Origin of the sequence: Pseudoalteromonas sp. SR43-7, assembly GCF_014163785.1 — a bacterium.
GTDB classification, from domain to species: Bacteria; Pseudomonadota; Gammaproteobacteria; order Enterobacterales; family Alteromonadaceae; genus Pseudoalteromonas; species Pseudoalteromonas distincta.
On the sequence record NZ_JACJDY010000019.1, the window covers coordinates 1 to 98,961 of the forward strand.

Here is a 98,961-nt window from a genome sequence, read left to right on the forward strand (position 1 = left end):
CAGTGGCCATCGCTGCCAACTAGGGTCTCAATGGTTTGCACAGCGCCTGCGCTGTCGGTGATGGTGAGTGTAACAGTGCCACCAATTTCATTACTGGTGCCCTGAAGCTCTGGTGTTAAGTCGCTGACATCGCCTACGTTTTGAATGGTGAGTATTGGCGCTTGTGTGTCTAACGTAATTGTATCTGTAACTGTTGTCGTATTTCCTGCTTCGTCAGATACACTCACTTCGATGGTGTTATCACCTTCATTTAAATCTGTTTGTGGAGTTACTTCCCAGTTACCATTTGCATCTACTGTGGTGCTAAGTGTTTGTTCAACTCCATTTTCATCTGTAATAACAACTGTGATACTGGTACCAACGTCTGCATTACTAGTGCCTGAAATAGTAGGTGTTGAGTCGTTAGTTACAGTATCAAAGTTAACGGTTAAGCTAGGTCCTGATGTATCTATAATGCCTGTAGCAGTATCTGAAGCGCTATTTCCTGCAGCATCAGATACTTCAGCTTCTACAGAGTAATCGCCCGAGGCCAACTCTTGGGAAAGTTCAACACTCCAATTACCATCGGCATCTGTTGTTGTGCTAAATGTGCGAACAACCCCTTGAGAATCAGTAACCGTTAAATTTATAACTGTGCCTGCAACTACGTCAGTTGTGTTACCAGAAATAACCGGTGTTGTATCATTACTTGTTTCTAGTTCATTTACTTGTATGGTTGGAGGCGTAATATCAATTACAGCATCAAGCTCTCCATTTGCGCTTCCCCCACCTATGTCTGTTACTGTCGCACTAATTAAAATGGTGCCTTCAGCCAAATCGGCTGGCGGAGTAACACTCCAAAGTCCGTTTTCATCAACAACCGTAGTTAAAGTAATTATTCCACCCGCTGAGTCAGTGATCTGAACTTCAACTTGAGAGCCAACTTGTGCATTAAAAGTATCACCATTTATTTGAGGTGTTTGATCGTTAGTTTCGCCAATAACATCAATGGTAATAGTCAATGCGCTTGTATCAATTGTGCCTGAAGCACTTGCTGTGCCTTCATTACCAGCGCTATCACTAATACTTGCATCTACAGAGTAGGTCCCTTCAGCTAAAGCCGCAGGTACTTCTACTGTCCAACTTCCGTCTGCAATTACTTGTGCTGAAATTGTTTGTACTGCACCATTAGCATCGGTCACTGTTAAAGTTATGGTTGAACCAGCAGGCTCCCCGCTAACCGTGCCTGAAATGGTCGGTGTTGTATCACTCGTATCGCCTAGTGCATTAATAGTAACTATTGGCGCTGTGGTATCAACCTCTCCCGTTGTTGTGGCTGTGGTTTCATTACCTGCGTTATCGGTAACCGATACTTCAACAGCAAATTCGCCTTCACTTAATTCGTTCGGTACATCAACACTAAAGGTGCCATCGGCTTGTACTTCTGTGGTAATGGTTTGTGGATTACCTGCTTCATCAGTTACGGTAATAGTAACAACCGTGCCCTCTGGCTCCCCCGTTGCGGTGCCTGAAATAGTTGGGGTGGTGTCGTTATTATCAGCCAGTGCATCTATCGTGATCACCGGTGCTAAAGTATCAACCTCGCCAGTCGTAGTTGCTGTGGTTTCATTGCCCGCAGTATCTGTAACCGATACCTCAACAGTAAATTCACCTTCACTTAATTCATTTGGTACATCCACACTAAAGGTGCCATCGGCTTGTACTTCGGTGGTAATAGTTTGTGGATTACCAGCTTCATCCGTAACTATAATAGTAACAACCGTGCCTTCTGGTTCGCCCGTTGCGGTGCCTGAAATAGTTGGTGTTGTATCGTTGCTATCCGCCAGTGCATCAATCGTAATATTTGGTGCGGTATTATCAATAGTTCCCTGTGCAGAAGCTTCACTTTGGTTACCTGCTTCATCACTCACGATGGCATTAACACTAAAGTCACCTTCAACTAACTCATTAGTAGTATCGGCTGTCCAGCTACCATCAGCTAGCGTTTGTGTTGTAATTGTTTGTGTATTACCACCAGCATCTGTAACGATTAACGTAACAGTTGTTCCGGCTGGTACATTTTGTACAGAACCTGAAATTGTTGGAGTAGTATCGGCGCTATCTGGGATTGTATTAATTGCTATAATTGGAGCTGATAAATCAATTGTTCCACTAACAGTATCGCTTGCTTCATTACCCGCAGCGTCTGTTACTGTTGCTGTAATTGTAAAATCGCCTTCAGCAACAGCTTGAGTTGCACCTACTTGCCAAGTTCCATCTTCTGACACAACCGCCGTCAATGTTTGAGACTCACCATTTGCATCAGTAACTAAAACACTAACAAGGCTACCCGGTGCTACATCACTCGTTGTTCCGCTAAATGTAGGCGTTGTATCGTTTGAATCAGCAAAGTCATTTATTGCAACTAAAGGAGGGGTGGTATCAACTGAGCCTAATTGTGAATCTTGAGCTGCGTTACCCGCATTATCAGATACATTAGCTGTTACTGTAAAATCCCCCTCACTTAAAGCAGTTGGAATCTCAATACTCCAAGTACCATCAGCACTTATAGTAGTCACTAACTGTTGCTCTGCTCCTAGACTATCGGTAACAATTAAAGTTACTTCACTACCCGATGCTAATCCTTGGGTAGAGCCTGTAAGAGTAGGTGTTGTATCGTTTGTATCTGCGATATTGTTAATAGTTACACTTGGTGCAGTTAAATCAACCGTACCTGTAACAGTTGCAGTACTGCTATTACCAGCAGTATCACTAACACTCGCTGTTACTGTGAAATCTCCTTCACTGAGATCTGCAATAATATCCGCTGTATATGTACCATCGGCATTTGTAATTGTTGTGAGTGTTTGTTCATTGCCTTCGCTGTCAGTTATTACTAAGGTAACTTCTGTTCCTGCTGGTACATCAATTACGTTGCCACTTACTGATGGGGTTACATCATTCGTATCCTCAATAGGATTAATCGTGATTGCAGGATCTGTTAAATCAATTTCTCCTGTTTCACTTGCAGAAGCTGTATTACCCGCAGCATCAGTTACAGTTGCAACCACACTAAACTGGCCTTCAACTAATTCATTACTTGCCTCAACTGACCAGCTTCCGTCAGCACCAGTAACTACTTGCACGGTTTCTGCTACGCCATCGCTTCCTGTAAATGTAACGGTTACTACCGCACCAGGCTCTACGTCTTGGGTAGAGCCGCTAATTGTTGGTGTTGTATCGTTAGTATCAATAATAAAATTAATGCTTACAGTTAAATCAACATTACCTACTGCACTTGCTTGCGCCTCATTGCCCGAGTCATCTATAACCGCTGCAACTACAGTAAAGTCGCCCTCAGGCAGAGGGTTTGTTACTTGTGCAGACCACGAACCATCTTCTTGCGTCACTGCTAGTAATGTAAATGTGCTGCCATCGCTTGCAGTAATAGTTAAAGTGATGGTTGTACCTGCAGGCACATTACCGGTGTTACCACTTAAAAATGGAGTGGTATCGTTAGTATTAGCAATTGCATCGATTTGAATTGAGATAGGAGCAAACGTTATTTCGCCGTTTGTTTGCGCAGATGCCTCATTACCCGCAGCATCTGATACTGACGCAGTTGCGGTAAATTCACCACCTGGCAAGATTTCATTAGCATCAACACTCCATGTGCCATCTTCATTTAATAAAGTAGTTAAAGTTTGTACGTTACCGTTAATATCGGTTACTAATACTGTAATAACAGAGCCCGCAGGAGCGTCTTCCACCCTACCTACAAATGTTGGTGTAGTATCGTTAGTATCAGCAATTGCAGTAACGGTAATATCAGGGTTTGTTAAATCAACAACACCTTGGTTATTTGCTTGGGCTTGATTACCTGCAGCATCACTTACACTTGCATCAACCTCAAACTGCCCTTCAGCCAATGGCGTAGTTACGTCGATAGACCAATCCCCATCAGCGTTAGTTTGGGTTAATAATGTTTGAGTTTGACCATCAAAATCGGTAATAATCACACTAATAATAGAGCCTGCAGGTACATCTTGCGCGTTACCTGTAATCGTTGGCGTGGTGTCTTGAGTGTCGTTAATATTATTAATTTGTACCGAAGGCGCCGTTAAATCAATTACTCCTGAATCACTTGCTAATGCTAAGTTTCCTACACTGTCGCTTACTTGTGCATCAACAGTAAAATCACCTTCAGGTAAAGGAGTCCCTACTTCTACACTCCAGCTTCCATCGGCTTGGGTAACTGCAGTTAATGTTTGTATTTGTCCTGCACTATCTGTAACAGTAATTGTTACTTGAGTGCCTTCAGGAACACCATTTGTTGTTCCAACAAGTGGTGGTGTTGAGTTATTTGTTTCATCAGTTACATTTACGGTGATTACCGGAGCAGTTAAATCTACATTCGCTAAAGCTTGGTCTATAGCTTGATTTCCAGCTGCATCAATCGCAACAGCGCTTACGTTAAACTCCCCTTCAGATAAAGGTGAGGTGGTAGTAATTACCCAATTTCCTTGAGCATCAACCTGAGTAACTATTGTTTGTACCGTACCTGCACTATCCGTTAACGTGACTGATACATTATCCCCAGTATTCAAACCAGATACTGTCCCTGTCACTGTCACTGTTTGCGAAGCAGAATCGGCAACAGGATCAATAGCAATAAGTGGAGGTGTTGTATCAATCTCAATTGAAATAGTGTCGTTTATAGGATTACCAACAGGATCCGTCGCTTCAACAACAACCGTTATAGGGCCATCAGCAATTGGTGTTGGTAAGGTTATTTCAAAGGTACCATCAGGGCCAATTACAACACTAACTACTTGAGAGTTTCCATCAACATCAGTTACCGTTACATTAACCGTTTCGCCGATTAAGTTTTCGCTCGTACCGGTGATTGTGGGTTGTGATGAGTTAGTAATACCTAGCTCATTAAGTGAAATAGAAGCAGTAGTTGAATCAGGCACAATACCGTCAGAGGTATCTCTTAAATTAAAAGCTTCAGTAGCGCCTTGCTCAAAAGATGAATCAAAAGTAACACTACTAGGATCAACACTTTCAGAAATTCGGGTTAGCTGTACAAACGAACTGCCTCCATCTGCACCCGCAGCGTTACCGCCACCAGCGGCTGTTGCCTCTAAATTATCTAAAATGTCCCCATCACCTTCTAACGCATCTAAAAAATCTGTTACATCAGAATTAGCCGCTGTTGATGGGTCTTGCTCTGCCCCTAAATCTAAGCTTGCAATTGCTTCATCTAAACTTTCATCAAAAACAGTTGTTTCGCTAGAGTCTCTGGCTTCTTTCGCTAATAAGTCTGGTGTTATTTTTACCTTTTGATTTGCGGGTATAGATAAGGTTTCACCTTGCACATCAATTTGTAGAGACGATTTAATAGCAGTAACAACTAAATCACCCACGGTGATAGTGTCACCAACATTTAATGCTCTTATTGACCCATCATCCAGCACAACACCTGCCGAACCTTGAATATCAATAACTACCAGTTGATTTGCTTCCATTTTGGTACCCTCAAACTTTTTAAAATAACAATCTAATAAGTTAAAGGTAGGACAAAAAAGCCACATAGATACTGTACTCAAGTACAGGTTTAAAAGAAAAATTCAAAAATAAAAAATCAACAAAAAAGTGGTAGAAATTTTTTTTTATGCTAACCAAAACGATTACTTGCAAAAATGGTATTCCTTTACTAAATACTTAAGGGAGCATTTTCGGTCTTAACAGGATCTAAGAGGAAGAAATGATTACAAAAAACACTTTTAAGAAACATCAAGAGACTATGTTAATCGGACTAACGATTACTGCCGCAACTCTACTAAACTATGTGCATGCAAATGAACAATCAGCAATGCCACTTACCTATGTCTCAAGTAAAGCGATTGAAAACAATCCTGAAGTACAAGAAGCATGGCATGCTTTTAAATCTTCGATTTATGGAGTAGATGCTGCCCGCTCAGGTTATTTACCAAGTGTTGATGTATCAGCAAGCGCGGGCTATGAAAGAAGAAATTACGGTGTTGAAGAAGAATATAACCGTAATACAGCCGAGTTAAGTGTTACTCAAATGCTTTACGACGGTTTTAGAACCTCGAATACTGTTGATCGCTTTAAACGCATTCAACTCATTAGGTACTTTGAGCTTATTTCTCAAACAGAACAAACAGCACTTGAAGCCTCAATAGCCTTGCTTGACGTACAAAAATTTAAAGAGTTAGTACAACTTGCAGAAGCAAATTTACAAGAGCACGAGTCTGTATATCAACAAATAGAACAAAGTGTAGGAGCTGGTGTAGCGCGCGCTGCCGATCTAGAACAAATTAGTGGGCGCTTATCTTTAGCACAATCTAACGTATTAACGGAGTACTCAAATTTACATGATGTAAGCGCTCGCTACTTAAGGGTTGTAGGAGAGCTTCCTATGAACGATATAAAGCAAGCTGACCTTGATGAAAAAAATATACCAATTTCAGTTAATCAAGCGCTAGACGTCGCTTACAAAAATAGCCCTTCATTTTACGCCTCTTTGTATAATATTGAAGCACAAAAAGCGAACGCAAAAGCACAAAAAGCAGCGTTTCATCCTAACGTAGATTTATCTGCCCGCTACGGTAGCCAAGATAGAGATGAACTTGGTCAAAATGAAACCAGAACAGAAGCGCGAGTCGGCATCGATATTAGCTATAATTTATATAATGGTGGTCTTGATAATGCCAATTTAGAACAAGCCTATCAGGATATAAACATTGCAAAATATCAACGCGATCAGTCTTGTATTGATATTCGTCAGAGTCTGCAAATTGCTTATTACAACGTCACTATATTAGAGCAAAAGTTACCGGCGCTTGATCAACACCGCGAATCATCAACTAAAGTTAAAATTGCATATAAGGATCAATTCGATATAGGCCAACGAACTCTACTAGACGTACTTGATGCCGAAAACGAATCATTTCAATCAACACGTTCATACATAGTGGCGCTTTACGATCGTCAATCAGCTATTTTAACTATGCTAAAAGAAATGGGGAAATTACTGCCAGCACTTAACGTGATGTCAGATAAATACCCTACATTAAAAGAGCTAACTGACGACCCTATTGTTCATAACGCACAAAATATCTGTCCGAGTTACGATGTAGCAACCACTTTTAGCCGCAAGGCATTTCTTCAAAAAAAAGCTAAGCAAGATAATGCATACATGAGTGTAACGGCTATGCCAAGGTACTTAGATATACCGCTGGAAACCGACACGACAGCAAGCAGCTTTACCGATGATGATGGTGACGGCGTACCAAATGAGCAAGACACTTGCCCAAGCACACCTTTGAGTACAAATGTAGATTTATCTGGTTGCACAATTTATAGCGCATCAACCTCGAATATAGAAATTGGTATTCCTTTTTCTGCTGACTCAAGCGATGTAAGGTCTCAATATATTCAAGAAATTAGTCGGCTTGCAGATTTTTTAAAAGAGAACCCAACTAAACAGGTTGAAATACAAGGTCATGCCTCTTTAGATGGAGACCGTAAATATAACCGTAAACTATCAGAAAAACGTGCGTTTGCCGTAGCTGAAATTTTGATTAAGCAATTCGATGTAGAACCTAAACGTGTTAAATCGTTCGGGTATGGCATCGATCAACCACGTGTAAACGAAATATCAGTAAGAGCAAATGCTGCGAATCGACGTATCGAAGCTGTAATTACCGATATCTAAGTCAATTAACGTTATGTAAATAACCTAAACTCGGCATGAAATATTTAAGTCGAGTTTAGGTTTACTAGTAACAATCCTATGCAGTTCTACATAACATTGGATGGTGTATGGAATTAAACGATGTACTTGATCATGGTGGCATCCTCGTTGACTGCCTAGCAGTTTTATGTCGTCATCATGGTAAAGAGTTTTCAAGAGAAGCACTATTAAATGGACTTCCTCTAACTGATGGAAATCTTACTCCATCAGGTTTTTCGCGCGCAGCAAAGCGCATTGGCTTTAAATCAAAAGTAGTTAATAAGCCACTACAAAAAATTAATACAGCACTGCTACCTGCCATCTTAATTTTAAAAGATAACCAAGCCTGTGTTATTAATTCTATTGATTACGATAAACAGTTGGTGAGTGTAATTTACCCAGAACTTACAGAATCAGTTATCGAACAAAGCATTGATGAGTTAGCTGCTAACAGTGTCGGTTTAGTTGTTTATGCTCAACCAGAGTTTGCATTTGATGAGCGAACACCTGTACTTGAAAAACTATCAAAAGACGGGTGGTTTTGGGGAGTAATTAAAGAATGCCGTTCACTTTATAAAGACGTAATTATTTCGGCTGTTGCTTTGGGCTTTTTGTCGGTTGCTATGCCGTTATTTGTAATGAACGTATATGACCGCGTAGTGCCCAACCACGCAACAGAAACCTTATGGGTACTTGCCATTGGCATTTTAATAGCACTCACTGCTGACTTTGTTTTGCGCTTAGTAAGAGGCTACTTTGTAGAGCTTGCTGCCAGCAGAATAGATGTCAAAGTATCGGCTGTAATAATGGAGCGGGTATTAGGTATGAAACTAAAAAACCGCCCATCGTCCGCAGGCTCCTTTGCTAGCAACATTCAATCATTTGAAGCTGTACGTAACTTTTTTAGCTCCATAACACTTGTCGCATTAGTCGACTTGCCATTCGTAGTTTTGTATTTAATTGTTATTGCCATTATTGGCGTACCTCTAAGTTTACCTATTATCGCGGGCGCACTTATATTATTAGCTTACGCTATAGCCGCACACCGCAAACTTGAGGCTCTTTCAGAACAAACAATGAAAGCAAGCTCAATGCGAAATGCAGTATTAGTCGAGAGCTTAACCAATATTGAAGATGTAAAGAGCTTTCACTCAGAGTGTAAAACACAGTCTGTATGGGAAAAGTCGACCATTTACATTGCACAAGTAAACGCACATAGCCGACTCGTTTCTAGCTCTATATCAAATACAGCATCATGGATACAGCAATGCGTAGGCGTAATAATAATGATAATAGGCGTACACCTCGTTATTGAAGGTGAGCTAACTCAAGGCGGGTTAATTGCAGCCTACCTATTATCGTCTCGTGCTATGGGCCCAATCGGGCAGTCGGCCGCTGTTTTAGCACAATATCATCATGCCGCAATAGCAATGCAATCACTGAACGAGATTATGGAAAAAGAGGTCGAGCGTCCACCTGGTAAGCATTGGTTAAGCCACCCTATTTTGAAAGGCGATATAGAATTTAAAGATGTATGTTTTAAATACTCTGACGAATCTCATAATGCGCTCAACGGCGTTAGTTTTAAAATTAAAACCGGTGAAAAAGTCGCCATTTTAGGACGTAATGGCTCAGGTAAAAGTACATTAGAAAAGCTTATTTTAGGACTATACGACCCCTGTTCAGGATCAATTTTGATGGACAATAATGATATACATCAAATTGACCCAGCTGAGCTTCGTCATAATATTGGCTACCTACCACAAACCGTTGCTCTGTCTTATGGAACCTTGAAAGACAACCTCACCATGAGTGCTTGGCATGCCAAAGACGAGCAAATTATTGAAGCCTGTGAGCGAAGCCAATTATTTGATTTAATTAATTCGCACCCAGACGGATTTGATTTACAAGTAGGCGAGCAAGGTCGTCAATTATCAGGTGGGCAGCGCCAAGCTGTAGGTATGGCAAGAGCCATAATTAACGACCCTCCTATACTATTACTAGATGAGCCAACCTCATCACTAGATCATAATAGTGAAAGTAAAATTATTAATAATTTAAAGGGTTATTCTAAAGATAAAACCTTAATCGTGGTGACTCACCGCTCATCATTACTTGAACTTGTTGACCGAATTATAGTTTTAGATAATGGAAAAGTAGTTGCTGATGGACCAAAACAAAAAGTAATTGCAGCGTTAAATAATAAGACAGTGGAGCAAGCCTCATGAGTGACAATAAAAAACCACTTGAACAGCGCTCCTTTGAATCTGTTAGCAGAGCAATAGAAGCAAGAAAACAAGGCAAGCCATCAATATTTAATAAACTATTTAAAGGATGGATTTCTCCGCCTAACAGCCAAGACTGGGTAGTCGATGCGCAGTGGGAAAAAATGCAACAGGAGCCAGCAAGCGCTAGGTTATTGCTCTATTTAATTTGTTTAACGTTTATATGCCTTATTGTGTGGTCTGGCTTTGCTAATTTAGATGAAGTTGCTCGTGGTGAGGGGCGTGTTATTCCCTCCAATAAATTACAACTTATTCAATCTTATGATGGTGGTATGGTCGAAAAAATAAATGTAAAAGAGGGGCAAATAGTAAATGAGGGTGATGTGCTCATTAAAATAGACCCTACCCGCTTTATTTCTAGCTTTAGAGAAAACCAATCCAAAGTTGAATCGTTAAGCGCAAAAGTAGCGAGACTCAGAGCACTCACTCAAAAAAAGGAGCTCGTATTTAGTGAATCTGTTATTAAAAATGCGCCTAGAGTAGTGCAACATGAACGTTCTCTTTATTTGAGTAACAGCCAAGAATTAGAGCAACAAGTAAGTATTCACAAACGCCAACTAGAGCAGCGACACCAAGATTATATTGAAGCAAAAGCGGCACTTGAGCAGCATACCAGTGCGCTACGCTTAACAAACAGGGAGCTTAAAGTGACCCGTCCATTGTTACGCACGGGTGCTATTTCAGATATAGATATTATTCGTTTAGAGCGTCAAATAGTTGATTTAAACGGCGAGATAAACAGAACCAAGGCAGTTATAAATAGGAGTCTTTCGGCCATTAACGAAGCTAAAAATAAGGTAACCGAAGTTGAGCTCGTTATGATTAACCGCTGGAACAATGAACTCTCCGAAGCGCTACTGCGACTAGATTCAATTAAAGAAACTGAATCAGGCTTAGCCGATAAAGTAACTCAAACTGAAATACGTTCTCCTGTTAAAGGCACTGTACAACGATTATTAGTTAATACTGTTGGCGGTATTTTACAGCCAGGTAGTGATGTTATGGAAATTGTCCCGCTTGACGATCAACTTGTAGTAGAGGCAAAAATCCCGCCTAAAGACATTGCATTTTTACGCCCTGGGCAATCTGCAATGATAAAATTTAGTGCCTACGACTTTGCCGTATATGGTGGCCTTGAAGCCGAAGTATTACATATTAGCGCCGATACAATTACAGATGACCGCGAGAATACCTTTTATTTGGTGCAGCTAAAAACCACCAAAAATAATTTTTCAAAAGAGCTGACTATTATTCCGGGAATGACCACTCAAGTGGATATTATTACCGGTAAAAAAACCGTACTTGAGTATATTTTAAAACCGGTTCTTAGAGCTACATCGCAAGCAATGACAGAGCGTTAAAACATTTTATAAATGGAGAAGTAATGCGCCAAAGTATTTTTATTACACAGCCTGAATTTGAGTCGAAACACTGGCATACAGCGTTTCCTGGTTGTTTGATATGCACAAAAGAACCACACAGAGTCACGGCATCAAGTATTATTTGGGTTTTGGCCGGCACACCTAATTGGCTTGAGCTTGTTAAAAAGTATTCTCAGCAACGTTTACTGGTTATAGTTATGACCAACGAACTAGAAATAAATCAACTAAGAAGTGCGCTTGAAGCAGGAGCTAGGGGGTACGTAGAAGCACTCGCTACTAAAGTAATTATTGAACAAGTACTGGAGACAATTTGTGCTGGCGGAATATGGTTACCAGGGCAATTACTATCTAACTTAGTAGGAGCTTTATCAAATACACCGTTTAAATATGCGAGCACATGCGAGCTTGATGTACTCACAAAGCGAGAACGTCAAGTAGTTGATATTGTTGTAACAGGTGCAACTAATAAGCAAGCTGCAGAATCTTTAAATATTACAGAGCGTACAATTAAAGAGCATATGGGTTCTATATTTAATAAGCTAAAAGTTCGCGACCGTATTCAATTAATGTTAGTTGTAAAAGGGCATTAACCGCACAGTTAATGCCTATTACTTACTCTTTAATAACCCCATCAAAACCTAAGTTAATAAGCGTATCTATATCATCTTGGCTTGTTACACCTTGAGCCACCACTTTAATGCCAATAGAATGCGCTAACGTACACACTCCTCGCAGAAATGTTTGGTTATCTTGGCTGTAACTAATATTGTGTCCGTAAACGCTATCAACCTTAATCATTTCAAGACCAAATTCCTGAATTTTATAAATTTTAGTAAATTCAGGGCCCACACGTTTTAATGCTACCTTAGCGCCCATATATCGAGCCTGCTCACAAAAATCTTTAAATATCTCAATTTCGCTGACGGCAATACTTTCACGAATATCAAAACAAATTTTAGAGGCTAAATCAGGAAACGCCGAAAGGTACGTAAGAATCGAAGCAAGCGCAGCATCATCAAGTAACGTTTGGGCAGATAATTCAACCGAAATCAGTTCACTTGGTGGCTCAATACTATAATGAGCCACCAACGCCTTAATTAAACCCCAATCTAAACGCGCTAATAACTTTAATCGGTTAGCCCACTGGTAGTAGTAACTAGCACGGTATACTTGCCCACCAAGCTTTAGGCTCAACCCTAATTGATTTTGCATTACCGGCCCTGTAAAGCTCGTTACTGGGTAAGTATTTATTTCTAAATTATTATTGTTGAGTGCCTCTTCTATGGCATTTTTCCAGCTAGTTGCATTATCAAACAGCTCACTTTCTTGCTTGATTTGAGCTACTTTTGCTTGTACATCAGATTGTTTACCCGATGATTTTAAAAGTTCATCCGCACGCTTTAATACATCAAATCGCGTGTCGTCTTTTTGAATATAAGTACAGCTGTGAGGTATCGCTAGGTTAACGTTTTTATACTCTTCAACAAACGATTGATGCATCAATAAAATACGTTCACTGATTGCTTGAATATCATCAATATCACTAAATAAAACTGTAAAATCGCTGTGAGAAATACGTGCAATGTAATTTTCAGAAAAGTGTTCTTGGTTGCTCTCTAAGAAGCTAACCAACATCTGTGAAAATCGACGTAGAAAGTTAACCATTTCTACTCGTCCCACTTCCTCACTTATGCGATCGAGGTTTACAACCCTAAATAAAAACAAAGCACCATGGGCATGATCTTTCGATTTTTGTAAGTGAGCCTCAAGCGTTGCACCAAAGTATTCTCTATTTGCTAAACCAGTTAGCTCATCGTGTTGCGATTTAAATCTAAGCTCTTCTAAACGTTTATTATCTTCTTTAATAATACGGCTAAAACGGGTAGATAATTGGTTCATTGATTGCACTAATCGTGCAAACTCAAAAGTGCGAGGAACGCTCGATTTAATAAAACGTTTTTCACCAAATGCATTAGCCTGATACACAACATCATCTAGTGGTTTTAAAATCCTACTTAAAAAGTAAGCACTAACTATACAAGCAAAAAAAGCGACAATTAAAAAACTAAAAAATAGTTTAAGCGCACTTTCCCATAAGGCTTGCTCAGCATATTGACTATGGCTTTCTATAAACAAAGTACCAAACTGCTGCCAACCATTATTTACTTGCCCAACCCCTGGCTGTACATTTAATCCATACACTGCTCTAAACCACTGCGGAGCCGTCGCTTTGAGTTCATCGGTAAACGTGCGTTTAACAATCACCTCACCATTAGGGTTTTGTAGTTCTATTCGCTTATAGTGACCGGTATCAAATGTGGCTGAAACTAATAACTCAAGCTCAACGGGGTCTTTGTCTAATTGGCTGATCATTAACGCGAGTGAACTGGCATTATCTACATTTTTTAAGTACAGCTGGGTCGAAAAATAACTTTTAGCCGAATTAGTGCTAATTAAAACACTACTTATAAAGCCCACAAAAATAACAATTAATAATGCAATCCATAGCTCTTGCCTGAGTGTTATTTTTCGTTTTTTAAGATACTTAGATAAGGAAAATGATGCCATTACCACATAACTCCTTCTTTGGTTGTCTGCTCCAAAATTTTACGCCAGCGTGAAAGTCTTGCTGTTGGGCTGGCTACACTTTTGGTTGAATTATTAGCCCATAAACCTTGGCTGTTAAAGCTAAAAACAGGGCTTAAATCTACACGTTTTGCAGCAGGTAAAACCTTTGTTATTAAACTGTCTAAAATAAGTGGCTGAGCGTTTGGTGTAGCAAAATAACCTAACACCATATGCGCTTGCGTTTTGTTAGTGCCCGCAATTCTTGCTTTTACATAAATAAGGCGTAACTTGTCGTCGCTCACACCTAACGCTCTTAAGCTGATATATTTTGCTATTGCGTAATCTTCACAATCACCGAGGCCCCTGCCTAATGTTTCTAAAGGGGTTGCCCAATAATCATTTTGTTTCCAAAGCAAAATATCAGTTTGGTAGCGTAAATTACGCGCAAAAAAATCATTAACAATAAGAATTTGTTGTTGCTCTGGCTTGTTTTGAGTTTGCACCAACATGCTTTGCCAGTTGCGAGCAACTGCCGCTCGCGCAGGCCCGTATTTTTGACCCATGAGCTCTATAAAGGTATTAAATTGAATAGTTAGTCGGCTTGCAAGCACACCACTGGAGAGTACAAAAAACAGCAATAGGTAGCGCAAATTGGCTTTGCACCATATAAATAATTGAGGATTTAAATGACTTGGCTTAATCGCCATTTACAGAGCCACTGTTAATATAAGTGGCAATAAAATACATCTGTTGAGCACTACGCAATCTGCTTAAAATTAATCCTAACAACAGCATAGCACTCAATATAGGAGGATGAGATATTTTGAATAACTTTTTTAGTAGTACGTTACTTTTTTAACTTCGCGTGGTTTTACTTCACCTATGTATAAATCGTGCACACGCTTCATATTAAGCTCAAGCTCGGTCACGTAAGTGTCATCTACTGCGTAAGTTTTAATTATTTGTGCACCTTTAATAAGCCCCTGCACTTTACTTTCTAAATAATCGTCTTGAGCAATTGAGCCTTCAACCGTTGTTCCTGCGGTAATTTTTTGCCCATATACTTGCTCAGTAAGCTCGCGGTAAGCTTCAAGCTTAGAAGCCTTAATGGCCATAAGTTGCTTTTGCGAAAGGTTAGCGCCTTTTTGCAAGCTAATAGGTGCATACCCTATCGCTTTTAAAACGGGGTAATTATTTGGCTCTACATATTTATATTCAACATGCTTATCAAAAACGCTGCTACAACCACCTAAGGTTAAACACCCAAGTGTAATAAGTAATGAAATTGCTCGCATAGCATCTAGCCCTTGTATAGTAATTAGCAGTACATATGCACGTTTAATGCCATTTATAGCATTACTAATAATTACCAAATAACATTGGTACAGTCCTTGCTCTACCTAGTTAATAGCTAACGTTTAATTGGAGTAAAAGTATGAAGTCGTTTTTATCATTGGCATTTGCAGGGTTAAGTGCAACGGCATTATTAACGTTCTCCCCTTTTACTAAAGCGCAGTGGTATGAATCAACGGGTCACGCGAACGTTCAAAATGGTGATACGAGCGCGGCTAAATCTGCCGCTATAAAAGATGCGATTACACAGGCGTTAGTATTCTCTGGCGCACGGGTTAGCTCTGTGCAAACCCTTGTAGATGGCGTGTTGATGCAAGATCAGCTAAAAATTAGCAGCCACGGCGAAATTCAAAAAATTGAACTGGTCAGCGAAAATAAATACGACAATAAATTTGCCGTTACATTACGGCTCGATATTTTTTCTCAAACAGAGCAATGCCCACAAAATAGTTTTAATAAGTTTGTGGCCGTTACACAAAGCCAACTTGTTCATCGTGAACACGCCAAAATGGGTCAAATATTTGACGTAAGCAAAGCGATTAGCAAAAATATTTTTACTTCCCTGCAAAAATCAAAAATGAGCGCAGTACCTATTGCTTACTATAATAATGCAATAAGCGTTGATAAGTACTTTTCGCAGCAGCACGACTATTCAAATGCCCAATTAGAAGAAATATCTTCGCGCAGTAACGCTCAATATGTTCTGCTTAGCCAAATAACCAGCCTTTCAACTAGCGACAAACTCAATAACGATTATGCATTTTGGCAAGACGAGGCGTATGAGCGCAGTTACAACATTGAATTTGTATTATTTGATGGCACTACCTATGAGCAACTTTGGCAAAATAGTTACCATACTCAAGCAATTTGGCCATTTGAAAAAACAACCATAGTTGACGTCAATAGTGATAGGTTTTGGCAATCGCCTTATGGGAAAAGCATAACCGATATCAACCAAGCAGTAAGTTATGACATTCAAGCAGCCATGGCGTGTTTGCCAACTCAAGGCAAAATAATGCACATGGAAAATAGCAAAATCGTTATTAATTTAGGTAAAGCTCATGGGTTAAAAAAAGGCCAGATGCTAAGCATTGCGCACCATAACTATTTAACCGACGCGGCAGGTAATGTTATGCCACACACCATCACCACGCTTAATAAAATTCGCGTTGAGCAGCTTTATCAGCAAACTGCAGTAGCTGTCAGTATTGATGACAAACCACTACCTGGCGTGCAAATTAACGATGTAGTAGAAATAATCAGCCAAGATCTTTAGTTAATTTAGCTTTTAAATTAGGGTGAGCCGATAACCACTTGCCCAATTGTTCTACACCCGATAAATGCGGATAATGCTTTCTGCATGCAAACACCACATTACGCTGCTGATTAGGGAATATAGGCAAGTAATCAATCCCTACACGGTCGGTACATGCCAGTTTTGGTACAAATGTAATACCGTCATCCATGGCCACTAACGCTAATAATGTTTCTAAACTATTACCTTTATACTGATTAGATATATCGACTCCCGCAGAAAAACAAAACTTTTGAGCTTGATCTTTAAAGCAATGACCATCACTTAACATTAGTAGGCTGCATCCTTGAAGGTCGCTCAACGCCACTTTTTTATGCTTAGACAGCGCGTTATCGTGTGATACCGCCACTAAAAAATCTTCTTTGTATAAAGCAACCGTATGGTAATTAATAAGCTCTGGCACATCGGCTAAAATAGCAAAGTCGAGTTCACCCTTGTTTAAAGCTTCTAAAATTGTTGCTGTTTGCATCTCAATAAACGAAAACTGGCTATCAATAAATGCCGCTTTCATCGATGTTAATAACGCAGGCAACAAGTAAGGCGCAATGGTAGGAATAATACCAATAGTTAATTTACCTTGTAGAGGCTCGTTAGAAGTAGCAGCAAGTTCTTTGAGTATTTGCGTTTGTTCTAAAATAATCTCTATTTGCGTCAACAAACGTTCACCTTTTGCTGTTAACGTAACTTGTTTAGTTGAGCGGTCAAATAAAGTAACGCCAAGCTCATGTTCGAGTTTTTTTACTTGGCCACTTAATGTAGGCTGACTTACAAAACATGCATCGGCAGCTTTGCGAAAGTGCTTGTATTGCGCTATTGCTTTTACATATTCAAAATCTTTTAAGTTCATATTCAGCTCTACGTGATAGTTTATAACTATCAGTTTAATACAAACAAACGATTGGAACTATATTTAATTGTTCGCCATAATGGCTATCAACAAATCAAGAGGAATAAAAAACTATGTTAAACAATATCGAAGGTCAAACAGTCCCAAGTGTTACATTTGCAACTCGTCAAAATAACGAATGGAAATCAGTCACAACAGATGAAATTTTTAAAGGTAAAACGGTTGTAGTGTTTTCACTACCTGGTGCATTCACACCAACATGTTCATCAACTCACTTACCACGTTACAACGAATTAGCGGGCGTACTTAAGCAAAATGGCGTTGACGAAATTGTATGTTTATCAGTAAACGATACCTTTGTAATGAACGCATGGGCTGAACATCAAGAAGCGCAAAACATTACTTTATTACCAGACGGCAACGGCGAATTTACTGACGGCATGGGCATGCTAGTAGACAAAAACGACCTAGGCTTTGGTAAGCGCAGCTGGAGATACTCTATGCTGGTTAAAGACGGCGTGATTGACAAAATGTTCATCGAACCAGATTTACCAGGTGACCCGTTTGAAGTATCTGATGCAGACACAATGCTTGATTACATCAACCCTAAGCAAGCTAAACCAGAACCTGTAAGCATCTTTACTAAACCTGGCTGTCCTTTTTGTAAAAAAGCAAAAGAGCTTCTTGCTGAAAAAGGCTTCGCATATGAAGAGATTGTTATGGGTGCTGGCGCATCACTAACAAGTCTAAAAGCTGTATCTGGTCGTGACACTGTTCCACAAATATTCATTGGTGGTAAACACATCGGTGGTTCAGACGACTTAGAAAAATACTTTGCTTAATTAAGTAAAAAATAGCAGGGGCGTACGCGCCCCTCTATATCAATCTCATCGCTTAGATTGAAAATAATAAAGGATACCACTATGAAAGAATTGCAAACCGATGTTGTTGTTATAGGCGCTGGCACTGCTGGTTTAAGTGCTTATCGTAATGCTAAACAGTTCACACAAAATGTATTAATGATCGAATCAGGCCCATACGGTACCACATGTGCACGTGTTGGTTGTATGCCAAGCAAGTTATTGATTGCAGCCGCCGAAGCCGCACACGCAATTGAAATGGCACCTGCATTTGGTGTTCATAGCTCAAAGCCTGTCATTGATGGCAAAGCAGTTATGGCACGCGTTAAAAGTGAACGAGATCGCTTTGCAGGATTCGTAGTAGAAGCCGTAGATGAATTACCAGATGGTGATAAAATTCGTGGTTACGCTAAATTTTTAGACGCAAACCGCGTACAAATAGACGACCATACAATTATTACAGCAAAACGCTTTGTAATTGCCACCGGTTCACGCCCTTCATACCCTGGCGTATTTAATAACTTTGGTGACAAACTTATTATAAACGACGACGTATTTGATTGGGATGACCTACCAGAATCAGTCGCTGTATTTGGCCCTGGTGTAATAGGTCTTGAAATTGGCCAAGCACTTAGCCGACTAGGCGTAAATGTAAAACTATTTGGTGTAGGCGGCGCAATTGGCCCACTTACAGATCCAGTAGTAAAAGACTACGCAAATACTGTTTTTGCTGAAGAATTTTTTGTAGATACCGACTCAAACGTATCTGACATGATGCAAGTTGGCGACAAAGCACAGCTAACTTACACCGACAAACAAGGTGAAAAACACACCGAACAGTTTGACTACGTACTTGCAGCCACAGGCCGAGTACCTAACGTAGATAAACTAGGCCTTGAAAACACAGGCATTGAACTTGATGAACGCGGCGTACCGCACGCAGACACACATACAATGCAGTGTGGTGAGTCGAACATATTTATAGCAGGCGATGCAAGTAACATGCTCCCATTGTTACACGAAGCATCTGACCAAGGTGCTATTGCAGGTCAAAATGCAGGGCGCTTCCCAGATGTACGTATAGGTCTGCGCAGAGCAAAAATTGCAGCTGTATTTAGCGACCCACAAATAGCAATGGTAGGCGAAAGCTACAAGCAAATTACTGACCGATTAGGCCCATGCGGTTGTTTTGAAGTAGGCGAAGTAAGCTTTGAAAACCAAGGCCGTAGCCGAGTAATGCTTAAAAACAAAGGTCATATGCGTGTATATGCCGAGCAAGGTACAGGCTTATTTTTAGGTGCAGAATTTATTGGCCCACAAGCCGAACACATCGCTCACTTACTAGCATGGGCTGTACAAAACAAAATGACCGTACCAGAAATGCTTGATATGCCATTTTACCACCCAGTCATTGAAGAAGGGCTACGTACCGCCCTTCGCGACTTAAACGCCAAACTTAAATTTGGCCCAGATATTGTAAATTCATGTATGGAATGTGGTCCAGGCGCATAACCTATTTGCCACACATACAAACTTGCTAAGTAAAAGCCAAAACTAACGTTTTGGCTTTTTTTATAATTTTTTTAAGCTGACCTCTCAAAAAAAATTTTAGCTGTTACACTTAATTGATAATTCAATTAAAAAAGATGGAATAGCTATGCCCAATAATAAATTTAGACTAGTCACTCGCAGCGATTTTGATGGCTTAGTTTGTGCCGTATTGCTCAAAGACTTAGACCTAATTGACGATATTTTATTTGTTCATCCAAAAGACATGCAAGATGGCAAAATAGACATTACCGAAAACGATATTACGACCAACCTCCCCTACGTTGCAGGCTGTCATATAGCATTCGATCATCACCTTAGCGAAACCGTTCGCAACTCAAGCGACATAAAAAACCATATTATTGACCCAAAAGCCCCATCAGCAGCTCGCGTAGTTTATGACTATTATGGCGGCGCTGAAAAACTTCCGAATATTTCTGTTGAAATGATGGACGCGGTAGACAAAGGCGATGCTGCTCAGTTTTCAAAAGACGAAATATTAAACCCAACCGATTGGGTCTTAATGAACTTTATTATGGATGCGCGAACTGGCCTTGGTCGTTTTCGCGAGTTTAAAATTTCAAATTACCAATTAATGATGAAACTGATTGATGCGTGTAAAGATCAAAGCATCGAAGAAATCCTACAAATGGAAGACGTAGCCGAGCGTGTTGCTTTATATAACGAGCATAACGAAAAAGCTAAAGAGCAAATTTCTCAATGCGCTACCGTTCATAAGAACTTAGTGGTTCTTGATTTAACCCAAGAAGAAACAATTTACGCCACAAACCGATTTGTTATTTATGCCATGTACCCCGACTGCAATATCTCGATTCATAAAATGTGGGGCCTTAAAAAACAAAACGTAGTGTATGCCGTTGGCAAATCAATCACTAACCGCAGCTCAAACACGAATGTTGGCGAACTGTGCCTTAAATACGGCGGTGGTGGTCATTTAAATGCAGGTACTTGCCAAGTAGAAACAAGTAAAGCTGAAGCCGTGCTTAGTGAGTTAATCGATACGATTACTAGTGATGGCTAGGCTTTAATATTTCATTATGTAAAAGCGAGTAAATTAACGCTTACTCGCTTTTTTTGTAATATTTAATATCAATTACTTCTCCTTCATTTTGTTTTTGTATACTAACTACTTTACTCACTTTTGTACCATATAACCTAAACACCTTGCCTACCTGCTATAAATAAACACGTATTCACAAAAAATATTTAGTACCAAATATAAGAACAACTTGTTGTTGCCAATTTGTAAATGAGAAGATAACATATTGGACAGCAAGGTTTTCACTTAAAGCCTTACCAAAAACAAGATTAATTATTACCAATTAATGGAAAATACAATGCAACACAAATACACAACAACTATATCTGCAATATCGGTACTCGCCGTGCTTTTGTTAGGTGCTTCATCTGGCAAAGCAATGGCATCATGTAACTACAGTGGTAACGCCCCTAGCGGCTCTTACGCACCAGGGTATGTTTCTGGCAATCAACGTACAGAAGTACGAAAAGCTAAGTTACAGGTTGGCCCAAGCTCAACAACTTGCTACTCACAAAGCCAAATTAAAAACAGCAGTTCGAAAAATGACCATTTTTATACAACTTCAGATGGCTCCGTTCTTTACTTTTATGAATCGGGTGATAGTAATAGATCAGAGCTTCGTGAAGAACGCGAGTTTAAAATTAGCGAAAATACATCATCAAGCCGCTACATCCGAATTAATTCAAAATTTGTATCTAAATCATCAAACCTAGGAAAAGCAATTTTTGCGCAAGTGCACGTAGATGAAAGTGGACAAAAAGGGCCATTAGCCGCACTTAAATGGGCTGCAGCAGGCGAACAAAAAGACGCATACAACAACTCGCCTGAAGGGATCTACCTTTCACTTCGCAGAACCATGAACTGCTCAGGAACAGATTGTTTCACACATATTTACGTAGGTAATTACGACGAAACGTTTAAAACTTATAGACTTGGTTTATTCAACGGAAAGCTGAGATTAAAGGTTAACAACTCATATATTAACTTGCCACGTAAAGATATTTACGATGAAGACGGTGATGGCAATAAATCAGAAGTAAAAACTGGAAGCTCTATCGATTTAAGAAATAACGCTGACTGGAAAAATAAAAAACTCTATCTCAAAACAGGTGTTTACATAAACACAGATGGTAGCGCAAAAGTAGCAACTAAAAACTTAAAGTTTTATTAATCGTAGTAATGCATAGCTCGTCAAATATACGACGAGCTTTACTTAGCACTAATATAAATTATGAATAAGCACAATCATGACAAAAAGCAAAAACAAAGCAACAAAACGGCAAAGTAAATCGACTACATTAACGTTGATGGCCCTCGCGTTTCTATGTGGTTATTCAACTGCTTTATTAGATGTATTTGACTCATTTACGGGAGAAGTTGAATCGTATGAAGTAAAAAACATTCAACAACTCACACTTACTAACCACGAAAAATTAGATACTCGCCTAGCTAATAAAAACCTAAATGAGCCGCAAGAAAGCGAAATAAAAGTTCTTCCAAACCATACCAGTGAAAGTTTTATTAACCCTGTTGAGGCTCACTTTCAAAGCAGTGACTCCTACGATGCTATATCAATGCTAAACAAAGTGATTATATTATCTGAAATGGGAAATTATGCTGACCAAGGTGAAATAGCAGAAGCGCTCGATTCATTTAAAAACTTACTCGCCACCTCTCCCGATGAACAAGCTAACTTAATTGATCATATGAGAACACTCAGTTTTGAGTCAAAAGAGTTTCATCATATTGTATCTATTTTACAAGAACTACCTGAACACCAAGGTAGCCTTGCCTTAACGAATGTTGCACTTGAGCTTAGTCAATATGATGATATTAAATCACAAGAACAGTTCTTATTACTTGCCGCAAATCTAAATAATAATATTGAAAATCCACGTATTCAAACTGCCCTTGCTGATATCGCAATTTACGCTGAAGACTCTGAGCACATTGTTTTAGATGCATTAACTTTATTAAAACCTTTTCATATGGATGACTACGAAAAAGAGCAAGTATTAACGCGAATAAATAACCTATTAGCGACTAGTAATACTACTAACCACAGCCAACTTATTAATAACGCATTAAAATTTAGCAACAACGAAGAACGAGAGCATATGGCAAGCCAATTTATAGATTCTAACTATGATATTGAAACACGCCATGAGATTTTAAGTGGGCTTCACACTGGCATTGTACCGCGCTCAAATCAGATCAAAGAACTGTTATTAAACATAGCGAGTAATCAATCAGACCCGCTAAACCAGGCAGCACAAAGCACGCTAAAAGAGTTGTTTTATATTACCAACCAAGAATATAAACAAATTAAAAGTTAAGCAGGCAAATACTAATGCCATTGCAATGGTGGACTCATACTCAAATAGTACAGGTGAGAGTTTACTGCTAAAGCACTTGCACCAGGCATTATTCCGAAAGGGTAAACGGATGTGACCAAAAGCTAGAGCATACTTTTCTCTAGATTAAGGAGCGCATTCAAAGAACTTGACCCAATAGAGATGAGATATTTTATTGTATTTCCATAAAGCTTCGTAATAGCGCAACAAATTACTTATTTTTATTAAGTAGTATTATTAAATAATTAGGCAGAGGTCGAATAAAATTAAAAACAATGTAGCCAATAACTGCAAAAACTCCCCCTCCAATAATTGGAATGATTGGGCCAAAGCCTATACTTGCCGCAACAGCATACCCCAGAAAATAAGCGGGTTTATAAATCCTAAAAAAAACAGCTGCTACCAGAATTGAGGGTAGCGCTAGCATCGAAACAAATTCTACATAACCAGCATAAAACAGTGCGCCGTTAACGAGTGCATAAAGACCGGCTCCAGCAAGTTGAAACCAAACGTGTTTTGGGTAGATCTTACCGTACTGTTTATTTATAAACGTCCCTAGTATCCAGCTCAATACGGGTAAAATTATTACTCCCCACCAGTTGGATATTGCAGGTAAGCTAGAGTCATTCAGTAAATGATGCGAAGGAACGCCGCTGTTGAAGTGCTGGTATGCTAAGTAGGCTACTACGTAGGCAATAACCATAATGACTAGCAATGAACGAGAGTCTTTGGTTTTATACATTTTAAAGCATCCTTGTGAATTATCTGCGATAGTTACTAGTGCGCAAAAAGTCAGTCTTGCGATTCTTACACCCTATCACGTCGAAGGTTTTCCACTAATATGGTTTTGTAAGCAAATATGTAATGATGATTATATTTACTCAGAAAATTTGTACTGCGGGCTACGGAGACATTTTTTTGATAAATTACACTATGGTTCTTCACTAAATATAATTTAGTAACTTAAATTATTTAAATTGATTTAAGTCATGTGAAAACAAGTTACGTATGTCGCATTATGGCACTTATCCGTATTTCGGTTTCGATCTATAATCGGTAATTCAGGCTCAATTAATTAAAGTCTAGAGGTAATAATTTCGACCAAGAGCCAACAGCTGAGAGTTATTTATTGCAAGAAGCTGTTTTACATTATTCGTCTGATAATAAAATTAAACTTTATTGGGCAGGTGAAAACCGGGCTAATCCACCTTGGCGTGTGGAAATATGTATCTAACAAACGATTAATGTTGTAACTATCTTTTATGTCAAAGATAGTCTTGAATATAGTTGAGCCACTTTAATAAAAAGACATCTATGAACTTTTTTAAATTTCAATTTACGCTGCTATAAATGCGCTATACAGAAATTAAAAAAAGGAGTAAGAAGTCTAACTTATTGATTAATTGGTAGCCCCTACAGGAATCGAACCTGTAACTGCCCCTTAGGAGGGGGCCGTTATATCCATTTAACTAAGAGGCCACAAACAAGCTGTGTGCTTAGGGGTGTGAATTATAACGGCATCTGGTTTTTTATATCAAGCGACAACTGAACTTAATTGCTTGATAAGTATATATCTTCTTTATTTAGTACGTAAATTGGGATTAGTTTTCGACTACTCGCGACAATTTTTTTTGTATGCGCGTTAATTACACGTGTATTTACAACAACAGCATCACTGCGATAAATTAAAGTACCCGCTAATACATGGCTCGCCATTTGATCTTCGCTAAGCTTTTCAATATCGCGCGAGAAAGCAAAATCACCACGGCTATTTACATCTATTGTTTGGGTTGTTTTAAAATCAACCACGCCATAACCAAACTTTTGTAACTGATGAATTAACGTTTCAGAAATTTGATTACCCAATTGATTACTTTTAGTAAGCGACGAATCAAGATCGACCAAAGTAGTAACGGCAATATTAATATTGGTGTTGGTATCACTTTCAAATTCAAGCGTATCAACCAAATCAAGTGCCATTTGTTCCACATAGTTAGCAAGTGTTTTATGGTGCTGAAGTGGTGTAAATTGATTGCCGTTAGCATCGTTTTGAGTTGATTTTTGCTCGGCTATTTTACGCATACTTGCTAGGTCATAATTTACTTGTGTGGTTGAAGATGTATTAATTTCGGCACTTTCATTATTTTGAGTGAAGGCACAACCGGCTAAGTTAGCTAAAGCAAAAAAAACGATAAAGCGGTTAAATAATTTACTATACATAATTATCTCACTTGCTTGCTTGTTTTAACATTATGCCATCAGTGCGATAACTACTATTAAGCGCATCAACAACCGACTGTGGAATAAACCCTTGTGCAGAACCTACTACGGCCTTACTTTCTAGCCCAACAATACGTGCATTAACAAGTACACCACCTTGATGGTTTACAAGCGTACCGGCTAGTACATATTTAAAGTTTTGATCTTGGTTTAGCTCTAAATAGTCGCGACTAAATACAAAGTCGCCTGTTGAGGTGACACGCATATAATCAGTTGTTTTAAAATCAATAACGGGTACACCAAAGCTGTGTAGTTCATGCATGAAGCTTTCTGCAATTTGGTTTCCTAGTAAGCTACCATCGTTGTAGTCTTCATCTAAAAAAATAAAACTCGAAACAGCTAACGGTGTTTGTTCACTTACGTACTGTAAGTTTTCAACCATGTCTTGCATTATGCCGCGCACATAGTGGTTAATATTTTTGCGCATTGGCGGTGTTGCTTTTGTGTAGTTATCTTGTGGAGCCATTCCTGACTGAAATAAGTTATCGTCAGAAACAGGCGATGCAACGTCGCGTTGGTTACTCACTAGTTGGTTACTTTGCTCACTTTGTGTTGGTGTGGTGTCTGTATTCATTGTGCCTAGTATTTGAGAACAACCAAAGCCCAGTGGTAAGCATAATGTAATTAATAGGTTTTTCATTTTGTGCTCCAAATTAGTATTCGCTTCGGTATAAAAGTCCGTCACGCTGCTGAATTTTCTCATTGCCCCACATTACATTAATTGGGATCTCGGTACTTCCCGCAGAGAGCACCTGTTTATTTTCTATATTCACAAGCCGTGCGTTAACTATGTATGCATGCTGCTGGCGAGTCACTGTGCCGGTGATAACTAAGTCAATATTTTGGCGATTACGTAATTTGCTTAAATCGCGACTTAAAATACTGTCTGAATTTTCTGATAAAGAGAGGTTATCCCCAAGTCTGTACTCAACGGTGTGATAACCCAGTTGAGTAAATTGTGTAAGCAGACTTTCTTGGATCTGCTGACTTAAGCCTGAGGCCTGCCCTGTCACTAATTTTGTATCTAGTGCATCTGCATAAAAGAAGCTACTAACGCCAACACGTGCATTAGCATTTAACGCTCCATTTAGATGGTTAAGTTGCGACGTTAAATTAACTACATAGTCATTAACCGTAAAAGGAGCCATGGCTGCTTTAGGTGCGTCTGTAGGCACACTTGGTTCTGGTGGTGGCACCAAGTTACAAGCAGCTAAATTTAAAAATAATAAAGGCAGTAAAAGGCGCATAATTGCCATCCTCTTCAAAACATACTGAAGATAAAGCAATTTGTATGCCGACTTAGCTATTGTGCGATAAAGGGCTGATCTACGTAATAACTAACTAAACAATTTATATTTTGGCTCTTTAATTTTTGACAGTCAGCCATGGCGTTTTTTTTGTCTATATATGCGCCTAGCTTTAAGCGGTTATACATAACTCCTTTTACATTTATTGTTTCAACATTCATCACAAAATTATCGCCTAGTAAGCTAGGAAGCTTTTTCTGTAATTGCCTAAAAGCTAAAGAGAGTTGTTCTTTTTGCGTTATTGAAAGCACTTGTAAAGCAAATTTGGGATTAACTGGTTTTGTTACTTGTAAATTGGAGCGATTAATTGTGTTGGTATTAACACTTTCTGCTTTTATTACTGGTGCGTTTTTCTGCTCATTTTCTTTTGCAATTGTATTGAGTTGTAATATTAGTAAGCTTAAGTCTTCTTCAATAAGTAATAAACGCGCAAGTTCTGGCTTCATATTTTGCCACTGCTGGGAGCTCATTTTTAGAGTTTCAAGTTCCTGCTTTGTTATTTTTACGTAGCTTTTTTCGTCAGTTACGTTGGTCTGAGTAGCACTATTATCAATTGCTTTATTGTTCGCACAACCATAACTTAGCAACATTGCACTGATTAAAAATATACATTGAACTCTTTTCATCCTAATTCCTTTAATGAAGTATTTTATGCGTTTCAACAACACACTTTAATCCTTGCGCTTTTACTGAGTCGCATACAGAGATAAGCGCTGGCGAACTGTTTGTTGCGTACGCTAAGGCTAAAATAAATTTATTTTTAGCTTTATCATGTATATAAAAAGCTTCTTGCTGCTCTATACGTGGTGCTATTAAACGGTAATAAATTTTTAAAATATTTAACGAATTAAAACTTCCTGCATTGGCAATGCTTCCTGTTGTTGCACTGAGCGCCTTTAACGTTAAATCAACACCCATTACTACATCTCCTTGAGCCGATAAATTAACTGTTATATTTTGAGTATTTTTTAGCTGCTTGCGTTGTTTATATTCATCATCAATTACTGCTTTATACTGCCCCGGTTTAAGGTCTGTAAATAAATAATAGCCATCATATGCTGCTTGAGTTTGTGCAACTTGATCCCCTTTCTCATTCAACAGCGCTATAGTTGCAAAGGGTTGGATCTGTGTTGTTTCCCCTTTTTGTTGATAAACAACTCCCTCCACTTCACTGGCATTATTTAATGCGAAGTCCATATACTCAACTAAACCAGCCCTTGGTGTAATAGAAAAGCCCTCGTTAGCTGGTATTAAAAACGGATCTTCAAAACTATTTCTATCAAGTATTATATCTGTTGTACGATTTGCTGGCATTGAAGTTAATAGTGCAACGCCGTGTTCGTCTGTAATTGCTTGACGATAATTGTGAACGCCTTTTACTTTTACGCCACCAACACCGTGCTCATCATCATCCATAATACCGTTATTATTTTGATCTAAAAATACGCGTAACATTAAGCTACCCGTGTTAGTTAAGGTGCGCTTAGAGGCAAAATATGTATTGTGTTCAACATCAAAACCTAAGCTAAAGCGACTATAAATACCGAGCCGCCAATCATCGTTACTGTTGTAGTTTAAGTTACTCGTTAAACTAAACTTATCGCTTTGCCAATTGAGCCCTAATTCTGCCGATTGAATATTATTACGAAGTGAATCAGTTAAAGTAAGTTCCGCTTGTAAATCTCGGCCCAAGTTGCGGCTAAACTCAGCCTCGTAACTAACAAGCTCACTTACTGGCGATATACTATAATCTATACCAAACCTTGTGTAGGTTCTCCCAAAGCGCTTTTGAAAACGTGTTGCTCCAAAAGTACCCTCAGAGCTATCGTCTTGTTGCCACAGCAATTGGTTACTTAGTGCAAATCCTGAGTATGAGTAGTTGAACTGGTTGCGTACTTGTTTAAAACGCCCTCTAGTATCACTATCGTCATATAGGACGTTATTTTGATAAGAAAGGCGTCCATAAGTATTATTCATTAGCCCACCAGCTAAATTTATTTGGTAGCTGTTAAAATCTTGCTGCTGTTCGTCGGTACGATTTGTAGCGCTAAAAAGTAGTGATTGTTCGGCAATTTGAGTTCGGGCTGTAAATTCAAATTCTTGTTCATTGTTATTATTTTTTTCAACATTCGCATTTAATAATAATCGGTCAAATAAGCTTATGTTGGTACCAAATGCATACTTAAGTAGATCGTCGTCTGTGTTTTTTTGACCTGATGTAGCAGTGTATACAGATACATTATCTGTAAGCCCTTGCTCATATCTACCCGCAACTTGCCAACCCTGCCCCTGCGAACTTGAAACATTGTTATTTAATAATTGCTTGCCTTGTTCAGTAACCGACAATTCATAGTTACCTTGTCCCTGCTTAAGTTGATTTCCGTCCACAAAGTAATAATCACTTTTGCGCTCAACTTGACCTTGAGGCCCATAAAAAATAAGCTCAAAATTATTAGCTCCAAATAATAGGTCTATATTATCAAAAATATAACGTCCATCTGCGAGGCTAAGCTGCTGGTCTATTAATATTTCATTACGATACAGTTCTACATCCCAACCTGGCTGTATAGCACCGCTTAAGTTAACTTGATTATTGACTATTTTTCTATTGGTAACATTATTAGAAACTTTAACACCTCGGGCATACTGACTACTGTAACTATTACCAACTTGCGTGGCGATGACATCACCAAAAGATATTTCAGTAGGCATTAAGCTGTTTTTTATTTCTTTGTCTAAGTTTTGCTTTGTAAACGTTAACCTAGAGTTGGTAAGTAAGTCAGTACTTCGTCCAGACAAAAAATACTCTGCAGATAAATACGCAAAGTCTTGAGTGCCTAAAAGTGAATAGTTCGTAGAATGTCTATCATCGTTCGCGGTAAAATTTAGTTGTAAGTCGGCAACCGGAGAAGATAGCGCTTTATATGGGCTAGCTTTCCATGGCAGCGTTGGTGGCGAACTTTTATTAGGCGATTTAAGATTGCGCGACTGCCTATATCTTTGTTGTTCAACTGGTAAGGGGCTCTTTGAGCTTATAAGTAATTCTAAATCTGGGTAATCAATATTAAACTCTAGATTTAAAGCATTATGTAAACTTTGAATATCTACATAAATATCATCTTCAATGGTAATTTGATTTTTTGCTAATAAGTAGCTCTGTGTAGGACTAGTAAATACTGCGGGTGTCACCGCTGCATTTAGAGAAAGAGGTTGTTGATTTGCTCCAACACCTTGAGCAATTCGATTGCTAGCATCAACATTCATTGCAAACTGTAAAATATCAAATAAGTCGCTTAAACTAACTTGTACACTTTGCTCGCTTTTAATTGCTGCAACTTCACCTAAGTAGTATGAGTTTAAATAAAGCGAAAGTATTAATAACTCGCCTGTAGCGATACGCTGTTGCTGATTTTCTTTGCTTTTATAATTAATTGCTTCCACGGGCTTAGTTAGCTTTAATTCAATTGCGCGCAGTGTTGTTAAAGCATCGCCTACGGAAGAATTGGGATTAGCAATTACACTATTACTAAGCAAACTACTTATGCTTAGTAATAGTGTATACAATAAATTATTTAGCCTCATTCACTGTTAAAGCATTAATTGATTGTGAGGTTAAAGGCAGAGTGTATTGTGCAAATGTAAGGTCTTTATATTCTTGACTGCCTTCATATTTAAAAATAACTTTTCCTGCTTTATCTAAATTTTTGTCACTAAATAAACTAAGAGTAACAAATGCATTATCCACTTCTGGATAAATACTTAAATTACCAATTTCTGCAACTTTAACTTGCTCGTTATTACTATTAACAAAGTAGGCACTCAATTTACCGTAGGTACTAAACATACCTTCTCGTTTTATATTCAATAAAAACTGAGGACGTTGATTGCTTTCATTTAGTACTACCTTAGCTTGCTCTATAGTAACTTCTGGCTGTTTCATGTCTTTACGTAACAAAATAGGAATGCTGTAGCTCATAATCATATTAACTTTTATTGAGCTTGTTTTATTAGTATTTTCACCCGGCAATGCTTGAAATAAAAGATGAGAGCGATACTCACCAGAAGCCAGATCTTTAGGTTTACGTATTGCTATTTTTACTGTTTGTTTTTCACCAGGCGCTAAACGCATTTGTTTTGGTGACAAACGTGCCATTGAGCTTAAACTTTCACTTGTAGCCTCCGCCAACTGTATGTAGCCACCGCTAGGTTGCGCTTGTTTCTCACTCCATAAAACACGATATGTTTGATATTCATTACCCGTATTAATTACGGTAACTTTAGCGGTTCGTTGACGTTCATCGAAACTAATACGGGTTGGAGAGATAAGTAAATTTGCGTATGCATTTTTTCCTAAAATACATACACTCAGTGCGAGGAGCACTACAACTTTATAAAGCATGTTTTGTCCTTTAGTAATCAATCGTAATTTCTAATTGGGTGTCGGTAATAAAACGACCATCTAAGTAACTTTGGCTAGTCCCTGTCGTTATTAAACGGCCACCTACTTTGAGTAGAAGCTCTCCAAACTCATCGCTAGCCTGCGTTCTTGGTAAATCCACTAATACAACCGAAAACTTGGCACTATTAGCCCCAAGTACTTCACTTTGTAATGTACTGTCACTCGTTTTGTTAAACGATATTTGAGTAAGAGGAGGTAAATCGGTAAATAAAAGTTCTGCAGGATTACCCTCAGTTAATACGTAAATATTACCAAATTTGGTTATTTCACCCTCATGGCTAATGGTTATAGAACTTAAGGTATTATTTTGAGGGATAACTAAAGTGCCAAAATTAAGCGCCTCTTGCTGTATGCTTGCGCTATAAACTTGCTCGCTAAACGTTAACGAAAGCCAAGCATAAACATACAAAAAGCGCATTACTTGTTTAAACACTAATTAATATGACACTTCAATATTAAAGCTACCCGAATACTCACCATCAGGGTAATCCACACTTGATGCGTTTGAAGAAGTAGAAAGAGTCGCGCCTATATTAAATGATACAGTGCCATCAGCACTAGCTTGTAGGTTAGGAGTACCTTGCGTATAAAGCGCGCCTGCATTTGTTCCGCTTGTTATAAAGTAAGTCCAAGCACCTACAGTAAAATCAGGTTCATTTAACCCTTGGCCAGCTAAAGGTAGTATTAAAGTATTTACTGGGTCTGTAATGGTTAAAATAGAGTTTGGTACGACATCTGACACACTAAAAGCGCCAGCTTCACCATCTTCAATTATTGAGATACTCGCAGCGTTACCAACTGGATTATCTTGTGAAGTAACAGGGCTCGCAGCTGGATCAGGATTAACTGTCAGCGTCGCTTGTTCACTGCCTGTTGGATCTGAAATAGCACGAATAGTACCAAAATTTAAATCGTTATCTTTTGTGAGTACTACAGCATTTTGTACCGTTACTTTCGCTTCAAATGATTCTGTAGCAGCATAAGTGCTAAACGAGCTGACCACGGTGGCTGCAGCTAATGCAGATAAATAAAACTTCATGCTAAATCCTTATAAGAAAATGGGCTTTATCAAATATTTGCCCAACTATAGTTAGTATCGACTACTAGTACAAATACTTTAATACTATATAAGTTTAAAAGGTCTAATTTTTTAATTATATTGGTTTCCCTACAAAAGCAGCAATATTACATGCTTGATCAAGCTGATTAGCTAAATAACAAAACGTACTTACTTGAGCATCGTTTTTAAATGGACCTACACGTAATCCATACAAAGTCATATTATTATTTTTACGTTCAAACATAGTAAAATTAAATTGAGTAAATGCACTAGGGTATAATTGCTTAAGCCTTTCGACTCTTGCTCTAACAAGCTCTGGCTTTAAATACCAACCAAGCTGTGCTCCAATTTTAGTTTCATCTGTTAAGGTGAGTTCTGAATTTTGTAAGTTTGGTGTTTTTACTTCGGGAGTGTTATTTAGTGCCGTCGGTTCCAAATTCTGTGAAGGCTGATTACCATAGGTGATATCGGTTTTACTTTGCATGAGTAAAGGAGGATTTTCAGTTAATTCACTTTGAGACGATAACGCCATAATTAATAGCTGTAAATCATCTTCCATAGCAGTTAAACGACCAATGCTTTCTTGTTGTAAGTGCCACTGCGAAACATACTCTTTTACTTGTTTATCAGTTATTAAAGAATGCTGCACGCTCTCGTTATTTACAGTTGCGCTGCTGCATCCATATAAATTAAAAGATAAGAATAAAACTGATATTAAATGACAAGACTTAAAATACCGCATTGCAAAATGCACTCTACTAACCAAGATAATAAATCAAAGCAAATTTTGCGCCAATTTATAGCAACTTTTTAATTAAGTAGTCTATTTTGAAGTAAGAAAACCGAGTTGATAACAAAACAAAATTGCGTTATTTAATTACTATCACTAATTATTGCTGTATTGATCTAGCTACTGCCTCCGTGCACTCGTATATCAAAATTATTAGCGATAATTGCGTCAGGTTTAATCCCCAAGATTGATTAGGTATTATTACAGATTGATATTACGTAATACGGGCTACAGCCTTACTGGCTTATCGGTGTAGTTACTTACTATGCAATCGAGTTTATACAGCTTGAATACGTCACAGTCTGCTTTTGCATTTTTAAAGTTTTGGTAAGAGCCAAGTTTTAGCCTGTAAAACATTTTGTTGTTTATTTTGGCGGTTTCTACGTTAGTCAATATTTTGTCTCTAAACAACGGTGCTGCTTTAGTATTTAGCTCTTGCCATGCTTTAGCCACACCTTGCTCTGAGTCAACTGAAGCTACCTGCAAAGCAAATACATGTTTTGGTTTATTTAATTTTACAGCTTGTTTTTTATTGCTGTAGTTTTGTTTAACTTGTTGGCGTGATTTAACATTACGTGTGTTTCGAGGTGAGCGTACAGACTGGCTGCTATACCCTTGATTAGCCTGCGCAATAGCTTTGCTGTTTATAATATCAATATGATTTACGAGGTAAGTTATTTCTTTTTCTAACCTTAAGATTCGCTCTATACCTTCGCGTGCTTGTTGCCACTGCATTGCAGCATCTTTTAGCTGAGCAAGCTCCAAGGCAGTAATTGAGACGTAGTCAGGCGAGTTACTTTGAGGTTGTTCGTCAATGGTTTTTATTTCAGGCGTAACGCTGCATGCTGTGCCAAATAAAAGCATTAGCAAGCTAAGTAAAAGCCCAATGTTATTTTTTTTATATATAAACATGTATTTGCTGTCCTGAAAGCAGTGTTTTCACTACATTTCAGTTAAACATTCTCACAAGAAAGCGTTTAACTTTATTTAAGCTGTGAGCTATAAAACTTAGCTCTTCGCATGCTTGTCAGTGTTTTGTAAAACACAACGTTGCATACTCCCACCCTTCCTTGAGAACATTATTTAATACAAATTCAATGCCAGTTAACACAAACTTTACAACATAAATAACAATATGTCTGTAATGACTTAAAAACTTTTATTTTAGAGCTACTCCTTTCCTTATTTTATTCTAGGGCCTGTTGACCTTTCATGATTAAAATTTGTTCAATCTAGGGGCCATTTAATCGCGGCGCGAGGTTTGTAACCTAGTGGGCTAAGTAAAAACCGAGTAAAGCTTCCGCGTCCTGCTCACGCCCCTTACCTACATCCATGTAGGCAACAAAGAGTAAATTGCCCCGAGGCAGAACCCTTCGGGCAGCGCATGTTTGGCATCTATGCTACGTTATCGCCTATTTATGGGGAATAACCACACTACATAGGCTCTGCCTTGCCTAAATACCAAACAGCCTGCTGCAAATTTAACCTCAAAAGATAAACAGGCCCTGATAAAACTCATAAAAAAGGCGCCGATATAGGCGCCTTTCATGTTTTACGTTAACTGTTAAATCAGTTTTTTAATAAATGATTTTAATTCATCGGCAAATTCATCGCGACGAAGTGCAAATTCAATCGTTGCTTTTAAGTAACCAATTTTACTTCCACAATCGTGGCTACGGCCTTTTATAGCGTATGCATCTACTTTTTCGTGTTCCATTAACATCGCAATTGCGTCAGTTAATTGAATTTCGTCGCCTGCACCTTGCGGAGTTTTCGCAAGTAACGGCCAGATATTTTCGCTTAATACGTATCGACCCACTACAGCTAAGTTTGATGGAGCTTCATCTACTGGCGGCTTTTCTACCATATTAAGAATTGGCGAGCTTTCACCTTGCTTTAAGTCAACATCACCTAAATCAACCACACCAAACTGGTTAACTTGTGCCATTGGTACTGGTTCTACCATAATTTGACTGTGCTTGGTTTTCTCAAAATTAGCGATCATTTCTGCTAAGTTATCTTTTTTAAGATCGCTCTCTACATCATCAATAATTACATCTGGTAAAATAACTACAAACGGTTCGTTACCAATAATAGGCGCTGCACAACTAATAGCATGGCCTAAGCCTTTTGCTTCACCTTGGCGTACGTGAATAATGGTTACGTCTTTAGGGCAGATTGCTTGCACTTCGGCAAGTAGTTGCCGCTTAACACGCTTTTCTAAAGTAGCTTCTAGTTCAAAACTTGTATCAAAGTGATTTTCGATTGAATTTTTACTTGAGTGAGTTACTAACACTATTTCTTTAATGCCTGCAGCAACGGCTTCGTTTACTACATATTGAATTAAAGGACGGTCTACCACTGGCAGCATTTCTTTAGGAATTGCTTTAGTGGCTGGTAACATACGAGTACCAAGGCCCGCTACTGGGATCACTGCTTTCATTTTATGTTTTCCTTAATCTTTTATTATACTGAAAATGGATATTGAATCGCTTCATGGCATTGATAGCCTGTTACTTCAAAGTCGTCTCGTGTTACCCACGTTTCTATGTCTTCTAATGATTTAATTTTTGGATTAATTTTTAACTGAGGTGAATCAAATGGCTCACGCGTTAACTGCACGTCTCGCATCAGTTCAAGTTGGTTTTCGTAAATATGTGCATTAGCAATTTTATGATACGCCTTACCCGCTTTGTGGCCGGTAATTTGAGCCACTAACGCAAGCAATACAAAACACTGAATTTGATTAAAATTAAGGCCAAGTGGCACATCACAGCTTCGCTGGTATGACGTTAAATATAGCGTATCGCCAAGTAACGAAAAAGTGTGCGTATGCATACACGGGCGCAGGCAACCAAGCTCAAACTCACCTGGATTATAAAACGTAATTATTTCACCACGGTCATCAATGCCATTTTTTAAGTTATTAATAACTTTGGAAAGCTGATCGAGTGTTGAACCATCTGGACGTTGCCAACCACGGCCTTGTACGCCATAAACACGCCCCATGTCGTCCTCACCTTTACGGTTAGGATTATTAAGCCATGCGTTGTTATCGTTCGCGTTGGCATCCCATGTTTTACAGCCAATTTCACGAAATTGCGCAGAGCTGTCGTAACCGCGTAAATATCCTAGCAATTCAGCAATCGCTGCTTTGTAGTAGCTTTTTCGTGTAGTGATCATCGGAAACTGATTATTAGCCACATCGTATTCTAAATCAGCATTGATAACGGTTAAACAACGCGTACCTGTACGTTTATTTTCGACCCACTGCCCTTCGTCAACAATACGCTGACATAATTCTAAATATTGTTTCATGCGTTACTTCTTATTATGCTTTAGCTGTGGTTATTTGTTTAGGTTGTTTATATGCCCAAATTAATAAGCCTAAACCACCTACAATCATTGGTAACGAAAGTATTTGTCCCATTGATATAAAGTCGGCAAATAAACCTAATTGTGCATCGGGTTGGCGGAAATATTCAATACAGAATCTAAACACGCCATAGCCTAATAAAAACACTCCGGCTACACTGCCTGCTGGGCGCGGTTTTTTAATAAACCATTGCAGGATTAAAAACAGTACTAAGCCTTCAAAAAATGCTTCGTATAATTGCGATGGGTGACGCGCAAGCGGACCGCCCGTTGGAAATACCATTGCCCATGGCACGTCGGTAACTCGACCCCATAATTCACCGTTTATAAAGTTACCAATCCGTCCAGCTAAAAGCCCTACTGGAACCAGTGGAGCAACAAAATCGCCCACTTGAAGAAGCGACTTTTTACGCGTCCACGAAAAAATTGCGACGGCGGTTATAACGCCAAGTGTTCCACCATGGAACGACATACCACCCTGATCTATTCTAAATAAATACAGTGGGTTTTCTATAAAGTAACTAAACTGGTAAAACAATACGTAGCCAATACGCCCGCCTAGTATTACCCCCAACATGCCGTAAAACAGTAAATCGCCTACTTGCTCTTTAGTCCAACCCGAATTTGGCTTTGATGCTTGACGATTTGCAAACCACATCGCAAATGCAAAACCTATTAAATACATTAAGCCATACCAACGTACGCTTAGCGGTCCAACAGAAAAAATAATTGGATCAATTTGAGGAAACTCAAGTGCCATAAAAAATAAACCTTTAGCTAAAAACCATTTTAATTGCGATAACTACAAGCAGTACCGCGAAAACTTTCTTAATTGTATTAACAGGTAAATAGTGAGTTGCTTTAGCGCCAATAGGCGCAACAAACCACGAGGTAATAACAATTCCAAATAATGCAGGTAAATAAACAAACCCAGCAAAACCATGCTCTAAATCGGTAACATGCCAGCCTGCGCTGATGTAACCAATAGAGCCAAATAATGCTATAACAATTCCGCACGCGGCTGCGCAGCCAATTGCTTTTTTTATATCAACCGAAAAATAATTAAGCATAGGTACTATTAAAGCACCACCACCAATACCAATTAAACCTGATAATCCGCCCATTATCGCAGAAAATCCACCTAAAATAGGACCTGCTGGTAACGGTTTATCTGACATCGGTTTATTACGCGCGGATAGCACCATTCTTGTTGCAATAAATACAACACTTATAGCAAACACTGTACGCAATATTTGTTCAGGGATTAAACTTGCTGCAAAGCCACTAATAAGTGCACCTAAAGCCACACCCGACATAACCCATGGGGCAATATCCCAAGGCACGTTATCATTTTTATGATGAGCCAGCGCTGAAGACGTTGAAGTAAATAAAATAGAAGCGAGTGAGGTTGCAATAGCAATTACTAATACATGATCAGCTGACGTTACATTAAATGACAGTAGCAGAGTGCTTAGAACTGGAACGATAATTAAACCGCCACCAATGCCTAGTAACCCAGCTAAAAACCCAACAATACAGCCTAGTAGTGCGCAGCTTGCGACTAACAAACCTAAGTCATACATAGTAATCTCAAATACCCTTTTAAGGTTTATATATTAAAGGATTATAAAACTAATAGCATCTGTGTATTGCAATTAATTAGGCGTATAAGCTTATTTGGGAGTGTAAAACAAATCACCTAATTTATGCTCTAGCATAAAGCTTCGCGTTAAACGTAGTACTTGTTTGGCTGTGGATTGCGCTAAGCATTCACTTAATAGTTGTTCCATGTCACTAACATTTAAACGCCTAAGTACCCATTTAACTTTATTAAGCGATGATAAATTCATACTAAGGCGCCTGTAACCCATGGCAATAAGCAAAATAGCCCCTTCAGGATCGCCGCCTAGTTCACCACACAAACTAAATGGCAGTTCATATTGCTCACATTCACGCGCTACTTTATTTAGTACCCTGAGTACGCCCGGGTGATAAGGGTTAAAAAGTTCGGCAACTCGTGCATTAGCCCTGTCTACTGCTAATAAATACTGTGTTAAATCGTTACTACCTACTGAGCAAAAATCGACTTTTTTTGACCACTCTGGAAGCATAAATACACTTGAAGGTACCTCTAGCATTATCCCTATGTCGGGTCTTTCAATGGTTTGCTCTGGGTATTTTTCACTTAACTCAAAGTAAGCCTGTTCAAATAACGCAAGTGACTCATCAACTTCTTCAGTGCCGCTGATCATAGGGAGCATTATTTTTAGATTGCCTAAACCAATATTGGCTTTAAGCATCGCTTTTAGTTGATCTAAAAATAACTCTGGGTGATCAAGGCTAATACGAATGCCACGCCAACCTAAAAATGGGTTTTCTTCGGTAATGTTAAAGTAATCGAGTACCTTATCGCCCCCAATATCCAATGTACGCATAACCACAGGATTAGGATGATAGCTAGTTAGTACTTCTCGGTACCAATTTTCTTGCTCTGATTGCGAAGGAAACTGACCCTTTTGCATAAACCACGCTTCGGTACGGTAAAGCCCCACACCGTCACAAATATGCGCGCTACTTTGCTCGGTATTAAGCTCAAGGCCTGCGTTTAATAATAAGCTAACATGCTCACCGTCAAGCGTAATTGATTCAGAGTCTTGCTCTGCTAAAAAGCGGTTATTAAGTAGGTTATCTTGATGCTGTAACTCTGTGTATTCATCCATCAACATTTGCGAAGGCGATATATATAAACGCCCAGCAAATGCATCTAAAATCATCGGTTTGCCATTAAACTGCAATAGAGGTAAATCTTCTATACCCCAAATGGCAGGGATCCCCATCGCACGCGTTAATATAGAAGCATGGCTATTTGCAGAGCCATTTACGCTTACAACGCCTGTTAAGTGACCTTTTGGCACCTCAGCAAGCATGGCGGGTGTTAAGGTATTAGCAATTAAAATAGTATTGGCCGGATAATTTTTAACAGCGTGCTCGGTATTTACAAGATGATGTAATACACGAAGGCCAATATCTTTAACGTCAACAGCACGCTCTTTTATATAAGGGTCTTGCATGGCATTAAATTGAGATATTAAACGCTCTATTACAATTTTTAGGGCGCTTTTAGCACACCAGCCTTCTTGTAATTGCATTTCAACATTATGCCCTAAACTTTTAGCGTCAAGCAGTTGTTGATACACATCAAATACCGCAAGAGCTTCGTGCGGAATAGAATCGCTTAGCGTCATAGATAGGGTATTAAATTCTTTGCGCGTTGCAGCTACAGCTTGTGTAAACAAACGGCGCTGCTCAGTAACGTCACTGTCTTTTAAAAGCTCAATAGATTTAAAATCGAGTTTTGGTAATACAACAAATGCTTGCCCTATACCTATTCCAGGCGCGCTCGATACGCCTTTTAAAACAGACGTTTGATGAGATGACTCATCTTGGCGGAGTATTTCTTTAATTTCAGCATGCGCTAACTGTGAAGCAAGCTGGGCAGAAAGCGTTATTAAAAACGACTCTTCGTCTTGGCTAAATACACGTGCCATTTTTTGTTGAACAACAATAACACCCAGTACTTTTTTTTGATGAACAACGGGTACAGATAAAAAAGCGTTGTAGCCTTCTTCATTTACTTCGGGAGAGAGCTTAAAGCGAGGATGCGATTTAGCAAATGCAATATTAATAGGTTCTTCGCGTTGCGCTACTAGGCCCACTAAGCCTTCGGTAAACCCAATTCTAAACTTACCCACCGCATCAGGATTTAACCCTTCGGTAGCCATAAGTACAAAATTGTCTTGGCTGTAATCTGCAAAATAAATGGAGCAGCACTGGGTTTTCATGGCATCTTTAACCATTTGCACAAAGCACACTAATGCGCTGTCTAAATTCGCTTGTCGCGATACAGACTCCGCAATAGATCTCAGTGTAGCCAGCATACCCTGCTCCTTTATTGTATCGAGAAATTACTACCTTTTACTTCGCCAATGATCTTTATGTTGTTCTCTCTTATTAAAAGGCATGGCGAAAGGAGCAAACTCTTTCATTACTCGTCGATAAACATCCCGTTTAAACGATACAACCTGTCTTACAGGATACCAATAACTTACCCAGCGCCAATCATCAAACTCTGGATGGTGGGTTTTAAGTAAATTTACATCTTCGTCTTTACAGCGTAATTTTAGTAAAAACCATTTTTGTTTTTGCCCAATACACACCGGACTAGAGTCTCGGCGGATTAATCGTTTGGGTAATTTATAGCGTAACCAATGTTTTGAGCTTGCGACTATTTCTACATCTTCTGGTCGCAACCCTACTTCTTCGTGTAATTCACGGTACATGGTTTGTTCTGCAGTTTCGCCATCATCAACACCACCTTGGGGAAATTGCCAAGAGTGTTGACCATAACGTCTGGCCCAAAAAACCTGTCCCTGATTATTGCAAATCACAATTCCGACATTGGCACGAAAACCTTCGGCATCAATCACCTTAGTGCCTCATTTGTAAGTCGATTTTTAATGATTGTTCCACATTAGCCGCAATACGGCAAATACTATTATACCCAAGCCAATTAGTGAGCTAAGTTTAAGCTTTTAGTATGTTGATAAATTAATAGAGAATAGGTAAATATTTAGAAAATAACTCAGCAAAGCTATTGCGGTTCTTGTTTTCCTCTAGTTACTCACAGTTTGTGCATAACTTTTGTAAAACACGCTCATTTTGCAAACAAATCCACAATATTAGATCTTAAAACTTAGCTTCTCCACAGATTCTGTGGATAAACATGTTCATATAGTTGTATTTATCCTTACAACTTTTAAATGGCTTAATCAAAACTGAACTTGCACATTTAAAAAAACCTGCAGAGTCAGTAACTTAAAGTAAAGTAGCTTAATTTCAATATGTGCAAAATTAACACAAACAACAGGCGGGCAAAAAACGTACAACCCTAAAGATATCCACGGCTTAGCCTATTTGCTATCATGGCTATGGTATTTATACAACCGAAATTAAGAATATGCGACCTACAAAACCACACTCAATAAACGACTTAATGCAACGCGTTAACAGTATTGCCGGATTAACGCTAGGACAACTTGCTAACAAGTATAATTTTAAAACGCCAGATGATTTACTACGTGAAAAAGGCTGGACTGGGCAACTCATTGAATACGTACTAGGCGCTACTGCAGGCTCAAAACCCCTCCCCGATTTTGAAGATTTAGGAATTGAGCTAAAAACACTGCCTATTTCTTATAAAGGTAGGCCACTGGAAACTACGTTTGTATCGGTTACACCTTTAATGAACGTAACGGGAATGACGTGGCATACCAGCTCTGTGCGTAAAAAACTAAATCATGTTTTATGGCTGCCAATTTTAAGCGAACGTGATATTGCGCCGTTTGACAGAACTATCGGCAGCGGCTTTTTGTGGCAGCCTTCACCTGAACAAGACGCTTTGTTACAACGCGACTGGGAAGAGCAAATGGAGCTAATTGCGCTAGGTAGAGTCGACGAAATATCAGGCCATTTAGGCGATGCTATGCAAATACGCCCTAAAGCTGCTCATAGTAAAATAGTCACTGATGCTATTGGCCCAAATGGGCAAATAATTAAAACTCTACCCCGTGGTTTTTATTTAAAAACCAGTTTTACAGGTGATATTTTAAAGCAGCAGTTTCAGCTATGAGTACGTAAGAAGTTAAAGTATGAATAAAGCGTTATACTTTTGTGTTCCACTCTTTAGTGCTGCGTACATCAACAAGCTTAAAGCCTACAACTTATTTTCATCTCTTTGGAAAAAGTATCAGGCATAAAAAATCCCCGCATAGGCGAGGATTTTATCATCTAAATTAAAAGTTAGATTCTATATAAAATAGAATTACTGACCTTTAACTTCTTTAAGACCGTTGTACGGTGCTTTATCACCTAATTGCTCTTCAATACGTAGCAATTGGTTGTATTTTGCAACACGGTCAGAACGGCTCAATGAACCTGTTTTGATTTGACCTGCAGCCGTACCCACTGCTAAATCAGCAATTGTTGAATCTTCAGTTTCACCAGAACGGTGAGAAATAACAACAGTAAAACCAGCATCTTTAGCCATTTTGATTGCAGCTAAAGTTTCAGTTAAAGAACCGATTTGGTTAAACTTAATTAAGATTGAGTTAGCAATACCGTTGTCGATACCACGTTTTAAAATCTTAGTATTTGTTACAAATAAATCATCACCTACTAATTGGATTTTATCACCCATTAGTTTAGTTTGATGTGCAAAGCCATCCCAATCAGACTCATCAAGACCATCTTCGATAGAAACGATTGGGTACTGATTAGTAAGATCTTGTAAGAAGAAGTTAAATTCTTCAGAAGTGAATTTTTTACCTTCACCTTTAAGATCGTAGATGTTTGCTTCTTTGTCGTAAAACTCAGATGCAGCACAATCCATCGCTAAAGTAATATCTTTACCTAGCTCGTAACCTGCGTTTGCAACAGCTACCTTGATTGCAGCAAGAGCCGCTTCATTAGATGCAAGGTTAGGTGCAAAACCACCTTCATCGCCAACCGCTGTTGAATGACCATCAGCTTTAAGCACTTTAGCAAGGCTGTGGAATACTTCAGCGCCCATACGTAGGCCTTCGCGGAAGTTTTTAGCGCCAACAGGTTGGATCATGAATTCTTGAATATCTACAGAGTTATCTGCGTGCTCACCACCATTGATGATGTTCATCATTGGAAGTGGCATAGAGTAAACACCTGGTGTGCCATTTAAGTCAGCAATATGCTCATAAAGCTCAACTTTTTTAGACTGTGCAGCTGCTTTCGCAGATGCTAGTGATACAGCTAAGATTGCGTTTGCACCTAATTTTTCTTTATTTTCGGTACCATCTAAATCTAGCATCACTTTATCAACAGCGTTTTGATCTAATGCATTTTGACCAGCTAAAGCATCAGCAATTTCTTTATTAATATAACCAACTGCTTTTAATACGCCTTTACCTAAGTAACGTGATTTATCACCGTCGCGTAACTCTAATGCTTCACGAGTACCAGTAGATGCGCCTGAAGGTGCTGCTGCACGACCCCAAGAACCATCTGCTAAATGTACGTCTGCTTCAACAGTTGGGTTACCACGCGAGTCCATAATTTCGCGACCGATTACTTTTACGATTTCTGACATCTTGATTCCTCTATATTCCCAAAATGGTGAGTTCAGCTAACTTTACTACGTTTTATATAGCTTAGTCAGCCCTTAAAACAAAAAAGCCGTGCAATATGCACGGCTTTTAAAATTACGAATTCGCTTTTTGGTGGATGTGCGCAGCTGCTACAAACCCTTCAAATAACGGATGACCATCACGTGGCGTTGACGTGAATTCCGGATGGAACTGCGCGGCAATAAACCATGGGTGATCTTTATTTTCGATAATTTCTACCAGTTTTTTATCTTCTGATAAACCAGTAAAGCTTAAGCCTGCTTTTTCAAGTATTTCTACGAAGTTATTATTTACTTCGTAGCGATGACGATGACGTTCAACAATTTCGTCGCTGCCATATACTCCATGTACTTTAGAACCAGGCGTTAAATGACATTTTTGTGCGCCTAAACGCATAGTGCCACCTAAATCAGATTTTTCGCTACGTGTTTCAACATTACCTTCAGCATCTAGCCATTCAGTAATTAAGCCAACTACAGGCGCTTCTGAATTTGCATTAAATTCTGTAGAGTTTGCATCCGTTAAACCTGCAACATTACGTGCATATTCAATTAATGCTACTTGCATTCCTAAACAAATACCTAAGTATGGTACTTTATTTTCACGTGCATATTTAGCTGCTAAGATTTTACCTTCAACACCACGTCCGCCAAATCCACCAGGTACTAAAATAGCATCTAAGTGTGAAAGTAATTCAACACCTTTGCTTTCTAAGTCTTGTGAATCTACGTATTCAATGTTGATTGTTAGGCGGTTTTTAAGACCCGCATGCTTTAATGCTTCGTTAACCGATTTGTACGCATCTGGTAATTCAATATATTTACCAACCATACCAATGGTCACTTCACCCGTTGGGTTAGACTCTTGATAAAGTACTTGTTCCCACTCAGCTAAATCAGCTTCTGGTGGATCTAAGTGAAAACGACGACATACAAAGTTATCTAATTCTTGTGTTTTTAATAACGCAGGAATTTTATAAATACTGTCTACATCGGGTAGTGAAATAACCGCTTTTTCTTCTACGTTTGTGAATAATGAGATTTTTGCACGCTCATTATTAGGTAGTTTACGGTCTGAACGACAAATAAGAATATCTGGTTGAATACCTACTGAGCGTAACTCTTTAACAGAGTGCTGAGTTGGTTTCGTTTTAACTTCACCGGCAGGGCCTAAAAATGGCACTAGCGTTAAGTGAATAAATAGCGCGCGTTCGCGACCAATTTCAGTACCCATCTGACGAATTGCTTCAATAAACGGTTGTGATTCAATATCACCTACAGTGCCGCCAATTTCTACAATAGCAATATCATAACCTTCAGCACCGTCGTATACACGTTGCTTAATATCGTTAGTGATATGTGGAATAACCTGAATAGTAGCACCTAGGTATTCACCACGGCGCTCACGACGTAATACGTCTTCATATACACGGCCTTGTGTGAAGTTATTACGACTAGTCATTTTGGTACGGATAAAACGCTCGTAGTGACCTAAATCAAGGTCCGTTTCTGCGCCGTCTTCTGTAACGTAAACTTCACCGTGTTGAATTGGGCTCATTGTGCCTGGGTCAACGTTGATGTAAGGATCCAGCTTTAAAATGGTAACATTTAAACCACGGGCTTCTAAAATAGCGGCCAGTGAAGCTGCGGCAATACCTTTACCCAACGAAGAAACAACTCCGCCAGTAACGAAGATAAATTTTGTACTCATGCGAACCCTAGAATATCAGGAATTAAAAGGAATATAACACCCAAAGAAGAGCCTAAGGGTATATCATCAAGACGGGGCGAAATTGTACCAAAACACTGCTTATCAATCCAGCTAAAATTAGCTAATACGCGCACAAAAAATGTGCACTATTTAACATTAGGCCTATTTTACTTTTTTAATCGCATCCCACGCACTATCCATCTCTTCAAAGGTTGCTGTATCTAAGCTTTTACCTTGCGCATGCAAATAAGCGTTTACCTTTTCAAAACGCGCTGAAAACTTATCATTAGCGCTACGAAGCAGTTGTTCGGGATCTCGTTTAACATGGCGTACAACATTAACAGTGGCAAAAAGTAAGTCGCCGAGTTCTTCCGCTGTATGATCAGATAGCGGGTCTTGCTCAATCGCTTCTTTTACTTCAAGCACTTCTTCACTCACTTTATCTAGTGCACCATGATACGTTGGCCAATCAAAGCCAAGGGAAGCCACGCGTTGTTGAATTTTTTTGGCTTTGCTTAAGCTTGGCATATTGCCAGGGATATCTTGCCAAAAAGAAGGGGATTCGATTTGCGCTTTAGCACTTCGCTCCTGTGCTTTGATTGCTTGCCACTGCTGCGATAATTGATCGTCTGTTAACTCTTTTTTTTCACCAAACACATGCGGATGACGACGGGTAAGCTTATCGTTTAATTGCTCTACTAGATCATTAAAATCAAATAGATTTTGCTCTTGTGCAAGCTGCGCATAAAAAACTATTTGAAATAACAAATCACCCAATTCACCTTTAAGCTCATCTAAGTTGCCTGATTCAATACAGTCAGCAACTTCGTACGCTTCTTCAAGTGTATGCGGCACAATAGATTTAAAATCTTGCTTGAGATCCCACGGACAACCGCCCTTGGGATCTCGCAGTGTTTTCATTATGCTAAGAAGTTGTGTAAGCGCTGTATTATCATTCATGATTAATGACCACGCTTGGCATCGTGTACACCTTCAATTTGGTGTAATTTAGAAAGAACACGGTTAGTACCCGATAAGTCATGTACTTCTATTTGCATTGTAAATATAGCTAACTGATTATCTTCAACCGTATTTACGTTCATGTTTAAAACATTTACTTTTTCATTAGCAAGTACTGAGCTTATATCGCGTATCAGCCCTGAACGGTCGGTGGCTTCTATTTTAATACTTAGTGCGTACGAGCCGTTAATATCATCTGACCAGCTTACAGAAATTACACGCTCAGGATGCTGGTTTTTTAAGTTATTAAACGAATCACAGTCTTCTTTATGAACACCTATTCCTCGACCTTGGGTTATATAACCTATTATTTCATCGCCAGGTACTGGGCGACAGCACTTGGCTACATGGCTCATTAAGCTGCCAACGCCATCAACCACAATGCCGTTTTTATCACCAGTTACTTTACTTGGTGCTTTAATGCGAATAACCGGCTCGTCTTCTGTCCGATCACTTACAAAGTTAAGCATTTGATTGAGGCGAACATCGCCCGCACCAATCGCAACCATTAAGTCATCCAGCTCTTTAAAGTTAAAACGCTTAATGGCTGGCTCTAAATCTTTGTATGTTAAATTGAGCTTTTGTAGCTCACTGTCGAGAATTTCTTTCCCCGCACTTAAGTTTTTGTCGCGGTCGAGCTGTTTAAACCAGTGATGAATTTTAGCTCTAGCACGCGATGACTTAATGTATCCTAATGACGGGTTTAACCAATCACGACTTGGATTTGGTTGTTTTTGGGTCAGTATTTCTACCTGATCCCCTGTTGTAAGTTGATGCGTAAACGGCACTATTTTGCCGAATATTTTTGCGCCAATACAACGATGCCCCACATTTGAGTGGATGTAGTAAGCAAAATCAAGCGGTGTAGCGCCAAGTGGTAAATCGATAATATCGCCGCTTGGGGTAAATATGTATACGCGGTCTTCTACTACTTGGTTTTTAAGCTCTTCTGCTAAATCGCCGCCATCGACCACTTCTTCTTGCCATTGGAGTAGCTTACGCAACCAGCTAATTTTTTGCTCATAACCCGAGCCACGCCCTGGTAATGCACCTTCTTTGTACATCCAGTGTGCAGCCACCCCTAACTCAGCATCTTGATGCATGTCGCTGGTACGAATTTGTATTTCTACTGTTTTACCTTCAGGTCCAAATACCACGGTATGAATTGACTGATAGCCGTTTTGTTTTGGGGTTGCTACATAGTCGTCAAACTCTTTATTAAGATGACGCCAATTGGTGTGCACAATGCCCAGCGCACCGTAGCAGTCTTGCAATCGTTCAACGACGATACGCATTGCCCGAATATCAAAAAGCTGATCAAACTCGTAGTTTTTTTGCTGCATTTTTTTATAAATGCTGTAAATGTGTTTAGGACGACCATAAACTTGGGCTTCTATGCCCGCTTCACTTAAACGGTTTTTTACCTGCTCAACCATATCTTCCATGTAGGCTTCGCGTGTAAGGCGTTTGTCGTCAAGTTGTTTGGCTATGCTTTTATAGGTGCCTGGGTGCAAATATCTAAACGATAAATCTTCCAGTTCCCATTTTAATTGCCCTATTCCTAATCTGTTTGCCAATGGTGCAAAAATATCAGCTGTTTCTTTAGCGGCAATAACGCGGTCTTCTTCATCCGCATTTTTTACATTGCGTAGATGACATACCTGCTCGGCAAGCTTAATGACCACGGCGCGCACATCTTCAACCATGGTTAATAACATTTTTCGAATATTATCAACTTGCATAGTGCCTTTACCTTGATGCGATAAAGTACTAATAGTGGCCATTTGTGCAACCCCAGTTAACAGCATGGCTATGTTATTCCCAAGCTGCTCTTCGATGGTTTCAAGCGATATTAAGTCGTTTAAAAAATACGGGGTTAAATACGCAGTAGCTAACGATTCGGGGTCGAGATTTAGCTCAGCTAAAATTTCAACCATTTCGATTGCAGTAGTTTGCCTGCCTTCACTATCACATTTTACGCAGAGCGCTTGGGCTTTAGTAAGTAGCTCTGTTTTTTCTTCAGACAAGGCAAGAAATGAAAGCCGAGTGCTAAAATCTGTTGTCTCATCTTGTTGATGTGATTGTCGTGTAGCTACCATAATGCGTTCTACCTCCGTTGAAATAACGCCATAGTTTCAATATGCCCTGTATGAGGAAACATATTCATTAGCCCAATTTTATTAAGATCAAAGCCAGCTTGTGAAATAATTGCGCTGTCACGGGCTAAAGTAACAGGGTCACAAGAGACATATAAAATAGTTTTAAACTGCTTTAAAGGTAATTGCTCTAATACAGCCATAGCACCAGTCCTAGAAGGATCGAGTACAAGCACATCTAAGTTTTTACTAAACCATGGGGCGCTTTGTATGCTTTGGGTTAAATCAAAGCAATGAAACTGCGCATTGGTAATAGAGTTAGTTTGCGCATTTTGAGCAGCCATTGCAACCGCTGAAGTCACTCCTTCTACGCCAATTAAAGATTTTGCTTGTTTTGCCAGCACTAATGAGAAATTACCAATCCCACAAAATAAATCCAATAAATTTTCATCACCTTTTAAATCAAGCCAATTTGCAGCTTGCTTTAACATAGCTTCGTTAACTTGTGCGTTTACCTGAATAAAATTACCTAAACCAAATTCAAATTTTAGATCAAATTCTTTAAGATAATAAAATGGCATGGCTAAGTGTGAATGCTCGATTACATCGCTCTCGCTTTGCCATACAATTTGATATTGCTGACTTTGTGAGGCTTGTTCCACTATTGCTTTAAATTCATCGTTGATCGCTTTAGTGTGGCGAATAACAACAAAGTTTTGTTTATCACTTTGGCATAACTGTAAATGGCTTATACTGTGCAGTGCTTTGTATTGATTAATTAAATCATCAAAAAGTGTAAAAACATCTGTAAATACTTCATCAAGTACTGCACATTTATTAATACTCACAATATTTTTTGAGCCACTTGCTCTGTAACCCACGCGCATTTTTTTAGCTGCTTTATCAAACATAACGGCTATGCGAGCGCTGCGTCTGTAATGCACAGGTTTACTTAATAATGGGGTTTGCCAGTTTAAGCTGTTTAATTTAGCAAACTTACTAAATAACTGAGTAACTGCAGTTTGTTTTTCTACAACTTGTTGGCTTACTTCTAAATGCTGTAATTGGCAACCACCACACTGATTATAGTGCTCACAAAAAGCATCTACTCTTGATTCACTCGCTTGAATAACTTTAATTACTTTTGCACTGCTGTATTTAGCTTTATCTTCGACGAGTGTTGCTTTGACTGTTTCGTTTGGTAATGCACCGCTTACAAAACATACTTTATTGTTATGTTTAGCAATGCCACGCCCTTGATGATCCATTCCCGTTATAGTTAATTCTAGTGTTTGTTGCTTTAACGGTTTTTTTTTCGCTTTAAAAATTTGCGCCATTAGGCATTACCTTAACTTTATTTATTAAGCACCTATATTTAGATGCTTTAGAATGCGTGTTGAACCGTATATACTCAATTCATACTAATAACGATAAAACGCTCTCATTATGACCAAATTAGGCTTACGCGATTCTGTTTTAACACTGACCCTGATCCCAACGGTGATCATAGGATTACTACTTGGTGGCTATTTTACAATAAATCGTTACATTGAGCTTGATGAAATTTTATATCAGCAAGGCACTACTATTTCTGAGCCCCTTGCTATTGCGCTTGAGCAACCCATGCTCGAAAAAAACAAACAGCTATTGAATCGCCTTATAAGCTACACACATAACAAGCACTCCCCTACAATTAAGTCGATTGCAATTTTTGATAAAAATAATGCGCTATTAATGACCAGTAATTATCACCGCTCATTTGAAAAGTTAATTAGTCAAAAAACGCTCATAAATTTAAAAACCACCCATGTGCAAAAGTCAGATGAGCTTGTTACATTTTTCACACCCATTATTAACCATACAAGTCACGATTCTAAATGGGACCCGTCGGCTTTTCAGTCATCTCTGGGCACCGTTATTATACAGCTAAATAAAGACCAAGCTGTTATAGGGCAACAACGAGCTTTATTAATTAGCGGTATTGTCATTATTTTATCATTGGTGTTTGCAGCTATTTTAGCTTTAAAGTTAAGCCGCATGTTTATGACGCCGCTTAATAAGTTAGTACTTGCAACCGACAAGTTAGTTGAAGGTAAAAGAAGTACTGGCCTTAACGACAACATGATTGGTGAGTTTGAGTTACTTCGAGAAGGCTTAAACACCATTGCTCACACTATGGTGATGCAAAAAGATGAAATGCAAAAAAATATTGATCAAGCAACAAGCGATTACCGCGAAACACTAGAGCAATACGAAACGTCAAATATAGAGCTCTCGTTTGCAAAAAAAGAAGCGCAAGATGCTAACCGTGTAAAATCAGACTTTTTAGCTAAAATGAGTCACGAGCTTCGTACTCCGTTAAACGGTGTTATTGGATTTACACGCCAGCTTTATAAAACACCGCTGAATAAACATCAAAAAGATTATCTCGACACTATTATGCTCTCAGCAAATAGTTTAATGACTATTATTAGCGACATTTTAGACTTCTCCAAACTAGAAGCGGGGGCAATGGAGCTTGAGTCGATTCAGTTTCAACTTCGTGATGCTGTAAATGAAGTAATGACACTACTCGCTCCTAGCGCACACGATAAGCAATTAGAGCTATCCATTTACATTAACCAACAAGTACCGGATGACTTAACAGGCGATCCCACTCGCTTTAAACAAGTCTTAATAAACCTGTTAAGTAATGCGATTAAATTTACCGAAAAAGGCTCTATTAAGGTCGACATAAGCCATCGGTTACTCGACGACGAACGCACTTCTTTACTTGTGTCAGTAACAGATACTGGCGTGGGTATACCTATGGATAAGCAAGACTCTTTATTCACTCCATTTGGGCAAGCAGACTCAAGCATTACACGTAAGTTTGGTGGTACAGGCCTTGGTCTTATTATTACCAAGCATATTGTTGAAGCAATGAGTGGTCGTATAACGTTAAATTCTGCGCCTGGTAACGGTACCTGCTTTACATTCAATAGTGTGTTTAGTTTGCCAAATCACGTATTTACAAATGACTTACCGACTAAATCGCTCATTGGTAAGCGTATCTTATATTTAGAGCCACATGAGCATACGCACCACGCCGTACTTTCGTTATTAACCCAGTGGGAATCAAACGTTACGGCATGCTTTAACGAAACTAGCTTTTTAGACGCTATAAAAAATACTGAACATAAATATGACGTTTGCTTAATTGGCCATATGGCATCAGTTGATGATATGCAGCAACTAAAAAGCTATGTAAAAGCCGTGCGTGAATCTACTGATTACTTATATTTAATGCTTAATACTGTATCGCACAATATGCGAGAAGCCTTTATAGGCAGCGGAGCTGATGCATGTTTAAGTAAGCCACTTAATCACCGTAAGTTATGTGAAGTACTTGCAGCACCTTACAGACTTGACCACCCGACTCATAATATTGAACAAAACGATCAAGCTCTACTGCCGTTAAAAGTATTGGTTGTTGATGATAACGATGCTAATTTAAAACTTCTCCATACTTTGTTAAGTGAACAGATTGAAGTAATAGAAACGGCTCATAATGGTTCACAGGCATACAGTTTAAGTAAAAGTCATAAATACGACATAATTTTTATGGATATACAAATGCCAATTATGGACGGTATAACCGCATGTAAGCTTATACAAGAATCATCACTTAATGAAGACACACCCATTATCGCTGTAACGGCACACGCCCTTCAAAGCGAAAAAGAGCAACTACTAAAAGATGGCTTTAAAGGCTATTTAACTAAGCCTATTGATGAAGATATGCTTAAACAAATTATTAGCGACCATAGTCCACAGACTCCTGTTAATCGTGACAAAGCTAAGACAGATACACCACAAAGTCCTGCACCATTTCAAAGTAGTAGAATTGATTGGGCACAAGCCCTGCAGCGTGCTGGCGGAAAGAGCGAGTTAGCGCTAGAGATGCTTAACATGCTACTTTTAAGTGTCCCTGAGACCCTTACATTACTTGCTAAAGCAATAGAGAGTAACGATTGCCAGCAAGTGTTAAGTATTGTTCATAAATTTCATGGTGCATGTTGCTACACTGGTGTACCAAAACTTAAGTCACTCGCAGAAACAATCGAAACATCGCTTAAAAATAAATGCTTGTTAGAGAATATTGAACCTGAATTATTTGAGTTACAAGATGAGCTTGAAAACCTACTTGCGGATGCAAGTGTGACCGAACTGCAAAGATAAGCTTTGAATTTTAGATACAAAAAAACGCGGTATTTACCGCGTTTTTTTATTAAGCTTTTTAAATGCTTATGTTTGCTTATCTTACATTCTTGCTTCAATCATTAATCGTTTCATGTCGCGTACGGCTTTTTCAAGCCCATCTATCGCTGCACGAGCAATAATAGCGTGACCAATATTTAGCTCATAAATCTCAGGCATTGCAGCGATTGGTTTCACGTTATGATAATGAAGACCATGGCCAGCGTTAACAATCAAACCTAAGCTTGCTGCGTATTTAACACCTTCACGAATGTGCTCTAACTCTTTGTGTAAATCAGTATCATTTGTTGCATCAGCGTACGCGCCTGTGTGTATTTCTACATAAGGAGCACCACATTCTTTGGCTGCATCTAACTGTGCTTTATCTGCATCAATAAATAGCGATACTTTAATACCCGCTTCGGTAAGCGTTTTTGTTGCTACTTTAATTTTATCTATATTACCGGCTACGTCTAAGCCACCTTCGGTTGTTAATTCTTCGCGCTTTTCAGGTACTAAACACACGTACTCAGGTTTTACTTCAAGCGCTATTTTTATCATTTCATCGGTAACAGCGGTTTCAAGATTCATACGAGTTTGAATGGTTTTAGCCATTACATAAACGTCGCGATCTTGAATATGGCGTCTGTCTTCACGTAAGTGAATCGTAATACCGTCTGCGCCTGCATGCTCTGCTACACTGGCTGCATGAGCGGGATCTGGATAGCTTGTTCCACGCGCTTGGCGAAGTGTTGCAATATGATCTACGTTTACACCCAAAAGAATATCTTTCATTTTCTTACCTGTAAAATTACGTTTATTGAGAGGCCATAAATAGCTCGCGGCTTTTTAATGGTTTACTACCTAATAAGGGTTTTAATAAATAGCGACTTAATTGCTTTGACATATATAGCACATCATTTTGGCTAAAGTCATGATTTGCTATGGCGTTGAGTTGTTTGCCACTAAATCCAGAACGTGTATCTTCTTGTACTAAAAAACCAAGTTCGGGGAAATAACTATACGTCTGCTTTTCATCTATTGGTTCACCACTGGCGTCAAAACTAAAATCCACGCCATAACCGAGTAATTCCAATAGTTGAAACTCGTATGAGCGAAGCACCTCTTGTAAATTAGCCCCGCTGTTTAGGTTTGATAGATGAGTTTTATATAGCTCAAATACTTGTTCAATTGGCTCGTTAACAGGAACGATACGATTTGTAAGCTCATTTAAATAAAAACCACAATAAAGCTCATCACCTTTTAAAAAGTGCGAGTTCCCATGCAGTTCAAACTTATTGATATATTTTAAATCGTACTTGCCACTGTAATTAACAAGCAGTGCCTGAAACGGCTGAAGTTGTGCTTTATGTTTAGTGGCCTGGCGACCACTAATTCGGGCCAGCATTCTTAACTGACCAACGCCTTCTACAAGCATATCTAACATTACTTGGGAGTCACTATAAGGACGCCGATGTAATAAATACGCGGTGTAGAAGTCGCTATCCATTCACTAAGCTACTGCTTGGTTTAGTCTTCACTGTAACCTAAGCTTCTTAGTGCACGTTCATCGTCAGCCCAACCCGACTTAACTTTAACCCAAAGCTCTAAAAACACTTTGTTATCAAGCATTTCTTCTATGTCTTTACGGGCTTCACGGCCAATGGTTTTTAGCTTTTCGCCTTTATTACCAATAACCATGCGTTTTTGTGTTTCGCGCTCAACAAGAATTAACCCGTTGATATGCCAAATACCGTTGTCTTGCCATTTAAACTGCTCAATTTCAACAGTTACAGAATACGGCAATTCTTCGCCCATAAAACGCATTAGTTTTTCACGAATTACTTCAGCTGCCATAAAGCGCATTGAACGGTCAGTTACATAATCTTCCGGAAAGTAAAATTCGCAAGGAGGTAAGCGTTTAGTAACTTCTGCTTTGATTAAATCAACATTTTTACCTTGCGTTGCCGATACAGGCATAATTCCAACAAAATCAAACTTGTCACTTAACCACTTCATATGAGGCAACACAAGGTCACGGTCTTTAACTTGGTCTATTTTATTAATAACCAATAATACCGGCTTACCACTTTGCGATACTTTATTAAGTACCATGTCGTCATCGCCATTCCAATGAGTGCCCTCAACTACAAAAATAATAAGCTCAACATCGCCGATAGAACTAGACGCGGCACGGTTCATTAAACGGTTAATCGCACGTTTTTCTTCAACGTGTAGACCTGGTGTATCTATGTATACCGCTTGGTGTTTACCTTCGGTATGAATACCCATAATACGATGACGCGTGGTTTGTGGTTTACGTGAGGTAATACTCACTTTTTGCTCAATAATTTCATTAAGCAAAGTCGACTTACCTACGTTTGGGCGCCCTACAATAGCAACCATTCCACAAAACGTATCTACATCACCTTCATGAGGCTGTATTAGGGTATCAAGGTTCATTTTTAAGTATCTTCAATGCTTTTTCAGCAGCTTTTTGTTCGGCTTTACGGCGCGAGCTACCTACAGAAATTATGCTATCCATTCCATCAACAATACATTCGACCGTGAATGTTTGATTGTGTGCTTGGCCTTTGGTATCAACCACAGTGTAACCCGGTAAAGATAATTTACGGGCTTGTAAATACTCTTGCAGCAGGGTCTTCGGATCTTTTTGGTTAAGCCCTGGTGAAATAGCATCTAATCGTGATTCGTACCATGACAATATAAGATCGCCACAGCTATCAATACCTGAATCTAAAAATGCAGCGCCAATAATAGCTTCTACTGCATCAGCAAGCGTTGACTCGCGACGGAATCCGCCACTTTTAAGCTCGCCCGGCCCTAAGCGTAAATAATCGCCTAGGCCAAATTCAAGACCAAACTCGGCAAGTGTTTGACCACGCACAAGCGTTGAGCGCATGCGGCTTAAATCGCCTTCACGCGCTTTAGGAAATTTGGCATAAAGTGCATTGGCAATCACAAAGCTTAAAATAGAGTCGCCTAAAAATTCTAGTCGCTCATTATGCTGGCCTTTGTGGCTGCGGTGCGTCATTGCTTGCTCAAGTAAACCTTGATCGGCAAATTCATAGCCAATTTTTTTATATAATTCTGTTACATTTTTTTTCATCGTTACTGAATATTACCTAGGCGCTCAAAGCGAACACCAGTTGGAACCCATCCTGGTAAAATATCATCAGGGCCATTCTCAAATTCAAAACTCATCCATATAAAGACAGCTTTACCCACCAAGTTTTCTTTTGGTACAAAGCCCCAAAAGCGACCATCTTGGCTGTTGTCGCGGTTATCACCCATCATAAAATAATGATCAGCAGGAACAGTCCATTCATCAGAAGGCGTGCCCGGTTGCTGGTAGTAACGCCCTTTTCTCTCGGGCGCTTGTGGGTTGATTAATATATCATGCGTAACTGTTGTTAAATTTTCATTTACACGAGCTAGAGGCATTGGGCCTTGTTTAAATTCGTTATCATTAATTAGTTTAAAATCAATTTTATTGAATTCATTACATAAAAGCTCACCCTGCTGGGTTTCGCCTTCTTTACAATTTGGCTGAATATATAAACGTTTATCGCGATAAACAATTTTATCGCCAGGTAAACCAATTGTACGTTTAATATAGTCAACATTTTCATCTAAAGGGTATTTAAAAACAACAATATCACCACGCTCAGGCTGCCCAATATCAACTAATTGAGTACGCCAAACAGGGTCTTTTATTCCATATGAATACTTTTGTACTAAAATAAAATCACCTACTAATAATGTAGGCATCATTGAACCGGATGGAATTTGAAACGGTTCAAAGATAAATGATCTAAAAATAGTAATTGCTGCAATCATCGGGAAAATCGACTTTGCTGTTTCTGTTAGTACTGGTTCTGGTGCAATTAATGCCGCCGTTTCTTCATCTAACGGAGCTCCAGCAGACGTTTGCGCTATCGCTAAGCGCTCCTGCCTTTTTGGGGCGTACATTAAGTGATCTATTAACCATATTAAGCCTGAGCCTAAAGTTAATAACACCAATAAAACTGAAAAATAACCAGCCATTTATAATCCTTTGTTTTTATTTACCAACTTTTAAAATAGCTAAAAACGCTTCTTGAGGCACTTCAACATTACCTACTTGTTTCATACGTTTTTTACCATCTTTTTGCTTTTTAAGTAGCTTTTTCTTACGGCTCACATCACCGCCGTAACACTTAGCAATTACGTTTTTACGTAATTGTTTTACCGTAGTACGGGCAATAACATGTTGTCCGATAGCAGCTTGAATCGCTATATCAAACATTTGACGTGGGATAAGCTCTTTTAACGCATCAGCTAACTGGCGGCCACGAGACTGTGCACCATCTCTGTGAACAATTATCGCAAGTGCGTCAACGCGCTCACCATTGATTAAAATATCAACACGCACCATATCTGATGTTTGAAAGTGTTTAAAGTTATAATCAAGCGACGCAAAACCACGGCTAGTTGATTTTAATTTATCAAAGAAATCCATCACCACTTCAGCCATAGGTAGCTCGTACGTTACAGCTACTTGCTTTCCGTGATAAGTCATTTTTGTTTGGCTACCACGTTTTTCAATACACAAAGTAATAACGTTACCTAGGTATTCTTGTGGTACCAAAATATTAGCTTCAACAATCGGCTCTCGAATCTCTACAATATCGTTTACTGCAGGCAAATCAGATGGATTATCAATCTGAAATGTACCTTCTTTAGTAACTATCTCATAGATTACCGTAGGTGCTGTTGTAATTAAATCAATATCGTATTCACGCTCTAAACGCTCTTGAATGATTTCCATGTGTAGCATACCTAAAAAGCCACAGCGGAAACCAAAACCTAGTGCAGTTGAATTCTCTGGTTCAAAGAATAACGACGCATCGTTTAAGCTTAATTTATTGAGTGCATCACGGAACGATTCATACTCATCGGATGCAATTGGGAACATACCCGCATAAACCTGAGGCTTAATTTTTTGAAAGCCAGGTAAGCGAAGTGGAGCTGCATTTTTTTGATGAGTAATAGTGTCACCTACTGGCGCACCATGTATCTCTTTAATACCAGCAATAACAAACCCTACTTCACCTGTTCTTAAAATACCGGTGTTGGTTTGCTTAGGTGTAAACACACCTACTTGGTCAGCAGTATGTATATGCTCGTTCGACATTATTTTTATTTTGTCGCCAGTGCGTAATTCACCGTGCTTAATACGCACTAGTGATACAACGCCTTGGTATGGGTCAAACCAAGAATCGATAATAAGTGCTTGTAAAGGTGCATCTTTGTCGCCTACTGGCGGCGGTACATCTTTAACGATCATTTCAAGAACTTCGGCAATACCTACACCTGTTTTAGCGCTACACTGCACTGCATCAAGGGCATCAATACCAATAATCTCTTCAATTTCTTCTGCAACACGTAAAGGATCCGCTTGCGGTAAATCGATTTTATTAAGTACTGGAATTACTTCTAATTCCATTTCAATAGCGGTGTAACAGTTAGCTAGAGTTTGTGCTTCAACGCCTTGGCCTGCATCAACAACAAGCAACGCGCCTTCACAAGCAGCTAAAGATCGTGAAACTTCATACGTAAAATCAACGTGTCCTGGAGTATCAATGAAATTAAGTTGGTAGGTTTCGCCGTCGTTCGCTTTGTAATTCAACGTTACACTTTGCGCTTTAATGGTAATACCACGTTCGCGCTCAATATCCATTGAATCCAAAACTTGTTTTTGCATTTCACGGTCGGTTAAACCGCCACAAACTTGGATCAAACGATCTGAAAGGGTCGATTTACCATGGTCAATATGGGCGATGATCGAAAAATTACGGATATGCTTCATAAACTGGATTCTATACTTCTATTTTAATGGACTAAATATGAATACCTAAGTGACTTGAAAATACTTGCTTTAGGATGCCATAAGCTAAATTTGTATATAACAAACTGTACTTACGCTTTTTAAGATGGGTTACAACCATTTTATGTATTGAATAACAATAAGTTATATTTACTTAACTTAAATAATTCAGCCAGATAAAATAATTTAAAAAACCACGGTTCCCTGTATTTCCAAGTTACTTTGGTATAAAACGGCAATTTTACATTTAATTGGCGTCAATCACCATCTATTTGAGTTAAAGGGATACTAATTGGGTGAATTTTTATAACTTTTATATCGTGCTTTAGAGATTTCACGCGAGTTTTAGCTATAAAAAAGCCAGTAACGCCACCTAGAGCAGCAGCTAAAATCTGCCAGCCTTCGGAAGCTATAAACAATTGCGCCGCAACAAATGCAAAAACAAGACTCAAAAGGAGCGGTAGCATGTAAACCGCAAAAGCATGCTTAACAACATGACTATCATCTAGTGACAAAGTGACCTTTTGCCCTATTTCTACAGAAGATTCAAATTTATAAGGAAAGGTTTTTTTTGCAGTGCCAAATAATTTACTAAACACTTGTGAGCCGCAACGACCATTGCAGCCTTCACAAGCTTGTTTTTGCTGTGCTTCTAAATGAGCAATGTGGCCATCGAGGGCCACAACAGTGAGGGTTTGTTCAATCATAACAATCCTTACGGAATCGTCTATAGTGCGCGGGTAACTGACTCTGCAATCGCTTTTGCGGTCATACTCGGTACATTACCAACAACCGAAACATCAAAATTACCGCCATTATGCACATATACTGTCGTTGCACCAGAAGTGAGTGCTCCACTTAAACGCTTACCTGGTAATGGGCGCTGAATAAATACAGAAACCTCAACAAAACCATCAGAGAACAAATAATAATCAGTTAACTCGTTATTTAAATCGAGCTTATGTCTGTCTGATTTTAGCAACTCAAAGCCATCTGGTAACCAGCTAATTTTCCAATTAGTGGCAGTACTATCTTCATTTATAAGTGCATCGTTTGGCAAAGGCGTTGGAAAGTTTCGATTGAGCACTTCAACTAGCATACCGGCTGGCTGCTCTGTCACACTAATATGTGTAAGCTGTAACTGCTCTAAGGCTTCACCTTCATGGTTAACGTACGCGGCTTTTAGCAACAACGACGATTCCATATCCAGCCAAATCCAATAATTATATTTATACTCGTCTTTAGATTCAATGCGAACAAGTTGCGCTGCGCGCCCTGCAATACGCCCTTTACCGCCTAGTACAAAATCATAGTGCGCACTTAAGCGATCTATATCTTTAAAAAGTACTTCAGGGATTGGACCTGCTATTGAATCTGTTTTTAGAGAATATGGTTCAGACTGAGGTTCAAAATAAGTAACTTGATTATCGATACGGACCATTTCAAGCCCAGCACCGTTAAGTAAACTTAAATGCTCAAGCTCGGTGTCACCTTGTAAAGCATGCACCCATCGGTAGGGTTCCATTGTTTTACCTTTGACAACCACAAACGAGGCGTCAAAATTACGGGTGTGAACGGCATTAGCCATTTTGAGTAATAAATCTTTGGCAGGATTTGTGTCGTTGGCAAATGCATTAAAGCTTACTACCAACGACAGAACAAAAGTGATTACTTTCATTTAATTAGTTTTTTTCCTCAGACGCTTTGGTATTAGTTTGCGCTGTTTCTAAAGAATTCGCAACTCGTGCTTGGCGTTGATGCTCAAGAACTAACGCACCAATACGCTGTTGCTGTAGTTCACGTAAACCTTGCTCAGCATTTTCAAGCGCAGGCTCAGATGAGTAACTTACTGGCGAGGCCATACCTGCTAGCGGTGTGGTTTGCAGTAATGGAATTTCACTTTGCTGCTCATTGTTACTTTGAGGAAGCGTATTAACGCCCACAATAGCAAACATCGCTACACTTGCTGCAATAGCTAATTGAGCAACTGGTTTGCGCCAATTAAAAGCGACTACTTTATTATCTTGTACTGTTTCAGTGATTGCTTGAGGCTGTGTTTTTGACTGACTAAAGTCAGCATAAACAGGCTCGCTTTCTAGTGCTAATGCAACGCGATCGCTAATATCAATATGTATGTCGTTATTATTTTTTTGAGCACGCATCGCATCACCAATTAACGCATAACGGCCAAACGTAGTTACATCTTGCTCTGCAATTTTTGCATCAGTTAGATGTTGCTCGCCATCAAGTAATGCCGATAACGCTTCGTTATCTAACTTGTTAAGGTGTGCTTTTGTCATACTAAGACTCGCCTATTAATGGGTTTAATTTGTTATCTATTGCTTCACGGGCACGAAATATACGCGAACGCACAGTCCCGACTGGGCAATCCATTACCACTGCTATTTCTTCATAGCTCATCCCTTCTATTTCTCTAAGGGTGATTGCGGTTTTAAGATCTTCAGGCAAACTATCAATCGTATTAAAAATAACAGCGCGTACTTCTTCGCTTAAAAGTAGGTTTTCAGGAGATGCATTCGATCGCATTGAATCAGCACAATCATAAAACTCGGCATCTTCAGCGTCTATATCATTTGCTGGCGGCTTACGCCCCTGGGCTACTAAGTAATTTTTAGCACAATTAACGGCAATACGGTATAACCACGTGTAAAAGGCGCTGTCACCTCTAAAGTTAGGAAGTGCACGGTAAGCTTTAATAAAAGCTTCTTGTGCTACATCAGCAATATCGCCTTGGTTAGATACATAACGTGAGATCAAACCTGCAATTTTGTTTTGATACTTCTTTACTAATAGGTTGAAGGCGTTTTTATCTCCTTGCTGGACCCTTTTTACTAGCACTAAATCTAATTCCTGCTCGCTCATTCGAGCCGGTACTCCTATGTCTGATTTTTGCTTGTTATTCATATTGTCGTCATTGTTCACAAATACTCTGACCTCTTTATGAATAAAAAGTTCTGCTTAATATTATTTTTTTATAAAATAGATGATAATAACGGCGCTAAGCCTTTAAAATCACTACGTAGTAGTATGACAAATATGATACAACTATAGATATTAAAAACAAATATTGCTCTATATGAGCATTGTAACCGCAAAGTACCTCTGACATGAACCAAAATAAACATCACATTGCAGATGTCGCTATTATAGGTAGCGGCGCAGCAGGCTTATCACTTGCATTATCTCTAGCTAATTATTGTAACGTTACCGTGATCAGTAAAGGAGCGCTTACCGAAGGTTCTACTTTGTATGCCCAAGGCGGTATAGCTGCTGTATTTGATAAACAAAACGACAGCATAGAATCTCATGTTGAAGATACACTCGATGCAGGCGGCGGTTTATGCGATAGAGACGCTGTTCATTATACCGCCAGCAATGCCCACGATTGCCTACAGTGGTTAATCGACCAAGGCGTACCCTTTGATATGGAGTTTGATAGCAAAGGAAAAGAGCGTTTTCATTTAACACGTGAAGGTGGTCACAGCCATCGCCGTATATTGCATGCAGCCGATGCAACAGGCAAAGCGGTGCAAACAACACTTATCAGCCAAGTTAAAATTCATAAAAATATAACGCTTTTAGAGCAATACAACGCCATTGATTTAATCACAGATAAAAGCGCCGGAAAAACAGGCTCACACATTGAAGGCATGTATGTGTGGAACAAAAAAGCTAAAAAGGTAGAAACCATTTCAGCTAAATTTGTTGCTCTTGCAACCGGTGGTGCAAGTAAAGTGTATTTATATACATCCAATCCAGACGTATCAAGTGGTGATGGTATTGCAATGGCTTGGCGTGCAGGTTGTAAAGTTGCCAACATGGAATTTAATCAATTTCATCCAACAAGTCTTTATCATCCAGAGCTACAAAACTTTTTAATTACCGAAGCCATGCGCGGTGAAGGGGCTTATTTAAAGCGCCCTGATGGAACTCGGTTTATGAAAGACTTTGATAGCCGTGAAGAGCTTGCTCCACGCGATATAGTGGCACGCGCAATCGATTTTGAAATGAAGCGCTTAGGCGCTAACTGTGTTTATTTAGATATTAGCCACAAAGATAAAGACTTTATTATTGAGCACTTTCCTACTATTTACGCAAAATGCTTAAGTGTAGGCCTCGATATAACGAAAGAAGCAATCCCAGTTGTGCCTGCTGCGCATTACACCTGTGGTGGTGTAATGACTGACTTTAACGGCAAAACAGATCTCGATAACTTATATGCTGTAGGTGAAGTTGCTTACACAGGCTTACATGGTGCAAACCGTATGGCAAGTAATTCACTATTAGAGTGCATTGTATTTGCCCACGCTGCAGCTAAAGATATTTTAAGTAAAATTGAACATGCACCAGAGCCGATGGCGCTTCCTCATTGGGATGAGAGCCGTGTTAGTAACTCAGATGAAGAAATTGTTATTACCCATAACTGGCATGAACTACGTTTATTTATGTGGGATTATGTAGGTATTGTACGCTCTACTAAACGCTTAGAACGAGCACTGCATAGAGTTGAGTTGCTACAGCAAGAAATACACGATTACTATGCAAACTTTAGAGTTAGTAACAACTTGCTTGAGCTTCGTAATTTAGTGCAAGTATCAGAGCTAATTATTAGAAGTGCTATGGAGCGAAAAGAAAGCAGAGGCTTGCATTACACTATTGATTACCCTGAACAAAGTGAGAATCCAACGCCGACTATTTTGACTCCAAAACGCAATTAATTGCGCCGACAGTGGCACGTTTTAGACGCGCATAACTTTGCTCATTAACGCCATTGGCTGAAATTATAAGCCAATGGTTGTTACTAAAACCTTTAATATGAAGCCATATATTATTACCATAAAATCGGCTTTTGTTACTTATTTCACCCTGAATTTTTAAGCTCTCGCCCTCAAATCTAAATAACTTTGGTTCTAATATTATAATTCCCTCATTTGGGTGAATTGCTAATACTTTGCGCCACATTATCAAGTCAGCTAGTGCATTTATTATTAAACAAAAAAGCATAGATAATAGTGAATCTAAAAATAAACATAATATAAAACTGAGCATACAAAAAAAGACCACAATTGGTTTGTGGTCAGCTTTATTATTTGTAACCGTAAACCTATACACGAACTCGGTCTAAGATCAGCGAAACCATACCGTTTAACTGCTCGTCTTTACATTCTTCATGACCCATAAACCATGCAAATAAGTCAGGGTCTTCTTCTGTTAGCAAACGCTGAAAGATAGCCTGTTGCTCTGCGCTCAAAGAGTCGTATGCTTCTTCTACAAACGGCATAAACAAAACATCTAGCTCTAACATGCCACGACGACAAGCCCAACGAATACGTGCTTTACTATGAATTTCAACCATTTTAAACCTCATACTTAATTGACTCGAGTTTAACAAACACAAGCCTATTTAGCAGCTATTAATCTCTCATTAAATAATAAACCCGCACCAATAAGCGCTTGTCTGTACCATACGTAACAACTGCGTTATTATGTCACTTCATTTATATTGCAAAGAAGGTTTTTATGTCGAGCGTTTATGCATGTCCGTTATCTCATCAACTTATTAGCCTCTGCGGTGCTGATAAATTATCTTATTTGCACGGACAAATCACTCAAGATCTAAATAAATTAACCAGCAGTAATTATTTGTGGGCTGGCCATTGCAGCGCCAAAGGTAAACTTTGGGGTGTATTTAAATTATTTTCTTACCAAGATAGCTACTACCTTGCGGGTAGCCAAGCTGAAGTTGAAAAATCATTAGCTGAACTTAAAAAATACGCTGTATTTGCAAAAGTTGATATTACTGAATGCTCAAAGCGTTTAATTGGTTTAATTGGTGATGATTTATCTGATGTACTGGCACAACTTGATATTAGCTTTGAAGGCGATGCAAGCGCGTGTGATTTTACGAATGGTAAAGCGCTAAAATTAGCTGATAACCGTGTTTTAATAATGGTTGATAACCAATTTAGCATGCCTGATAACGTATCCACACTTGATAACGAAGCCCCTTGGCAACAAGCAGCGATGCTTGCCGGTGAGCCTCAGCTAAGTGCAGATGCAATTGGCGAGTACGTTCCTCAAATGGTAAACCTACATGCTATTGGCGGTATAAGTTTCAAAAAAGGGTGTTATACAGGTCAAGAAACCGTAGCCCGTATGAAGTACCTTGGTAAAAATAAACGTGCAATGTATATCGTTTCAGGGCAAAGCGAAGGGATTCTTTCAGAGCCTGATTTAGAAACCCAATTAGGCGAAAATTGGCGCCGTGCAGGTAAACTTATTGCACAAAGCTTTGATGAGCAAACAAATAAATTAACAGGCCTCGTTGTGTTGCCAAACGATACTGATGTAACTCAGGTACTTCGTGCAAAACACACACCTCAGGTGGAGCTAAGCATTCTGCCTCTACCCTACTCTCTTGAAGATGAATAAATAGGAATGACTATGATCGTTGCGGCAAACAAAGTGGTAAAAATGCATTATTCAGTAATGGATAATGATGGCAATAGCATTGATAACTCGTTCGGTGGTGAGCCACTACACTTTATCATTGGCACAGGCTATTTAATTTCAGGCCTAGAAAATGCTTTGCTGGGCAAGCAACCAGGCGACACGCTTAGCGTAAAGGTTGAACCTGAAGAAGGTTACGGCGAGCGCCACGAAAACCTAATGCAAGCAGTACCTAAATCAATGTTTGAAGGTATGGAAATTGAAGTTGGCATGCAATTTCGTGCATCAACAGATGATGGTGACCAATCAGTAATGATCATCGATATCCAAGATGAAGAAGTGATTGTAGATGGTAATAACCCACTTGCAGGTATAACACTTAACTTTGATGTAGAAATACTAGAAGTACGTGATGCTACAGAAGATGAATTAACTCACGGCCACGTACATGGCGAAGGTGGGTGTGGCCACGACCACTAATGCACTGCTAAACAAATAAAAAAAGCGCCTAAGGCGCTTTTTTTATATCATATTGTTACGCTTTACCGTTTCAGCTTTTGGCTTACTAGGCAGCGCGATTGATACGTTTTTTTCTTTTAAAGCAGCTAGTAAACCTTTTTGATCGTTTGTACCAACTCTATACAAGGTGCCATCTTTGAGCGTTAACTGTATTGCACTAAAGCCAGATACTGTATACACCCAACCATCATGAGTAATTCGCATACCAATACCGTGCCTGTAAGAGTTTTGAACTGCTTTTGCTTCTACTACTTCGCTAAGCTCAATGCTTTGCCCAGCAACGCCTGGACCAAACGTCCAGCTAATATTTTTATCATCTACTTTTACTGTTAGGCCATGGAACAAAAAACCCACCAGCACTAAAATCCCAGTAAATATTATTAAAGGTCCATCAGCGCCTAACAAGTTCCACGCAAGCGCCACAAAACCGCCAATCCACGCTAATACAAAAAAGATAAACACCGCATACTGTTTATGCTGATACATAATATTCTCTAAATTAAATAAATACTTAAAAGCTGTATACCAATGTAGCACTCAGCTCTGAGTCAAACTTGAGTTTATCATCTTCGGGTTTTGAATTATAACGATACATGTAGGTAAATTTGAGTGATACCGCGCCAATCACTTGGCTTATCAGTGCGGTTTCCGATTTTAAGCGAGAATTAAGACCTGAAAGCGACTGCTCTATACTCACATCTTGATTAAAACGAGTACGCTTAGAAACTAAACGTTCCCACTGCATTGCAACACGTACTAAATAACCGGTTTTATCAATTTCATCTTCGCTCACATCCGAATCTTCATCGGCGACTGAACGGTATAAACCAGGTCCTATATCAATATCTACTTTGTTTTTAGAGCCTTGATATACACGCGCACCATAGCCTGTCGCCACCGTGCTTTTAAAATCAAGTCCACTAAACTCATCTTCTTCGTAATCACCGTAAATAAAAAATGAGGAGTTTTTAACACCTACTTTATAGTTACCTTGCGCTGATACAAAAATACGATTAGCAGTAACATCAGTGCCACCGCTTTCATCGTTCTCATCACGCTTATAAAGAGAGTCTATTTTAAATTGGTTACGCCACTTTTCAAAATCTTGGTATAAATTACCTTTGAGCTTAAAACTGGTCGAATTGGTGTTACCTTTACTTAGAATAAAACCAAATTCAGTATCACCGTAAAGCATATCACCTTTGTGTAACTCATGAATTTCTTCATCAGAGAGCTTGCCATATTCATGAAAATCTTCAAATGGATCAACAGCCCAACTTGGGCAGCTAATTATTAAAAAAATTAAAAATAAATACTTACACACAACACTCTCTCTGCACACAATTATAAAAATAAGCGGTATTGCTTATTCACTCTCTTTCCATAAAATATGACAAAACGGAGCATCTTTATCACGACTAATCAAAATTTTAGCAAACAAAGCATCATCATTTTCAAATTCTAAACCAACTAGCACCTGAATAAAGTGCTCTGGCTCAATCTCAAGGGCAACAAAATCTTGCCACTGATCGTCTGGCTCGTCTTCTTCGATAAAGCCTAGGTCTTCTCTAAACTCATTAAAGTCTTCAACATCTTTATCACTCAAGTTATTTGGCGCTAGCTCTAAAAAAATATCATAAGCTTGGTGAGTAGCTTCTTCTACCGTATATAAACGTGGACCCGACATATGTGCTTAACCTTAAGCTTTTAAGTTGCGCTATATTATCAAATCTCATCATCATTTTGATAAAAAAAAGCGTAAAACACAGAGTTTTTTGTAACTGAGTCATGCTTTATTCAGCATACAACTCAAACAATAAATAATAATTTAACTAACCCATTGAATATCAAGATTACTTTTTTAATTTAAGCTTAAAATAACAACGTAAAAAATTTTATTATCTCAAGTTCTAATTGTTTAGCTTTTTCTCATCTAAATCTAACCCTTTAAGACTACAGCTTTAGCAATAAATTCCATTTATTTAAAAAATACCGTCACTTTACTTAATTCTTATAACAACATAAGCTCAACTAACAGGTCAGAGGAGTGTGTAATGATAAAACTAGAAAAACAAAATGGCATTGCAACCGTCACGCTTAGCAGAGCAAAAAAACAAAATGCATTAAGCTTTGAAATGTTTGTAGAGCTAAACAAAGCCATTAAAAACATAAAAAGAGATCGCAGTATTCGTGCTGTAGTAATAAAAGGCGATGGCGAGCATTTTTGTGCAGGCCTTGATATATCAGCCGTAATGGCGGCACCATTGAATATTATAAAATTATTGCTTAAATGGTTACCTGGCAATCAAAACTTAGCGCAAAAAGTAGTATTAGGCTGGCAGTCACTGAGCGTGCCTGTTATTGCACAAATTGATGGCAACTGTTTAGGGGGTGGTTTACAAATAGCGCTGGGTGCCGATTACAGGATTGTTCATATTGATGCCAAGCTTGCCATTATGGAAGCGCGTTGGGGGTTGTGCCCCGATATGGGCGCAAATGTAATGATGAGCGGTTTAGTTAAGCGTGACCAAGCCCTTTGGCTTGCAAGCCACGCAAACCCAATCACAGCACAACAAGCAAATGAGCTAGGTTTAGTTACTCAGCTTACCGATGATACTCAACAAGCCACGCAAAACATGCTCAATACATTACTTGAGCGCTCACCCGATACGCTTGCTGCTATTAAACGTGTTACACAACTTAGCTATAAACCAAACCAACGAAAAATACTCGCTAAAGAAACCTTCAGCCAAATTCGCTTATTGCTAAACCCAAACACTAAAAAAGCAATTGCTAAAGCAAAAGGAAAAGCGGATATAACCTACGCAAATACAAAGCACTGGTAGACTATTGCACAATGCATAAAAGAGTTTGATTTGTTAAAGTTAAGCTCTTATCTTTTCTGTGAGCCACTTTGATGAAATATCTGCTCAGTAGCGCTATTATTTTACTATGTTTAGCCTGCGCTAAACTCATTATGCACTTTATTGGTGGAAGCTTTCCTGCACCGCTACTCGCTATGGTTATTTTATTAGTTTTACTCTTATCAGGTATTGTAAAAGAGCAACATGTAAAACCATGCGCCTCCCCTATTTTAAATATTATGCCTATATTTTTCATTCCAGCGGGTGTGGGATTTATTGAGCATCTCGGCCTTATAAAATCGCACTGGGCATTTTTAGCCTCAGTGGTGGTGCTTGTCCCTATAACTACCTTGTTGCTTGTTAGCAGTGTAATTGCGTACTTTAAGGGAAGAGAAAATAATGACTGATTTTACTTTTTCCGCTATTTCAGAGCTGCAGCCCAATTTATGGTGGCTAAGTATTCCTTTTATTATGGTGTTGTTTTTAGCACTAAGAGCCGTAAACCAAAGTATAAAAAACAGCGTATTTAAATCGCTCACCAACCCCGTATTTTTAAGTATTAGTATTATTGCTTTATTACTCGTTAATCTAAACTTGCCTTATACGCAATTTGCCACGCACAGCAAATTACTAAGCTGGTTATTAGAGCCCGCAATTGTGGCTCTAGCGCTTCCTTTATATCAGCAGTTTACACACGTACGAAAAAATCTATTACTCATAGTCGCAACATGTAGCTTAGGCATTGTTACTGCAACCGTTGTGGCATTTTTGCTAAGCATATTATTTAACGCACCTGCACAGCTAAGTGCATCAGTTGCCGCACTCAGTGTGACGACCCCAATATCTTTAATTGTTACTGACTCGTTAGGAGGGATTAGCTCACTTGCTGCGGCTTTAGTTATTTTTATTGGTTTACTAGGCGCTTTATTTGGTTTTATGCTTTTTAAACTCATTAATATTTTTAATCACGAATCTCAAGGCGTTGCCATGGGCACAGCTTGCCATGCAATTGGGACCGCTGCTGCTATTGCTGAGCATCCAAAAGTAGGCGCTTACTCATCAGTTGCAATGGCACTAAGTGCTTTATTAACAGCGATTATAGTGCCGCTGTTATATCCATTTTTAGTCAACATTTTGCTATAGTTGGAAAAATACAACATAGCCCTAACTTAGAGCGCTTTATGATCAGTTCTGAAATCGAACAGTTTGAAAAATATTACACCATGCTTACTGAGTATATGGTTACCTACAGTATGCAAATTGTTGGCGCTATTTTTATCGTCCTCATTGGTTTGTGGATAGCACAAAAGCTTGCCAAATTTGTAGCCGCGTTAATGACCCGTCATAACGTTGATATTACGCTCACAAACTTTGTCAGTAGCGTGGTAAAAGTACTGCTAATTGTAATGGTTATAATTATTGCACTTGGCAAAATAGGTATTAGCGTTACGCCATTTGTAGCAGCCATTGGTGCTGCATCTTTAGGTGCTGGTTTAGCGCTGCAAGGAATGCTTTCTAATTATGGTGCAGGCCTTGCCATTATAGCCACTCGACCTTTTGTTGTTGGTGATACTATTGAAGTTAAAAATGTAAGCGGCCAAGTTAAAACAATTGAGCTTGGCTACACTATTTTAATCAATGAAGAAAAAGTAGAAATCACCATTCCAAATAAGCACATAGTGGGTGAAATACTTCATAACTCATTTAGTTACTCATTGGTCAAAGGTGAAATAGACATAGCCTATAGTGCTTGCTCTGATAACGCGATTAGCCTCATTGAAGACGTACTTAAAGCACATGAATTAGTCGCACAAAATCCGTTATCACAAGTGGGTATTGAACGCTTCGCCGATAGCGGTGTTACAATAAGCTACCGATACTGGGTGCCTACTACTAAAATTATCGAAACCAAACTGGCTATTAACGGTGGTGTTTATAAAGCAATTAATAACGCTGATATTGAAATTCCATTCCCTCAACGCGTCATTACAATTAACAAAGCCGACCTAGAAAGCTAATTTATTTTTATTTTGAGCTTGCATATCTGCAAGCTCATCCTTTACTCCCCCCTCTGCTCAGAATAAACTCAAATAGTTGTGTTATAGATTTATTTGCCATATAAATAGTGTTAATAAATATCAATACGCACTTAATTTTAATAATAAAAAAACAATAATGAGTAATGATGATGCGCAACCCCTTCTACCTAGGCGATTGGCAAGTAACACCTTCAACTAACTCAATTCAACTCACTGGTAAAGCCAAACAGTTAGAGCCCAAAGCGATGGAAGTTTTATTGCATTTGTGTCAACAAAATGGCGACATTGTAAGCAGCGATGAATTGCTCAATAAATGCTGGAAAAACAATGATATTGGCGATAATCCATTACATAAAACTATCACTCAGCTAAGAAAAGCGCTCGGTGATAAAGCCAATGAACCAAATTATATTGAAACTATCCGTAAACGTGGCTACCGCATTATTGCAAAATTATCTTTTCCGTTAGCAGATCCTATCCCAAGCACTAAAAGTACATGGCAGGGAGGATCCCCTTTCTTAGGCCTGCGTGCATATAACCCAAATGATACCCACGTTTTTTTTGGCCGTACCCAATCTATAGCTACCCTGCTGGAAAGGATATCTAGCCAGGTAAATTACGGTCGTGCTTTTTGCTTAATACTTGGCCCTAGTGGTACAGGTAAATCCTCGCTTGTTAATGCTGGAATTTTACCAAAACTGCTAGATGAGCGAGGCTATAATAGCATCGGGGTTATTTCCTACACCCAGATCGACTTTGCAGATGTGCATAAAAATAGACTTTTTCTAGACTTAGCTTCTGCATTACTTGATTGGGATATAAACGCCCAGCCTGTGTTTGAAGGATTAAGCGCGCAAACACTTGCAGAGCAACTAGAATTGGCAATAGATGGCGTAATTAACGCCATGCAAGCTGCACTTAGTAAAGCCTCTACACAACTTAAAACACCACAGTTATTTTTATTTATTGACCGCTTAGAAGTACTGCTTTCTTCTCCTATATTTAGTAGCGAAACACGCAGCCATTTTTTATCGGTTATTGAACGCTTAGCAATCTCTAAAGCTGTGATTGTATTTAGTGCGTGTCGTAACGACTTTTACCCTTTAGTTGTTGAACAACCAAGTCTAATGGCAGGCAAAGCTCATGGCGCCCACTACGATTTAACACCGCCAAACCGCCAAGAGCTCCAACAAATTATTCGCCTGCCAGCGCTAACCGCTAATTTAACGTTCTCAAATGACCCACAAACCCAAACACCACTGGATGAAATATTGTGCGCCGATACAGCCAATAACCCCGATGCATTACCCATGCTGCAATACACATTGCAAGAGCTGTACTTACAGCGCAGTGATAATAACGAGCTACTGCACAGTGTTTACACAAAACTCGGGGGTATTGAGGGCGCCATAGGCAAAAAAGCTGAAGATATATTTATTGACCTTAGTAATGAGCAACAGCAGCAACTAAAAAGCGTATTATCACAACTGATCACTTTAAACCCAGATGGTAAAACCATTACGAGCCGCGCTGCCCGCTGGCAAATATTAACGAACACAAGCCAAAAAGAGCTTGTGCAAGCCATGGTCGATAGCCGTTTATTTGTATCGCATTTACAAAACCAAGAAGCCTGTTTTAGCCTTGCTCACGAGGCATTATTACGTCAATGGCCGCGCGCAAAACAATGGATTAATGACCATAAAGATGCCTTAGCAATAAAAAGTCGTTTACAACACCAAGCGCAAAATTGGATAGATGAAGGTAAAAATAGTGCTTACCTCCTAGCGCCAGGTAAACCGCTACAAGAAGCGCAGCTATTACTAAACGACAAACTGTTTAAATTAGATGATAACGAGCATGCTCTTATCAAAAGCTCTGTAAAAAAAACAAAAACAAAAATAAGAGTAAAACGGGTGACCGTTGCTTTATTGTGCTTACTTACATTTACCGCGTTATTAATGAGCTTTACTAGTTTTAAGGCCCAACAACATGCGCAAAAAAAACAGCTTGAGGCCGAAAGCTTACTAGGGTTTATGGTGGGTGACTTTGCCGATAAATTACGTAGCGTTGAACGCATGGACTTACTTGATGGTATTAGTAATAAAGCACTTGAGTATTTTACTGATCAAACTGACGATTCAAGTTCACTTTTTAGCTTTAGCGATAATAAAGCACAATTTAACAACCGTTTTCAGTACGCACAAACCCTCGAAGCAATGGGTGAAGTAGCTTATTCGCGCGGCAAAACCGGTGAAGCCTTTACCGCCTTTGAAAACGCCCGCACCCGCCTTGAGGCATTATTAAAAATACAGCCTAACAACTTAGAGCTACTAACGCTTGCAGGCGCCAATGCCTTTTGGCTTGGTCAATTAGCTTATGATCAAAATAATCATCAAGCTACTGAGCAAATGTTTAAAAAATACCACGCTTACAGTAAAAAAATGTATGCGCTGGCAGCCAATGATTTTAACTCCATTATGGAATTATCGTATTCATCTAATTCTTTAGGTTCTTTATACATAGAAAAATCCAACTACAGCGCTGCAAAAAAGAACTTTGCAGAGTCACTTTTACTTAAAAATAAAGCGCTTAAACTGAAACCTAATAACAAAAATTTACTTCGAGATAAATCCGATACGATTAGTTGGCTTGCAAAAACAGAAGAGAAGCTAAGTAACTTTAATGAAGCAGTTAATATATTGGAAGGTGCAGTTGGCGTAATCACAAAATTGATTGCTGACTACCCTCGTGATGCAAGCCTTTTTTACACGTCAGCAAACCTATATATGCAACAAAGTTATTTACTGAGCTATTTGAGTGATAAACGGATGGCCCATAAAAAAGCCAGCTTGGCTAATCAAGTTATCAATGAAGCTTTAGTACAAGATCCAAAAAACAATAAATTTCAGCTTATGTATTATCGCTCTTTAGCACATTCACTAATGCTATCTACTGATGAAGCTACTGGCTCAACAATTGAAAAAATAATTAATTTTTTAAAATCTCAAAATTTTAAAAATACCAGCACTATTAATACACAAATTACACTGATTCAATATTTTATAAATAGACAATCACCACTCAAAGCGCAGGAGTTATTAACTGAGCTTGAGAATAATGAAAACTACAAACATCAATTAGCCAGCCTAACTAAAACTGGTGATTACTTAGTATATACAAGAATAAACTTAATCAAAGCAAACTTAGCTACAACTAATAAACAGCGAGAGCAATTTTGCTTAAGTGCTATCAAAGCAATTTCTGAAGCTGCAAAAATAAGTCAGAGCGTAAAAATAACATACCCACTAGTACAAGCTTATACCTGTTTAAACAGAGAAGACGAGATATCAGAAATAAAAACAAGCCTAGTTAAATTAGGCATTACGAACTTCCAACTATAATTACTCATAAAGGAAATGATATGAATAACACCCTAGAAAATGTCGACTTTCAAGTAAATATTAAACTTAACAACGGTGAAGCTATTTTTAGCTATACAAAAAATGGCGAACCCGCTACTGGCGGTGGTGTTGTAAGAACTGAAACCGCTGGCAACTACAATTTAGACGATGACACAATTCAAAATGGTTTCGTATTTACTGGCGCTACTATCACCAATATCGACACACAAAAACCATGCGCCCAAGACTTCAGCTATAAAGTAAGTGACAACGGCCACACAATTATCATTACCGACACAGATGAAAATAATGGCTCTGTATGCTTAATCTTTAACGTTGAGTGTAATGGCAATAAATATGAAAGCGCTGATCCTCAAGTTAAGAATGAAAAAGAACTCTAATTAGTAATACTTATTTTTAAATTGCACAGACATATTAATTGCGGTGCAATTTATTTAAAAACGCCCCTTAAATAAACATAAATAACAACAACTTAAATCAGAAGGTTACCGAAAGGTTTAAAAACGATAAATTGAATAAACTGCTAGACATAAAGTTTCATTAACAATAAAAATGAGCAACACCATGTCTAACAATAATGAAAATAGCAGAGCAAACAACACCGACAGCGCTGTATCTGCATTAATCAGCAGCATTTCTAATACCGTTAACAATGAAAAAATAAGCGCAATTATTAATGTCACTAATGTCATGGCCGATGCTATTTTTATTGTTAATGCAGATGGGGTGTTTGAATCAGTAAATCCCGTAGCAGCACGTTTTTTCAATGTAACGTCTGATTCATTAATAGGTAAAAAATGGCAAGATTGTTTACAAGAACAGTATCGCGATGACTATAAATACATGTTTGAAAGTTGGAAAAACAACTATCAAACACCACTCAACCATGGTCCGAAAGAAGTTAAAATAAGAAAAAACAATGGTAACTGTTTAGATGTTGAGTTATCTATATCATGTTTACCCGAATCGGTAGTCGCAAGTACCCCACTTTTTATTTGTATAATGCATGATATTTCAAAGCACGTTAAAAAGTATAAAGTACTGGAAAACGTAGCCAAACTTGATCACCTCACTGGTATTGCTAATCGTTGTACTTTAGAAAAAACCATCATTAAAAATTGGCAAGAATGCATAGTTAACAAGCAGCCTCTTAGTTTTATACTTATTGATATTGATTACTTTAAATTATTTAACGATAACTTTGGCCATGTAAAAGGTGATAAGTGCCTTCAAAAAGTCGCTCGTACAATTGAAGAGTGCTTACCGTCTAAAGACAGTTTAGTAGCACGCTATGGTGGTGAGGAGTTTGCTGTTGTGCTGCCTCGTTCGCACATTTCAAATGCACAAATGATTGCTAAGCGTATTCAAGAAAAAATACTCAACATTAATTTTAGAGATCTCGGTTTACCAGCGAATGTAAAAATAAGTGTAAGTCAGGGTTTAGCGTGTGAATACGATAATCAATACAGAACATCTGAGGCATTAATATGCGCGGCGGATACGGCCTTATACAGAGCGAAGTCGGAAGGTCGTAATAAATTATGTATAAGGTGATGTACTAACTATTTGGCATAGCATTTATCTACTAAAATAAAAAAACCGCAATTGCGGTTTTTTTATTACTTGAGAAAAGCTTAAATATCGATTAGCAATCCTTCGTCCTTTTTAATCTTTTCGATCACCATATAAGTATGATGAGTACCCACGCCGGGAATATCTACTAAGTCGCCAAGAACTTGTCTATATTCTTCCATATTAGAAACGCGAATTTTTAATAAGTAATCATAACCACCAGCAACCATGTCACATTCGACTACTTGTTCTATCCTTAATATGTGCTCTCTAAATACTTTAAATACAGCTGTATTTGAAGCAACAAGCGATACTTGAACATGCGCTACTAAGCTCTGATTAAGTTTAGCTTCGCTAAGCTTGGCATAATAGCCTTCAATATACCCTTCTTGCTCTAATCGTTTAACACGATCTAGGCACGGGCTGGCACTCAAATTAACCTGTTTTGCGAGGTTAACATTAGAAATTCTGCCGTTCTTTTGAAGAACGTCTAGTATGGCTAAATCAATACGATCTAGCATGCGTAATCTATTTGGAATTGTCATAACAGAATTTTATGCGGATAAGTTAAATTTATACCCTGTAAATTATCGTAAATCGCGAAATTTAACCAGCATATTCTGCTGAATTTTAATTAGAATGCACTCACAATATCACTGGTAATTTATTGGTAATTAATTTTACTTTAATTCTTAACATCCTGAGGGTTGCTTATGTTATTCAACGGCGATTTAACTACTACTTGTCCTATCAGACAAAGAATCCGTGACTTTTACCGCATAGATGAAAATGCAGTTATTGATCATATTTTACCGCTTGCAGAAGTAGGCGTAAAAGCACGAAGTCGTGCCTGGGAAAGAGCCCGCCAGATTGTTTTGAACATTCGTAAAGAGCAAGATGGGCAAGGCGGTGTTGATGCGCTTTTAAATGAATTTTCACTCTCTAGTGAAGAAGGCGTTGTATTAATGTGTTTGGCCGAAGCACTGCTTCGCGTACCAGATAAAGCAACTCAAGATGTACTTATTCGTGACAAGTTAGCCAAAGGTGATTGGAGCTCACATTTAGGAAGCAGCGATTCTTTATTTGTAAACGCGTCTTCTTGGGGATTATTAGTTACCGGTAAAATGGTTAACTACACAGACAAAACTAAAGAACAACAGTTCGGCATGCTTAAAAAGACCATTGGTCGTTTAGGCGAGCCAGTTATTCGTAAGTCTGTAAACTTTGCTATGAAAATTATGGGCAAGCAATTCGTAATGGGTCGTACCATTGACGAAGCAATTGAACGTGCTGCCGAAACAGAGCAAAAAGGCTATGTGTATTCTTACGATATGCTAGGCGAAGGCGCGCGCACAATGAAAGATGCGAAGCGTTACTTTGACAGCTACATGAATGCTATACACTCAATTGGTAAAGCGGCTAATGGTCGTGGTCCAATTAAGAGCCCGGGCATTTCAGTTAAGCTTTCTGCTATTCATCCACGCTATGAGTTCACTCATAAAGACCGTGTGATGGAAGAAATTGTACCAAAGTTAAAAGAACTTGCGCTTGCCGCTAAAAAATACGATATCGGCTTTACCGTTGATGCTGAAGAAGCAGACCGTTTAGATATTTCATTAGATGTAATTGAAGCGGTATTCAGTGATGAAGATCTTGGTGATTGGCAAGGATTTGGCTTAGCTGTTCAAGCGTATCAAAAACGCGCTATTTTTGTAATTGAATGGCTAACTGATCTTGCAACCCGCGTTGGTCGCAAGATGATGGTACGTCTAGTTAAAGGCGCATACTGGGATACTGAAATCAAAACCACACAGCAAGATGGTTTAGATCATTACCCAGTATTTACCCGTAAAGCAACAACAGACGTTTCTTACAAAGCGTGTGCTATTAAAATGCTTGAAGCGCGCGATGTGCTTTATCCGCAATTTGCTACACATAACGCTTACACTGCCGCGACTATTTTAGAAGTAGCCAAAGGCGACAACACTGGTTTTGAGTTTCAACGTTTGCACGGTATGGGTGAGTCATTATTCGACCAAATCGTTAACGAAGAAAAAATTCAGTGCCGCGTATATGCCCCAGTTGGTCAACACGAAGACCTCCTTGCGTACCTTGTTCGTCGTTTATTAGAAAATGGTGCTAACTCATCATTTGTAAACGCCATTGTAGATACAACAAAACCTGTTGAATCATTACTTCCAGACCCTGTAGAAACATTGCAAGGCTTGCGTAACAAGTACAATACGCAAATCAAAATGCCAATTGATTTATACGGTGAAGAACGTGCTAACTCTAAAGGCATGGATTTAACCGACATTAACGTTATTACCCCTTTCAAAGAGAATCTTGAAACATGGTTTAACGAGCACTTAATTGAGCAAAGCCAAGTACCTGAAGGCTCATTAGCTGTTAAAAACCCAGCAAATCACAAAGAAATCATCGGCCACGTTAAATTGCAAACTGGCGAAGAGATGAAAGTATTACTGGCTAACGCTGAAGCTGTACTTGAATCATGGTCACAAACACCAGTAAGAGAACGTGCTAACTTACTGCGTCGCGTTGCTGACATATTAGAGCGTCATCACGACGAACTTGTTGCTATCTGTATTAAAGAAGCAGGTAAAGTAGCGCAAGATGGTATTGATGAAGTACGTGAAGCGGTTGATTTTTGCCGTTACTACGCGGCGCGCGCTGAGGAGCTATCGCAAGATGAGCGTTTTGAAGCCCGTGGCGTTATTTTATGTATTAGCCCGTGGAACTTCCCGCTTGCAATATTCTTAGGCCAAGTTGCCGCTGCGATTGTTACAGGTAACACTGTAATTGCAAAGCCTGCTGAGCAAACAAGTTTAATAGCCCTTCGTGCTATTGAACTAATGCTGTCTGTTGGTTTACCTGAGCATGTTGTTCAACCGGTTATTGCTCGTGGTTCTGAAGTAGGCAAAACAATTGTTCCTGATGAGCGCATTCAAGCGGTTATGTTTACAGGCTCTACTGAAACAGGCACATTAATTTCTCAAACACTTGCTGCACGTAACGATATTCAAGTACCGTTAATTGCAGAAACAGGTGGCCAAAACTGTATGATTGTCGACTCAACGGCGCTTCCTGAGCAAGTAGTTGACGATGTGATCAGTTCTGGTTTTCAAAGTGCTGGGCAACGTTGTTCTGCTCTTCGTGTGTTATTCATTCAAGATGACGTAGCAGATGGCATTATCGAAATGCTTAAAGGTGCCCTAGCTGAGCTACACATTGGCGACCCATCGTTACTATCAACTGATGTTGGTCCGGTAATTGATGAAAAAGCACTTAAAAACTTAAACGAGCACGTTGAGTACTTAAAAGGTAATTCTATACTTCATTACGAGTGTAAAATTCCGGATAACACGCAAAATGGCGCATACTTTTTTGCACCTCGTTTATACGAAATCAAAGATTTATCAGTACTTAAGCGTGAAGTATTTGGCCCATGTGTTCATATTGTTCGCTTTAAATCGAGCGAACTTGATGATGTGATGGATCAAATTAACAACACAGGTTATGGCTTAACAATGGGTGTACATTCACGTATTGAAGAGCGCTGTGAGTACCTTGCTAAAATGTCACGTGCGGGTAATGTTTACATTAACCGAAACATGATTGGTGCTATTGTTGGTGTGCAACCATTTGGTGGCCGTGGTTTATCAGGTACTGGCCCTAAAGCCGGTGGCCCTAACTACCTTCAACGTTTAGTAAAAGAAAAGGCATCACCAGATAACGTGCAAATGACAAACCTGACGCCAGATGAGCTTGATTTACACCACTACAGCGGTGCAGATGAGCAAGTTAAAAAGCTAATGGCTAACTCAATGCGCGATGAAAAAATCTGGCGTGCAACACCACTAAACGACCGAGTTTCGGCTGTACGTCAGTTGCTTGCTAAAATCGCGACGGTAGAAATTATCGACGATTTAGCAGACGATTTAGCATTAACATTATCAGAAGCTCGTGCACAGCTTAACCGCCTTGAAAAGCACATGCGTAAATTTACTACCCTGCCAGGGCCAACGGGTGAGTCTAATACACTTCATCTAGAAGCGCGTGGTTGTGTAGTGTGTTATGCAGATAAGAGCACATCATTTAACTTCTGGGCATTGTCTATCATTACCGCTATTGCCGCAGGTAATACGGTAATTACTGTAGCGTCTGAGCTGTTTTACGATGAAGCTGTTGCCTTTAAAGATAAATTTATCTCTACAGGTGTTGCTGAAGGTGTTTTCCAAGTAGCTAAACCTAATCAGTTACAAGCTATCTTAGCTCACCCTCATTTAGCTGGTGCGGTAGTTGCCGCTCGCTCGTCTCGTTTAGGCTACTTCAGCCAACAGCTTGCACAGCGTAAAGGCGCAATTTTACCGGTAATTAGCTCTGAGTATTACGATACATTAATCAAGCGCTTAATTACTGAAAAAACAATTAGTATTGATACAACAGCATCAGGCGGTAATACCTCGCTAATGACGCTTGTTGAAGATGATGAATAATTAAGCTAATAGTTTTTCACTAAAAAATAAAAAAAGGCACTGTAAAGTGCCTTTTTTATTTGGTCGTTACGTATAAGTTTGTTAGTTTAAAAGTAGATTAACAACTGAAGCCGTGAAATTGAAAACCATTCCTATTACTAAGTTAGTCCCAGGTATGTTTGTGCAAAGCGTTACCAAACAAACTGGCAGCATTAAAATTAAAAACCAAGGCTGGGTTAAAACTCAAGCTGGTATTAATAACCTGATAAAAGCAGGTATTTTAGAAGTAGAAATCGACCCAGATAAAACCCTCATTGATTCAGTCCCTGAAAAAGATCCTATCACTACACCTACAACAAAAATAAAGCGTGATCCTTGGCAAAAAATAAACAGCGCTGAGCAAGAAATGGGAAAAGCAAAAAAGCTTTATGACGAAGCAAAAACACTGCAAATAAAAGCATTTAAAGATATAAAAGCTGGCCGTGATATAGATATAACCCCGTTTAGAGAACTGGCAAGTGGCTTTATGGATTCTGTTTTTAGAAATCAAGATGCCCTAGCCTGCCTTACCCAAATGCGCCAAAAAGATGCCTACCTACTTGAGCACTCAATTAATGTATCAATATTAATGGGTATTTTTGCAAAACACTTAAATATAGAGAAAGACACTATTGTTGAGCTGACTACTGGCGCACTATTACACGACATTGGTAAAATAAAAATCCCTGATGAAGTGCTAAACAAACCTGGCCGCTTTACAGACGACGAATTTAAAATAATGAAAATGCATTCGCTTTTCAGTAAAGAGATATTAGAAGACTCTGGCTTAACAGGAATTGCGGTAGATATTGCAGGTATGCACCACGAAAGACTCGATGGTAAAGGCTACCCGTTTGGTAAAAAAGGTGACGAGATAAGTCAGTATGTGCGTATGGCGTCAATTGTAGATGTTTATGATGCACTTACCGCAGAACGTGTTTATAAAGCAGGCATGGAGCCAATAAAGGCGTTTAAAATATTAAAAGACGGGTGCCCTGATAGCTTTGATCCTGTGCTGCTTAATAAATTTATTCAATGTATTGGCATCCATCCGGTAGGAACGCTTGTAAGGTTATCGAGTCAAAGAGTGGGTTTGGTCACCGAGAGTAATCCGGGGGCACCACTAAAACCTGTCGTTAAAACATTTTACAGCGCTAAGCATAGCCGCTACACCGAAGTAAAAGATATTGATTTATCTAATAAAAAAACTGTAGACACTCTTGAGTCAGCGATTAAACCTAAAGAATATAACATTGATTTAGAACGCTTTTATAAAAATTCAATATTATCCTAAGCACTATTGAGAGCTCAATATTCTACCGAGCTCTCAACATGATAACTAAGCGCTTACTGCGGCCAGTCTTGCAAAGCTTTTAAGCTAAACTCATAACCATCAAAATCTAGCACACTTTGCTCAGGTGTAATTTCTGTGACTGTTAGAGCTCCTATGCTTTCTCCTTCGTGTAATTCTCGGCCATTTAGCTTGATCCAACGTTTATCAGCACTCGATGAATATATATGCGCTTGATATTTAATACTAGGTAACATTGATTGCAAACCATCAGGTAATAACTCAACAGGCTCAACACGTGATGACGTTTTTGACGCTTGAGTAACTTCATAATCTTGGTTTTTTTCGACATCTTGTATAGCTTGCGCAAATGCATTTTTAAGAGTTGTAGGCACAGCATCAAGCTCAGGGTCACTCGTCTGTTGAGATTGGGTGCTGCCTTTAATTGGCTTACCCAATACTTTATATTTACTCATATCAAGTTGAGCCGATGCGGTATTTTGATTTTGCCCAAATACCGCAGTGTTTTGTGCATTATTTGGATTGTAATTACTTTGTGGGTTAAACGCTGGCTGATTATAATTTTGAACAGGCATTACTTGTTGCATGTTTTGCTGATTATAACCTGCTGCGCTCGTGACCTGGCTCGACGGCATAGGAATATACTGACCATTTGGGGTTAATAACATTTGCTGTACACCATTGGGGGTTTGCACATGCACAAGTTGCCCTTCAATCGTTGCAGTATTTGTTGGAGCTACTTTAGCAGGCTCCAACTTAGCTACTTGCTGTTTTTCAGCTTCAGCATCTTCCTCTTTAACGTCTTTGTTAGGCGATGATTTTTCGCTTTCCACCACCTTAATTACAGCGGGTTCCGCTGCGTTTAATAAAGTCGTACTTTGAAACCACTTTCCGGCGGTAAAGCCACCCGCTACCGCAATAAAAGCAGCTAAGCTTGTACCAAATACTAATGCTAATCGTCTATAACGCTTAAGTGCTTGCTGTTGCTTTAACTGCTCAGATTGTAAGTCGTACTGTTCAGCACTCATATCTGATTGCTGCGACTGCTTTAGCGCATCTAATAAATAAGACATAACTTACCTAACTATAAAATAAATGAAAGCCCAATGCCTACGGCAAATAAAGCAGCGAATGCAAGGCTATAGGGTACAAATGACGTTGCTTTGTTAGCTTCGTTAACCGGTGCTACAAAATCCATGGGTAATGACTCATGGGCTGATTTTTTTATTATATCGCTATCAACTATCAACTGCTGCTTTGCAAAAGTCCCAACTAAAGCACGCTCACAGACCAAGTTCATTAATCGTGGCACACCGCCAGTTAATTGATGAACAGCTTGCATGGCATCCATCGAAAAGATTCCTTTATCACACCCTGCAATATGTAACCGATGCTTTATGTAAGCGACTGTTTGGCCTTGCGTAAGTGGTAATAAATGGTAACGAGCCGTTATCCTCTGGGCAAGTTGCCTTAATTCGTTGCGCTTCAAAAGATCTTGCAGCTCAGGTTGACCAACCAATACTATTTGTAATAATTTTTTATGATCGGTTTCTATATTTGTCAGCAAACGTAATTGCTCAAGCACGTTAGGGGCAAGTAATTGTGCTTCGTCAATAATAAGTATAGTGTGCCCGCCCGATTTATTATTAGTCTCTAAATGCTTTTTTATAATATCGGTAAGACTTTTAAGCGTCGCATTATGAACATCGTAACTAATATTGAGCTCATCACAAATACTGGCTAATAACTCCAGCTCTGAAAGCGCTGGGTTATGGATCATCGCTACTTGAGTGTTTTCAGGAAGCTGCTCTAACATACTGCGGGTAATTGTAGTTTTACCTGTACCTACTTCACCTGTTAATAATACAAAACCACCGTCTTCACCTAATCCATAGGTAAGGTGTGCTAAGGCTTCTTTATGTCGTTCACTTAAAAATAAGTAATGAGGGTTGGGCGAAATCGAAAAAGGTTTTTCGTTCAGGCCAAAATAGCTTAAATACACCGTGATGTTCCTTCGTAATTAAATCACGGCCTATAATGGCAAAAAATTGCACTGAGTGACAACGTTGTAAGCGCTTTATTATTGAAATAACGTAAATTTATGTAAAACAAAAAAGTGCAGCTGTTTTAAGGCTGCACTTTTGTCTGTCTAATCTTAGTATGCATTTTACTCTTCGTAGCGCACTAATCGTAAATACACATTACTGGTTTTAGCATGTAAGCTATTCAACCCACTATCAAATTGATAAACCCACGCTGAGCTCATCGTGCTTACACCCGATGTATTTGACCAATAGTTTTGAAGCTTAGTGCCCAAAAATACGTCTTCATTAATACTCGGCTCTGTGCAACTGTGCTCTAAAATACTCGCCAATTCTTTAATGTTAGGCATTTGCCAATCATCGTAATCTGCGGTTGTATCATTTTTAGCACCGCGTAGTGCCTCTTGCCAAGTAAGAGAAGGTGTTGAACCTTCACAAAGTTGTGTCTCTGTATTATAAGTTTGTCCATAACTACAGCGTTGCCACATAAGGCCTGTTTCACTATCAGACACTGTGCCATCTGTATTTATAGTAAATCTATCTGTCGGTGTTGTGGTATCTGCACCGTCGTAGCACGTTTGCGCCGCTGCAATATTAAAGCTCAAACTTATAGTTGCTAGTGCATAGAGTAATTTAAATTTCATTATTTTCTCCTAACGACTTCTAACTAAACGTACATAAGCAGTATTTTCTTTTGGATAAGCAAGGTCGTTACCATCACTCATATCAATGATATACGCTTGAGATAAACTGGTACCATCAGCTGCTGTTTGAGAGGTCCAGTAACGTAAATGGCTTAATGCACTTTCACTTGGCATATTAGGAAAAAATGCCTCATCAATTAATATACTTTGCCCTTGTTTACCGTAATCAATTAAGCCCAAAAGCTCTGTATAAGTAGGTAATCGCCAGTTTGTACCACCACAAAAATCTAAATCATTAACTTCGTTTATATAACTTTGTACTCCACAACTTGTATTGTCCGGACACGTTGAATTGGCGGTACTGGTATCGGTAAAAGTCGTATTCCCTACATCCCAAAAGTAATGATTTTGACCATCACGTAACGAAGTATTTGGTACCGTGCCAGATGCCACACTTTTCACCTCCCATACAAGCCCAGTAACATTATCGCGTATACAGGTAAAGTCAGGACTATCATCACCAACCTCATCAGCAAACTCATTAAGTTTAGTGTAATCAAACGCTAAATTACCTTTGCCAACTTTATCTAAGCGGTTTGCATAGCTATCGCGTCCAAGCTCTGCATCTTGCGCTGGAAAGTCATCACTTTCACAATTAATACGTTGAGTATTGTTATAACACTCACCAACACCACTATCGTTGATGAATCCAAGTGCTTTAGCTGATACATCAACAAATAAGGAGTCTGTATCTGTGCGTCCTTTTGAGTCGGTTACCGTGACTTCAAAGCTCAATGTAGACTCAGTATCAACATCTGAGGCAAAAAATGTCGTTGTACATTGGTCGCTATTGCTTAATGTTTCGGTATTACCGGTAAGTTGTTGCCATTTACACTTATAGGTATCGGTAACGGTTTCGCTATTCGTTGCATCAAGCGTTACTTCTTCAAACTCTTCGACATTTTGATCAGCGCCTGCATTTGCATCCACTAACTCATTTGTTTTGTTGAGTGTCATTGAATATTGAGTGCTCGCCTCGCCACCTTCATCATCAGTGACAGTTAGCTGCCAAGATAAATTCACGTTACTTTCAAGTAATGGATGAGAAAAACTAAGAGTTGATTCATTAAAACTCTCAATATCTAAATCAGGACCCGATAGCAATTGCCACAAATAACTATCAATTTGGCCATTATCATCAGGATCGCTCGACTCTAGGGCACTCAAAGTCACTGTATCTTTGTATACAGAGGGAAGTGTTTCAGGAGATGTTTGTGTAACAACAGCAAGAGGTAGTTGGTTATTAGAGCTCACTGAAATAGAAATGTCGTCACTAACAGCGCTACTACCTGTACTTTGATAGCTCACTCTTAATATTATTTCACTATCAGTTTTTACGTCAGGTGCAGTAAGTGTTTGCTCAGCGCCTTCAAGGGGGAAACCTTCTATGCTTGGGCCACTAACTTGTTGCCATGAAAACGTACCATCAGCGGGGGAACCTTGTGCTGTGATGGTAAATTCAGATTTTTCGATAATTTGTAAATCGGCTCCAGCATTAACAGACGTTTCAACAACTGTATTATCGCTATCACCGCCACCGCCTCCACACGCACTCAGTAAACTACAAGAAATGAGGGGGATTAAAGCAAACGCTTTCATACGCAGCACCTTATTATGTCAAATAATTACTATAGTGTAATCACTAGCAATAAAGATGCCATTAAAGTACTACATATATGTGTCTTGATGAATACGTACAAACAACTTCGTACCGATTTTACTGTAATCTATTTTGTATTCACGCCCGTCTAGAGCTTGAATAAACAGCAACTGCTTTTCTTCGCCAAATACATCAGCGCTACTTACATAAACCATTTCTAAATAACGCTCTTTTGCATCACGGCGGTTTTTAGGTAATTCTTCTTTAAATGGCTCCAGACCATGTTGCGTTACTTTAATTCGAGGATGAATTTCAGAGTTTACAATCACTAAATCATGCTTTTTATCTTTATGTATTATGGTGTTTCGACCACTTTTTAAAAAGGCTCTCTCTTGACTCATTTTTCTTTCCTACAGTCGTAGCTTAATTACTAAGCTGCGACGCTATAAACTGACTAGGCTCGAGCTTCCACTTATTTAAGTTAGCACTAAATGCCCAAATATCTCTATCTAACACGCTGGCAGGCAATAATAAATCGTAACCTGTTAGCTGCTGAAGGTGCTTAGTTCTATTAGCAAACATGGCTATAAGCCCAGTATAGCTTATCCCTTTATGGGATGTGTAATGTGTATCTTCTATTAACCATTCTGATGGGCAATTGCCATTTTTGCAATGTTTTTGAACAACTTGCATAAATAAATTACGCTGCTCTATTAATAATTTCCCTGCAATTCTAGGCGCTATGCTTGATAAAAAGTCGTCTATATCATTTACCTTAACGCCAACCGCATTTAATTCTAAATAGTCAAAGCCATCTTCTACTTTGGGTATTCCACTGTGATGAAAGTTACTATGAGGCATACACCAAGCTCCGTACTTGTGGCAATAAACGAGCTCAGATTCGCTCAATATAAGGCTATGGTATGGTTCTTGAGATTTTAAAAATCCAATAAAAATAGCCACAAGGCACAAGCTCACTAAAAATATTTCAAGTATGCTAATTTCACCCGGCCTCAGTAAATTAAATAACATAATAAAGACTAAGCCTATAGCACCTACAACAATCGCCTCAATTGCGTTTCGCGCGCCCTGTGCCCGAAACTTAATGACATTGTCAGATTTATCCATATCGGTAAAACACCATATAAAAAACAAACATAATAATGCCCCAAATTATGACCTTTCTTGTTGTTATACATAAGTTACAGCTAGTTTTAAATTTCATACATTACCGCTTTTTCCTCAACAAAATAGGAACAATGAATAAATCTTATTTACTTTTACGCTTAACGCACAAATTTATGAGATACATAACCGTCTTTTCACGGTCTTATTTCGTACAATACTTACAATTCATTTTCAGGTATGAAATCAATGTACTCAAGACAATCAGGTAAAGCACTTTTTCCATTTATTATTACGTTACTTCTAATATTTAGCGTTTATTTATATTTACCCGCTAGCCACGGCGAACAAGCCGATTCATCACAAATGTCTACCCAAGTAACGGCTCATACTGTTACTTCTGAGGAAAACGCAGTGATGATAGAGGCCATCGGTAGTGCACGTGCAAACCAAGCTATTTATATAAAAAGTGCGCAAAACGATTATGTCACAGATATATATTTTAAAGATGGCGACTTAGTCAGTAAAGGACAAAAATTAGTACAGTTACAAAGCCAACAAGAGCAACTTGCAGTTAAAGAACTCGGTATTAACTTACGTGAGGAAAAACGCCAGTTAGAACGCCTTACCGAACTTTCACGCTCGCAATCAACGGCAAAGTCATTACTTGAAGAACAATTATCTCGTGTTGATGCCACTGAAGCTCAACTAGAAAGCGCTAAAACAAAGTTAAATGAAATGACTATTACCGCGCCATTTTCAGGCCTGTTAGGTAAGCGTGAAATATCAGTTGGTGCCTACGTAAGCAACACAACAATAATCACCACACTTGATGATATTAGTATTATTAAAGTTGACTTTAAAGTACCTGAAAAATATTTAGCACAATTAAACATAGGTATGAAAGTACTTACCCAAAACGATGCCTACCCAGGGCAGACATTTAACGGCAAGGTAACGCATATTAGCTCGCGTATTGATTCGGTAACACGCAGTGTTGAAGTAACTGCAAGTTTTGCTAATAAATCAGGATTACTTCGCCCAGGTATGCTACTAAATACAGCACTTGAGCTAAGCAGTAACCAAGCTTTAATGGTGCCAGAAAAAGCGGTTATCCCTTTACAAGACAAACACTTTGTTTTTCAAATTCAAGACGGAGTAGCCAATAAGGTTGAAGTGCATGTTGCTGGCAGAAATAATGGCTGGGTTGCTATCGATGAAGGTTTAAATGATGGCGAGCAAATTGTTACTGAAGGGCTAATAAAAATTCGCTCTGGTAGTAAAGTAAGCGTAAAGGGGTAATACGTGAAAATTACTGATACTAGCGTTAAACGCCCCGTTTTTGCCATAGTAATTAATTTGCTGCTTCTTACTTTTGGTCTGGTTGCATTTACTATGCTGCCACTTCGTGAGTACCCTGATATTGAAACGCCAATAGTAAATATCAGCACTGAATACACAGGAGCTTCTGCCGAAATTATAGAAACCAAAATAACGCAAATAATAGAAAATCGAATTTCCGGTATTGAAGGTATTAAAAGTATTAACTCTTCGAGCCGTAATGGGCGCTCAAACATTACCATTGAGTTTGATATTAACCGCGACATAGATGCTGCATCTAACGATGTACGTGAACGTGTAGCACGTGCACTTGATAGTTTACCCGATCAGGTACGCCCACCAGAAGTGTCTAAATCAAACAGTGATGAAAGCCCTATTGCATGGTTTGTATTAAACAGCGAAACAATGGACTCGTTACAGCTCTCTGATTACGCGCAGCGTTTTATTGTTGACCGCTTAGCCGTAGTAGATGGTGTATCTAATGTACGTATTGGTGGTGAGCGCCAATACGCTATGAAAATTTGGCTAAACCGCCAAGCAATGGCTGCACGCGGTATTACCTCAAGCGATATTGAAAATACACTGCGTACAGAAAACGTTGAATTACCTGCCGGCGAAATAGAATCAATAGATCGCGACTTTACCGTGCGTACTGCACGTAGTTATAAAGATCAGCGCGATTTTAAAAACCTTGTTATTAAACGTGGTGAAGAAGGTTATTTAGTGCGTTTAGGTGAAGTTGCCGACGTAAAATTAGAAGCTGCCGATGACGAAAGCTTATTTCGTGGTAACGGGCGCAACATGATTGGCCTAGGAATTGTAAAACAAGCTAAAGCAAACACGCTTACCGTAGTAGACAACGCACGCAGCGAACTTGAAAAAATCAAACGTAACCTACCTGAAGGCACAACAATTCAAGACAGCTACGATTCGTCTGTATTTATTAAAGAATCAATTAGTGAAGTTTACAGCACACTTGCCATCTCTATGGGTTTAGTCGTACTCGTTATATTTTTGTTTTTAGGCAATATACGAGCAACGCTTATTCCTGCGGTTACCGTACCGGTCGCACTTGTTGGTAGCTTTATGTTTTTATTAGCAATGGGTTACTCAATCAACTTACTCACTTTACTTGCCTTAGTACTGGCTATTGGTTTAGTAGTAGATGATGCCATTGTAATGCTTGAAAACATTCACCGTCGTATTGAACTAGGTGAGCCGCCATTACTAGCTGCATATAGAGGTGCGCGTGAAGTTGGTTTTGCCATTGTCGCAACCACGCTTGTACTAATATCGGTGTTTGTGCCACTTGTATTTATGGATGGCCGTATAGGGGCATTATTTACTGAGTTTGCAATGGCGGTGAGTGCTGCCGTATTTTTCTCAAGTGTTACAGCGCTGACTCTCGCACCAGCCTTGTGTTCTAAAGTACTTAAAGTATCAGACAAACCAAATAAATTTAGCCAATGGATGGACCGCCAGTTTACTAAAATTGAAGTAAGTTACCGTAATTCGCTCTCCACTAACATAACCCGTAAATGGGGCTTAATGGTGAGCTTATTATTAGCGGGCTTTGTTAGTTACTCGTTGTTTTTACAAGTTCCCTCTGAGCTAACGCCAAAAGAAGACCGTGGCACGTTCTTTATTATGATGAGCGGCCCTGAGGGCGCAAGTTACGAAAATAACGCCGCTAATATGGCTAAAATTGAAGAACGCTTAATGCCTTACTCGCAAGCAGGTGAGCTAAGTCGCGTACTTGTTCGAGTACCTGGCTGGGGTGGCAGCGGCGGTGTTGCTATTGTTGGTATGGCCGATTGGGATAAGCGCAAACGCTCAACATGGGAAGTAATGGACGAAATAAGCGGTAAAATGCAAGAAGTTACCGATGTTCGTGCATTTGCCATTATGCGCCGTGGTATTGGCGGTGGTGGTTCATCTCGCCCTATTGAGTTTGTATTGCAAGGTAATGATTATGCACAACTTGCCGATTGGCGTGACCGTATAATTAAGCGTGCTGAACAAAACCCAGGTTTAGTAAGAATCGATCATGATTATAAAGAAACCTTCCCGCAGTTTTTAGTCAGCATAGATAAAAACAAGGCCGCTGATTTAGGCGTTTCAGTATCTGATGTAGGCCGTACACTTGAAACAATGCTTGGCCAGCGCCGTGTTACAACCTTTATTGACCGCGGTGAAGAATACGATGTAATTTTAAAAGGGACGAAAGAAGACTTTACTAACCCTACTGACATTTCAAATATATACCTTAAATCACGAAGCGGTGAACTAGTCCCACTTGATAGCCTTATCAGCTTAAAAGAAGAAGCAACCGCATCGCGCTTAAACCGATACAACCGTATGCGCGCAATTACATTAAGCGCCAACTTAGCCGACGGTTATACGCTTGAGCAAGCGCTTAACTTTTTAAACGAAGTAGCCGCGCAAGAAAACGATATAGATGGCGCCGTAGATTACAAAGGCGAGTCGCAGCTTTATTACGAAGGCGCATCAGCGATGACCTACGTATTTATACTTGCACTCACTGTTACCTTTTTAGTACTGGCAGCGCAGTTTGAAAGCTTTATGCATCCGTTCGTCATTATGCTTACCGTACCACTTGGTTTAATGGGCGCTATGTTCGGACTTTGGGCTACAGGACTTACCTTAAATATTTACAGCCAAATTGGTATTGTCATGCTCATAGGGCTAAGTGCTAAAAACGGTATTTTGATTGTAGAATTTACTAACCAACTGCGCGATAAAGGCGTTGAATTTAGTGAAGCTATTTTGCAAGCAGCAACTCAGCGTTTGCGCCCTATTATTATGACCTCGCTGACTACGGTTATGAGTTCGGTACCTTTAGTACTTGCTTCAGGTCCGGGCGCTGAAAGCCGTATGGTGATAGGTGTAGTCGTGTTTACTGGGGTTATTGTATCGACCCTACTAACTCTTTTTGTTGTACCTGCTGCATATTATGCACTTGCACGTAACACTCAATCACCTGAATTTTTACAGCAAAAATTAGACAAACAAGCCGCTGAAAAACCTTTCGAAGAGATCTAGCCTCTTAATTGCGCCGTAACCTTGTTGTTGCGGCGCATACAATTTATGCTCGCCTTTAAACCCCATATACATTTTAGGAATACTTATGAGCTCAACAACGCAAGTAGCAACATTTGGTGGCGGCTGTTTTTGGTGTATAGATGCTGCATTTAGACGTGTAAATGGCGTACTAACCGTAAGCTCTGGCTACACCGGCGGTGAAACAAATAACCCAACATATGATTCTGTATGCTCAGGCACAACCGGTCACGCTGAGGTTGTTAAAATTGAATTTGACGCGACTGTAGTTAGCTTTGAAACACTCTTAGCAATGTTTTTCACACTGCATGATGCAACACAATTGAATCGCCAAGGTAACGATATAGGCACACAATATAGAAGTGTGGTTTACTATCACGATGAAGCTCAACTTAAGCAAACCACCGAAGTGATAGCTCAACTGCAAAGCCATGTCGCTGAGCCAATTGTGACAGAAGTCAGCCCTGCCACTACGTATTATCCAGCAGAGCATTATCATCAAGATTACTATAACGAAAACCCACAGCAGGGTTACTGTAGTATTTTAATAGCACCTAAGTTACACAAGTTTGAAACCGTATTTAAAGAGTTCTTAGCTGACTAGCTAATTTTAGTAGTTAAACTTAGCTACACATTAAAAAGCCCGACATAAGTCGGGCTTTTTAATATTAATAAATACCGTTAAAACTGGTAGCTTGCGCCTGCAAAAAAGCGACGCTCTGCCGTGTTGTAGTAATACACTTCACCCGTTGTAAAATCAGTGTTTGAATCAACAGCGTTATATTCTTTATCAAATAAGTTTTCTACACGAAGCGAAACTTCAATATGTTCATTTACTTGATAATTACCCGCTAAGTTCCAAAGTGTATAAGAGCCTAAGCGAGTCACAGCACCTTGTCGGTCGCTACGGTATTGCATGTCTAAGCTTGCATCAAAAGCACCAAACTGTTTTGCAAGTTCCCAGTTAAAAGTACGTTTAGCAACATTACGCAACTCTGCGCCCGTTTCTTCGTCTTCAGCGCTTAAGTAAGCAAAGTTAAGGTTGCTATCAAAACCAAAAAACTGCTGAGATAAGCTAAATTCAACCCCTTCGTAACGTGCTTCATCGATATTAGCCAATGCAAAGTTTGCATCGTAATCAATCTTATCTTCTATATCGTTTCTAAATATTGCAATATCAACTTGCGCTATATCAAAATCTACACTCAAACCTAACTCACGGTTTACTGATTTTTCAGGTTGTAAATCAGGGTTACCATAAAGTGGATAATATAAATCGTTAAATGTAGGAGCTTTAAAGCCAGTACTTTGGCTTATACGAAATGTTGCATCTTCAGATAAATGATAACCTGCAGCGGCTGTATACGTTGTTTCATCGCCAAATTGCTCGTCATCATCTTGGCGAACAGTTAAATTAGCCAATACTTTATCTGCATCGTAGTAAGCACCTACAAACACAGCAAGTACATCGCGGCTGTCTTCAACAAATAGTTGCGAACTATGCGACACATCATCGTTGTACCAATTAATACCACCACTAATGTTAAGTTCATTAGATAACAGGTACTGGCCGTTATAATCAATTTGTGTGCGTTTAGTTATAAATGTACTTGTTGTTGGCCCAACTGAAAAATCGACATAAGTGTTATCTGAATCATCTGTTGAAAGCGCTAAATCAATACTATGCGTTTGGTTAGTGTAGTTTTTACTCCAACCTGCAGAAAGTTGATAGTTTTTAAAATCATCTCGTTCAATCGTGCTGTCTGCAGGGCTAAAGCGACTGTCGTAATCTGCATAGCCTTCACTGTATTGGCCTAATAACTTAAAGTCGCCGTAATGTGCATCGGTGTAGTTAACTTTAAAACCAAGGTTTTTATTTTCATAGCCATCTTCATCAGGTGCTACGCCTTGCAGTACATCAAAGTTATCTGTTTTTTCAAAGCCTGCGTTAAATGCTGTTGTTATATCATCTGATTTTACAGAGCCTGCAACTTGATAATTTTGATAAGAGTCAGAACCAAATGTAGCGCTTAGGGATAAGTTATCTGACTCACGCGTAATAATATTAATAACACCAGCGAGTGCATCAGAGCCATAAACAGCCGCGCGAGAGCCTTTAATAATTTCTATGCGTTCAATACTATTTAGAGGAACATTATTTAATGCTTTTTGACCTAGTGTTGCTGAGCCTGTACGTACACCGTCAATTAAAATCAACGTATCGCCAGAGCCCGTACCACGAAGTGACACACCTGTATTTTGACCAAAACCACCGTTTGGATTAACCTGAAAACCTACTCGCGTGCTTAAAAGTGTAGGTAAATCGCGTACGTTACTAGCTTCTATTTCAGCACGTTCAATAACATTTACACTCGCTAAAACGTCGTTAATTGATTGCTCAAACTTATTAGCTTTAACGGTTATTTTTTCAATTGATTGCTCTGCACCAGACACAGAAAATGAAAGCGCAGCAGAAATTGCAACGCCTAGAGTTGTTTTGTTTAACATGAGATCCCCTACCTTTGCCCACCGCAAAGATTTAAGTAAGTAAGATTGCATCAAGGCCGGTCTCCGGACTCAGTAAGCACATAAAAACATGCAATACTCTACCGTTGCGGGGGCAGTGTTGGGCTTGTAGTCATCATGAAAACGCACCAACTTCCCGATTATCCTGCTAAAAAAATCATTACATGAAGTGGCTAGCAAGCACCTTGAAAATATGCCGTCATTGTGAGCATTTTGTTTACAAATGTCAATGGACGTCTATATAGCTAAAAGCTATTTCAGTTCAGTGCTGTATTATTATAGCTTGAAGGAATACCGTACTTATCAAGTAGCTTCTGAAGTTGCATTTGTGTAGTAGGTAAATTTAATATTTCATCCATTTTGTGACTAGATATTTTATTTGATTGTGAGTTAATCAAAAAATGTGTTTCATACACTGCATCTGGTACGTCACTCTTAAATAGTAAATCCATATTTAAGATATTCTGCTTTTTAAAATACTGATAAGCAATACTGTTTAAAACCCCGACTTCAGCGCGCCTCAATAGCAGCATTTTAACTACATTGAATTCATCAATTGTTAGGCTTACCTGGTGCTCTTCTCTCAAGTATTCGGCATTTGTATTAAATCCTGCAAATTGATACGAGTACCCTAAAACCCCAACTTTGGTTAATTTGTCCAGATTGTCAAAATAAGTTTGCTCTGACGCATTCTCTTTGAGTGTATAAAGCTCGTTTTTGGTGATGGTATAAAATTCAGTTTTTTCAATGTTTTTCTGCGTTGTTTTTGGCAGCCATTGCATTGCCATTAAAAATAAAACGTCGAAGTTATTTTTTTCAACAGACAAAGTAAGCCTTTTTACAGGTAAAGAAATAAGTATAAAATTAAATTCCTCCTGTGCGTCGTTTAAAATATTAATAAACTCAGGAGCAAAGCCCTGCTTCTTTTGCGCGTTAATAATAATCGGAAAGTAGCCATCTTCGACCAATACATCAATATCAACTGCCTTTGATAAGCTTGGCTTGGTAAATATAAGCAAAACAAATAACAGAAATAATTGATGGGGTCTCATTTTAATACCTTCTACAGTGAAATTTTTATTATATTCAATTAAATATAATAGCTTAAATATCAAAAAGAGGATTAACACATGCAGAACTACGAGAGGATAAAGTGGGAAAGTTGTAAAAAGATTAAGTAGCTTTAATCTGTCTGCAAATATAGACAAATTAAAGCACTTTTATTAAAAACAGTTTATAAATTAGTCGCGAAAGTTTTTAAACTGAAAAGGCTGACCTAAATCGGCACTGCGTACTACCTGCATTGCTTCTTGAAGATCGTCACGCTTTTTACCTGTCACACGTACCTCTTCGCCTTGAATAGCGGCTTGTACTTTAACTTTTGAATCTTTAATGGCTTTAACCACTTTTTTGGCCATGTCTTTTTCGATACCTTGCTTTAACCCAACGTTACGAAATACATTTTTTCCTGCACGGCTAATATCTTGAAGTTCTAAACTAGCTACATCCATACCGCGCTTTGAAATTTTTCCCGCTAAAATATCGAACAACTGCATAACTTGAGAGTCAGCTTCTGCTTTAAGCTTAATTGTTTTATCGTTTAGCTCAATAGATGCATCAACGCCTCTAAAATCAAAGCGAGTCTCTAGTTCACGGTTTGCGTTATCAACCGCATTTTTAGCTTCGTTCATTTCTACTTCAGATACAATATCAAATGAAGGCATTAGTATACTCCTAACTATTTAATCTTAATTTTATGTGGCAATTATAACGCTAAAATTATAAATCTTTACATTTTTCTGCATCTTGTTCAGGTGCGATACTAAATTAGTTTGATATACTTGCGCCTCTTTTTTAAGCGATTTTAGGATTTGTCGTGACAAGGCGTGTTTATCAAGCAGTTTTTTTAATCAGCATAGTGGCTTTCACCTTTTTATTTGCCAAAGAAATAAAAGGTGGCGTTGTAAATTTATTTCCTCATGTTGATAAAGTTGCCCATTTTGGGATTTTTTTTATATTAGCCATAATAATGGACAAGGCTTTTAAGCTTCCTTTATATGCTCAAATACTCTTATTAGCAGGCTATGGCGCCTCAATAGAAATAATGCAAGACGCACTCCCTTATAGGCAAGCATCACTTGGTGATTTTTTTGCTGATTTTGCAGGTGCTGCAAGCTACTTTTTACTTAGAGTAATTTTTACACCTCGAAAAAAGAACCCACATGGCTAATATTTTAATCGTTGGCGATGGCGCTATTGGCTTATTGCTGAGCCACTTTTTGAGCGCATCGCATAATGTCAGTGTTTTAACTCGTAAAAACCCAACAAACACCCGCTTTTACAGTAGGGGTAAGGGTGCATCAAAAAAAATTGACGCAAAATTCATTTCATTAAATCAGTTAGATAAAGCAACTGAATTTGATGTAATTTTATTTACTGTTAAAGCTTTTCAAGTGCTTGATGCGTTTTCTCAAATAAAGCCATTTTTACCAACACATTGCTCTGTTGTACTTTCGCATAATGGAATGGGCAACGTTGATGAGATAAATAACCAGCTAAACACCCATCAAGCACTCTACTTTTTAACGACAAGCGTAGCGGGCTTTAAATCAAACCAATATATTGTGCAACACACAGGTGAAGGACAAAGCGTTATTGGTGGCTGTAATGAGCTTGCACTTCAAAATAGCGCGCCAATAGCTGATATTTTTAAAGTAATACCCAACCTAAAGTTTACTAATAACATTCAGCAGCTTCGTTTTGAAAAGCTACTCGTCAATATTGCCATTAACCCATTAAGCGCTTTAAGTAATGTAAAAAATGGTGAATTACGTGCACCTAAGTACAATACAATAATTTTTAATGCACTCACTGAAGCGTGTAATATTGCAAAGGCTCAAGGGCTTAATATTCCATTAATTAAAGCTCTCAATACCGCTTATAAAATAATGGAATTAACCGCAAATAATTACTCATCAATGCAGCAAGATATAGCTCACAATAGAGAAACCGAAATATCAGCTATATGTGGCTATATTAGCCAACAAGGTAAACTTCACAGTATTCCAACGCCTTTCAACGATGAGTTGCTAGTCAAAATTCAGGCAAAAAAAAGCGTGGTATAAACCACGCTTATATAAGCTTTTAACTTTACGGGCGATAAACTTTTACAGTTTCGAAGCCCTGTTCGTGCAGCATAAGTGCCTGTAGTTGGCTCATTACGCCTCTGTCACAATATAAATAGTAGTCAGTGTCTTTTGGTAAATCACCAAACTTAGTAGCCAAACGGAAGAACGGTAAATGCACCACCTCAACACCATCGATTGCAAGCGGTGCAGCTTCTTCTTCTTCAGGTGAGCGAATATCAATAACTACAGAGCCTGCAGGTAAATCAGCAACCGACTCAGCCTCTTTTAGCTCTTGCTTTGCCTCTACGTCAATATCGCGTACATCCATTATGCGCGCGTTATTTACTACGGTATCTAGCACATCAAAATCGAACTTTTCTTCTTCAGCTTCTATTACTTCAATTTTGGCTTTAACTGTCGGCTTTTTAGAAATAACACCACAATATTCAGGCATCGTTTCAGCCATTTCAGCAGTACCAATTTGGCGAGCAAGATTAATAATTTCTTGTTTATCATTTTGAATTAGCGGGCGTAAAATAAGCGTTTCAGTAACACGGTCAATCACACTTAAGTTCGCTAATGTTTGACTAGATACTTGGCCAATACTTTCACCAGTGACAAGCGCCTGAATGTTCAACTTTTCAGCCACTACACTTCCTGCTCGCATCATCATACGTTTAAGTACAACACCCATTTGGCTGTTTTCAACGTTTTCTAGAATTTCAGCAACAACAGGTTCAAAATCAACTGTAATAAATTTAACTTTATGTGTTGAGCTGTATTTTTTCCATAAAAAATAGCTCGCTTGCTTAACACCAATCTCGTGCGCTGCGCCACCTAGATTAAAGAATAAAAAGTGCGTACGTGCGCCTTTACGAATCATTTGGTAACTTGCTACGCCAGAGTCAAAACCACCCGACATAAGTGAAAGCACGTCTTCTTGCGTTGGTAGTGGAAAGCCCGCCATACCAAAATGCGTTTGCGAAACAATATAAGCTTTATCGTCTTTTACTTCTAAGCGTATTGTCACTTCTGGACGGCTAAGCTTAACGCTTGCGCCTTCAATATGTTGATTTAGCCCACCACCAACATAACGCTCTAAATCAGTCGAGGTAAAGTCATGTTGGCCTATACGCTTAGCACGCACACAAAAAGTTTTACCCACAATTGTGTGACCCACTAACTCTATTGTTTTTTGATAGATATCATCGAGAGTTTCAAATTGCGTCTCAGTTACTTCAATAAACTGAACGATACCAGGTATGCGTTTAAGGCTGTCGATAAAATCAAGGCGAACTTGTGCATCTTCAAGCTTTGTAACAACTGAAATATTATCCCAGTTATTTCTTACTTGTACTTTTTCGTCAAGACGTCGCAATACAATTTTAATGTTATTTTCTAACACTTTAGTAAAGCGTTTACGGACCGAACGGCTTTTGATGGCTATTTCAGGATGTAGTTTGACGATAAATTTAAGCATAGTTCACTCTTAGACTGCGGGAATTCGCGCTCCCAGGCATTTGGCGCGCGATTATAGCAAAAAATTCAGCGTCTAGGAAACAGCCAATAATTATCGATTAAGCAACCGCAAGGGCCTATTTATCTTTCGAGGTTAAATTTGCAGCAGTGTGTTTGGTATTTAAGCAAGGCAGAGCATATGTAGCGTGGTTATTCCCTATAAATAGGCGATAACGTAGCATAAATGCCAAACATGCGCTGCCCGAAGGGCTGACGAATCCCCAAAACGTGACAGGCACAGCAATTTATGATCTTATGTAAATCACCACAACCCACACAAGTCACAACTGCTATGCCTGAGACATCAGTTTGCCATAAGTACTTTAAACATGCATTAGCGCCATTCAATAATGCCAGAGTAAAAACATTACTAAGCTGCAGTAATGCATTAATTTCGGGCAAT

82 protein-coding genes, 1 tRNA gene, 1 pseudogene and 1 riboswitch are annotated in these 98,961 nt (G+C 39.0%); of the genes and pseudogenes, 30 read left to right on the forward strand and 54 right to left on the reverse strand.

Annotated elements, in window-relative coordinates; genetic code table 11:
• Positions 1–5,510 (reverse strand): retention module-containing protein (locus tag H5087_RS14335; RefSeq protein WP_182672497.1); only part of this gene is annotated, 5,510 nt, incomplete at its 3' end.
• A 239-nt stretch (positions 5,511–5,749) separates the two neighbouring features.
• Here H5087_RS14335 and H5087_RS14340 point away from each other — a divergent pair.
• From H5087_RS14340 to H5087_RS14355, 4 genes are all read left to right on the forward strand, one after another.
• Positions 5,750–7,726 carry a TolC family outer membrane protein gene (locus tag H5087_RS14340; protein WP_182672498.1) on the forward strand — a complete coding sequence of 659 codons (1,977 nt, stop codon included), beginning with the start codon at positions 5,750–5,752 and terminating at the stop codon, positions 7,724–7,726.
• Between the two features lie 107 nt (positions 7,727–7,833).
• On the forward strand, positions 7,834–9,972 hold the full coding sequence (locus H5087_RS14345; protein WP_182672499.1) for a type I secretion system permease/ATPase: 2,139 nt from the start codon (positions 7,834–7,836) through the stop codon (positions 9,970–9,972).
• Entirely contained in the window at positions 9,969–11,390 is a 1,422-nt protein-coding gene (locus H5087_RS14350; protein ID WP_182672500.1) for an HlyD family type I secretion periplasmic adaptor subunit, read from the forward strand. The genes H5087_RS14345 and H5087_RS14350 overlap by 4 nt, the downstream gene beginning before the upstream one ends.
• 23 nt (positions 11,391–11,413) lie before the next feature.
• Positions 11,414–12,001 (forward strand): response regulator transcription factor, encoded by a 588-nt coding sequence (locus tag H5087_RS14355; RefSeq protein WP_182672501.1) that lies wholly within the window; start codon positions 11,414–11,416, stop codon positions 11,999–12,001.
• 22 nt (positions 12,002–12,023) lie between these two features.
• Here the strand turns inward: H5087_RS14355 and H5087_RS14360 are convergent, their stop codons facing one another.
• From H5087_RS14360 to H5087_RS14370, 3 genes are all read right to left on the reverse strand, one after another.
• Positions 12,024–13,979, reverse strand: coding sequence for a LapD/MoxY N-terminal periplasmic domain-containing protein (locus H5087_RS14360; RefSeq protein WP_182672502.1), 1,956 nt, complete (start codon positions 13,977–13,979; stop codon positions 12,024–12,026).
• On the reverse strand, positions 13,979–14,686 hold the full coding sequence (locus H5087_RS14365) for a transglutaminase-like cysteine peptidase (RefSeq protein ID WP_182672503.1): 708 nt from the start codon (positions 14,684–14,686) through the stop codon (positions 13,979–13,981). The genes H5087_RS14360 and H5087_RS14365 overlap by 1 nt, the downstream gene beginning before the upstream one ends.
• 129 nt (positions 14,687–14,815) lie before the next feature.
• Positions 14,816–15,274: an LPP20 family lipoprotein gene (locus H5087_RS14370; protein ID WP_024593173.1), complete on the reverse strand. Its 459-nt coding sequence runs from the start codon at positions 15,272–15,274 to the stop codon at positions 14,816–14,818.
• A gap of 140 nt (positions 15,275–15,414) precedes the next feature.
• Here H5087_RS14370 and H5087_RS14375 point away from each other — a divergent pair, with 140 nt between their 5' ends.
• A complete protein-coding gene (locus tag H5087_RS14375) occupies positions 15,415–16,608 on the forward strand; it encodes a flagellar assembly protein FlgT (RefSeq protein ID WP_182672504.1) in 1,194 nt (397 codons plus the stop codon).
• On the opposite strand, the gene H5087_RS14380 is transcribed toward H5087_RS14375, so the two are convergent.
• Positions 16,592–17,494 (reverse strand): LysR substrate-binding domain-containing protein, encoded by a 903-nt coding sequence (locus H5087_RS14380; protein ID WP_182672505.1) that lies wholly within the window; start codon positions 17,492–17,494, stop codon positions 16,592–16,594. The genes H5087_RS14375 and H5087_RS14380 overlap by 17 nt on opposite strands.
• Positions 17,495–17,607: 113 nt before the next feature.
• On the opposite strand from H5087_RS14380, the gene H5087_RS14385 reads away from it, so the two are divergent.
• The 5 genes from H5087_RS14385 to H5087_RS14405 all read left to right on the forward strand — a co-directional run bounded on the left by H5087_RS14385 (position 17,608) and on the right by H5087_RS14405 (position 23,298).
• Positions 17,608–18,336, forward strand: a complete 729-nt coding sequence (locus H5087_RS14385; protein WP_002961336.1) for a glutathione peroxidase — start codon at positions 17,608–17,610, stop codon at positions 18,334–18,336.
• Positions 18,337–18,417: 81 nt separating this feature from the next.
• Complete coding sequence (locus H5087_RS14390; protein WP_182672506.1) at positions 18,418–19,866, forward strand: dihydrolipoyl dehydrogenase; 1,449 nt, start codon at positions 18,418–18,420, stop codon at positions 19,864–19,866.
• Positions 19,867–20,011: 145 nt separating this feature from the next.
• Positions 20,012–20,944, forward strand: coding sequence for an exopolyphosphatase (locus H5087_RS14395; RefSeq protein WP_182672507.1), 933 nt, complete (start codon positions 20,012–20,014; stop codon positions 20,942–20,944).
• A 316-nt stretch (positions 20,945–21,260) separates the two neighbouring features.
• The gene (locus H5087_RS14400) at positions 21,261–22,133 is read left to right on the forward strand and encodes a polysaccharide lyase family 7 protein (protein ID WP_182672508.1); all 873 of its coding nucleotides are present in this window, start codon (positions 21,261–21,263) and stop codon (positions 22,131–22,133) included.
• A gap of 76 nt (positions 22,134–22,209) precedes the next feature.
• Positions 22,210–23,298 (forward strand): hypothetical protein, encoded by a 1,089-nt coding sequence (locus H5087_RS14405; RefSeq protein ID WP_182672509.1) that lies wholly within the window; start codon positions 22,210–22,212, stop codon positions 23,296–23,298.
• Positions 23,299–23,527: 229 nt separating this feature from the next.
• Here H5087_RS14405 and H5087_RS14410 read toward each other — a convergent pair whose 3' ends face one another.
• Positions 23,528–24,058 carry a hypothetical protein gene (locus H5087_RS14410; RefSeq protein WP_182672510.1) on the reverse strand — a complete coding sequence of 177 codons (531 nt, stop codon included), beginning with the start codon at positions 24,056–24,058 and terminating at the stop codon, positions 23,528–23,530.
• 351 nt (positions 24,059–24,409) lie between these two features.
• Between H5087_RS14410 and H5087_RS20180 the strand changes: the two are divergent.
• Positions 24,410–24,550 (forward strand): annotated as a pseudogene (locus H5087_RS20180) (VOC family protein); the annotation flags it as partial.
• 170 nt (positions 24,551–24,720) lie between these two features.
• On the opposite strand, the gene H5087_RS14415 reads toward H5087_RS20180, so the two are convergent.
• The 17 genes from H5087_RS14415 to rppH form a co-directional block, all read right to left on the reverse strand.
• A tRNA-Arg gene (locus tag H5087_RS14415) sits at positions 24,721–24,795 on the reverse strand.
• A gap of 72 nt (positions 24,796–24,867) precedes the next feature.
• Positions 24,868–25,536: a FlgO family outer membrane protein gene (locus H5087_RS14420; RefSeq protein ID WP_182672511.1), complete on the reverse strand. Its 669-nt coding sequence runs from the start codon at positions 25,534–25,536 to the stop codon at positions 24,868–24,870.
• Between the two features lie 7 nt (positions 25,537–25,543).
• Positions 25,544–26,236 carry a FlgO family outer membrane protein gene (locus tag H5087_RS14425; protein WP_182672512.1) on the reverse strand — a complete coding sequence of 231 codons (693 nt, stop codon included), beginning with the start codon at positions 26,234–26,236 and terminating at the stop codon, positions 25,544–25,546.
• Between the two features lie 13 nt (positions 26,237–26,249).
• Entirely contained in the window at positions 26,250–26,843 is a 594-nt protein-coding gene (locus H5087_RS14430; protein WP_182672513.1) for a FlgO family outer membrane protein, read from the reverse strand.
• A 56-nt stretch (positions 26,844–26,899) separates the two neighbouring features.
• Positions 26,900–27,529, reverse strand: coding sequence for an SPOR domain-containing protein (locus H5087_RS14435; RefSeq protein ID WP_182672514.1), 630 nt, complete (start codon positions 27,527–27,529; stop codon positions 26,900–26,902).
• A gap of 10 nt (positions 27,530–27,539) precedes the next feature.
• The gene (locus H5087_RS14440) at positions 27,540–30,437 is read right to left on the reverse strand and encodes a hypothetical protein (RefSeq protein WP_220491583.1); all 2,898 of its coding nucleotides are present in this window, start codon (positions 30,435–30,437) and stop codon (positions 27,540–27,542) included.
• Between the two features lie 34 nt (positions 30,438–30,471).
• The gene (locus H5087_RS14445) at positions 30,472–31,302 is read right to left on the reverse strand and encodes a molecular chaperone (protein ID WP_182672515.1); all 831 of its coding nucleotides are present in this window, start codon (positions 31,300–31,302) and stop codon (positions 30,472–30,474) included.
• Between the two features lie 10 nt (positions 31,303–31,312).
• The gene (locus H5087_RS14450; protein WP_182672516.1) at positions 31,313–31,795 is read right to left on the reverse strand and encodes a DUF4402 domain-containing protein; all 483 of its coding nucleotides are present in this window, start codon (positions 31,793–31,795) and stop codon (positions 31,313–31,315) included.
• A 3-nt stretch (positions 31,796–31,798) separates the two neighbouring features.
• Positions 31,799–32,401, reverse strand: coding sequence for a DUF4402 domain-containing protein (locus H5087_RS14455; protein ID WP_182672517.1), 603 nt, complete (start codon positions 32,399–32,401; stop codon positions 31,799–31,801).
• Between the two features lie 115 nt (positions 32,402–32,516).
• Positions 32,517–33,071 (reverse strand): SPOR domain-containing protein, encoded by a 555-nt coding sequence (locus H5087_RS14460; RefSeq protein ID WP_182672518.1) that lies wholly within the window; start codon positions 33,069–33,071, stop codon positions 32,517–32,519.
• Positions 33,072–33,440: 369 nt separating this feature from the next.
• Entirely contained in the window at positions 33,441–34,124 is a 684-nt protein-coding gene (locus H5087_RS14465) for an SPOR domain-containing protein (protein WP_182672519.1), read from the reverse strand.
• A 652-nt stretch (positions 34,125–34,776) separates the two neighbouring features.
• Positions 34,777–35,655, reverse strand: coding sequence for a UTP--glucose-1-phosphate uridylyltransferase GalU (galU, locus tag H5087_RS14470; protein ID WP_007583126.1), 879 nt, complete (start codon positions 35,653–35,655; stop codon positions 34,777–34,779).
• Between the two features lie 23 nt (positions 35,656–35,678).
• Positions 35,679–36,530, reverse strand: coding sequence for a thymidylate synthase (locus tag H5087_RS14475; RefSeq protein WP_182672520.1), 852 nt, complete (start codon positions 36,528–36,530; stop codon positions 35,679–35,681).
• 13 nt (positions 36,531–36,543) lie between these two features.
• Positions 36,544–37,347, reverse strand: a complete 804-nt coding sequence (lgt, locus tag H5087_RS14480) for a prolipoprotein diacylglyceryl transferase (protein ID WP_182672521.1) — start codon at positions 37,345–37,347, stop codon at positions 36,544–36,546.
• A gap of 13 nt (positions 37,348–37,360) precedes the next feature.
• Positions 37,361–38,170, reverse strand: a complete 810-nt coding sequence (locus H5087_RS14485) for a sulfite exporter TauE/SafE family protein (RefSeq protein ID WP_182672522.1) — start codon at positions 38,168–38,170, stop codon at positions 37,361–37,363.
• A gap of 90 nt (positions 38,171–38,260) precedes the next feature.
• Positions 38,261–40,525, reverse strand: coding sequence for a phosphoenolpyruvate--protein phosphotransferase (gene ptsP, locus H5087_RS14490; protein WP_002958703.1), 2,265 nt, complete (start codon positions 40,523–40,525; stop codon positions 38,261–38,263).
• A gap of 30 nt (positions 40,526–40,555) precedes the next feature.
• Positions 40,556–41,074 (reverse strand): RNA pyrophosphohydrolase, encoded by a 519-nt coding sequence (gene rppH / locus H5087_RS14495; RefSeq protein ID WP_002958704.1) that lies wholly within the window; start codon positions 41,072–41,074, stop codon positions 40,556–40,558.
• A gap of 530 nt (positions 41,075–41,604) precedes the next feature.
• Here rppH and mutH point away from each other — a divergent pair.
• Positions 41,605–42,276: a DNA mismatch repair endonuclease MutH gene (mutH, locus tag H5087_RS14500; RefSeq protein ID WP_182672523.1), complete on the forward strand. Its 672-nt coding sequence runs from the start codon at positions 41,605–41,607 to the stop codon at positions 42,274–42,276.
• 192 nt (positions 42,277–42,468) lie between these two features.
• On the opposite strand, the gene eno is transcribed toward mutH, so the two are convergent.
• The 5 genes from eno to rlmD form a co-directional block, all read right to left on the reverse strand.
• On the reverse strand, positions 42,469–43,767 hold the full coding sequence (eno, locus tag H5087_RS14505) for a phosphopyruvate hydratase (protein WP_182672524.1): 1,299 nt from the start codon (positions 43,765–43,767) through the stop codon (positions 42,469–42,471).
• Positions 43,768–43,879: 112 nt separating this feature from the next.
• Positions 43,880–45,514 (reverse strand): CTP synthase, encoded by a 1,635-nt coding sequence (locus H5087_RS14510; RefSeq protein ID WP_033020682.1) that lies wholly within the window; start codon positions 45,512–45,514, stop codon positions 43,880–43,882.
• 162 nt (positions 45,515–45,676) lie between these two features.
• The gene (gene mazG / locus H5087_RS14515) at positions 45,677–46,474 is read right to left on the reverse strand and encodes a nucleoside triphosphate pyrophosphohydrolase (RefSeq protein WP_182672525.1); all 798 of its coding nucleotides are present in this window, start codon (positions 46,472–46,474) and stop codon (positions 45,677–45,679) included.
• Between the two features lie 2 nt (positions 46,475–46,476).
• Positions 46,477–48,633, reverse strand: a complete 2,157-nt coding sequence (gene relA / locus H5087_RS14520; RefSeq protein WP_182672526.1) for a GTP diphosphokinase — start codon at positions 48,631–48,633, stop codon at positions 46,477–46,479.
• A gap of 8 nt (positions 48,634–48,641) precedes the next feature.
• A complete protein-coding gene (gene rlmD / locus H5087_RS14525; protein ID WP_182672527.1) occupies positions 48,642–49,967 on the reverse strand; it encodes a 23S rRNA (uracil(1939)-C(5))-methyltransferase RlmD in 1,326 nt (441 codons plus the stop codon).
• Positions 49,968–50,076: 109 nt separating this feature from the next.
• Between rlmD and barA the strand changes: the two genes are divergently transcribed.
• A complete protein-coding gene (gene barA / locus H5087_RS14530; protein WP_024594975.1) occupies positions 50,077–52,851 on the forward strand; it encodes a two-component sensor histidine kinase BarA in 2,775 nt (924 codons plus the stop codon).
• Between the two features lie 81 nt (positions 52,852–52,932).
• On the opposite strand, the gene pdxJ is transcribed toward barA, so the two are convergent.
• The 10 genes from pdxJ to rpoE form a co-directional block, all read right to left on the reverse strand.
• Positions 52,933–53,664, reverse strand: a complete 732-nt coding sequence (pdxJ, locus tag H5087_RS14535; RefSeq protein WP_182672528.1) for a pyridoxine 5'-phosphate synthase — start codon at positions 53,662–53,664, stop codon at positions 52,933–52,935.
• A 22-nt stretch (positions 53,665–53,686) separates the two neighbouring features.
• Positions 53,687–54,379 (reverse strand): DNA repair protein RecO, encoded by a 693-nt coding sequence (recO, locus tag H5087_RS14540; protein ID WP_182672529.1) that lies wholly within the window; start codon positions 54,377–54,379, stop codon positions 53,687–53,689.
• A gap of 20 nt (positions 54,380–54,399) precedes the next feature.
• The gene (gene era / locus H5087_RS14545) at positions 54,400–55,332 is read right to left on the reverse strand and encodes a GTPase Era (protein ID WP_182672530.1); all 933 of its coding nucleotides are present in this window, start codon (positions 55,330–55,332) and stop codon (positions 54,400–54,402) included.
• A complete protein-coding gene (gene rnc, locus H5087_RS14550; RefSeq protein ID WP_002958715.1) occupies positions 55,322–55,999 on the reverse strand; it encodes a ribonuclease III in 678 nt (225 codons plus the stop codon). Before rnc ends, era begins: the two co-directional genes overlap by 11 nt.
• 2 nt (positions 56,000–56,001) lie before the next feature.
• On the reverse strand, positions 56,002–56,937 hold the full coding sequence (lepB, locus tag H5087_RS14555; RefSeq protein WP_002958716.1) for a signal peptidase I: 936 nt from the start codon (positions 56,935–56,937) through the stop codon (positions 56,002–56,004).
• Positions 56,938–56,953: 16 nt separating this feature from the next.
• Positions 56,954–58,741: a translation elongation factor 4 gene (gene lepA, locus H5087_RS14560; RefSeq protein WP_002958717.1), complete on the reverse strand. Its 1,788-nt coding sequence runs from the start codon at positions 58,739–58,741 to the stop codon at positions 56,954–56,956.
• Between the two features lie 275 nt (positions 58,742–59,016).
• The gene (locus tag H5087_RS14565; protein WP_024594973.1) at positions 59,017–59,466 is read right to left on the reverse strand and encodes a SoxR reducing system RseC family protein; all 450 of its coding nucleotides are present in this window, start codon (positions 59,464–59,466) and stop codon (positions 59,017–59,019) included.
• A 20-nt stretch (positions 59,467–59,486) separates the two neighbouring features.
• The gene (locus tag H5087_RS14570) at positions 59,487–60,437 is read right to left on the reverse strand and encodes a MucB/RseB C-terminal domain-containing protein (RefSeq protein ID WP_002958719.1); all 951 of its coding nucleotides are present in this window, start codon (positions 60,435–60,437) and stop codon (positions 59,487–59,489) included.
• A gap of 4 nt (positions 60,438–60,441) precedes the next feature.
• Complete coding sequence (locus H5087_RS14575) at positions 60,442–61,059, reverse strand: sigma-E factor negative regulatory protein (RefSeq protein WP_002958720.1); 618 nt, start codon at positions 61,057–61,059, stop codon at positions 60,442–60,444.
• Between the two features lies 1 nt (position 61,060).
• Complete coding sequence (gene rpoE, locus H5087_RS14580) at positions 61,061–61,642, reverse strand: RNA polymerase sigma factor RpoE (protein WP_002958721.1); 582 nt, start codon at positions 61,640–61,642, stop codon at positions 61,061–61,063.
• 245 nt (positions 61,643–61,887) lie between these two features.
• On the opposite strand from rpoE, the gene nadB reads away from it, so the two are divergent.
• Positions 61,888–63,498 (forward strand): L-aspartate oxidase, encoded by a 1,611-nt coding sequence (nadB, locus tag H5087_RS14585; protein ID WP_002958722.1) that lies wholly within the window; start codon positions 61,888–61,890, stop codon positions 63,496–63,498.
• On the opposite strand, the gene H5087_RS20185 is transcribed toward nadB, so the two are convergent.
• Positions 63,473–63,829: a hypothetical protein gene (locus H5087_RS20185; RefSeq protein WP_259397775.1), complete on the reverse strand. Its 357-nt coding sequence runs from the start codon at positions 63,827–63,829 to the stop codon at positions 63,473–63,475. The two genes, nadB and H5087_RS20185, sit on opposite strands and share 26 nt — an antisense overlap.
• A 55-nt stretch (positions 63,830–63,884) precedes the next feature.
• The gene (locus tag H5087_RS14590) at positions 63,885–64,136 is read right to left on the reverse strand and encodes a succinate dehydrogenase assembly factor 2 (protein WP_002958724.1); all 252 of its coding nucleotides are present in this window, start codon (positions 64,134–64,136) and stop codon (positions 63,885–63,887) included.
• A gap of 164 nt (positions 64,137–64,300) precedes the next feature.
• Here H5087_RS14590 and H5087_RS14595 point away from each other — a divergent pair, with 164 nt between their 5' ends.
• Entirely contained in the window at positions 64,301–65,212 is a 912-nt protein-coding gene (locus tag H5087_RS14595; RefSeq protein WP_002958725.1) for a folate-binding protein YgfZ, read from the forward strand.
• Positions 65,213–65,224: 12 nt separating this feature from the next.
• Complete coding sequence (locus H5087_RS14600; RefSeq protein ID WP_002958726.1) at positions 65,225–65,710, forward strand: peptidylprolyl isomerase; 486 nt, start codon at positions 65,225–65,227, stop codon at positions 65,708–65,710.
• Positions 65,711–65,752: 42 nt separating this feature from the next.
• Here the strand turns inward: H5087_RS14600 and H5087_RS14605 are convergent, their stop codons facing one another.
• Genes H5087_RS14605 through H5087_RS14615 form a run of 3 tightly spaced genes read right to left on the reverse strand, consistent with a single transcriptional unit; the run spans position 65,753 to position 67,436 of the window.
• Positions 65,753–66,235 carry a hypothetical protein gene (locus H5087_RS14605; protein WP_182672531.1) on the reverse strand — a complete coding sequence of 161 codons (483 nt, stop codon included), beginning with the start codon at positions 66,233–66,235 and terminating at the stop codon, positions 65,753–65,755.
• A 25-nt stretch (positions 66,236–66,260) separates the two neighbouring features.
• Positions 66,261–67,073 (reverse strand): DUF481 domain-containing protein, encoded by an 813-nt coding sequence (locus tag H5087_RS14610; protein WP_002958728.1) that lies wholly within the window; start codon positions 67,071–67,073, stop codon positions 66,261–66,263.
• 42 nt (positions 67,074–67,115) lie between these two features.
• Positions 67,116–67,436: an HI1450 family dsDNA-mimic protein gene (locus H5087_RS14615; RefSeq protein ID WP_182672532.1), complete on the reverse strand. Its 321-nt coding sequence runs from the start codon at positions 67,434–67,436 to the stop codon at positions 67,116–67,118.
• 367 nt (positions 67,437–67,803) lie between these two features.
• Here H5087_RS14615 and H5087_RS14620 point away from each other — a divergent pair, with 367 nt between their 5' ends.
• The 7 genes from H5087_RS14620 to H5087_RS14650 all read left to right on the forward strand — a co-directional run bounded on the left by H5087_RS14620 (position 67,804) and on the right by H5087_RS14650 (position 75,628).
• Complete coding sequence (locus tag H5087_RS14620) at positions 67,804–68,595, forward strand: crotonase/enoyl-CoA hydratase family protein (protein ID WP_024603617.1); 792 nt, start codon at positions 67,804–67,806, stop codon at positions 68,593–68,595.
• 71 nt (positions 68,596–68,666) lie between these two features.
• Positions 68,667–69,020, forward strand: coding sequence for a CidA/LrgA family protein (locus H5087_RS14625; RefSeq protein ID WP_010553207.1), 354 nt, complete (start codon positions 68,667–68,669; stop codon positions 69,018–69,020).
• Positions 69,013–69,756 (forward strand): LrgB family protein, encoded by a 744-nt coding sequence (locus H5087_RS14630; RefSeq protein ID WP_182672533.1) that lies wholly within the window; start codon positions 69,013–69,015, stop codon positions 69,754–69,756. The genes H5087_RS14625 and H5087_RS14630 overlap by 8 nt, the downstream gene beginning before the upstream one ends.
• Before the next feature lie 38 nt (positions 69,757–69,794).
• The gene (locus tag H5087_RS14635; protein WP_002958733.1) at positions 69,795–70,631 is read left to right on the forward strand and encodes a mechanosensitive ion channel family protein; all 837 of its coding nucleotides are present in this window, start codon (positions 69,795–69,797) and stop codon (positions 70,629–70,631) included.
• Positions 70,632–70,798: 167 nt separating this feature from the next.
• Positions 70,799–74,053 (forward strand): winged helix-turn-helix domain-containing protein, encoded by a 3,255-nt coding sequence (locus H5087_RS14640; RefSeq protein ID WP_182672534.1) that lies wholly within the window; start codon positions 70,799–70,801, stop codon positions 74,051–74,053.
• Between the two features lie 20 nt (positions 74,054–74,073).
• Entirely contained in the window at positions 74,074–74,454 is a 381-nt protein-coding gene (locus tag H5087_RS14645) for a DP-EP family protein (protein ID WP_182672535.1), read from the forward strand.
• A 184-nt stretch (positions 74,455–74,638) separates the two neighbouring features.
• Positions 74,639–75,628, forward strand: a complete 990-nt coding sequence (locus tag H5087_RS14650; RefSeq protein ID WP_182672536.1) for a sensor domain-containing diguanylate cyclase — start codon at positions 74,639–74,641, stop codon at positions 75,626–75,628.
• Positions 75,629–75,708: 80 nt separating this feature from the next.
• Here the strand turns inward: H5087_RS14650 and H5087_RS14655 are convergent, their stop codons facing one another.
• The gene (locus H5087_RS14655) at positions 75,709–76,191 is read right to left on the reverse strand and encodes a winged helix-turn-helix transcriptional regulator (protein WP_024596882.1); all 483 of its coding nucleotides are present in this window, start codon (positions 76,189–76,191) and stop codon (positions 75,709–75,711) included.
• 168 nt (positions 76,192–76,359) lie between these two features.
• Between H5087_RS14655 and putA the strand changes: the two genes are divergently transcribed.
• Together putA and H5087_RS14665 are read left to right on the forward strand one after the other, a co-directional pair.
• Positions 76,360–80,163: a bifunctional proline dehydrogenase/L-glutamate gamma-semialdehyde dehydrogenase PutA gene (gene putA, locus H5087_RS14660; protein WP_182672537.1), complete on the forward strand. Its 3,804-nt coding sequence runs from the start codon at positions 76,360–76,362 to the stop codon at positions 80,161–80,163.
• 118 nt (positions 80,164–80,281) lie between these two features.
• A complete protein-coding gene (locus H5087_RS14665) occupies positions 80,282–81,475 on the forward strand; it encodes an HD-GYP domain-containing protein (RefSeq protein ID WP_182672538.1) in 1,194 nt (397 codons plus the stop codon).
• Positions 81,476–81,528: 53 nt separating this feature from the next.
• Here the strand turns inward: H5087_RS14665 and H5087_RS14670 are convergent, their stop codons facing one another.
• The 6 genes from H5087_RS14670 to H5087_RS14695 all read right to left on the reverse strand — a co-directional run bounded on the left by H5087_RS14670 (position 81,529) and on the right by H5087_RS14695 (position 86,967).
• Positions 81,529–82,566, reverse strand: coding sequence for a general secretion pathway protein GspB (locus H5087_RS14670; protein ID WP_182672539.1), 1,038 nt, complete (start codon positions 82,564–82,566; stop codon positions 81,529–81,531).
• A gap of 11 nt (positions 82,567–82,577) precedes the next feature.
• Positions 82,578–83,495, reverse strand: a complete 918-nt coding sequence (locus tag H5087_RS14675) for an ExeA family protein (protein WP_165744853.1) — start codon at positions 83,493–83,495, stop codon at positions 82,578–82,580.
• A gap of 165 nt (positions 83,496–83,660) precedes the next feature.
• On the reverse strand, positions 83,661–84,179 hold the full coding sequence (locus tag H5087_RS14680) for a DUF1566 domain-containing protein (protein ID WP_182672540.1): 519 nt from the start codon (positions 84,177–84,179) through the stop codon (positions 83,661–83,663).
• A 9-nt stretch (positions 84,180–84,188) separates the two neighbouring features.
• The gene (locus H5087_RS14685; protein ID WP_182672541.1) at positions 84,189–85,838 is read right to left on the reverse strand and encodes a DUF1566 domain-containing protein; all 1,650 of its coding nucleotides are present in this window, start codon (positions 85,836–85,838) and stop codon (positions 84,189–84,191) included.
• Between the two features lie 69 nt (positions 85,839–85,907).
• Positions 85,908–86,240, reverse strand: a complete 333-nt coding sequence (locus tag H5087_RS14690; protein WP_024596875.1) for a hypothetical protein — start codon at positions 86,238–86,240, stop codon at positions 85,908–85,910.
• Positions 86,241–86,262: 22 nt separating this feature from the next.
• On the reverse strand, positions 86,263–86,967 hold the full coding sequence (locus H5087_RS14695; protein WP_182672542.1) for a DUF2982 domain-containing protein: 705 nt from the start codon (positions 86,965–86,967) through the stop codon (positions 86,263–86,265).
• 246 nt (positions 86,968–87,213) lie between these two features.
• Between H5087_RS14695 and H5087_RS14700 the strand changes: the two genes are divergently transcribed.
• The 3 genes from H5087_RS14700 (at position 87,214) to msrA (ending at position 91,990) form a co-directional block, all read left to right on the forward strand.
• Positions 87,214–88,266 (forward strand): efflux RND transporter periplasmic adaptor subunit, encoded by a 1,053-nt coding sequence (locus H5087_RS14700; RefSeq protein WP_182672543.1) that lies wholly within the window; start codon positions 87,214–87,216, stop codon positions 88,264–88,266.
• Positions 88,267–88,269: 3 nt separating this feature from the next.
• Entirely contained in the window at positions 88,270–91,368 is a 3,099-nt protein-coding gene (locus H5087_RS14705) for an efflux RND transporter permease subunit (RefSeq protein ID WP_024603401.1), read from the forward strand.
• A gap of 85 nt (positions 91,369–91,453) precedes the next feature.
• Positions 91,454–91,990, forward strand: a complete 537-nt coding sequence (msrA, locus tag H5087_RS14710) for a peptide-methionine (S)-S-oxide reductase MsrA (RefSeq protein ID WP_182672544.1) — start codon at positions 91,454–91,456, stop codon at positions 91,988–91,990.
• Between the two features lie 77 nt (positions 91,991–92,067).
• Here msrA and H5087_RS14715 read toward each other — a convergent pair whose 3' ends face one another.
• From H5087_RS14715 to H5087_RS14725, 3 genes are all read right to left on the reverse strand, one after another.
• Entirely contained in the window at positions 92,068–93,894 is a 1,827-nt protein-coding gene (locus H5087_RS14715; protein WP_182672545.1) for a TonB-dependent receptor domain-containing protein, read from the reverse strand.
• Between the two features lie 36 nt (positions 93,895–93,930).
• Positions 93,931–94,115, reverse strand: a riboswitch (cobalamin riboswitch).
• Between the two features lie 54 nt (positions 94,116–94,169).
• On the reverse strand, positions 94,170–95,120 hold the full coding sequence (locus tag H5087_RS14720) for an ABC transporter substrate-binding protein (protein WP_259397776.1): 951 nt from the start codon (positions 95,118–95,120) through the stop codon (positions 94,170–94,172).
• Positions 95,121–95,153: 33 nt separating this feature from the next.
• Entirely contained in the window at positions 95,154–95,636 is a 483-nt protein-coding gene (locus tag H5087_RS14725) for a YajQ family cyclic di-GMP-binding protein (protein ID WP_002958753.1), read from the reverse strand.
• Positions 95,637–95,788: 152 nt separating this feature from the next.
• Here H5087_RS14725 and H5087_RS14730 point away from each other — a divergent pair, with 152 nt between their 5' ends.
• Both H5087_RS14730 and H5087_RS14735 read left to right on the forward strand, forming a co-directional pair.
• Positions 95,789–96,142, forward strand: coding sequence for a VanZ family protein (locus H5087_RS14730; protein WP_002958754.1), 354 nt, complete (start codon positions 95,789–95,791; stop codon positions 96,140–96,142).
• The gene (locus H5087_RS14735; RefSeq protein ID WP_182672546.1) at positions 96,135–97,037 is read left to right on the forward strand and encodes a ketopantoate reductase family protein; all 903 of its coding nucleotides are present in this window, start codon (positions 96,135–96,137) and stop codon (positions 97,035–97,037) included. Before H5087_RS14730 ends, H5087_RS14735 begins: the two co-directional genes overlap by 8 nt.
• Before the next feature lie 25 nt (positions 97,038–97,062).
• Here H5087_RS14735 and thiI read toward each other — a convergent pair whose 3' ends face one another.
• A complete protein-coding gene (gene thiI / locus H5087_RS14740) occupies positions 97,063–98,520 on the reverse strand; it encodes a tRNA uracil 4-sulfurtransferase ThiI (RefSeq protein ID WP_182672547.1) in 1,458 nt (485 codons plus the stop codon).
• Positions 98,521–98,961: the final 441 nt, after the last annotated feature.

Excerpts from the sequence above, each read along its gene's own strand:
- H5087_RS14340 (WP_182672498.1), top strand. The coding sequence starts at position 5,750 with ATGATTACAAAAAACACTTTTAAGAAACATCAAGAGACTATGTTAATC.
- H5087_RS14345 (WP_182672499.1), top strand. The coding sequence starts at position 7,834 with ATGGAATTAAACGATGTACTTGATCATGGTGGCATCCTCGTTGACTGC.
- H5087_RS14350 (WP_182672500.1), top strand. The coding sequence starts at position 9,969 with ATGAGTGACAATAAAAAACCACTTGAACAGCGCTCCTTTGAATCTGTT.
- H5087_RS14355 (WP_182672501.1), top strand. The coding sequence starts at position 11,414 with ATGCGCCAAAGTATTTTTATTACACAGCCTGAATTTGAGTCGAAACAC.
- H5087_RS14360 (WP_182672502.1), bottom strand. The coding sequence starts at position 13,979 with ATGGCATCATTTTCCTTATCTAAGTATCTTAAAAAACGAAAAATAACA.
- H5087_RS14365 (WP_182672503.1), bottom strand. The coding sequence starts at position 14,686 with ATGGCGATTAAGCCAAGTCATTTAAATCCTCAATTATTTATATGGTGC.
- H5087_RS14370 (WP_024593173.1), bottom strand. The coding sequence starts at position 15,274 with ATGCGAGCAATTTCATTACTTATTACACTTGGGTGTTTAACCTTAGGT.
- H5087_RS14375 (WP_182672504.1), top strand. The coding sequence starts at position 15,415 with ATGAAGTCGTTTTTATCATTGGCATTTGCAGGGTTAAGTGCAACGGCA.
- H5087_RS14380 (WP_182672505.1), bottom strand. The coding sequence starts at position 17,494 with ATGAACTTAAAAGATTTTGAATATGTAAAAGCAATAGCGCAATACAAG.
- H5087_RS14385 (WP_002961336.1), top strand. The coding sequence starts at position 17,608 with ATGTTAAACAATATCGAAGGTCAAACAGTCCCAAGTGTTACATTTGCA.
- H5087_RS14390 (WP_182672506.1), top strand. The coding sequence starts at position 18,418 with ATGAAAGAATTGCAAACCGATGTTGTTGTTATAGGCGCTGGCACTGCT.
- H5087_RS14395 (WP_182672507.1), top strand. The coding sequence starts at position 20,012 with ATGCCCAATAATAAATTTAGACTAGTCACTCGCAGCGATTTTGATGGC.
- H5087_RS14400 (WP_182672508.1), top strand. The coding sequence starts at position 21,261 with ATGCAACACAAATACACAACAACTATATCTGCAATATCGGTACTCGCC.
- H5087_RS14405 (WP_182672509.1), top strand. The coding sequence starts at position 22,210 with ATGACAAAAAGCAAAAACAAAGCAACAAAACGGCAAAGTAAATCGACT.
- H5087_RS14410 (WP_182672510.1), bottom strand. The coding sequence starts at position 24,058 with ATGTATAAAACCAAAGACTCTCGTTCATTGCTAGTCATTATGGTTATT.
- H5087_RS14420 (WP_182672511.1), bottom strand. The coding sequence starts at position 25,536 with ATGTATAGTAAATTATTTAACCGCTTTATCGTTTTTTTTGCTTTAGCT.
- H5087_RS14425 (WP_182672512.1), bottom strand. The coding sequence starts at position 26,236 with ATGAAAAACCTATTAATTACATTATGCTTACCACTGGGCTTTGGTTGT.
- H5087_RS14430 (WP_182672513.1), bottom strand. The coding sequence starts at position 26,843 with ATGCGCCTTTTACTGCCTTTATTATTTTTAAATTTAGCTGCTTGTAAC.
- H5087_RS14435 (WP_182672514.1), bottom strand. The coding sequence starts at position 27,529 with ATGAAAAGAGTTCAATGTATATTTTTAATCAGTGCAATGTTGCTAAGT.
- H5087_RS14445 (WP_182672515.1), bottom strand. The coding sequence starts at position 31,302 with ATGCTTTATAAAGTTGTAGTGCTCCTCGCACTGAGTGTATGTATTTTA.
- H5087_RS14455 (WP_182672517.1), bottom strand. The coding sequence starts at position 32,401 with ATGAAGTTTTATTTATCTGCATTAGCTGCAGCCACCGTGGTCAGCTCG.
- H5087_RS14465 (WP_182672519.1), bottom strand. The coding sequence starts at position 34,124 with ATGTTTATATATAAAAAAAATAACATTGGGCTTTTACTTAGCTTGCTA.
- galU (WP_007583126.1), bottom strand. The coding sequence starts at position 35,655 with ATGAAAGCAGTGATCCCAGTAGCGGGCCTTGGTACTCGTATGTTACCA.
- H5087_RS14475 (WP_182672520.1), bottom strand. The coding sequence starts at position 36,530 with ATGAAACAATATTTAGAATTATGTCAGCGTATTGTTGACGAAGGGCAG.
- lgt (WP_182672521.1), bottom strand. The coding sequence starts at position 37,347 with ATGGCACTTGAGTTTCCTCAAATTGATCCAATTATTTTTTCTGTTGGA.
- H5087_RS14485 (WP_182672522.1), bottom strand. The coding sequence starts at position 38,170 with ATGTATGACTTAGGTTTGTTAGTCGCAAGCTGCGCACTACTAGGCTGT.
- ptsP (WP_002958703.1), bottom strand. The coding sequence starts at position 40,525 with ATGCTGGCTACACTGAGATCTATTGCGGAGTCTGTATCGCGACAAGCG.
- mutH (WP_182672523.1), top strand. The coding sequence starts at position 41,605 with ATGCGACCTACAAAACCACACTCAATAAACGACTTAATGCAACGCGTT.
- eno (WP_182672524.1), bottom strand. The coding sequence starts at position 43,767 with ATGTCAGAAATCGTAAAAGTAATCGGTCGCGAAATTATGGACTCGCGT.
- H5087_RS14510 (WP_033020682.1), bottom strand. The coding sequence starts at position 45,514 with ATGAGTACAAAATTTATCTTCGTTACTGGCGGAGTTGTTTCTTCGTTG.
- mazG (WP_182672525.1), bottom strand. The coding sequence starts at position 46,474 with ATGAATGATAATACAGCGCTTACACAACTTCTTAGCATAATGAAAACA.
- relA (WP_182672526.1), bottom strand. The coding sequence starts at position 48,633 with ATGGTAGCTACACGACAATCACATCAACAAGATGAGACAACAGATTTT.
- rlmD (WP_182672527.1), bottom strand. The coding sequence starts at position 49,967 with ATGGCGCAAATTTTTAAAGCGAAAAAAAAACCGTTAAAGCAACAAACA.
- barA (WP_024594975.1), top strand. The coding sequence starts at position 50,077 with ATGACCAAATTAGGCTTACGCGATTCTGTTTTAACACTGACCCTGATC.
- pdxJ (WP_182672528.1), bottom strand. The coding sequence starts at position 53,664 with ATGAAAGATATTCTTTTGGGTGTAAACGTAGATCATATTGCAACACTT.
- recO (WP_182672529.1), bottom strand. The coding sequence starts at position 54,379 with ATGGATAGCGACTTCTACACCGCGTATTTATTACATCGGCGTCCTTAT.
- era (WP_182672530.1), bottom strand. The coding sequence starts at position 55,332 with ATGAACCTTGATACCCTAATACAGCCTCATGAAGGTGATGTAGATACG.
- rnc (WP_002958715.1), bottom strand. The coding sequence starts at position 55,999 with ATGAAAAAAAATGTAACAGAATTATATAAAAAAATTGGCTATGAATTT.
- lepB (WP_002958716.1), bottom strand. The coding sequence starts at position 56,937 with ATGGCTGGTTATTTTTCAGTTTTATTGGTGTTATTAACTTTAGGCTCA.
- lepA (WP_002958717.1), bottom strand. The coding sequence starts at position 58,741 with ATGAAGCATATCCGTAATTTTTCGATCATCGCCCATATTGACCATGGT.
- H5087_RS14565 (WP_024594973.1), bottom strand. The coding sequence starts at position 59,466 with ATGATTGAACAAACCCTCACTGTTGTGGCCCTCGATGGCCACATTGCT.
- H5087_RS14570 (WP_002958719.1), bottom strand. The coding sequence starts at position 60,437 with ATGAAAGTAATCACTTTTGTTCTGTCGTTGGTAGTAAGCTTTAATGCA.
- H5087_RS14575 (WP_002958720.1), bottom strand. The coding sequence starts at position 61,059 with ATGACAAAAGCACACCTTAACAAGTTAGATAACGAAGCGTTATCGGCA.
- rpoE (WP_002958721.1), bottom strand. The coding sequence starts at position 61,642 with ATGAGCGAGCAGGAATTAGATTTAGTGCTAGTAAAAAGGGTCCAGCAA.
- nadB (WP_002958722.1), top strand. The coding sequence starts at position 61,888 with ATGAACCAAAATAAACATCACATTGCAGATGTCGCTATTATAGGTAGC.
- H5087_RS20185 (WP_259397775.1), bottom strand. The coding sequence starts at position 63,829 with ATGCTCAGTTTTATATTATGTTTATTTTTAGATTCACTATTATCTATG.
- H5087_RS14590 (WP_002958724.1), bottom strand. The coding sequence starts at position 64,136 with ATGGTTGAAATTCATAGTAAAGCACGTATTCGTTGGGCTTGTCGTCGT.
- H5087_RS14595 (WP_002958725.1), top strand. The coding sequence starts at position 64,301 with ATGTCGAGCGTTTATGCATGTCCGTTATCTCATCAACTTATTAGCCTC.
- H5087_RS14600 (WP_002958726.1), top strand. The coding sequence starts at position 65,225 with ATGATCGTTGCGGCAAACAAAGTGGTAAAAATGCATTATTCAGTAATG.
- H5087_RS14605 (WP_182672531.1), bottom strand. The coding sequence starts at position 66,235 with ATGTATCAGCATAAACAGTATGCGGTGTTTATCTTTTTTGTATTAGCG.
- H5087_RS14615 (WP_182672532.1), bottom strand. The coding sequence starts at position 67,436 with ATGTCGGGTCCACGTTTATATACGGTAGAAGAAGCTACTCACCAAGCT.
- H5087_RS14620 (WP_024603617.1), top strand. The coding sequence starts at position 67,804 with ATGATAAAACTAGAAAAACAAAATGGCATTGCAACCGTCACGCTTAGC.
- H5087_RS14625 (WP_010553207.1), top strand. The coding sequence starts at position 68,667 with ATGAAATATCTGCTCAGTAGCGCTATTATTTTACTATGTTTAGCCTGC.
- H5087_RS14630 (WP_182672533.1), top strand. The coding sequence starts at position 69,013 with ATGACTGATTTTACTTTTTCCGCTATTTCAGAGCTGCAGCCCAATTTA.
- H5087_RS14635 (WP_002958733.1), top strand. The coding sequence starts at position 69,795 with ATGATCAGTTCTGAAATCGAACAGTTTGAAAAATATTACACCATGCTT.
- H5087_RS14640 (WP_182672534.1), top strand. The coding sequence starts at position 70,799 with ATGATGCGCAACCCCTTCTACCTAGGCGATTGGCAAGTAACACCTTCA.
- H5087_RS14645 (WP_182672535.1), top strand. The coding sequence starts at position 74,074 with ATGAATAACACCCTAGAAAATGTCGACTTTCAAGTAAATATTAAACTT.
- H5087_RS14650 (WP_182672536.1), top strand. The coding sequence starts at position 74,639 with ATGTCTAACAATAATGAAAATAGCAGAGCAAACAACACCGACAGCGCT.
- H5087_RS14655 (WP_024596882.1), bottom strand. The coding sequence starts at position 76,191 with ATGACAATTCCAAATAGATTACGCATGCTAGATCGTATTGATTTAGCC.
- putA (WP_182672537.1), top strand. The coding sequence starts at position 76,360 with ATGTTATTCAACGGCGATTTAACTACTACTTGTCCTATCAGACAAAGA.
- H5087_RS14670 (WP_182672539.1), bottom strand. The coding sequence starts at position 82,566 with ATGTCTTATTTATTAGATGCGCTAAAGCAGTCGCAGCAATCAGATATG.
- H5087_RS14680 (WP_182672540.1), bottom strand. The coding sequence starts at position 84,179 with ATGAAATTTAAATTACTCTATGCACTAGCAACTATAAGTTTGAGCTTT.
- H5087_RS14685 (WP_182672541.1), bottom strand. The coding sequence starts at position 85,838 with ATGAAAGCGTTTGCTTTAATCCCCCTCATTTCTTGTAGTTTACTGAGT.
- H5087_RS14690 (WP_024596875.1), bottom strand. The coding sequence starts at position 86,240 with ATGAGTCAAGAGAGAGCCTTTTTAAAAAGTGGTCGAAACACCATAATA.
- H5087_RS14695 (WP_182672542.1), bottom strand. The coding sequence starts at position 86,967 with ATGGATAAATCTGACAATGTCATTAAGTTTCGGGCACAGGGCGCGCGA.
- H5087_RS14700 (WP_182672543.1), top strand. The coding sequence starts at position 87,214 with ATGTACTCAAGACAATCAGGTAAAGCACTTTTTCCATTTATTATTACG.
- msrA (WP_182672544.1), top strand. The coding sequence starts at position 91,454 with ATGAGCTCAACAACGCAAGTAGCAACATTTGGTGGCGGCTGTTTTTGG.
- H5087_RS14715 (WP_182672545.1), bottom strand. The coding sequence starts at position 93,894 with ATGTTAAACAAAACAACTCTAGGCGTTGCAATTTCTGCTGCGCTTTCA.
- H5087_RS14725 (WP_002958753.1), bottom strand. The coding sequence starts at position 95,636 with ATGCCTTCATTTGATATTGTATCTGAAGTAGAAATGAACGAAGCTAAA.
- H5087_RS14735 (WP_182672546.1), top strand. The coding sequence starts at position 96,135 with ATGGCTAATATTTTAATCGTTGGCGATGGCGCTATTGGCTTATTGCTG.
- thiI (WP_182672547.1), bottom strand. The coding sequence starts at position 98,520 with ATGCTTAAATTTATCGTCAAACTACATCCTGAAATAGCCATCAAAAGC.